The sequence below is a fragment of the Luteococcus sp. H91 genome (assembly GCF_038433135.1).
Taxonomy (GTDB): domain Bacteria; phylum Actinomycetota; class Actinomycetes; order Propionibacteriales; family Propionibacteriaceae; genus Luteococcus.
In genome coordinates, this window is sequence record NZ_JBCDMV010000018.1 from 1 (window position 1) to 104,719 (window position 104,719).

At 68.1% G+C, this 104,719-nt stretch carries 90 protein-coding genes and 1 pseudogene; 54 read left to right on the top strand and 37 right to left on the bottom strand.

Annotated features, from left to right (window positions below; genetic code table 11):
- Nucleotides 1–149 precede the first annotated feature (149 nt).
- Both AAEX57_RS09390 and AAEX57_RS09395 read left to right on the top strand, forming a co-directional pair.
- Entirely contained in the window at nt 150–638 is a 489-nt protein-coding gene (locus AAEX57_RS09390) for an NUDIX hydrolase (protein WP_342092628.1), read from the top strand.
- A complete protein-coding gene (locus AAEX57_RS09395; protein WP_342092629.1) occupies nt 635–1,852 on the top strand; it encodes a THUMP-like domain-containing protein in 1,218 nt (405 codons plus the stop codon). The genes AAEX57_RS09390 and AAEX57_RS09395 overlap by 4 nt, the downstream gene beginning before the upstream one ends.
- 13 nt (nt 1,853–1,865) lie before the next feature.
- Here the strand turns inward: AAEX57_RS09395 and AAEX57_RS09400 are convergent, their stop codons facing one another.
- Nucleotides 1,866–2,837: a zinc metalloprotease gene (locus AAEX57_RS09400; protein WP_342092630.1), complete on the bottom strand. Its 972-nt coding sequence runs from the start codon at nt 2,835–2,837 to the stop codon at nt 1,866–1,868.
- A 314-nt stretch (nt 2,838–3,151) separates the two neighbouring features.
- On the opposite strand from AAEX57_RS09400, the gene groES reads away from it, so the two are divergent.
- The 4 genes from groES (at nt 3,152) to AAEX57_RS09420 (ending at nt 8,672) form a co-directional block, all read left to right on the top strand.
- Nucleotides 3,152–3,448 carry a co-chaperone GroES gene (gene groES, locus AAEX57_RS09405; protein WP_342092631.1) on the top strand — a complete coding sequence of 99 codons (297 nt, stop codon included), beginning with the start codon at nt 3,152–3,154 and terminating at the stop codon, nt 3,446–3,448.
- Nucleotides 3,449–3,602: 154 nt separating this feature from the next.
- A complete protein-coding gene (gene groL, locus AAEX57_RS09410) occupies nt 3,603–5,204 on the top strand; it encodes a chaperonin GroEL (RefSeq protein WP_342092632.1) in 1,602 nt (533 codons plus the stop codon).
- A gap of 337 nt (nt 5,205–5,541) precedes the next feature.
- A complete protein-coding gene (locus tag AAEX57_RS09415) occupies nt 5,542–7,521 on the top strand; it encodes a PTS mannitol transporter subunit IICBA (RefSeq protein WP_342092633.1) in 1,980 nt (659 codons plus the stop codon).
- A complete protein-coding gene (locus AAEX57_RS09420; protein WP_342092634.1) occupies nt 7,521–8,672 on the top strand; it encodes a mannitol-1-phosphate 5-dehydrogenase in 1,152 nt (383 codons plus the stop codon). The genes AAEX57_RS09415 and AAEX57_RS09420 overlap by 1 nt, the downstream gene beginning before the upstream one ends.
- Before the next feature lie 98 nt (nt 8,673–8,770).
- Here the strand turns inward: AAEX57_RS09420 and AAEX57_RS09425 are convergent, their stop codons facing one another.
- Nucleotides 8,771–10,171: an amidase gene (locus AAEX57_RS09425; RefSeq protein WP_342092635.1), complete on the bottom strand. Its 1,401-nt coding sequence runs from the start codon at nt 10,169–10,171 to the stop codon at nt 8,771–8,773.
- Nucleotides 10,172–10,299: 128 nt separating this feature from the next.
- Between AAEX57_RS09425 and guaB the strand changes: the two genes are divergently transcribed.
- The 3 genes from guaB (at nt 10,300) to AAEX57_RS09440 (ending at nt 13,557) form a co-directional block, all read left to right on the top strand.
- Nucleotides 10,300–11,847 (top strand): IMP dehydrogenase, encoded by a 1,548-nt coding sequence (gene guaB / locus AAEX57_RS09430; protein WP_342092636.1) that lies wholly within the window; start codon nt 10,300–10,302, stop codon nt 11,845–11,847.
- Between the two features lie 28 nt (nt 11,848–11,875).
- Nucleotides 11,876–12,979 (top strand): GuaB3 family IMP dehydrogenase-related protein, encoded by a 1,104-nt coding sequence (locus tag AAEX57_RS09435; protein ID WP_342092637.1) that lies wholly within the window; start codon nt 11,876–11,878, stop codon nt 12,977–12,979.
- A gap of 281 nt (nt 12,980–13,260) precedes the next feature.
- Nucleotides 13,261–13,557, top strand: a complete 297-nt coding sequence (locus tag AAEX57_RS09440) for a chorismate mutase (protein WP_342092638.1) — start codon at nt 13,261–13,263, stop codon at nt 13,555–13,557.
- Here the strand turns inward: AAEX57_RS09440 and AAEX57_RS09445 are convergent, their stop codons facing one another.
- The 4 genes from AAEX57_RS09445 to cysK form a co-directional block, all read right to left on the bottom strand.
- Entirely contained in the window at nt 13,558–13,905 is a 348-nt protein-coding gene (locus tag AAEX57_RS09445) for a winged helix-turn-helix domain-containing protein (RefSeq protein ID WP_342092639.1), read from the bottom strand. It lies immediately after the preceding gene.
- Complete coding sequence (locus AAEX57_RS09450; protein ID WP_342092640.1) at nt 13,902–14,465, bottom strand: hypothetical protein; 564 nt, start codon at nt 14,463–14,465, stop codon at nt 13,902–13,904. The genes AAEX57_RS09445 and AAEX57_RS09450 overlap by 4 nt, the downstream gene beginning before the upstream one ends.
- Before the next feature lie 90 nt (nt 14,466–14,555).
- Nucleotides 14,556–16,808, bottom strand: coding sequence for a glycoside hydrolase family 3 N-terminal domain-containing protein (locus tag AAEX57_RS09455; protein WP_342092641.1), 2,253 nt, complete (start codon nt 16,806–16,808; stop codon nt 14,556–14,558).
- 147 nt (nt 16,809–16,955) lie between these two features.
- Entirely contained in the window at nt 16,956–17,882 is a 927-nt protein-coding gene (cysK, locus tag AAEX57_RS09460; protein ID WP_342092642.1) for a cysteine synthase A, read from the bottom strand.
- Nucleotides 17,883–18,024: 142 nt separating this feature from the next.
- On the opposite strand from cysK, the gene guaA reads away from it, so the two are divergent.
- Nucleotides 18,025–19,578 carry a glutamine-hydrolyzing GMP synthase gene (gene guaA, locus AAEX57_RS09465; RefSeq protein WP_342092643.1) on the top strand — a complete coding sequence of 518 codons (1,554 nt, stop codon included), beginning with the start codon at nt 18,025–18,027 and terminating at the stop codon, nt 19,576–19,578.
- A 663-nt stretch (nt 19,579–20,241) separates the two neighbouring features.
- Here the strand turns inward: guaA and AAEX57_RS09470 are convergent.
- Nucleotides 20,242–20,571 carry a PspC domain-containing protein gene (locus tag AAEX57_RS09470; RefSeq protein WP_342092644.1) on the bottom strand — a complete coding sequence of 110 codons (330 nt, stop codon included), beginning with the start codon at nt 20,569–20,571 and terminating at the stop codon, nt 20,242–20,244.
- 219 nt (nt 20,572–20,790) lie between these two features.
- Between AAEX57_RS09470 and AAEX57_RS09475 the strand changes: the two genes are divergently transcribed.
- Together AAEX57_RS09475 and AAEX57_RS09480 are read left to right on the top strand one after the other, a co-directional pair.
- A complete protein-coding gene (locus tag AAEX57_RS09475) occupies nt 20,791–22,266 on the top strand; it encodes a PspC domain-containing protein (protein ID WP_342092645.1) in 1,476 nt (491 codons plus the stop codon).
- Between the two features lie 31 nt (nt 22,267–22,297).
- The gene (locus AAEX57_RS09480; protein WP_342092715.1) at nt 22,298–22,987 is read left to right on the top strand and encodes a response regulator transcription factor; all 690 of its coding nucleotides are present in this window, start codon (nt 22,298–22,300) and stop codon (nt 22,985–22,987) included.
- On the opposite strand, the gene AAEX57_RS09485 is transcribed toward AAEX57_RS09480, so the two are convergent.
- The 4 genes from AAEX57_RS09485 to AAEX57_RS09500 form a co-directional block, all read right to left on the bottom strand.
- The gene (locus AAEX57_RS09485) at nt 22,988–23,179 is read right to left on the bottom strand and encodes a hypothetical protein (protein ID WP_342092646.1); all 192 of its coding nucleotides are present in this window, start codon (nt 23,177–23,179) and stop codon (nt 22,988–22,990) included. It abuts the gene before it with no gap.
- Nucleotides 23,172–24,749 carry a PspC domain-containing protein gene (locus AAEX57_RS09490; RefSeq protein ID WP_342092647.1) on the bottom strand — a complete coding sequence of 526 codons (1,578 nt, stop codon included), beginning with the start codon at nt 24,747–24,749 and terminating at the stop codon, nt 23,172–23,174. Before AAEX57_RS09490 ends, AAEX57_RS09485 begins: the two co-directional genes overlap by 8 nt.
- Before the next feature lie 201 nt (nt 24,750–24,950).
- Entirely contained in the window at nt 24,951–25,214 is a 264-nt protein-coding gene (locus AAEX57_RS09495; protein ID WP_342092648.1) for a GlsB/YeaQ/YmgE family stress response membrane protein, read from the bottom strand.
- A 98-nt stretch (nt 25,215–25,312) separates the two neighbouring features.
- Complete coding sequence (locus AAEX57_RS09500; protein ID WP_342092649.1) at nt 25,313–26,560, bottom strand: phospholipase D-like domain-containing protein; 1,248 nt, start codon at nt 26,558–26,560, stop codon at nt 25,313–25,315.
- A gap of 92 nt (nt 26,561–26,652) precedes the next feature.
- Here AAEX57_RS09500 and pcrA point away from each other — a divergent pair, with 92 nt between their 5' ends.
- Nucleotides 26,653–29,139, top strand: a complete 2,487-nt coding sequence (pcrA, locus tag AAEX57_RS09505) for a DNA helicase PcrA (RefSeq protein ID WP_446721156.1) — start codon at nt 26,653–26,655, stop codon at nt 29,137–29,139.
- 132 nt (nt 29,140–29,271) lie between these two features.
- Here pcrA and AAEX57_RS09510 read toward each other — a convergent pair whose 3' ends face one another.
- Together AAEX57_RS09510 and AAEX57_RS09515 are read right to left on the bottom strand one after the other, a co-directional pair.
- Nucleotides 29,272–30,438, bottom strand: coding sequence for a M23 family metallopeptidase (locus AAEX57_RS09510; protein ID WP_342092651.1), 1,167 nt, complete (start codon nt 30,436–30,438; stop codon nt 29,272–29,274).
- A 178-nt stretch (nt 30,439–30,616) separates the two neighbouring features.
- Nucleotides 30,617–32,371, bottom strand: coding sequence for a hypothetical protein (locus AAEX57_RS09515; RefSeq protein WP_342092652.1), 1,755 nt, complete (start codon nt 32,369–32,371; stop codon nt 30,617–30,619).
- A gap of 120 nt (nt 32,372–32,491) precedes the next feature.
- Between AAEX57_RS09515 and AAEX57_RS09520 the strand changes: the two genes are divergently transcribed.
- From AAEX57_RS09520 to AAEX57_RS09550, 7 genes are all read left to right on the top strand, one after another.
- On the top strand, nt 32,492–33,817 hold the full coding sequence (locus AAEX57_RS09520) for a cell division protein PerM (protein ID WP_342092653.1): 1,326 nt from the start codon (nt 32,492–32,494) through the stop codon (nt 33,815–33,817).
- A gap of 104 nt (nt 33,818–33,921) precedes the next feature.
- The gene (locus AAEX57_RS09525; protein WP_342092654.1) at nt 33,922–34,272 is read left to right on the top strand and encodes a PadR family transcriptional regulator; all 351 of its coding nucleotides are present in this window, start codon (nt 33,922–33,924) and stop codon (nt 34,270–34,272) included.
- The gene (locus AAEX57_RS09530) at nt 34,269–35,309 is read left to right on the top strand and encodes a hypothetical protein (RefSeq protein ID WP_342092655.1); all 1,041 of its coding nucleotides are present in this window, start codon (nt 34,269–34,271) and stop codon (nt 35,307–35,309) included. Before AAEX57_RS09525 ends, AAEX57_RS09530 begins: the two co-directional genes overlap by 4 nt.
- 2 nt (nt 35,310–35,311) lie before the next feature.
- Nucleotides 35,312–36,358 carry a hypothetical protein gene (locus AAEX57_RS09535; protein WP_342092656.1) on the top strand — a complete coding sequence of 349 codons (1,047 nt, stop codon included), beginning with the start codon at nt 35,312–35,314 and terminating at the stop codon, nt 36,356–36,358.
- A gap of 37 nt (nt 36,359–36,395) precedes the next feature.
- Nucleotides 36,396–36,986, top strand: a complete 591-nt coding sequence (purN, locus tag AAEX57_RS09540; RefSeq protein ID WP_342092657.1) for a phosphoribosylglycinamide formyltransferase — start codon at nt 36,396–36,398, stop codon at nt 36,984–36,986.
- A 51-nt stretch (nt 36,987–37,037) separates the two neighbouring features.
- Nucleotides 37,038–38,600, top strand: coding sequence for a bifunctional phosphoribosylaminoimidazolecarboxamide formyltransferase/IMP cyclohydrolase (gene purH / locus AAEX57_RS09545; protein WP_342092658.1), 1,563 nt, complete (start codon nt 37,038–37,040; stop codon nt 38,598–38,600).
- Nucleotides 38,601–38,649: 49 nt separating this feature from the next.
- Complete coding sequence (locus AAEX57_RS09550; protein ID WP_342092659.1) at nt 38,650–39,723, top strand: IS630 family transposase; 1,074 nt, start codon at nt 38,650–38,652, stop codon at nt 39,721–39,723.
- 135 nt (nt 39,724–39,858) lie between these two features.
- Here the strand turns inward: AAEX57_RS09550 and AAEX57_RS09555 are convergent, their stop codons facing one another.
- Both AAEX57_RS09555 and AAEX57_RS09560 read right to left on the bottom strand, forming a co-directional pair.
- Nucleotides 39,859–40,536 carry a hypothetical protein gene (locus AAEX57_RS09555; RefSeq protein ID WP_342092660.1) on the bottom strand — a complete coding sequence of 226 codons (678 nt, stop codon included), beginning with the start codon at nt 40,534–40,536 and terminating at the stop codon, nt 39,859–39,861.
- 3 nt (nt 40,537–40,539) lie between these two features.
- Nucleotides 40,540–41,859, bottom strand: a complete 1,320-nt coding sequence (locus AAEX57_RS09560) for an AAA family ATPase (protein ID WP_342092661.1) — start codon at nt 41,857–41,859, stop codon at nt 40,540–40,542.
- A gap of 140 nt (nt 41,860–41,999) precedes the next feature.
- On the opposite strand from AAEX57_RS09560, the gene AAEX57_RS09565 reads away from it, so the two are divergent.
- A complete protein-coding gene (locus AAEX57_RS09565) occupies nt 42,000–42,860 on the top strand; it encodes a bifunctional methylenetetrahydrofolate dehydrogenase/methenyltetrahydrofolate cyclohydrolase (RefSeq protein ID WP_342092662.1) in 861 nt (286 codons plus the stop codon).
- 5 nt (nt 42,861–42,865) lie between these two features.
- Nucleotides 42,866–43,207, top strand: coding sequence for a DUF3017 domain-containing protein (locus tag AAEX57_RS09570; protein WP_342092663.1), 342 nt, complete (start codon nt 42,866–42,868; stop codon nt 43,205–43,207).
- Between the two features lie 118 nt (nt 43,208–43,325).
- Here the strand turns inward: AAEX57_RS09570 and AAEX57_RS09575 are convergent, their stop codons facing one another.
- The 4 genes from AAEX57_RS09575 to purU form a co-directional block, all read right to left on the bottom strand.
- A complete protein-coding gene (locus AAEX57_RS09575; protein ID WP_342092664.1) occupies nt 43,326–44,312 on the bottom strand; it encodes a malate dehydrogenase in 987 nt (328 codons plus the stop codon).
- A gap of 445 nt (nt 44,313–44,757) precedes the next feature.
- Nucleotides 44,758–46,410: a solute symporter family protein gene (locus AAEX57_RS09580; protein WP_342092665.1), complete on the bottom strand. Its 1,653-nt coding sequence runs from the start codon at nt 46,408–46,410 to the stop codon at nt 44,758–44,760.
- A complete protein-coding gene (locus AAEX57_RS09585) occupies nt 46,407–46,844 on the bottom strand; it encodes a DUF485 domain-containing protein (RefSeq protein WP_342092666.1) in 438 nt (145 codons plus the stop codon). Before AAEX57_RS09585 ends, AAEX57_RS09580 begins: the two co-directional genes overlap by 4 nt.
- A 188-nt stretch (nt 46,845–47,032) precedes the next feature.
- Complete coding sequence (gene purU, locus AAEX57_RS09590) at nt 47,033–47,884, bottom strand: formyltetrahydrofolate deformylase (protein ID WP_342092667.1); 852 nt, start codon at nt 47,882–47,884, stop codon at nt 47,033–47,035.
- Between the two features lie 63 nt (nt 47,885–47,947).
- Between purU and AAEX57_RS09595 the strand changes: the two genes are divergently transcribed.
- From AAEX57_RS09595 to AAEX57_RS09630, 8 genes and pseudogenes are all read left to right on the top strand, one after another.
- Nucleotides 47,948–48,520, top strand: a complete 573-nt coding sequence (locus AAEX57_RS09595; RefSeq protein ID WP_342092668.1) for a hypothetical protein — start codon at nt 47,948–47,950, stop codon at nt 48,518–48,520.
- Nucleotides 48,521–48,577: 57 nt separating this feature from the next.
- A pseudogene (locus AAEX57_RS09600) lies at nt 48,578–50,013 on the top strand (hemolysin family protein).
- A gap of 14 nt (nt 50,014–50,027) precedes the next feature.
- Entirely contained in the window at nt 50,028–51,245 is a 1,218-nt protein-coding gene (locus tag AAEX57_RS09605) for a phosphotransferase family protein (protein WP_342092670.1), read from the top strand.
- A 216-nt stretch (nt 51,246–51,461) separates the two neighbouring features.
- The gene (locus AAEX57_RS09610; RefSeq protein WP_342092671.1) at nt 51,462–52,577 is read left to right on the top strand and encodes a BMP family lipoprotein; all 1,116 of its coding nucleotides are present in this window, start codon (nt 51,462–51,464) and stop codon (nt 52,575–52,577) included.
- Between the two features lie 97 nt (nt 52,578–52,674).
- Nucleotides 52,675–54,252 (top strand): ABC transporter ATP-binding protein, encoded by a 1,578-nt coding sequence (locus AAEX57_RS09615; RefSeq protein WP_342092672.1) that lies wholly within the window; start codon nt 52,675–52,677, stop codon nt 54,250–54,252.
- The gene (locus tag AAEX57_RS09620; protein WP_446721152.1) at nt 54,249–55,496 is read left to right on the top strand and encodes an ABC transporter permease; all 1,248 of its coding nucleotides are present in this window, start codon (nt 54,249–54,251) and stop codon (nt 55,494–55,496) included. Before AAEX57_RS09615 ends, AAEX57_RS09620 begins: the two co-directional genes overlap by 4 nt.
- A complete protein-coding gene (locus tag AAEX57_RS09625) occupies nt 55,493–56,857 on the top strand; it encodes an ABC transporter permease (protein WP_342092673.1) in 1,365 nt (454 codons plus the stop codon). Before AAEX57_RS09620 ends, AAEX57_RS09625 begins: the two co-directional genes overlap by 4 nt.
- A 5-nt stretch (nt 56,858–56,862) precedes the next feature.
- Nucleotides 56,863–57,261 carry a cytidine deaminase gene (locus tag AAEX57_RS09630; protein WP_342092674.1) on the top strand — a complete coding sequence of 133 codons (399 nt, stop codon included), beginning with the start codon at nt 56,863–56,865 and terminating at the stop codon, nt 57,259–57,261.
- 87 nt (nt 57,262–57,348) lie between these two features.
- On the opposite strand, the gene AAEX57_RS09635 is transcribed toward AAEX57_RS09630, so the two are convergent.
- Nucleotides 57,349–58,716, bottom strand: coding sequence for an LCP family protein (locus AAEX57_RS09635; protein WP_342092675.1), 1,368 nt, complete (start codon nt 58,714–58,716; stop codon nt 57,349–57,351).
- Between the two features lie 187 nt (nt 58,717–58,903).
- On the opposite strand from AAEX57_RS09635, the gene AAEX57_RS09640 reads away from it, so the two are divergent.
- The 3 genes from AAEX57_RS09640 (at nt 58,904) to AAEX57_RS09650 (ending at nt 61,684) form a co-directional block, all read left to right on the top strand.
- Complete coding sequence (locus AAEX57_RS09640) at nt 58,904–59,356, top strand: Hsp20/alpha crystallin family protein (RefSeq protein WP_342092676.1); 453 nt, start codon at nt 58,904–58,906, stop codon at nt 59,354–59,356.
- Nucleotides 59,357–59,565: 209 nt separating this feature from the next.
- Complete coding sequence (locus AAEX57_RS09645) at nt 59,566–60,465, top strand: ribonuclease HI family protein (protein WP_342092677.1); 900 nt, start codon at nt 59,566–59,568, stop codon at nt 60,463–60,465.
- Nucleotides 60,466–60,553: 88 nt separating this feature from the next.
- A complete protein-coding gene (locus AAEX57_RS09650; RefSeq protein WP_342092678.1) occupies nt 60,554–61,684 on the top strand; it encodes a hypothetical protein in 1,131 nt (376 codons plus the stop codon).
- A gap of 102 nt (nt 61,685–61,786) precedes the next feature.
- Here AAEX57_RS09650 and AAEX57_RS09655 read toward each other — a convergent pair whose 3' ends face one another.
- Complete coding sequence (locus AAEX57_RS09655) at nt 61,787–62,671, bottom strand: hypothetical protein (RefSeq protein WP_342092679.1); 885 nt, start codon at nt 62,669–62,671, stop codon at nt 61,787–61,789.
- 90 nt (nt 62,672–62,761) lie between these two features.
- Here AAEX57_RS09655 and metG point away from each other — a divergent pair, with 90 nt between their 5' ends.
- The 8 genes from metG (at nt 62,762) to AAEX57_RS09695 (ending at nt 74,153) form a co-directional block, all read left to right on the top strand.
- Nucleotides 62,762–64,567 (top strand): methionine--tRNA ligase, encoded by a 1,806-nt coding sequence (gene metG / locus AAEX57_RS09660; RefSeq protein WP_342092680.1) that lies wholly within the window; start codon nt 62,762–62,764, stop codon nt 64,565–64,567.
- Nucleotides 64,568–64,577: 10 nt separating this feature from the next.
- Entirely contained in the window at nt 64,578–65,768 is a 1,191-nt protein-coding gene (locus tag AAEX57_RS09665; RefSeq protein ID WP_342092681.1) for a benzoate/H(+) symporter BenE family transporter, read from the top strand.
- 160 nt (nt 65,769–65,928) lie between these two features.
- On the top strand, nt 65,929–67,569 hold the full coding sequence (locus tag AAEX57_RS09670; RefSeq protein ID WP_342092682.1) for a vWA domain-containing protein: 1,641 nt from the start codon (nt 65,929–65,931) through the stop codon (nt 67,567–67,569).
- A gap of 10 nt (nt 67,570–67,579) precedes the next feature.
- The gene (locus AAEX57_RS09675) at nt 67,580–68,266 is read left to right on the top strand and encodes a 5-bromo-4-chloroindolyl phosphate hydrolysis family protein (RefSeq protein ID WP_342092683.1); all 687 of its coding nucleotides are present in this window, start codon (nt 67,580–67,582) and stop codon (nt 68,264–68,266) included.
- A complete protein-coding gene (locus AAEX57_RS09680) occupies nt 68,263–69,408 on the top strand; it encodes a hypothetical protein (RefSeq protein WP_342092684.1) in 1,146 nt (381 codons plus the stop codon). The genes AAEX57_RS09675 and AAEX57_RS09680 overlap by 4 nt, the downstream gene beginning before the upstream one ends.
- Nucleotides 69,409–69,493: 85 nt before the next feature.
- Entirely contained in the window at nt 69,494–70,840 is a 1,347-nt protein-coding gene (locus tag AAEX57_RS09685; RefSeq protein WP_342092685.1) for a toxic anion resistance protein, read from the top strand.
- Between the two features lie 42 nt (nt 70,841–70,882).
- On the top strand, nt 70,883–71,779 hold the full coding sequence (locus tag AAEX57_RS09690; protein WP_342092686.1) for a Sir2 family NAD-dependent protein deacetylase: 897 nt from the start codon (nt 70,883–70,885) through the stop codon (nt 71,777–71,779).
- 472 nt (nt 71,780–72,251) lie between these two features.
- On the top strand, nt 72,252–74,153 hold the full coding sequence (locus tag AAEX57_RS09695; RefSeq protein WP_342092687.1) for a cell wall-binding repeat-containing protein: 1,902 nt from the start codon (nt 72,252–72,254) through the stop codon (nt 74,151–74,153).
- Between the two features lie 254 nt (nt 74,154–74,407).
- Here AAEX57_RS09695 and AAEX57_RS09700 read toward each other — a convergent pair whose 3' ends face one another.
- From AAEX57_RS09700 to AAEX57_RS09720, 5 genes are all read right to left on the bottom strand, one after another.
- Nucleotides 74,408–75,373, bottom strand: coding sequence for a CPBP family intramembrane glutamic endopeptidase (locus AAEX57_RS09700; protein WP_342092688.1), 966 nt, complete (start codon nt 75,371–75,373; stop codon nt 74,408–74,410).
- A gap of 53 nt (nt 75,374–75,426) precedes the next feature.
- A complete protein-coding gene (locus tag AAEX57_RS09705; protein WP_342092689.1) occupies nt 75,427–77,262 on the bottom strand; it encodes a DUF2207 domain-containing protein in 1,836 nt (611 codons plus the stop codon).
- Nucleotides 77,263–77,389: 127 nt separating this feature from the next.
- Nucleotides 77,390–79,054, bottom strand: coding sequence for a phospho-sugar mutase (locus tag AAEX57_RS09710; RefSeq protein WP_342092690.1), 1,665 nt, complete (start codon nt 79,052–79,054; stop codon nt 77,390–77,392).
- Nucleotides 79,055–79,131: 77 nt separating this feature from the next.
- Nucleotides 79,132–80,349: a hypothetical protein gene (locus tag AAEX57_RS09715; protein WP_342092691.1), complete on the bottom strand. Its 1,218-nt coding sequence runs from the start codon at nt 80,347–80,349 to the stop codon at nt 79,132–79,134.
- A 24-nt stretch (nt 80,350–80,373) separates the two neighbouring features.
- Complete coding sequence (locus AAEX57_RS09720) at nt 80,374–81,198, bottom strand: purine-nucleoside phosphorylase (RefSeq protein WP_342092692.1); 825 nt, start codon at nt 81,196–81,198, stop codon at nt 80,374–80,376.
- Nucleotides 81,199–81,246: 48 nt separating this feature from the next.
- On the opposite strand from AAEX57_RS09720, the gene AAEX57_RS09725 reads away from it, so the two are divergent.
- Nucleotides 81,247–82,674, top strand: a complete 1,428-nt coding sequence (locus AAEX57_RS09725) for an NAD(P)H-quinone dehydrogenase (protein WP_342092693.1) — start codon at nt 81,247–81,249, stop codon at nt 82,672–82,674.
- Between the two features lie 16 nt (nt 82,675–82,690).
- On the opposite strand, the gene AAEX57_RS09730 is transcribed toward AAEX57_RS09725, so the two are convergent.
- From AAEX57_RS09730 to AAEX57_RS09740, 3 genes are all read right to left on the bottom strand, one after another.
- Nucleotides 82,691–83,563: an alpha/beta hydrolase gene (locus AAEX57_RS09730; protein WP_342092694.1), complete on the bottom strand. Its 873-nt coding sequence runs from the start codon at nt 83,561–83,563 to the stop codon at nt 82,691–82,693.
- Nucleotides 83,563–84,426, bottom strand: a complete 864-nt coding sequence (locus tag AAEX57_RS09735; protein ID WP_342092695.1) for a hypothetical protein — start codon at nt 84,424–84,426, stop codon at nt 83,563–83,565. The genes AAEX57_RS09730 and AAEX57_RS09735 overlap by 1 nt, the downstream gene beginning before the upstream one ends.
- A 103-nt stretch (nt 84,427–84,529) precedes the next feature.
- Nucleotides 84,530–86,305 carry an acetyl/propionyl/methylcrotonyl-CoA carboxylase subunit alpha gene (locus AAEX57_RS09740; protein ID WP_342092696.1) on the bottom strand — a complete coding sequence of 592 codons (1,776 nt, stop codon included), beginning with the start codon at nt 86,303–86,305 and terminating at the stop codon, nt 84,530–84,532.
- A 142-nt stretch (nt 86,306–86,447) separates the two neighbouring features.
- Here AAEX57_RS09740 and AAEX57_RS09745 point away from each other — a divergent pair, with 142 nt between their 5' ends.
- From AAEX57_RS09745 to AAEX57_RS09765, 5 genes are all read left to right on the top strand, one after another.
- Nucleotides 86,448–86,960, top strand: a complete 513-nt coding sequence (locus AAEX57_RS09745) for an NUDIX hydrolase (RefSeq protein WP_342092697.1) — start codon at nt 86,448–86,450, stop codon at nt 86,958–86,960.
- Nucleotides 86,961–86,966: 6 nt separating this feature from the next.
- Entirely contained in the window at nt 86,967–87,968 is a 1,002-nt protein-coding gene (locus AAEX57_RS09750) for a magnesium transporter CorA family protein (RefSeq protein ID WP_342092698.1), read from the top strand.
- Nucleotides 87,969–87,974: 6 nt separating this feature from the next.
- On the top strand, nt 87,975–89,042 hold the full coding sequence (locus AAEX57_RS09755) for a CbiQ family ECF transporter T component (RefSeq protein WP_446721154.1): 1,068 nt from the start codon (nt 87,975–87,977) through the stop codon (nt 89,040–89,042).
- Entirely contained in the window at nt 89,039–90,637 is a 1,599-nt protein-coding gene (locus tag AAEX57_RS09760; RefSeq protein ID WP_342092700.1) for an ABC transporter ATP-binding protein, read from the top strand. Before AAEX57_RS09755 ends, AAEX57_RS09760 begins: the two co-directional genes overlap by 4 nt.
- Nucleotides 90,638–90,713: 76 nt before the next feature.
- Nucleotides 90,714–91,478 (top strand): ECF transporter S component, encoded by a 765-nt coding sequence (locus AAEX57_RS09765; protein ID WP_342092701.1) that lies wholly within the window; start codon nt 90,714–90,716, stop codon nt 91,476–91,478.
- Between the two features lie 326 nt (nt 91,479–91,804).
- Here AAEX57_RS09765 and AAEX57_RS09770 read toward each other — a convergent pair whose 3' ends face one another.
- A complete protein-coding gene (locus AAEX57_RS09770) occupies nt 91,805–92,503 on the bottom strand; it encodes an SDR family oxidoreductase (RefSeq protein ID WP_342092702.1) in 699 nt (232 codons plus the stop codon).
- Nucleotides 92,504–92,669: 166 nt separating this feature from the next.
- Between AAEX57_RS09770 and AAEX57_RS09775 the strand changes: the two genes are divergently transcribed.
- From AAEX57_RS09775 to AAEX57_RS09790, 4 genes are all read left to right on the top strand, one after another.
- Nucleotides 92,670–93,077: a hypothetical protein gene (locus AAEX57_RS09775; protein WP_342092703.1), complete on the top strand. Its 408-nt coding sequence runs from the start codon at nt 92,670–92,672 to the stop codon at nt 93,075–93,077.
- A 288-nt stretch (nt 93,078–93,365) separates the two neighbouring features.
- Nucleotides 93,366–94,211: a MetQ/NlpA family ABC transporter substrate-binding protein gene (locus AAEX57_RS09780; protein ID WP_342092704.1), complete on the top strand. Its 846-nt coding sequence runs from the start codon at nt 93,366–93,368 to the stop codon at nt 94,209–94,211.
- Entirely contained in the window at nt 94,208–95,200 is a 993-nt protein-coding gene (locus AAEX57_RS09785) for a methionine ABC transporter ATP-binding protein (RefSeq protein ID WP_342092705.1), read from the top strand. The genes AAEX57_RS09780 and AAEX57_RS09785 overlap by 4 nt, the downstream gene beginning before the upstream one ends.
- Nucleotides 95,197–95,868, top strand: coding sequence for a methionine ABC transporter permease (locus tag AAEX57_RS09790; RefSeq protein WP_342092706.1), 672 nt, complete (start codon nt 95,197–95,199; stop codon nt 95,866–95,868). Before AAEX57_RS09785 ends, AAEX57_RS09790 begins: the two co-directional genes overlap by 4 nt.
- Here AAEX57_RS09790 and AAEX57_RS09795 read toward each other — a convergent pair whose 3' ends face one another.
- From AAEX57_RS09795 to AAEX57_RS09810, 4 genes are all read right to left on the bottom strand, one after another.
- The gene (locus tag AAEX57_RS09795; protein ID WP_342092707.1) at nt 95,869–96,468 is read right to left on the bottom strand and encodes a Maf family protein; all 600 of its coding nucleotides are present in this window, start codon (nt 96,466–96,468) and stop codon (nt 95,869–95,871) included.
- A 69-nt stretch (nt 96,469–96,537) separates the two neighbouring features.
- Nucleotides 96,538–97,200, bottom strand: a complete 663-nt coding sequence (locus AAEX57_RS09800; RefSeq protein WP_342092708.1) for a DUF937 domain-containing protein — start codon at nt 97,198–97,200, stop codon at nt 96,538–96,540.
- Nucleotides 97,201–97,367: 167 nt separating this feature from the next.
- Nucleotides 97,368–97,613, bottom strand: a complete 246-nt coding sequence (locus tag AAEX57_RS09805) for an acyl-CoA carboxylase subunit epsilon (RefSeq protein WP_342092709.1) — start codon at nt 97,611–97,613, stop codon at nt 97,368–97,370.
- 14 nt (nt 97,614–97,627) lie between these two features.
- Complete coding sequence (locus AAEX57_RS09810) at nt 97,628–99,211, bottom strand: acyl-CoA carboxylase subunit beta (protein WP_342092710.1); 1,584 nt, start codon at nt 99,209–99,211, stop codon at nt 97,628–97,630.
- 80 nt (nt 99,212–99,291) lie between these two features.
- On the opposite strand from AAEX57_RS09810, the gene AAEX57_RS09815 reads away from it, so the two are divergent.
- Nucleotides 99,292–100,089 carry a biotin--[acetyl-CoA-carboxylase] ligase gene (locus AAEX57_RS09815; RefSeq protein WP_342092711.1) on the top strand — a complete coding sequence of 266 codons (798 nt, stop codon included), beginning with the start codon at nt 99,292–99,294 and terminating at the stop codon, nt 100,087–100,089.
- 131 nt (nt 100,090–100,220) lie between these two features.
- On the opposite strand, the gene AAEX57_RS09820 is transcribed toward AAEX57_RS09815, so the two are convergent.
- Complete coding sequence (locus tag AAEX57_RS09820; protein WP_342092712.1) at nt 100,221–100,754, bottom strand: PH domain-containing protein; 534 nt, start codon at nt 100,752–100,754, stop codon at nt 100,221–100,223.
- Nucleotides 100,755–100,886: 132 nt separating this feature from the next.
- Here AAEX57_RS09820 and AAEX57_RS09825 point away from each other — a divergent pair, with 132 nt between their 5' ends.
- Nucleotides 100,887–102,023 carry a 5-(carboxyamino)imidazole ribonucleotide synthase gene (locus AAEX57_RS09825; RefSeq protein WP_446721378.1) on the top strand — a complete coding sequence of 379 codons (1,137 nt, stop codon included), beginning with the start codon at nt 100,887–100,889 and terminating at the stop codon, nt 102,021–102,023.
- A complete protein-coding gene (gene purE / locus AAEX57_RS09830; RefSeq protein ID WP_446721155.1) occupies nt 102,016–102,558 on the top strand; it encodes a 5-(carboxyamino)imidazole ribonucleotide mutase in 543 nt (180 codons plus the stop codon). Before AAEX57_RS09825 ends, purE begins: the two co-directional genes overlap by 8 nt.
- A gap of 35 nt (nt 102,559–102,593) precedes the next feature.
- Here the strand turns inward: purE and AAEX57_RS09835 are convergent, their stop codons facing one another.
- Nucleotides 102,594–103,580 carry an ABC transporter permease subunit gene (locus AAEX57_RS09835; protein WP_342092714.1) on the bottom strand — a complete coding sequence of 329 codons (987 nt, stop codon included), beginning with the start codon at nt 103,578–103,580 and terminating at the stop codon, nt 102,594–102,596.
- Nucleotide 103,581: 1 nt separating this feature from the next.
- A complete protein-coding gene (locus tag AAEX57_RS09840) occupies nt 103,582–104,583 on the bottom strand; it encodes an ABC transporter ATP-binding protein (RefSeq protein ID WP_342092718.1) in 1,002 nt (333 codons plus the stop codon).
- Nucleotides 104,584–104,719: the final 136 nt, after the last annotated feature.

Consider the following 104,719-nt stretch of genomic DNA (forward strand, 5'->3'; position numbering starts at 1 on the left):
ACATTGAGCCGGGCCTTAGAGTGGGGCATGAGGACCTCCGTTGTTGAGATGTGACCTTCGACAAGCCACAGCCCAGCGGGGGTCCTCCCTTTACGTCAAACCGCGCACTGTCATGAACGTCCCTGCCCCCAACAACTAGGCTGCGGGGTATGGCCCTCACCCCGATCATGACCACGCTCGGCTTTGTGCTGCACCCTGACGGGGAGCGGGTCCTGATGGTGCACCGCACCGCGCGTCCGGGCGACGAGCAGTTGGGCAAGTACAACGGGCTGGGCGGCAAGCTGGAGCGCGACGAGGACATCGTCGAGTGCCTGCGACGCGAACTGCGGGAGGAGGCCCAGATTGAGGCAACCGCGCTGCGACTACGGGGAACTGTCAGCTGGCCGGGCTTTGGCCGCAATGGGGAGGATCACTTTGGCTTCATCTTCGTCGTCGATGCCTTCACCGGCGAGGTGCCGGTGCGCAACGAGGAGGGCGAACTGAGCTGGGAGCGGATCGACGCGCTCGACGAGCTGCCGATGTGGGAGGGGGACCGGCACTTCCTGCCGCTGGTCTTCGACGACACGGTCACCCAGTTCCATGGCGTGCTGCCGTACGAGAATGGCCGGCCGGTCGGCTGGAGCGTGAGCACGCTGTGAGCCTGCTGCACACCCCAGAGGGCGCCTCCGCACTGGCGTTGGCAATGGCGGAGCAGGACCCGGGCTCGTTGGCCGCCGCCAGCCGGCTGCGCAAGCAGGCGCCGCCGGAGCTGGCCGCACAGGCGCTGGGTCAGGCGCAGTTGCGACGTCGGGCTCGCACCAAGTTCGGGGCCGATGCCGAGCGGATGCTCTTCACCCACGACGCCCTGGAGCAGGCCACCCGCCCGGTGGTGGCCGACTGGCGCGCCCACCGGCTACGCGACGAGGGGATCACCCGGGTGATTGACCTGGGTTGTGGGATCGGCGCCGACTCGCTGGCCTGCCTGCGCGCCGGGATCGACGTGATCGCGGTGGAACTGGACCAGACCACCGCCGAGCATGCCCGCGCGAACCTTGAGCTGGCGGCTGGGCGGCCCCTCGACGGGCTCGGGGACCCAACCCCGGCGGCCCCTACCGCCACCGTGATCCACGGCGACGCCGTCGCTCTGGCCCCGGAACTGCTGGCAGGAGCGGGCCCGGAAACCTGCGTCTTCATCGATCCGGCCCGCCGCACCGAGTTTGGCCGCACCTGGCGGGTGGAGGCCTTCACCCCACCCTGGGATTTCGTGCTCTCCCTGCTGGGTGGGTCACACTCGACGGTGGTCAAGCTCGGGCCCGGTGTACCCAAGCAGTTGATTCCCGACGACGTCGAGGCGCTCTGGGTGGCCGACGGTCACGACGTCGTCGAGTGTTCCCTGTGGCACACCCCGGCAGCCCGGCCGGTGCACGGTGCGATACTGCTCGGTGGTCCGCAAGCCCTCCGACTGGACCACGAACCCCGCGATCCGCTGCCCGTCGCCGTTCCGGGCCGGTACCTGGTGGAACCGCACGGCGCCGTGATCCGGGCCGGCGCCCTGGATCGGATTGCCGACGGCCTGTGGCTGCTGGACCCACACGTGGCGTATCTCAGTGGCAATGCGCCGGTGACCAGCCCCTTTGCCACCTGCTTCGAGATCCTGGAGGTGCTGGACAACAACCCCAAGACGTTGAAGGCCTGGGTGCGGGAGCACCGCGTCGGGACGCTGGAGATCAAGAAGCGCGCCCTCGACGTGGACCCGGCTGAACTGCGCAAGAAGCTGCAACCCAAGGGCCCCAACAGCGCCACGATCGTGCTGGCCCGAACGCCAGACGGGGCCCGGGCACTCATGGTGCGTCGGACCCCGTCGGCTGCCTGACCGGGTTGCGTCCTCAGGCGCGGTAGGTGCCCCACATGGCTGCCATCCGGTCCACCTGGCCCTGGGTGAACTGCGTCAGGCACGGATCATTGGAATAGTCCATGTAGTTGTGGATCGGGTCCGTCCCCGACGCAGTGCAGGTGTCGCGACCGGTCGGGCAGCCCGACGCCGGGCTGGCCTCCGCGGCGGTGTCGGCCACCTCGTCGCCACCCGCACAACCGCCCTGGAAGGTGTGGTACAGGCCCATCCAGTGGCCAATCTCGTGGGTGGCGGTGTCACCCTCGCTGTAGCCGGGGAAGGCTCCGGGCTGGCCCTCCAGGGTGCGACGGTCGATCATCAGCCCGTCCATCCCCGGGTTCCTGGCGTAGTCCGACGGGAAGGTGGCCCAGCCAAAGAGCTGACCGCCCGAGCTGCCCAACCCGGTGATCCAGATGTTGAGTGTCTTGGCGTCACCCACCCGGCTGGCCTTGATCTGTTTCTCCACCCGGGAGCCGGGGGAGACCTTGTTGGCCCAGGTGGACTTGGTGATCCGATTGGTCTTCACCAGGCTGAAGGAGAAGCCGGAGCCGGCCAGGGCGCCGCTGTTGCTGCCGGCATAGGCCGCATTCAGCACCTGGAGCTGGCGTGCGATCACCGCATCGCTGACATTGGTGGCGGCGGTTCCGTCGTTGATCACGTGCACGTACACCGGGATGACGGCCGAGGCGGTGCCGCTCACCAGATCGGCGGCGGTGCCAACATCGGTGGTGCCCAGCTTGTTCTTCATGTCGGTCTTGAACTTGGTCTCGCGGCCGCGGGTTTGCTCCGCGGTGAAGTCGTGCGGATCCTTGGCGCCGCGAGCCGCACTGGCGGGCTGGTAGCAGGTGCTGGCTGGGCTGGCGACGGGTGCCGCGGCCGGAGCGGAGGCGACGGGCGACGCGCCGAAGGTCACCAGGCCAAGCGAGGCGAGAGGCAGCAAGGCGCGGGCAGTTCGAGCAGAAGCCATGGGAGTGGGTCCTTTCCGACGGCCCCGAGTGGGGCGGGTGGCGGTCACGCTAGGGCCACCAATCCCTTTCCGTACAGGGATTCAGCGAATTTCTGGGATTCCCTACCAAACATCGCGAGGGCTGGCATCATGAGCGGGTTCGCTAGCACTCGGCTTGAAGGAGTGCCAGCGTCGGTATAACTTGGTTCTTGGCACTCGCCATGTGTGAGTGCCAACAGCCGTCGGCGGCACCCGCGACGACGCCCCGGCTGCTCCACATGACCTTGAAGATCGACGCCGAATCATCGGCGCTACTAGTCAGAAAGGGGTTTGACGTGGCAACCACGATCAAGCCGCTCGAGGACCGCGTCCTCGTCCAGCCGCTGGAAGCAGAGCAGACCACCGCCTCGGGCCTGGTGATCCCCGACACCGCCAAGGAGAAGCCGCAGGAGGGCAAGGTCGTTGCGACCGGTCCCGGCCGCTTCGACGACAAGGGCGTTCGTGTCCCGATGGACGTCGCCGAGGGTGACGTCGTCGTCTTCAGCAAGTACGGCGGCACCGAGGTCAAGTACGACGGCCAGGAGTACCTGCTCCTGAACGCTCGCGACATCCTCGCGATTGTCACCAAGTGACCGCGAGGGGGGCGACCCCCTCGATCCCCCGCGCTCGGATCGCGCCTCGCTCGCAAGCTCGCTGCGATCCGAGTAAGGAAATCTCTTCGCGCGCGGCCGGCGACCGTGCCGGCCGCGCGCGAACCACATCTCTTCAACTCCCCAGGAGTATTGAATGCCCAAGATTTTGCAGTTCGACGAGGAGGCCCGCCGCTCGCTCGAGCGTGGCGTCGACACCCTCGCCAACACCGTCAAGGTGACCCTCGGCCCGAAGGGCCGCTACGTCGTGCTCGACAAGAAGTGGGGCGCCCCCACCATCACCAACGACGGCGTGACCGTCGCCCGTGAGGTGGAGCTGGACGACCCCTACGAGAACCTCGGCGCGCAGCTCGCCAAGGAAGTCGCCACCAAGACCAATGACGTCGCCGGTGATGGCACCACCACCGCCACCGTGCTGGCCCAGGCGCTGGTGCACGAGGGCCTCAAGGCCGTCGCCTCCGGTTCCAACCCCGTCGGTCTGAAGCGCGGCATCGAGCAGGCCGTCGCCGCCGTCGAGGCCGAGCTGAAGAAGGTCGCCAAGCCGATCGAGACCACCGAGGACATGGCCGCCGTGGCCACCATCAGCTCCCGCGACGAGGTGATCGGCAAGCTGATCGCCGACGCCTTCGACAAGGTAGGCAAGGACGGCGTGATCACCGTCGACGAGTCCCAGACCTTCGGCACCGAGCTGGAGTTCACCGAGGGCATGCAGTTCGACAAGGGCTACCTGTCCCCGTACATGGTCACCGACGCCGATCGGATGGAGGCCGTCCTGGACGACCCCTACATCCTGATCCACTCGGGCAAGATCAGCTCGATGAATGACCTGCTTCCCCTACTGGAGAAGGTCATCGGCGCCAAGGGCACCCTGTTCATCGTGGCCGAGGACGTCGACGGCGAGGCTCTGTCCACCCTGGTGGTCAACAAGATCCGCGGCACCTTCACCAGCGTCGCCGTCAAGGCCCCGGCCTTCGGTGACCGTCGCAAGGCCATGCTGGAGGACATCGCGATCCTCACCGGCGGCCAGGTGGTTGCCCCCGAGGTCGGCCTCAAGCTGGACCAGGTTGGCCTGGAGGTGCTGGGCCGCGCCCGCCGTGTCGTGGTCAGCAAGGACAACACCACCATCGTCGACGGTGCCGGTGAGTCCGACGAGGTGCAGGCGCGCGTCGCGCAGCTGCACGCCGAGATCGAGCGTTCCGACTCCGACTGGGACCGCGAGAAGCTGCAGGAGCGGGTTGCCAAGCTGGCCGGTGGTGTCTGCGTGATCCGCGTCGGCGCCGCCACCGAGGTGGAGCTGAAGGAGACCAAGCACCGCATCGAGGACGCCGTTTCCGCTACTCGCGCGGCCATCGAGGAGGGCATCGTCGCCGGTGGCGGCTCCGCCCTGGTGCACGCCGCCCGCGTGCTGGAGGACGGTCTCGGCCTGGAGGGCGACGAGAGGGCCGGCGTCCAGATCGTCAAGAAGGCCGTCGTCGAGCCGCTGCGCTGGATCGCCGAGAATGGTGGCGAGCCCGGTTACGTGATCGTCAGCAAGGTCGCCGAGCTGGAGCCCGGCAATGGCTACAACGGCCGCACCGGCGAGTATGTCAATCTGGTCGAGGCCGGCGTGATCGACCCGGTCAAGGTCACCCGCTCCGCCCTGGCCAATGCGGCGTCCATCGCGGCGCTGCTGCTCACCACCGAGACCCTGGTGGTGGACAAGCCGGAGGAGTCCGACGAGGACGCCCACCAGCACTGAGCACCCGTGTGAGTACTGCTGCTTGACCACTGCGCCCGCCCGGTCTTCCGGGCGGGCGCAGTGCATTTCCGGGGCTCTCCGGCCAGGAGTTCCTGGGCACTGCCGGGCCGACACGCCGCCGGAGCCGTTGTGTGGGTTCCGCAGCGGCCCTGGGGAAGTGATGGCTTACCATGAGCAGCGGCGAGAACTGTTTTTACCCTGCCTGAGTGGTCCGTGCGTTGGCGCATCGACGACAGGTGCCCAACCCATCCGGAGAAGCCGCCGTCGGCTCCCCGGGCGAGTGGAACGTTCAAGCCTCGGTAACAGCGGCGTTCCGGCGCCCGACGAAAGAGACCCTATGTCCACTCCCGCGGCCCCCTCGGCGGCCAAGCAGGCCCAGGCGCACGTACAGCGCTTCGGCACCTTCCTCTCGGGCATGATCATGCCCAATATCGGCGCCCTCATCGCGTGGGGCCTGATCACCGCCCTGTTCATTGAGAAAGGCCCCTTCCCGATCGGCCGGATCGGCGGTTTCGGTGAAACCCTGATCAACGGCGTCGCGGTGGCCAATCCCGGCATCGTCGGCCCCTCCATCACCTACCTGCTGCCCCTGCTGATCGCCTTCCAGGGCGGCAAGATGGCCTACGACAACAAGACCCGCGGCGGCGTGATCGGCGCCATCGCCACCATGGGCGTCATCGCTGGTGTGCCCGGCAGCCCGATGTTCCTGGGCGCCATGGTGATGGGTCCGCTCGGCGGCTGGACCATGAAGAAGCTCGACCAGTTGTGGGAGGGCAAGATCAAGGCCGGCTTCGAGATGCTGGTCAACAACTTCTCCGCCGGCATCTGGGGCATGATCCTCGCGATCGGCGGTCTGTACCTGCTCAGCCCCGTGGTGCATGCGGTGATGTCCGCCCTCGGTTCGGTCGTCGGCGTGCTGGTGCGCAACAACCTGCTGCCTGTCGCCTCGGTGCTGATCGAGCCCGCGAAGGTGCTCTTCCTGAACAATGCGATCAACCACGGTGTGCTCACCCCGCTGGGCCTCGACATGGTCAGCCAGACCGGCAAGTCGATCCTCTTCCTGCTCGAGGCGAACCCCGGCCCCGGCTTCGGTGTGCTGCTGGCCTACATGCTCTTCGGCAAGGGTGCCGCCAAGGCCTCGGCCCCCGGTGCCGCGCTGATCCACTTCCTCGGTGGTATCCACGAGATCTACTTCCCCTACATCCTGATGAAGCCCGCCCTGCTGCTGGCCACCATCCTGGGCGGCGCCACCGGCGTTGCCACCAACATGCTGCTCGGTGCAGGCCTGAAGGGCCCCGCCGCTCCCGGTTCGGTGATCGCCATCTCCGCCATGGCCGGCGGTGACATTGCCAAGGTCTGGATCGCCATCCTGCTGGCCACCGTGGTCTCCTTCCTGGTGGCTGCCGTGATCCTCAAGATGGACAAGTCCAGCGACGGCGACCTGGCCAAGGCCACCGCCGAGATGGAGGCCATGAAGGGCAAGAAGTCCTCGGTGGCCGGCAACCTCGTCGCCCCCACGGGCGAAATCAAGAACATCGTCTTCGCCTGCGACGCCGGCATGGGTTCCTCCGCAATGGGCGCCTCGGTGCTCCGCAACAAGATCAAGGACGCCGGCTACGGCGACGTGAAGGTCACCAATGAGGCCATCGCGAACCTCAAGGACGTCTATGACATCGTCGTGACCCAGGAGACCCTGGCCCCGCGCGCCATCCCGAAGGTTCCCAGCGCCACCGTGCTGACCGTCGACAACTTCATGAACTCGCCTCGCTACGAGGAGGTCGTGGAGATGATCCGCACCCAGCGTTCCGGCTCCGCCGCCCCGGCCGCCCCGGTGGCTGCCGCCGCCGTGACCGGTGCCGCCGCTGCCCAGGACGAGGCCCCCGCGGCCGACATCCTGAGCACCGAGAGCATCCAGCTCGGCGCGCACGCCGTGGACAAGGGCGATGCCATCACCCAGGCCGGTCAGCTGCTGGTGGCCCGCGGTGCCGTGGACGGCGCCTACGTCGACGCGATGCACAAGCGTGAGGAGTCGGTCAGCACCTACATGGGCAACTTCCTGGCCATCCCGCACGGCACCAATGACGCCAAGGAGCACATCAAGAGCTCCGCGATGAGCTTCATCCGTCTGGACCAGCCGCTGGACTGGAATGGCAACCAGGTCAAGTTCGTCGTCGGCATCGCCGGCAAGAACAAGGAGCACCTGCAGATCCTGGGCAAGCTCGCCAAGATCTTCTCCAACAACGAGTCCGTGCAGGCCCTGGAGAACGCCAGCTCCGCTGACGAAGTGGCCGCGATCCTCGGAAAGGTCAATTCCTGATGAAGAAGGCAGTGCACTTCGGTGCCGGCAACATCGGCCGCGGCTTCGTCGGCCTGCTGCTGAACGAGGGCGGCTATGAATTGACCTTCGCCGACGTCGCCGACGCGTTGATCGACCAGCTCAAGGCGGCCGAGAGCTACACCGTGCACGAGGTGGGCGAGGGCGGCCAGGAGCACGTGATCAGCGGCTTCAAGGCGATCAATTCCAAGACCGAGGCCGAGGCGCTGACCGCGGCGATCGCCGAGGCCGACGTGGTGACCTGCGCGGTGGGCCCGAACATCCTCAAGTTCATCGCCCCCGCCATCCGCGCCGGCATCGACGCCCGTCCGGCCGACGCCCCGATGGTGGCGGTGATGGCCTGTGAGAATGCCATCAACGCCACCGACGGGCTCAAGGGCTTCATCCTGGGCGACAACCCGGCCGACGTGGAGACCAAGGCGATCTTCGCCAACACCGCCGTCGACCGGATCGTCCCCAACCAGCCCGAGGGGATGGGCCTGGACGTCAACGTCGAGCCCTACTACGAGTGGGCGATCGAGGAGCCGGCCTTCGAGGGCAACAAGCCCGAGATCCCCGGCGCCACCTGGGTGGAGAGCCTGGCGCCCTACATCGAGCGCAAGCTGTTCACGGTCAACACCGGCCACGCCGCCACCGCCTACTTCGGCTACGGCGCGGGCATCGAGAAGATCTCCGACGTGCTGGCCCAGCCGGAGCTGAAGGACAAGATCTACGCGGTGCTGCAGGAGACCAAGAGCCTGCTGGTGGCCAAGTACGGCTTCGAGCCCGAGGTGCAGGAAGCCTACGTGCAGAAGATCCTCAAGCGCTTCGCCAACCCGGAGCTGCCCGACACGGTGACCCGCGTCGGCCGTTCCCCGCTGCGCAAGCTGTCGCGCCACGAGCGTTTCGTCGGCCCCGCCGCCGAGCTCGCCGAGCGCGGGATGGAGTCGAAGGCCCTGCAGGCCGCCATGCTCGGCGCCATGCTCTTCGACGTCAAGGAGGATCCGGAGGCGGTGCAGGTCGGCCAGATCCTGGCGGACAACGCCCCCGAGGCTGCCGTGACCGCCTTCACCGAGCTGGACGCCTCGCACCCGCTGTTCGCGCAGCTGGTGGAGGTCGTCACCGCGGCCCGGGCCCAGCGCAACGCCGACTGAGCACATCACCAACAGTGGCTGAGCTTGTCGAAGCCACGACGGCCGTCCCTCACCGAGGGGCGGCCGTCGTCGTGTTCCGGCCGCCCGGGGCCGGGCGGTCAGGGCTGGGCATCAGCCTGCCGCCAGCCCAGCTCTCGTTCGGCCTGCCCGGCCAGCGCGAAGATGAGCTCGTCGCGGCCGCGACGAGCGACCACCTGCACCCCGATCGGCAGCCCATCGGGTGCGGAGGCGACGGGCAGCGACGCCGCCGGATGGCCAGTCACATTGAACAGCGAGGTGCAGGCGCTCAACGGCACCGAGCGCCAGATCGCCCGCGCCCAGCCGACGCCGTTCAGTTGACCGAGCTCGGGCGTGGGGCAGGCCATGGTGGGCATCACCAGCAGGTCGGCATCGCCGAACAACTCATCCACCCGCTCGGCCAGGCGCGGGGCAGCCTGCTCTGCGCGTCGCAGGCGGCCGGAGTGCCCCGGCAACCGTCCCCGGGCGGCCGCCACCCTGGTCAACCGCTCCAGCCGTTCGGGGTGCTCAACGGCCTCGGCCTCCTCGGCGATACCCGCGAGCATCATCGGCAGGAAGGCAGTGGTGTGATTGGGCAGCCGCCCAGCCAGCGGCGCGACGTGGTGGCCCCACTGCGGCAGCCGTTCAACGAAGCCCTCGACGGCGCGTGCCACCCGGGCGTCCACCAGTACGGGGCCGGGCGACTGGCTGGTCCACCGGATGCGTAGGGAGCCGGGCGGGGTGCTCGCGGCCGTGACCAGGCCGGTGGGGCGCTCGGGCAACTGGTGGACGTCGGCCGGCTCGTTGCCGTCGATCACCTGGTGCACCAGAGCGGAGTCGGCCACCTCACGGGTCAGCGGGCCGGAGAGCGCCAGCATTCCCCAGAAGTCAACTGCCGGGCTGGGGGAGACCAGGCCGCGCGTCCCCTTGTGACCGAAGAGTCCGCAGCAGGCCGCCGGGATTCGGATCGAGCCGCCGCCGTCGCCGCCGATCGCCACCGGCACCATCCCGGAGGCAACGGCCGATGCGGAGCCGCCGCTGGACCCGCCGGTGCTTCGCGTCGGATCCCACGGGTTGAGGGTCATCCCGAAACGATCGGACTCGGTGAACGGGAACTGCCCGAATTCGGGCATGGCCGTGATCCCGATGATCACGGCACCCGCCTCGCGCAGCCGTCGGACCAGTCGGCAGTCGGCCTGCGCCGGGGTGGAATTGCCGCGGCCACCGAAGGTGGTCACCACCCCTGCCACGTCCAGTTCGGCCTTCACGCCGACGGGTACGCCGGCCAGTGGACCGCCGCGCAGGGCGGGGTCCGTGTCGACCAGTCGGGCCTGCTCGCGGGCCTGCCCAGCCAGCACGGTCGTGAAGGCATTGAGTCGCGGGTTGAGCCGTTCGATCGCGGCCAGGGCAGCCTCGGTGACATCGGCGGCGGTCCAGTGTCCGTCGCGGACCTGCTCGGCGATGGTGCGGGCGCTGGCCTGGCGGTAGGTGGTCGAGAGCATGGAGGGGAGTCTAGGCAACCCCTCCTAGGGAAACACGGATCAATCATGTTCCCGGCTGCGGCGGCCCGGAAAACTGTCGGTGGGCCCGGATAGGATGACCCCGTTCCCCAAACGCGAAGGTGGTACCGGTGTCCCAGAACGAGGCGTCCAACATTCCGACCAGCGAGCTGACTGGCTCCGGCGTGCCAGACAAATTCCTCCCGCTGGGGTTGACCTACGACGACGTGCTGCTGCTGCCCGGTGAGACCGATGTCATCCCGTCCGAGGTGGACACCACCGCCCAGCTGACCCGCGGCCTGCAGATCCGGATCCCGCTGATCAGCGCCGCGATGGACACGGTCACCGAGTCGCGAATGGCCATCGCGATGGCCCGTCAGGGTGGTCTGGGCATCCTGCACCGCAACCTGTCGATCGAGGACCAGGCCTACCAGGTTGACCTGGTCAAGCGCACCCAGACCGGCCGGATCACCAACCCGGTCACCATCGGCCCCGAGGCCACCCTGGAAGACCTGGACCATCTCTGCGGCCAGTACCGGATCTCCGGCCTGCCCGTCGTCGACGCCGAGAACCACCTGCTGGGCATCTGCACCAATCGTGACCTGCGCTTCACCCCCGTCGACGAGTGGGCACAGACCAGGGTGAGCGACGTGATGACCAAGTCCCCGCTGTTCACCGGCCGCGACGACATCACCAATGAGGAGGCCACCGCGCTGCTGCGGCAGAACAAGCGTGAGCGGCTGCCGCTGGTGGATGCCGAGAACCGGCTGACCGGCCTGATCACCGTCAAGGACTTCGTGAAGTCCGAGCAGTTCCCCAATGCCAGCAAGGATTCCCAAGGCCGGTTGATGGTGGGGGCGGCCGTCGGCTACTTCGGCGACTCGTGGGATCGCGCCACTCGACTGATCGAGGCCGGCGTCGACGTGCTCGTGGTGGACACCGCCCACGGCCATGCCAAGCTGCTGCTGGACATGATCCGACGCCTGAAGGCGGACCCGGCCACCCAGCACGTCCAGATCATCGGCGGCAATGTCGCCACCCGCGCCGGCGCCGCGGCGCTCTGTGAGGCGGGCGTCGACGCCGTCAAGGTGGGCGTGGGGCCCGGCTCCATCTGCACCACCCGCGTCGTGGCCGGCGTCGGCGTGCCCCAGGTGACCGCCGTCTACGAGGCCGCGCAGGCCTGCCGCCCACTCGGCGTCCCGGTGATCGCCGACGGCGGTCTGCAGTACTCCGGCGACATCGCCAAGGCCCTGGTGGCCGGTGCCTCGACCGTGATGGTCGGCTCGCTGCTGGCCGGCTGCGAGGAGAGCCCCGGCGAGACCGTCTTCATCGCCGGCAAGCAGTACAAGCAGTACCGCGGGATGGGCTCGCTGGGTGCCATGAGCAGCCGCGGCAAGAAGTCCTACTCCAAGGACCGCTACTTCCAGGCCGACGTCACCAGCGACGACCAGCTGATTCCCGAGGGCATCGAGGGCAATGTGCTCTACCGTGGCCCGGTCGGTCAGGTGGTCCACCAGCTGGTGGGTGGCCTGCACCAGTCCATGTTCTACGTCGGGGCGCGCAACCTTGACGAACTGCACGACCGCGGCCGCTTCGTCCGGATCACCACGGCCGGGCTGAAGGAATCCCACCCGCACGACGTCGCGAACATCGCCGACGCCCCCAACTACTCGCGCTGACCCGCGTCGAGAAGCCAGAAAGAAGCACATGTACGACATTGGACGCAGCAAGCGCGCCACCAAGGCCTTCGCCCTCGACGACATCTCCATGGTGCCCACCCGGCGCACCCGCGGCATCGACATGGTCAACCTGAGCTGGAAGATTGACGCCGTCACCTTCGACTTCCCGATCATCGGCGCCCCGATGGACTCCGTGATGAGCCCCGAGACCGTGATCCAGATGGGCAAGCTCGGTGGGCTGGGGGTGCTCAACCTGGAAGGCCTGTGGACCCGCTACGACGATCCTGCGCCGCTGTTCGAGGAACTGGCCGGGATCGAGGACCGCTACCAGGCCACCCGCTTCATGCAGCAGGTCTACGCCGAGCCGATCAAGGCCGAGCTGATCACCGAACGGATGAAGCAGATCCGTGACGCCGGGGTGCCGGTGGCCGGCTCCCTCAGCCCGCAGAACACCCGCGAGTTTGCCTCCGTGGTGGAGCAGGCCGGGGTGGACTTCTTCGTGATCCGTGGCACCACCGTCTCCGCCGAGCACGTCAGCGAGGTGGAGGAGCCCCTCAACCTGAAGGAGTTCATCCGCAAGCTGGAGGTGCCGGTGATCGTCGGCGGCTGCGCCACCTACCAGAGCGCCCTGCACCTGATGCGCGCCGGTGCGGCCGGTGTGCTGGTCGGCTTCGGTGGCGGCGCTGCGCACACCACCCGCGACGTGCTGGGCATCGAGGTGCCGATGGCCTCCGCCATCGCCGACGTCGCCGAGGCCCGCCGCGACTACCTGGACGAATCCGGCGGCCGCTACGTCAACCTGATCGCCGACGGCTCGGTCGGTCGCTCCGGTGACATCGCCAAAGCGATCGCCTGTGGTGCCGACGCGGTGATGGTCGGCGCCCCGCTGGCCCGCGCCGCGGAGGCCCCCGGCAAGGGCTGGCACTGGGGTGCCGAGGCCTGGCACGAGAGCCTGCCGCGCGGTGAGCGGGTGCACTTCGACACCGTCGGCTCCTTCGAGGAGGTCGTCGTCGGCCCCTCGCACATCCCGGACGGCACGATGAACCTCGTCGGGGCCCTGCGCCGGGCGATGGCTTCGTGCGGGTACACCGATGTGAAGGAGTTCCAGAGGATTGAGTTGGTGATCCGCTAGTCGGTTCGGGTGCGGTGGCTCCGGGTCGACAGCCCGTCGCGGCGTCCCCGGGGCCGGCACCGCTGTTCGTCGCCACCGTCTGACGGCTTGTTTGGCACCCTTGGTGACACCGGCGGCCGAGCCTGTCGAGGCCCCTCGACGGCCTCGGGGGCCGCTCCGCGAGCCCGTCGCCCGTCGCCCGTCGCCCGTCGCCCACCACGGTGACGGGTCCTGTCGAGGCAGCCTCGCCTCACGTTGTGGGCAGGGTGCGCGGGTTCGGCGGGCGCCCCTAGGCTGGTGGTATGACCGAGGCGACCGATCCCGAACTGCTCCAGCTGCGCTCCAGCATCGACAACCTCGACGCCGCCTTGGTGCACCTGCTGGCCGAACGCTTCAAGGTGACCCAGCGGGTTGGGGTGCTGAAGGCCACCAAGGGCCTGCCGCCCGCCGACCCGGCGCGGGAGAAGCGCCAGATCGAACGCTTGCGCGCCTTGGCCACCGACGCCCAGCTCGATCCGGAATTCGCGGAGAAGTTTCTCACCTTCATCGTCACCGAGGTGGTCCGCCACCACGAGCAGATCGCCAAGGAGCACGCCTGATCAGCCCTGCCCCAGTCGACGGATGGCCTCCATCTGTTCCCAATGACGCTTCAGGGCGGCGCGCCCGTCCGGCGTGATCGCCTGCATGGTGCGGGGGATCTTGCCTTGGAAGGTCTTGGTCACCCGGATCAGTTCCGCCGCCTCCAGCTTGGCCAGATGGCTGGACAGATTGCCCTTGCTCAACCCCAGCACGGTCTGCAAGAACTGGAAGTCGGCCTCCTTCTGGCCGTCGAGCACGCTGAGGATGCCGAGCCGGGCGGGTTCGTGCACCAGCCGGTCGACGGCCAGATCCGGGGGAGTGGGCTGCGCGACGGGTTGTTCGTCGGGAGTCAACGGTTCCGCCGTCACGACTGGACACCCCTGCCGAGTACCTTGACCAGCCGCTGGTGGTCCACCAGGCCGATCACGACAAGTGCCGGTGCTAGCGTGCCCATCGCGAACCAGTGCGACGGCTGGTACCCGAGCAGCGGGATGAAGGCACACGCGGTCAGCGCGATGCAGCTGATCCAGTGCCAGACGGTCAGGCCGGTGTGGCGCAGCCCGGCCCACTCGCCGGCCAGCATCAGCGGCCCGGCCACCAGCGGGGTCCACAGCAGCGGGCCGGGGTGGAAGTGGTCCAAGCCGTTGGCCAGCACGATCAGCACAATCGCGAGCACGGTGAACAGCAGGGTCCAAGCGTTCCGATTGCGGGTGGCACGCGCCTTGCCATAGCGCTTCTCATACCAGGTCACGCCGATCGCTGCGCTCAGGCCACCGCCGATCGCCATCCAGAGATAGTTCCGGGTGGCCGCCGCCAGCAGCACCGAGAGCCCGGTGCCGACGCTGATCAGGCCTTGGAGCATGTCGTAGTCCTTGCTGACGGCGATTCGCCGCTGCAGGTCGTCGGTGGCGTCCGGTGCCGTGCTCATCACAACCTCCTTGGTTGCAAACTGGTTTGTAATGCAAACCATATGCGTGGACAAACCAGTTTGCAACGCAAACCGGGTGGTCTTCAGGAACTAGCGCACCGTGACGCTGGTTGCCAGTTCGGCCGTCGACGAACCACCCACCCAGAGGTCGAAGTCGGTGGCCTCCTGTACCCACTCATGCACGGCGGCATTCCAGTAGCGCAGCTCGTCGGGGCCCAGATCGAAGGTCAGTTCCCGGCTCTCACCGGCCGCCAGGGTGACCCGCTGGAAGCCCTTGAGCTCGCGCACGGGCCGGGACGCGGACCCGTAGCACTGGTGCAGGTAGAGCTGCGCCACCTCGTCGGCCTCCCGGTCCGAGGTGTTGGTCAGCGTCACCCGCACCGTCGCCGTCTCCCCGACGGCAAGCTGCGCTGGCTCCACCCGAAGGTCGGAGTACTCGAAGCTGGCGTACGACAGGCCGTGGCCGAAGGGGTAGAGCGGCGTCGACGGCTCATCCCAGTACCGCTCGTGGGCGTATTCCGGCTGGAAGGTGGTGTAGTGCGACAGCGTCATCGGCACCTGACCGACGCTGCGCACCCAGGTGAAGGGCAGCCGCCCGGCGGGGGAGCGGTCACCCAGCAGCACGGCGGCCACCGCCTCACCACCGCGGCTGCCCGGGTACCAGGCTTGCAGGATGGCGGGCAGGTGCTCGTCGGGCCAGCGCAGGTCCAATGGCCGGGCAGACATCAGCACCAGCACCACTGTGGTCCCCGTCTCGGCCAGTCGCTGCAACTGCTCCAATTGGCGCCCCGGCAGGTCCAGGCTGCTCACCGAGGCCCGCTCGCCGGTCTGGTTCTGCCGCTGCCCGGCGACGACGATGGCGACGTCGGCTCCGCGGGCCAGCTCCACGGCCCGCTCGATCTGTGCATCGTCGTCGTAGCCCTCGCCGGTGACGGCGGGTTCGGCCTCCATGTCGTCGAACATCGACGGGTACAGCCGGTCCGGGATGGAGGCGCCCGGCGCGTGCCGAACGTCAACGCCGTCGCCCAGCCGCGTCCGCAGCCCGTCCAGGATGGTGACCGTCTCGTCCAGGTCGAAGTCGAAGATCCACGGGCCCAGGAGGTCGCGACGGCTGTCGGCCAGTTGCCCGATCACGGCGACCTTCTTCAGGGCACCGGCCTCCAGGGGCAGCAGGCCGTCGTTCTTGAGCAGCACCAGGGACTTCTCGGCGGCCTCGCGGGCCACGTCGCGGTGCTCGGGGGCCGTGAGTACCGCTGCCGCCGTGGCCTCGTCGGCGAAGGGCTGGTCGAGCAGGCCGAGGCGGAACTTGGCCGTCAGGATCCGCCGCACCGCCTGGTCCAGCTCCTGCTCGGTGACGGTGCCGTCGGCGATCGCCCGAGGCAGGCGGGAGTAGGCCGGGTCGGTCATGGTCATCTCCATGTCCAGACCCGCGTGCATGGCCTTCGCGGCGGCATCCGTCAGGTCCTGGGCGTAGTGCTGGGTGGCCAGCGAGCGCACGGCATTGGCGTCGGAGACGACGAAGCCCTCGAAGCCCATCTGGTCACGCAGCACCTCGGTCAGCAGCCAACGGTTGCCCGAGGCGGGCACGCCGTTGAGGTCCATGTAGGCGCTCATGATGTTGCCGGCCCCGGCCTTCACCGCGGCGTGGAAGGGCGGCAGGTAGACATTCCACAGCTCGTTGTCGCTGATGTCGGAGTCCTCGTAGTCCCGGCCTCCGGTCGCGGCCCCATAGCCGGCCAGGTGCTTGGGGCCGGCCAGGATGTGCTGGCTGTCCAGCCGACCCTGCTCGTCCGGCTCGCCTTGGAAGCCACGAACCTGGGCGGCGGCCATGGCGGAGCCGAGGTAGGGGTCCTCGCCGGCGCCCTCGAACATCCGGCCCCAGCGGGGGTCCCGGGCGATGTCCACCATCGGCGCGAAGGTCCAGTGGATGCCGACGGCGCGTGCCTCGCGCGCGGCAACCTCCTGCCCGCGGCGTGCGGTCTCGGGACAGAAGGAGGCGGCCACCCCGAGCGGGGCGGGCAGGACGGTGCGCAGGCCGTGGATCACGTCGAAGCCGAAGAGCAGCGGGATGCCCAGTGGGGACTGCTCGACGGCGAGCCGCTGCAGCCGGTTGGCCGTGGCGGCGTCACGCACGAACAGCACCGATCCGGCGCGGCCCTCGACGATGGCCTGCTCCACCTCGTTGACGTCATTGTCGCCATTGGCCTGGGAGGCTTCCGGCGTCGCGAAGTAGAAGAACTGGCTGACCTGGCCGGCCTTCTGCTCGACGGTCAGTCGCCCGAGCAGGTCCGAGACACGTTCGGCGATCGGCAGCTCCGGATTCCTGAAGGTTTCTGTGCTCACGTCCAGCTCCTCGTTCGGGGCGCCGGCGGCGCCGTTGCCTACCACAAGGTTAGTTCGGCTCCGGGGTGGGCAAAAGGGCGCGACGAACAGGGGAGGGGCCAGTCACCGGTGGTGACTGGCCCCTCGTGACCTTCGAGACTGGTGCGCTCAGTTCATCAGGTCGGCGTAGAGCACGGTGGAGAGGTAGCGCTCACCGAAGTCGGGCAGCACCACGACGATCGTCTTGCCGGCCATTTCGGGGCGCTCGGCCACCTGCTTGGCAGCCACCAGGGCGGCACCGGCGGAGATGCCCACCAGCAGACCCTCCTCCTTGGCGGCGCGACGGGCCATCTCGATCGCCTCTTCGCCGGAGATGTCCAGCACCTCGTCGTAGATCTCCCGGTCGAGGGTGTCCGGGACGAAGTTGGCGCCCAGGCCCTGGATCTTGTGCGGGCCGGCCTTGCCGTCGGTGAGCAGCGGGCTCTCGGCGGGCTCCACCGCAATCACCTGCACCTCGGGCTTCTGCTCCTTCAGGTACTTGCCCGCGCCGGAGATGGTGCCGCCGGTGCCGATGCCGGCGATGAAGACGTCGACGGTGCCGTCGGTGTCCTCCCAGACCTCACGTCCGGTGGTCTTGTAGTGGATCGCCGGGTTGGCCAGGTTGGCGAACTGGCTTGCCAGGATTCCGCCACGCTCGGCCGCGATCTGGTCGGCCTTGGCGACGGCGCCCTTCATACCGTCGGCGCCGGGGGTCAGCACCAGCTCGGCACCGTAGGCGCGCAGCAGGGCGCGACGCTCCATGCTCATGGTCTCCGGCATGGTCAGCACCACCTTGTAGCCGCGGGCCGCGCCCACCATGGCCAGGGCGATGCCGGTATTGCCCGACGTGCCCTCCACGATGGTGCCGCCCGGCTTCAGCTCGCCCGAGGCCTCGGCGGCGTCGATGATCGCGACGCCGATCCGGTCCTTGACCGAATTGGCCGGGTTGTAGAACTCCAGCTTGGCCAGCACGGTCGCGTTGCCGTCCACCAGCTTGTTGAGCTTGACGAGGGGGGTGCCGCCGACGACTGCGGTCACGTCTGAGTAGGTCTTCATGTTCCCTGCAACTCAGCGACTGACCGGTTTGTTCCGGATCTCGGCAAGAATCTCAGGATGTGGTCATACCGGGCGAGTTCATCATCGCCGACGGGCCACCGACGCGGCGCCGCTGGTCTGCCGATTCCCCTAGACTTGCCCCATGCCTGCAGCCCACGATCTCGTCGTCGTCATCGACTTCGGCGCGCAGTACGCCCAACTGATCGCACGACGCGTGCGTGAGGCCCATGTGTACTCCGAAATCATGCCCCACACCGCCACCGTCGAACAGATCATGGCCAAGGAGCCCTCGGCCATCATCCTGTCCGGTGGTCCCCAGTCGGTCTACGCCGACGGCGCCCCGCAGGTGGATCCCACACTGTTCACCGCCGGTGTGCCTGCCTTCGGCATCTGCTACGGCTTCCAGGCCATGGCCAATGCCTTGGGCGGCACGGTGGCCAAGACCGGCCTCAGCGAGTTCGGCCGCACCCAGCTGGCCGTCACCGAGCCGGGCTGCCTGCTGGACCAGCTGCCCAGCACCATGAACATCTGGATGAGTCACGGCGACTCGGTCACCAAGGCACCCGCGGGCTTCACCGAGCTCGCCCGCACCGCCGGGGCCCCCGTCGCTGCCTTCGAGAACACCGACACCAAGCTGGCCGGCGTGCAGTGGCACCCCGAGGTGCTGCATTCCGAGCAGGGCCAGGCCGTGCTGGAACGCTTCCTGTTCCAGATCGCCGGGCTCAAGGCCGACTGGACCAGCGCCAACATCGTCGACGAGCAGGTGGAACGGATCCGCCAGCAGGTCGGCGACAAGAAGGTGCTGTGCGCCCTGTCCGGGGGCGTCGACTCGATGGTGGCCGCGGCCATCGTGCAGCAGGCGATCGGAGACCAGCTGACCTGCGTCTACGTCGACCACGGCCTGCAGCGCAAGGGTGAATCCGACCAGGTGGAGAAGGACTTCGTCGAGATCACCGGCGCCAAGCTGGTCGTCAAGGACGTCTCCGAGCGCTTCCTGGCCAAGCTGGCCGGCGTCACCGATCCGGAGACCAAGCGCAAGACCATCGGCAACGAGTTCATCCGGGTCTTCGAGGACACCGCCCGGGAGATCGCCGACGCCGACGGCATCGACTTCCTGGTGCAGGGCACCCTGTACCCCGACGTCGTCGAGTCCGGCGGCGGCGAGGGCGCCGCCAATATCAAGAGCCACCACAATGTCGGCGGCCTGCCCGAGGACATGCAGTTCCGGCTGATCGAGCCGTTGCGCACCCTGTTCAAGGACGAGGTGCGCGCCGCCGGCCTGCAGCTCGGCCTGCCCGAGAAGCTGGTCTACCGGCACCCCTTCCCCGGCCCCGGCCTGGGCATCCGGATCATCGGCGAGGTCACCAAGGAACGCCTGGACATCCTGCGCGAGGCCGACTTCATCGCCCGCGAGGAGCTCACCAAGGCCGGCCTGGACCGTTCCATCTGGCAGTTCCCCGTCGTGCTGCTCGCCGACGTCCGCTCCGTCGGCGTCCAGGGCGACGGCCGGACCTACGGCCACCCGATCGTGCTGCGCCCCGTCACCAGCGAGGACGCCATGACCGCCGACTGGGGCCGCCTGCCCTACGAGGTGATCGAGAAGATGAGCACCCGGATCACCAACGAGGTGCGCGAGGTGAACCGCGTCGTCGTCGACGTCACCAGCAAGCCGCCGGGCACCATCGAGTGGGAGTGACACACGGGGGCTCCGCCCCCGTGGACCCCCGGTAGGGGTTGAGAGAGTGCCTGGCTGTCCACTTCGGTGGGTGGCCGGGTTCTTTCCTTCTGGAGTCGCTTCGCTCCGTCTTGCCTGTCCGGGCTGCTCACGCTCGTTCCTCGCGCTCGCAGCGCACGGGGGCTCCGCCCCCGTGGACCCCCGGTAGGGGTTGAGAGAGTGCCTGGCTGTCCACTTCGGTGGGTGGCCGGGTTCTTTCCTTTTCTGGAGTCGCTTCGCTCCGTCTTGCCTGTTCCGGGCAAGCGCGCCGGCTCCTTCGTCGCCTGCTTGCCCGGGCTGCTCACGCTCGTTCCTCGCGCTCGCAGCGCACGGGGGCTCCGCCCCCGTGGACCCCGGTAGGGGTTGAGAGAGTGCCTGGCTGTCCACTTCGGTGGGTGGCCGGGTTCTTTCCTTTTCTGGAGTCGCTTCGCTCCGTTACTTCTGTTCCGTCCAGGCGTGCGCTCCCTTGTCGCTGCCTGGACGGGCTGTACCGGCTCGCCGGTACAGCACCCCTCGGCGAGCTCGGGGATCGTGGTTGCGTGGGGTGACCACGGTGGCCGAGCTTGTCGAGGCCCCGCCCGTGGCTGGGGACGCAACAGTGCCCGCCCCCGGATGGGGCGGGCACTGCGGGGAAAGGGTTGGGGATCAGTTGCGCGGGTCGCCCTCGTAGGGGTTGAAGACCTCCTGCGGGCGCTCGGCGCTCGGGGTCTGGTTGCGCTTGGCGTCGTTGCTGGCCTTCCAGTCCTTGGCCTGTCCGATCAGGGTGTCGACGCCGGCCTGGTCGGATCCCTCCTCGGGCATCACCAGCCACAGCAGCGGGTAGACCCAAAGGCTGACGCCGCCGATCAGCATGGCGCCGGCGACGACGACGCGGACCAAGGTGACATCGACCTTGAGGTAACGGGCAATACCGGAGCACACGCCGGCGATCACGCGGTCGTCGGTGGGCCGGACGAGGTTCGGGATGAGGGCCATGGTGTTCTCCTTGGGTGTGGCCGGCGCCGGGTGAGGCGCCGGCCGGGGTTGAGCAGGGATTTCTGGTTTGCCTGGAAGCTTTCGGCTTCTGGTACCCATCCTGCGCCGATGGGGGAGCACAAACCATCCGGCACAACCCTGAACGGCACCCGACACTTGTCGCACAGGGCCCTTGCGGGGTGGCGGCGGACGCCCGCGCGTGTGAGTCTTGGAGTCATCATGAGCGACGAGCATCCCTTGGCGGACCGGCCATCAGCGCCGGACGCGGATGCGTCGCGCCCGGGGTCCGAGCCGACGCGGCAACTGCCCCGGCAGTCGGAGCCCGGCGCCGACCAGCGGTCGGCCGATCACGCGCACACGGCCGACGAGAACTCCACGGCAGAGCCGGTTGATGCCCTCCGGCGCTCCCCGTCGTCGCGGCTGCCCGAGGCTCAGAACGACGACGACCGGCTGCCCGCCCCGCCCCGGGCCCATCGGGTTTCGGAGGGCGCCTGGTTGGGCGGGGTCTGCACCGGCATCGCGGATCATCTGGGCTGGCCACTTCTGGTGGTGCGCGGCGGTTTCGTGGTGCTGGGCTCCATGCAGATGCTCGGCGTCTTCCTCTACGGCCTGCTGTGGATGCTGATGCCCTCGCAGGGCGAGGAGGATGCCGCGGAGGCCCCAGGCTTGGAGGCCGCCAAGCGGAAGGACATGCGTCGCCCCGGCAGCGCCGTCGCCCGAGCCAAGCGCGACGGCGCCGCGGCCGGGTCCCTGGCCTTGATGGGCGGCGGTGTGGTGCTGCTGGCGCAGCGCTTCGGGGTGGGGCCGTCGTCGGCGATCTTCTGGCCGTTGGCCTTCGCCGCGGCCGGTGTGGCGATCGTCTGGCGGCAGGCCGACGCCCCGCGACCCACCGCCGACGAATTGAAGACCGGCACCTGGCTTGATCGGCTGCTGCTGGGCCGTGGCTGGGCCGAGGTGGTGCGGATGGCCGTCGGGCTGGGCCTGGTGGGTGTTTCGGTCTCCATGGTGGCCGCCAGCCAGATCGGCGTCGCCCAGCTGCCGATCGTGCTGGGCTTCGCCGCGCTGATGCTGCTGGGCGTCACGATTGCCGCGGCCCCGTGGATCGCCAAGTGGCGTCGGGCCTCACAGGCCGCCCACGAACGTGCCCTGCTGGAGCAGGCCCGGGCGGACATGGCAGCCCATCTGCACGACTCGGTGTTGCAGACCCTGGCGCTGATCCAGCGCCAGTCGGAGGATCCCAAGGCTGTCGCGTCGCTGGCCCGGCGACAGGAACGTGAACTGCGCACTTGGCTCTACGGCGAGCTGCCCGCAGAGACCACGCTGAAGGCGGCGTTGACCAGGGCCTGCACGGAGATCGAGGACGAACGCGGGGTGGAGATCGAGCTGGTCTGCGTCGGCGACGTGGAGACCGACAGCCAGACCGACGCCGTGGTGCGTGCCGCCCGCGAGGCCATGATGAACGCCGCCAAACACTCCGGCGCGCCCCGGATCGATGTCTACTGCGAGGTGGAACCCGGGCTGGTGGAGGTCTTCGTCCGCGACCGCGGGGCCGGCTTCGACATCGAGACCATCGGGAATGACAGGATGGGTGTGAAGCGGTCGATCATCGAACGGATGGAACGCCACGGCGGCACCGCCAGGATTCGTTCCGCACCAGGTGAGGGCACCGAGGTGCGGTTGGTGATGGAGATCTGAAGGGACAGTCATGGAGCAACAGGAGCAGAGCATGCTTGGCCAGCCGGAGGGCAGCCCGCAGCCGCCCGCGCCGAGCGGGCCGTGGCGGGTCGTGCTCGTCGACGACCACGCCATGTTCCGCGCGGGGGTGAAGCACGAGCTGGGCACCTCCACCCGGATCACCATCGTCGGTGAGGGCGAGGACGTGCCCACCGCCGTGCGCAGCGTGCTGCAGCACCAGCCCGACGTCGTGTTGCTCGACGTGCACCTGCCCGGTGGTGGTGGCGCCGAGGTGGTCAAGCAGGTGCACGCGACGATGCCGCAGATCAAGTTCCTGGCGCTCAGCGTCTCCGATGCCGCCGAGGACGTGATCGGCGTGATCCGGGCCGGCGCCCGCGGCTATGTCACCAAGTCCATCTCCAGCGACGACCTGCTGGAGGCCATTGACCGAGTGGCCGGCGGCGACGCCGTCTTCTCACCCCGGTTGGCGGGCTTCGTGCTGGACGCCTTCAGCGGCAGCATCGACGTGGCCAGCGTCGACGAGGACCTGGACCGGCTCAGCCCGCGCGAGCGCGAGGTGCTGAAGTTGATCGCCCGCGGCTACGCCTACAAGGAGGTGGCCCGTGAGCTGTTCATCAGTGTCAAGACCGTCGAGACGCACGTCTCCAGCGTGTTGCGCAAGCTGCAGCTCTCCAATCGGCATCAGCTGACCAAGTGGGCCACCGACCGCAAGCTGGTCTGATCAGCCCCGACGGCGGGCCAGACCGCCGAGCACCAGACGCAGGAGCCCCAACCCGATCAGCACGAAGGGTGCCGCCTGGGCCAGCTGGTCACGGTCGATGACATGACCCGTCGCCTGCCACAGCCCCAGGGCAGCCAGTGCCGTGAAGACCAACCCCCACCACAGGCCAGCGGCGTCGAAGCGGCTATGCATGGCGCACCGTCCCGGAGGCGGCCTGCAGCTGCAGATCGATCACCAGACGGGGCTGGTCGGTGGCTTGTTCCGGCCACGAGCCGATGCGCTGCCCGTCGGCGGTGAAGACCGAACCGTCCTTGGCCACCTCCAGGTCAGCCGCGGTGAGCCGATAGTCGATCCGCACGGCAGCGTCCTCGGGGAGCACCAGCTCGACGTCGGCGGCGGTGGCCCGGATGCTGATCCGGGCCGGTGTGCTGCCCACGCCGCTCAGGTCAAGCCGGGACAGGTCGAAGCGCCCCTCGGTGGCCGCGAGCTCGATCCGCTCCTGCGGCAGCTCGGCGGTGGAGGTCCAGACCACGTCGCGCGGCTGCACGGCACTGCCCTCGATCGGCGGGGCCAGGGCGGAGGCCACCACGAGCACACCCGCCAGGACCGCCATCCGGGGGCGGGGGAGGCGTAGTAACGCGCAGCCCAGCAGGGCGAGGGCCAGAACGCCCAGCCCGACGCCATGCTGCAGCAGACGGACGTCGGTGATCGGCCAGGGAGAGGATGGGGAGAGCTGGGGGGCCGTCAGGGCGGCGGCAAGGCTCAGGCCCAGCACCAGCAGGCCCAACAGCCAAGACTTGCGCACGCGGCGACGCACCGGCACCGGCGGAGTCCAGACCGGGGGGACAGCCGCACTGTGGGTCGCGTGGGCCGTGGTGGGTGGGGGGCCGACGGGCCATGCCGCGGGCCGGGCAGCTGCAGGGTGGGGGACAGCTGGCGGGGGGAACTGTGCAGGCGGAAACTGTGGCGGTGGGAACTGTGGCGCTGCGAGCTGCGATGGGGGATTGTTGGGAGGCGGCAGCTGGCGGGTGGCCTCCACGTCCAGCACCCGAGTCGGCTCGGTGAGCTCGAGCGTTGGCTCATCGAGTTTAATCGTGGGTTCCGTCAACGCGACGGTAGGCTCCTCCAGCGCGATGGTGGGCTCGTCCAGCGGAACCGTGGGGGTGTCTAGCGCGATGGTGGCTTCATCCTGCACGGCGGTGGGCAGCCGGACGGTGGCATGGTCCGTGGAGACACCGGGCCTGTGCAGCGCCACCGTGGGCTCGTCAGGCAGCGGGTGACCCACCTGTTGCAGCCGGTCGGCCCAGGCCTGGGTGGCCAGGTCGAAACCTGAATTGGGGGTGATGACGGGCGCCTCGGCCGGCCGGGGAGGGAGCGGGACGTCGTCGGGGCGTTGCCGTCGGGCCAGCAGCACCATGGCGATCAGGACGATGCCCGGCCCCACACCCCAGCCCGCCACGGGCCCGAGCAGCAGGCTGCAGACCAGGCTTCCCACCAATCCCACGGTGAGCAGCCGCTGCGGGCTCCAGTCGTCGGTCTGCCCGAACCACTCCTGCGCCAGGCTGCGGGTGCGGCCGGCTTGCGGCAGCACCAGCCAGGCCCAGGCGTAGAGCGCCACGCCGAAGCCCGAGCTGAGCGCCAGCACCACTGTCGCGATCCGCACCAGCAAGGGATCGACGCGCAACTGCTTGGCGACGGCGAAGCACACGCCGGCCAGCATCGCGTCGTCTCGGCTGCGGCGCAGCGCGGGGAAGGAGTCCATGACTGCCATGGTGCTGCGTGACCTCCCGCCACACCATAGGGAATCACCCTGAGATCGTGGGGAAAACTCTGCCGACGGGGAGCCACGACCCCCGCGGTGCGCAATTCGGGGTGCTCGGGAGGGGCCCCGAACATGCAGCCAGGGCCCCGGCCGAAGCCGGGGCCCTTGCTGGGTCTTGGTTGGGGAAGGAAAGGTCTGAGGTCAGACGCGGCTGGACTTGCTCTGGATGAAGCCCCAGATACCCAGCACGATCAGCGAACCGACGACCGCCATCAGGATGCCGTACAGATTGATCGCAGAGACTGACTTGTTGAAGAGCGTGGAGCCCAGGAAGCTGCCGACGAAAGCACCGATCACGCCGAGCAGCATGGTGACGATGATGCCACCGCCCTGCTTACCGGGCATGACGAGCTTGGCGAGGGCGCCGGCCACCAGGCCGAGGATGAGTGTTGCAATGATTCCCATGACAATGACGATAGGTCAGGGGACTTGAAAAGTCGCGTCATTCCACTCGGGGCGAAAATTGCTCACCCCACGGGGTGGTGGGATCCGGACGCCCAGCCCTAGAAGAGCGGCCGCCAAGGGGCCAGCAGGCTCTCGGTGAACTTCGCCACCACTGAGCGGCGCTGCCACTCGTCGTGGGTCAGCTCGATGCAGTTGGCCTCGTCCACCGCCCAGATCTCCTCCATCCGTCGGGCCACGGACGCATCCAGGATCTCGGCATTCACCTCGTAGTTGCCGGCCAGGCTGAGCCGGTCCAGGTTGGCGGTGCCGATGGTGGACCAGTAGCCGTCGATGGTGGCGGTCTTGGCGTGCACCATCGCGCCCTGGTAGAGGAAGAGCCGCACCCCGTATTTCAGCAGGTCGTCGTAGAAGCCGCGGCTGAGCCAGTCCGCGACGACGTGGTTGGACTGGGCGGGGACGATGATCCGCACGTCCACCCCGCGTCGGGCGGCGCCGAAGAGTGCGGCGGTCAGGTCGTCGTCGGGGATCAGGTAGGCCTGGGTGAGCCAGATCCGCTCCGTGGCGCGGTCGATCGCCTCCAGGTACATGTTGCGGATCGGGTAGACCGAGATCTTGGGGGTGTTGCGGTGCACCCGCACCGATGTCTCCCAGGAGCGCACGCCGTGCTGCACCAGTTCATGCCCGGCGTCGCGGCGGGCACTGAGCACCCCGACGTGGCGCAGGTTCCAGTAGTCGACGAAGGCATTCTCCACTTCCGCGACGGCCGGTCCCACCAGCCGGGCGTGGGTGTCGCGCCAGCGGTTGGCGTAGGTGTCACCAATGTTGTAGCCGCCGATGTAGGCCACCCGGGAATCGATCACCAGCAGCTTGCGGTGGTCGCGGCCGATGCTGCGCGGGGTGGGCAGGGGGCTGGCGATGATCGGGTGGCTCTGCACCAGCACATTCGGCGGGAAACGGAAGAAGCTGCGGGGCACCACCAGGTTGGCGAACTCGTCGAAGACCACACAGACCTTCACCCCGCGATCCGCGGCCGCGATCAGGGCATCCTTGAAGCGTTGCCCGATGGTGTCACCCTTCCAGATGTAGGTCTCGAAGTAGATCGTCTCTCGGGCCGATTCGATGTCGGCCAGTATGTCCCGGTAGAGATCGTCTCCGAAGGTGTAGACAGTCACCTCGTCGCGGCCCGCGGTGACCGGCGTCGGATCGGCGACGGGGAAGCGGTAGGGCCGACGGTGTCGTCGCTGCACCGCGTCGATGGCGGTCAACCCGACGGCCGTGCCCACCTGGGCGGTGAAGACGGTGGCCATGGCGCGGGCTGCCAGGCGTCGAAGATCGGGGCGCTGCATGCCCTCCACGATAGCCACCCATTGGGGTGGGGCCGACGCGGCGCCGCAGGACTGTCGGTACCAGCGAATAGGGTGTACCTGCCATGAGTGACCTGCCGATGCCAGACCTGTTCAGCTCCTTCGAGCCCGAGCCGAGCCGACGCCCCCCGGCGCCGCGTCCGGAGGAGGTGGCGCGTGCTTCTGCCCGCCCCGCCGTCGACGAACTGCTGGACGGGCTCAACCCGCCGCAGCGCCAGGCCGTGCTGCACGCCGGGGGGCCGGTGCTGGTGGTGGCCGGGGCCGGCTCCGGCAAGACGCGGGTGCTGACCCGTCGGATCGCGCACCTGGTGGCGGCCCGCGACGTGCACCCGGGCTCCATCCTGGCGATCACCTTCACCAACAAGGCCGCGGCGGAGATGAAGAGCCGCGTGATCGACCTGGTGGGCAACCGGGCCAAGCTGATGTGGGTCAGCACCTTCCACTCGGCCTGTGTCCGGATCCTGCGCAGCGACATCGACCGTTTCGGGATGAACAAGAACTTCTCCATCTACGACGACACCGACGCCAAGCGGCTGATGACGCTGGTCACCCGCGAGCTGGAGATGGATTCCAAGCGCTACCCGGTGCGTGCGGTGATGAACTGGGTTAGCAACTGCAAGAACGAGCTGATCGACCACGAAAGTGCCCGGGACCAAGCCGGGGAGGGCAACGAGAAGGCCTATGCCGAGGCCTACGCGGAATACCAGCGACGACTGGTGGCCGCCAACGCCCTGGACTTCGACGACCTGATCATGACCACCGTGCACCTGCTGCAGTCCTTCCCTGACCTGCGGGAGGGATACCGGCGTCGCTTCCGGCAGGTGCTCGTCGACGAATACCAGGACACCAACCACGCCCAGTACCAGCTGATCCGCCAGCTCTGCGGCCAGCTGGACGACGTGGTGCTCACCGACGGCACGCCCACCATGGAGCCGCCGGAACTGATGGTGGTGGGCGACTCCGACCAGTCGATCTACGCCTTCCGCGGCGCCACCATCCGCAACATCCTGGACTTCGAATCCGACTTCCCCGGTGCCGCCACCATCCTGCTGGAACAGAACTACCGCTCCACCCAGAACATCCTCACCGCAGCCAATGCCGTGATCGGCCACAACCCCAACCGGCCGGAGAAGCGGCTGTGGAGCGATCAGGGCGAGGGCGCGCTGATCACCGGCTACGTCGCCGACACCGAACACGACGAGGCCCAGTTCATCGCCACCGAGATCGACAAGCTGGCCGACGACGGCACGTCCCGCTATGGAGACACGGCCGTCTTCTACCGCACCAATGCCCAGTCCCGGGCCTTCGAGGAGGTCTTCATCCGCGTCGGGCTGCCCTACAAGGTGGTCGGCGGGGTGCGCTTCTACGAACGCAAGGAGATCCGCGACGCGATCAGCTACCTTCGCGCCATCGCCAACCCGGCCGACGACGTCAGCGTCCGACGGATCCTCAACGTCCCCAAGCGGGGGATCGGCGACCGTGCCGAGGCCGCGATCGAAGCCCTGGCCACCAGCGAACGGATCCCCTTCTCCGACGCCCTCGATCGGGCCAGCGAGGCCCCCGGGATCGCCACCCGCAGCTTCAACCAGATCAAGGGCTTCGCCGAGATGATGGCCGCCCACCGACGGATGGTGGTTGAAGGCAAACCCGCCGACGAGATCCTCACCTCCATCCTCAAGGAATCCGGCTACCTGCACGAGCTGGAGAACTCCACCGACCCGCAGGACGAGACCCGGCTGGAGAACCTCGTCGAACTCGTCGCCGTCGCCGGGGAATTCGTCGCCGCCGCCCACGCGATCGACCTCGGCGAAGGGGTCCCCGGGCTCGGCGAGAGCGACGACGAGGCCACCGAGCTGGGCGATGAACTGGCCGCCGGCATGCCCGAACCCGACGACAGCCTGCCCGCCTTCCTGGAACGGATCGCGCTGGTGGCCGACTCCGACCAGATCCCCGACGACGGCGACGGCGCCGGAGTGGTCACCCTGATGACCCTGCACACCGCCAAGGGGCTGGAATTCGACACCGTCTTCCTCACCGGCTTCGAGGACGGCGTCTTCCCGCACATGCGCGCCCTGATGGACCGCGACGAGCTACAGGAGGAACGCCGGCTGGCCTATGTCGGCATCACCCGCGCCCGCCAACGCCTCTACCTGTCGCGGGCCGCGGTCCGCACCGCCTGGGGATCACCCGCCTACAACCCGCCGAGCCGCTTCCTAGACGAAATCCCCGCGCACCTGATGGACTGGCGACGCACCGGCGCCGCCCTCAGCGGCTGGGCCTCCACCTCGGCCACCCGCACCGCCCAGGCCCGCCAGTCCACCGGACGCTCCTTCGGCTCCGGCAAGACACTCAGCGGTCAGCCCAGTTTCGGCTCCGGCCAGCCCAAGGCCAAACGACTCACCTCCGTCGACGTGGGGGAGCGGGTGCTGCACTCCAGCTTCGGGATGGGCACCGTCACCGGGGTCACCGGCATCGGGGACAAGATGATGGCCGACGTGGACTTCGGCAGCTCCGGGGTGAAGCGGTTGAGTCTGAAGCACGCGCCGATGGAGAAGTTGTAGGCGGCTGTTTCCGACTGGTGCCGGCGTGGGGTGGGTGCGGGCCTCGGATGACAGGAAGTACTTGGCGGGACACAACAAGTCCCGCACACCGGGAGTGTGCGGGACTTGTTGAGAAGACTGAGAATCCGTCGGTCACATGTGGACGCCGAGGGTCAACAGGTAGCTGACAGGATTCTTGCTGGAGTAGACGTCGCCCGGGGTGGTGCCCTTGGGGTAGTACTCGAAGTGCAGGTGCGGGCCGAAGGTGCGGCCCTTCATGCCGACGTAGCCGATCACGGTGCCGGCCTTGACCACCTGGCCGGGAGAGACCGTGTACTGGCTCATGTGGGCGTACAGGGTCGAATTGCCGTTGGCGTGGTGCAGCACCAGCGCGCTGTCGCCGGCCCAACCCTGACAGCCACCGCAGTTGGTGGCCGCAACACCGTCGGCGACGGCGAGGATCGGGGTGCCAACCGGGGCAGGCAGGTCCTGACCGGTGTGCCAGCGGGACCAGGAGCCGTACTGACCCCAGGAAGCGCCGACGCTGTAGGTGCCGGGGCGCATCGGCTTGGAGCCGCCGCTGCCGGTGACCGCGCCTGCGGCGGCGGTGTCGGCGGGCTTCGGGGCCACAGCCTGACCAGCGGCCCGCTTCTTCTTGACCTCGGCCTCGGCGGCCTTCTTGGCCTCGGCCTCGGACTTGCCCTGGGCCTTCAGCTTCTCCTCGGCCTTGCGCTTCTCCTCGGCGATCCGGCCAGCCTCGGCCTTCACCTTCGCGATGTCGACGTCGATCTGGTCGCCGCGGTACTCGGCGCCGCTGTCCGTGGCGGTCTGGGTGACGGTCTCGTTGATGTCCTTCAGCGAACCCTGGCGAGCGGTGGCGTCCTCGTTGGCAACGGCCTTGCCCAGCTCGGTGCGAGCGGCGGTGCGGCTGATCGAGGTGCGACCGGCGAAGGCGGCCAGCGTGCCATTGTTCTGCCGCTGGACTGTGTTGGCCTGCGCCACCTGCGACTGCACCTGCTGCTCGATGCTGAGCGCGTCGGGGGCGGCCACGGCGCGGGTGACGTCCTTGCTGTTCTTGTCGGTCGAGACCGAGGAGGTGTCGACTCGCTGCGAGCTGGCCGAGGCCGTCGCGACGACGCCGCCAACGGTCAGCAGGCTCAGGGTGCTCACCGCCAGGGCTGCCAGGCTGCGCTTGAGGACGCTCGGGCCGGACTCTTCCTCGGCCGTGTCCAGAACACTGTCGAAGTCGAGTTCGTCGGGGGTCTCCGACACCTCCAGAACGCGCTTGGCGCGAACCTTGCGGAACGGGGTGTGGGACACGGTTCTCCTATGCGGACGACAACAGTTCAGATCCTACGTCGTTACCGACAGTTGCGTCAGCGGACGATTTCGGGGATTCACGGGGGGCCCGCGATTTCACGACTAGATGAACCTTAGCATTTCTCAGGAAACGGTCATAATCAAGCGCTGTGAGATAGATCACTCCGACTGTCCGGTGTCACTGCTGGGTGGAGCGCAGGCCCGCTCGCACGGCAATCTGGGTGAACTTGTCCTTGCCCAGGTCGTAGGACGCGCTGGGGTTGTTCACCAGGTAGATCACCCGATGGCCAGCCAGGACGACGGCGGTCCGGAAGCGTGCCGTTTCGCTGCCGCCCAGGCTCTGCTGCACCAACAGGGTGCGGGCGGTGACATCGATGTCCTTGTCACCGGGGGCTCCCTTGGTCAGGCTCTCGCCGACCTTCGCGGTGCTCTGTCGGGTGGCGCAACTGTTCAGGTTGTTGTTCAACCGGCCCGCGAAGGCCCGGGCCGCCCGGGGGTCACGGAAGGTGTAGGCGATCTCGTCGATGCCAAAGGTACGCGGAGCAGCATTGTCCTGGGTCATCAGGAAGGTGCGCTGCTCCCGCTTCGACGGGCCAGGGACCGAGGCCAGGTCAATGTTCTCGCAGGTGGTGCCCTTGGCAGTGATGTTGGTGGTGTCGGTGGCGGTCCACAGGCCGGCACCGGGGGAGACGCGCTGGAGGTCGGAGGCGATCAGCCAACCCGGTGTGCCGCTGGGCGGCGGCAGGATGGCTCCGACGCCGGGGCTCTTGGCGCACTCACCGCCGGAGGTGGCGCACTGCCGATTCACCGCCAGCTTCGCCGCCTGGCTGAGCGTGGCAGTGGAGAAGGCCTTCCCCGCCTGCGCGACATCAAAGGTGTGCACCACCGTGCCGGTGCGGGTCAGCAGCAGGGTGTGGTACTCCGCCGTCTGGTTCTGGTAGGCAATGGTGATGGCCGAGGCCTCGTCGCCCATGCCCGTCACCTTGGCTGAACCGACGATCCACGCCGGAACCTCGTCGCAGGCCGCCATCTGGGCGGCGCGGGCGGTGTAGGCATTCTGGGCGTCCGCCGTGGTGGCGAAGGAGTCGATCTGGTGCTTCACGCTGGGCGCCGACGCGGTCGGGGTGCTGAGCGTACGCTGCTTGGTCAGCGTCGGGTTGGGCTGACCCTGGGTGGAGTTCATGCATGCCGGTCGCAGCGTCGTGGGGGTCAGCTTGTCCAGGGTCGTCGGCGCCGACCAGGTCTCCTTGGGGGCCAGGGCAGCCACATCCTTGACGTTCAGCAGTTCCTCCTCGGTGACCACCGGAGGCTTGCTTACGGTGGGCGTCGGCGTGGGGGTCACGACGACGACCGGCTTGCGGGTGTAGGCATATCCCAGGCCGAAGGCCAGCATCGCCAGGGCGATGATGCCGGCAATCCATGGCAGCAGTCGCAGCCCCAGCGGGCGGCCCGACTCGGGGCTGAAGGTGTCCTCCGCATAGCGTTCCGCCGCATGCGCAAGGCTCGCCCCGGGGACGTCACCGCGGGCCAGTGCGGCGCGGGCGCCCACGATGGCGGCATGCTGCCTGGGCTCAAGAACGGTCGGCTCGGCCTCGCGGGCCTCGTCGGCCTCCTCGGGCGTGACGGGTGCCGCCTCGTCGAAGATGTCGATCGTTTCCTCGTTCGCCTCGACGGTGGGTTCCTCGGGCGCCAGGGCACCGACGATCTCCGAGGTACGACGCTGCTCGCCCACGCTCGGGCGCATCCACGCGCTGTGGTCCTCGGCCGGGACTGGCGGCATCACCGTGGTTGCGGCGTCGTCACCGGGGAAGGTGCCGTCGGCTGGGATAGGGTCGGAGCCGCCTTCCGGGCGGGCGGCCGGAGTTTCGGGTTCGACGAACTGCTCGTCCTCGGCCCCGTGGGGTCGCGGCTGCTGGGTATTGTCGTCGGTCACGCGGATCCTCCGGGAACTCGTGGATGAAGAAGACATCATGGAAAAGCTCAGGCAGAGTTTACCTGCCGGGACGCTTGACGGCGATTCCGGCGCATGTTAGGCGGGGCGAGAGGCGGAGCAATGAGGGCATTCCCCAGCAGGCGCACCGGGGCCGAGGAGTCACCGCGCCAGGGCGCCGGGCGACGACCCGTGAAGTCCCCCGGGGATGATCGCCCGTCCGCGTCCCGGACGGGGGCGTTGCCCTGGCCCGTCCTGGCGGCGCTGGCGGCCCTGGCCACCGTCGTCGTCGGGGTGATCCCGCCGATCGCGCTGGCCGCCGTCGGCTGGATCCAGGCCCCCGACGTCGGCGCGTGGCCGATGATCGCGATCGGCGTGCGCGGCTGGCTGCTTGCACATGGTGCAGGCATGGAGGTGCGTGGGGCCACGCTCAGCCTGGTTCCGCTGGGAGCCACCGCCCTGATCCTGGCCGCGGGCAGCGGATTGGCGGGCATGGCGGCCGACTCCGCCCGGGCGGAGGCCAACATCGAGCTCTCCCAGAAGCAGCGTCGCGCCCTGGCCGGGCGTGTCGCCGGCGTCTTCACCATCGCCTACGTGGTGTGTGTGCTCTTCGGCTCCGCGCTCACCGATACCGCAAACCAGACCGGTCGGGCCCTGCTCGGCGGGCTCGTGGTGGGCGGTCTGAGCGGTCTGATCGGCGCCGGTCGCGCTGTCGACTGGCATCCGACCGTCTGGTGGCCGGCCTGGGCCAGGGCCATCCCCCGGGCTGTCCTTGCCGCCCTGGCCGTGATGATCGCCACCGGCGCCGTGGCCGGGATGATCGCACTGCTCCAGCACCGCGCGCGGGTGGCCGATCTGCACAATCTGTTGATTCCCGGTACTGGTGGCGGGATCGCCCTGCTGATCCTCCAATTGTCCTGGTTGCCCAATCTGGTCCTGTGGTGCGGTTCCTGGGCGCTGGGGGCCGGCTTCTCCATCGGCTCAGGAACGCTGGTCTCCCCGGCGCACAACCTCACCGGCATGCTGCCCGCCATTCCGGTCTTCGGGGCGATCGGTGCCAACGGGCCTGGCCCCAAGCTGGCGCTGCTCTGGCTGCTCTCCGGCGTGGTGGCCGGCGGGATCGCGGCCGCGGTGATCGTGCGCTCCCGGCCGGCCGCGCGGCTGGACGAGACCTCCCTAGTGGGTGGCCTGTCCGGGGTACTTGCCGGGCTGAGCTTCTGGCTGCTGGCCGCACTCAGCAATGGCAACCTGGGCGAGACCCGGCTGGTGCAGATCGGTGCCCGGTTGGTGCCGTTGGCCGTGATGGCGCCGACGCTGATGGGGGTTTCCGGCCTGGTCACGGGGCTGGCGCTGGGCCTGCAACGGGAGCTTGCCGGGCGCCGGGCCGCGGCCGAACACGCCGGGGCCGTCCAGCCGCAGGCGGATCCCGAGGGGCCAGGCCCGAACTGAGCCAGTCTCGGAAAGTGTGGATGGATACACACCGTCGATGGTGGTAACCATCCACACTCTCGATTTGCTTGAAATGTAGCTAGATAGATCTCATACTTAGCTACATGAGCGACAAGGACCAATACTGGCCGAGTGCCTGGGTGCGGGCCTGCCTGGAGATCGCCATCCTGTCCACCCTGCAGGACGACGCACTGCACGGCTATGCCATCGCCAGTCGGATGGAGGAGGCCGGGCTGGGCAGGTTGAAGGGCGGCTCGTTGTACCCGACGCTGGCCCGGCTGGAGCAGGCTGGCTTCGTGGAGGCAGTCTGGCTGCCGGGGGAGTCCGGCCCCGGCCGCAAGGCGTACACCCTCACCACGTCGGGCCGCGAGGAACGCACCCGACTGATCGCCAGCTGGCGAGATCTCTCCAATGCCCTGATGGCACTCGGGAAGCCCAGCGAGGTGACCCGATGATTGACCTGCTCAAGGACTTCTATGACGCCCGCCGGGTGATGGCCGATTCCCAGTGGGCGGATGCCGCACATGGTGAACTCCTGCGCGCCGGGCTCCCAGCCGTGCGGATCGACGACCTGCTCGGCGAGGTGTTGGTGGCCGTGCGGGAGAGTCAGGCAGGCCCTGAGGAACTGTTCGGCCCGGCCACTGCCTGGGCGCAGCAGTGCGCTGGCGAAGCCAGCCAGGATGGGGAGGACTTCGTCGATCCGACGGTCACCGCTCCCGCCGCCGTGGTCAGGGCCATGTGGGTGGCGGCCCTGGTTTCGGTCTTCTTTGCCTTCATCACCGTGCGCGTCGGGGGCTGGGGCCGCGGCCTGTACGCCTCCGCGCCATGGTTCCCGCTGGGTTTCGGTATCGCCGTGGGCCTGGCCAGTTTGGTGCACGGCGCCCTGGCCAGGCGCCGCTCGATCTGGCTGGCCCGGGTGGCGGCGCTGGCCGCCGCGAGCCTGGTCATCGTCCTGACGGCACTGGTGATGAAGGCGCTGGAGGACGTCTGGCTGGTTTCTCGCGGAGGTGTCCTTGTCTTCCTCGGGGAGGCCCTGATGCTCTTCGGCATCTGGTGGAGCCTGAAGCCCTGGGCGGCCCGCCGGGCCCGCGTGGTGACGGTTCGTGGACCGTCGGCCATTGACGACGCGCAGTGGCTGGAGCTGGCGCGCGCCGAGTTGGGCAAGCGAGAGGACCTGCCCCCCGGCGGGGTGCTGCAGCTGTTGGAGGAGGCACAGGAGCACGCCCGGGATGCCGGAACCAGTCTGGCTGCCGAGTTCGGCAATCCCGTGGGCTACGCCCGGCAACTGCCCGTCGACGAGGTGGCAGACGCCCGCGCCCAGGTCTGGTTCTGGTTGGCAATGAGCACCTTCCTGACGGTGCTGATCGGCGTCCACGACCACTGGCATCCCACCGCCCTGCATCTGGTCTTCCTTGTCATCAGCCTTGCCTGCGTCGCCCTGAGCATCTGGGGTCAGCGCGAGGCCGTCCGCATTCGAACCCGAGGAGCATGACAATGAGCACGAATCGCACCTTCGACGCGATCGAGGAGTTCAAGGCCGCCCGCGGTCAGGAAGCCGACGCCACCTGGGCCGCCCGCGCATTGTGGAAGCTGACCACCGCCAATCTGGAGGCGGGTGAGGTGGATCGTGCACTGGCCCGTGCCTGCGAGCAGGTGCGCGAGAGCCAGGAGAGCGCCGAGGATCTGTTCGGTTCCGCCGACGGCTGGGCCACGGATCAGGTGACCGAGCTGAGCGAACAGGGTGCGACCTTCGTGGACGACTCCACCGATGCCAACACCTTCGCCGTGGTGTCCCTCGGTATGGCAGGCATCATTGCCCTGCTCTTCGCCGTCATGCTGTGGTTCAAGTACGACGACGGTGCGCCCTTCAATGGGTGGCTGGCCGCCACCCCGGTGCTGTTGGGGCTGGCGTCCGTCGGAGTGGCCACCGTCAGTGAATTCTTGCAACGAGCCCATTCCGCGGTGGTCGCATGGGCGGGTGCCGCGATGGTCCTCGCCGTGTCAGTGGGGCTGACCTTCCTCTGCTTCGTGCGCGGGCAGGGCGCCCCGCACCGCAGCCCCGTGCTCTGGCTGGCCGAAGCCCTGGTGCTGTTCACCCTTGCGTGGGCCGCGTCGAAGCTCGTCCCGGAGACTCCGCCGCGCTTCGTGCGGGCACAGGGCCCTTCGGCCGTCTCCGACGACGAGTGGCTCGCGACGGCGGCCGGGGAACTACGCGAACGTGTGGACCTGGCGGAGGCCCAGGTGCAGGACGCCCTGGCCGAGGCTCGGGCGCATGCCGCCCAGAGCGGGACGCGGCTTGCACAAGAGTTCGGCAACCCGGTGGGATACGCCCGCCAGCTGCCCGGTGACCAGGCAGTTTGGCACATCCGCAAGGCGATGCTGAACAGCTTCCTGTTGCTCTGCTGGGTGTTCGTCGTCTGGGACTGGAACTGGACCTCGTCGCTGTGGGGGAGTACCTGGCGCGCCGCGGTCCTGCTGCTGTTCTTCTGGCAGGCAGTGCAGAACTGGGTCGGCTGGCATCGGGTGCGCGCCCGGCGCTGAGGGGCGGCGAGGGGCTCGGGGCGGATAGGGTGTGCGGGTGACCTATCGCGTGCTCGTCCTGGTGTCCGGCAGCGGCACCCTGCTGCAGTCGCTGATCGACGCCCGGGATGACGGCGGGCTGGAGGCTGAGCTGGTGGCTGTCGGGGCCGATGTGGACTGCGCCGGGATCGAGCGCGCCGAGGCCGCCGGGATCGCCACCTTCGTCCATCCGATGCCCAAGCTGCTGCGTCGCGGCACCGTCGAACGCCTGGCCTGGGATGCCGAGCTGGCCGACCAGATCGCCGCCTTCACCCCTGACCTGATCGTCTCCGCCGGTTTCATGAAGCTGCTGGACGTGCCGTGCATGGAGCGCTTCGGCGACCGGATCATCAACACCCACCCGGCCCTGCTTCCCCACTTCCCCGGCGCGCACGCCGTCCGCGACGCCCTGGCGGCCGGGGCAACCATCACCGGCGCTTCCATCTTCTGGGTCAACGACGGCGTCGACACCGGCGAACTGATCACTCAGGAGCCCGTCGACGTCCTGCCCGGCGACGACGAGGCCACGCTGCACGAGCGGATCAAGATGGTGGAACGACGTCTGCTGGTTGACGTCGTCAACGGCCTGGCCACCGCCCACGGCCGCTGAGCGGCCCCACGAACCAAACCCAACCACGGCACGAAACATTCAGGAGAGCCAATGAGTGACAACCGAATGCCCATCAAGCGCGCGCTGGTGAGCGTCTACGACAAGACGGGCCTCGAGGACCTCGGCAAGGCCCTGGCGGAGGCGGGCGTGGAGCTGGTGAGCACCGGGGGCTCCTACAAGAAGCTCGTCGACGCCGGCCTGCAGGTCACCGAGGTCAGCGAGCTGACCGGCTTTCCTGAATGCCTCGACGGCCGGGTGAAGACCCTCCACCCCAAGGTGCACGCCGGCATCCTGGCCGATCGCCGGCTGGACTCGCACCGCGCGCAGCTCGACGAACTGGGCGTCGCCCCCTTCGACCTGGTGGTCAGCAACCTCTACCCCTTCACCCAGACCGTCGCCTCGGGGGCCAGCGAGGACGAATGCGTCGAGCAGATCGACATCGGCGGGCCGTCCATGGTGCGCGCCGCCGCCAAGAACCACCCCAGCGTCGCGATCATCACCTCGCCCGGGCAGTACGAGGAGCTGAAGGTTGCGCTGGCCGAGGGCGGTTTCACCCTGGAGCAGCGCAAGGCGCTGGCCGCCGCCGCCTTCAAGCACACCGCCGCCTATGACATGGCAGTCGCCGGCTGGATGGGGCAGGTGCTCAGCGACGACACCGACGGCACCGGTTTCCCGGCGTGGGTCACCGGCAGCTACGAGCGCCTCGACGTGCTGCGCTATGGCGAGAACAGCCACCAGCAGGCCGCGCTGTACCGCAAGAACTTCGGCCCCGAGGGGCTGGCCACCGCCGAGCAGCTCGGTGGCAAGGCGATGAGCTACAACAACTACGTCGACACCTTTGCCGCACATCGCGCCGCCTACGACTTCGACCAGCCGGCCGTCGCCATCATCAAGCACGCCAACCCGTGCGGCATCGCCACCGGCGCCGACATCGCCGAGGCCCACCGCAAGGCCCACGAGTGCGACTCGCTGAGCGCCTTCGGTGGCGTGATCGCCGCCAACCAGACGGTCACGGTGGCCATGGCCGAGCAGGTCAAGCCCGTCTTCACCGAGGTCATCGTCGCCCCCGACTACGAGCCCGAGGCGCTGGAGATCCTGCAGACCAAGAAGAACCTGCGCATCCTCAAGTGCGGCGCCCCCGCCCGCGGCGGCGTCGAGACCCGCGAGATCGACGGTGGCATGCTGATGCAACAGATGGACGTGTTGCAGGCCGAGGGCGACAAGCCCGAGAACTGGACCCTGGCCGCCGGTCAGGCCCCCGACGAGCAGACCCTGGCCGACCTGGCCTTCGCCTGGAAGGCCTGCCGCTCGGTCAAGTCCAATGCCATCCTGCTGGCCTCCGACGGCGCATCCGTCGGTGTCGGCATGGGCCAGGTGAACCGCGTCGACTCCTGCAAGCTGGCCGTCGAGCGCGCCGGTGAGCGGGCTGCCGGCTCCGTCGCCGCCTCGGACGCCTTCTTCCCGTTCAGCGATGGCCCGCAGATCCTCATCGACGGGGGAGTCAAGGCGATCGTCCAGCCCGGTGGCTCCATCCGCGACGACGAGACCATCGCGCTGTGCCAGGAGAAGGGCATCACGCTCTACTTCACCGGAACCCGCCACTTCTTCCACTAGTGCGGCGTGTCGTTAGTTTGTGAATGGTTGGAGTTTGGGAGAATTGGTCATGGCCAATTCTCCTGCCCCAGCTCTCGGGCTTCGTAAGGGTGATCGTGAGCGTCTGGAGTCGTTGACGCGGTCGCGAACGGCGCAGGCGGGTGCGGTGCTGCGGGCCAGGATCGTGCTCGCGGCCGCGGACGGTGTTGCGAATGACCGGATCGCTGAGCAGCTGCAGGTGTCGAAGAACACGGTGCTGACCTGGCGCAGGCGGTACGCCGACAGCGGTATGGCCGGGTTGGTCGATGCGCCTCGTTCGGGCAGGCCCCGCCGGCTGGACCATCGCGCGATCGTGGCCACGACGTTGAAGCCCCCGCCGAAGAAGTACGGGGTGACGCACTGGTCGAGCCGGTTGCTCGCCGCGCACCTCGGCGTGGGGAACGCGACGATCGCCCGCGCGTGGCGTGAGTACGGGGTGCAGCCCTGGCGCAGCGGGACGTTCAAGTTCTCCACCGACCCCGAGCTGGTGGCCAAGGTCACCGACGTCGTCGGCCTGTACCTGGCGCCGCCGGACAATGCCGTGGTGTTGTGTGTGGACGAGAAGTCCCAGATCCAGGCTCTGGACCGCACCCAGAAGACGTTGCCGATGCAACCCACCCAGATTGAGCGCCGCACCCATGACTATGTGCGTCACGGCACGATGACCTTGTTCGCCGCACTGGACATCGCCACCGGGCACGTGACAGGGGCCTGCAAGCCCCGGCATCGGCACCAGGAGTTCTTGGCCTTCCTCAAGCAGCTCGCCCGTGCCTACCCCGACCAACAGCTGCACCTGGTGATGGACAACTACGCCACCCACAAGCGCGTCGAGGTCCGTGACTGGCTCGCTGCCAACCCGAGGATCCATGTCCACTTCACCCCCACCAGCGGTTCCTGGCTGAACCTGGTCGAGGTCTGGTTCGGGATCATCGACAAACAGGCCATCAAGCGCGGCGCGTTCGGTTCCGTGAAGGACCTCAACGCGAAGATCCGGGCCTTCGTCAACGGCTGGAACGACCGCTGCCACCCCTTCGTCTGGACCAAAACCGCCGAAGAGATCCTCACCAAAGCCAACCGTCCAACAACTTCAAACACGGCGCACTAGTTCATCAAGGCAAGGGTACGACCCCCTCGGACCCCCGCGCTTTGCCCGCGCAAACCCTTCGCTCCTTCGTCGCTCAGGGGCGGGCAGAGTTCGGAAAGGTCCTGGGGGCAGGGCGGGTTCATTTGGTGCCATTGCTCATTGCAGGCGGGCAGCAAGGGTCAGGTAGACGGATCCGAACTCTTTGGTTTGGGAGGCTGCCACCAAACGATGGCGCAGGTCAGCCTTGTTCAAACCTCGGGGATTCGGCGACCTTGCTCGTCTCACTTCTCCTATCAGGCTCGCCCAAAGGGCCTTGCGGGCCAGCAGCAAGGTCCGCTCGTTGAGGTTGAGGTCGTTATCAATTGCGTCTTTGGCTTCATCAGTTCCCTCGACGCTTGTAACACGCCCTTCATAGTTGCACATGACTTGGGTGGGACTGTTCAAGCCATCCCGCTTCGGGTTGTGAATCTTGGTGCAGATATCTGTGGCGCCCTTGCGAGTATCGCAGGTCTTCTCACGTCCGGAATTACCCGGACAGACGAGCAGCAGATTCCGCCATTCCACTATTGACTTCTCTCGGTCAGTCGTACCGGACTCGCTTGCGCACCGGGGGTCCGTAAAATCCTTGGTCCGAGGATGGAAATGCTCGATCTTCGTGCGTCCAGGCTCTTGGGACATGATGCGTTCGCAGTAGGCGCAACGGTTCGCCTGCTCATCACGAAGGCGTTCCCGGACGCCGGGAGCGCTCTTCAGGACGTCGAAATCACCTCCTCGGGTGGCCGCCATGGCGGTGACTGCGGCGGTGGGCATTCCCGTGCTTGTGATGGTGAGCACGTGTCACTCGTCTCCGAAGATCGCCATGTAGGCGTCCGCCTCGCCCAGCTCCGGAACGAGAGAAACTCCCCCCATCTCTTCTTCGAGCTCTCGTCGCAAGCCAAGTGCCTTGGGAGTTTCGCCTTGATCCTTGTGCACGAGTGACAGGTAGTCGTCGAGCTTCTTGCGGTTCTGTGTGGGTGGTTCTGGGGTAGTTTCCTGAATCGCTTGGAGGACGATGTCGCTACGCAACCCCTCCGAGTGAAGGGGGGTCAGAGCCTGCTTGTCCGACAAGATCCTGATACAGCGTGCCGGTACCGTCGACAACACCTGCGGGCTGTGTGTGGTGACGATGAACTGCACCTTGGGGAACGTCTCTCGCAGGATTCCGATTATCCGCTGTTGCCACTGTGGGTGAAGATGGAGGTCGACCTCGTCGATGAGAACAATTCCCGGAGTTGTCTTCAGAAGGTCGTCGCCACCCAAATGTGGGTTGGCCCGTGCCATTCGGCTTGCCAAGTCGATGACGAGACCCGCCGTGATCCGAACACCGCTGGACAACCAGTCAAGGGGCAAGGTGGCCCCGCCAGTCGTCGGTGTGAGGGTTATCGTACCCACCATGGGATCCCAGATGGGGCGGTGCCATCCGAAATCCGCCAAGGCGGCATGTGTTGCTGCGTCAATTGCATCCAGCTGGGCGCGCACGGGGGCGGGCGCCGGCCTGTCCCGTGTAAGGTCGACGGCTGCGCGCAGCATGAGGGACTTGAGATAATTCCCCAAGCGTGTGAGGTCCGACTTTGGATCCAATGCAGCGGCGTAAGCGCCCAGTCTGGAAGTAGGGATACTCCCTTGGTCTCGGCGCACGCCAACCAGACGCTCGACGCCATAGTAGCCAATGACTGGCAGCGTGACACCCCAGTGCGAGGCTGCCGTCGCTTCTTCGGCAAGCCGTTGAACAGCCGCCCGAACGCCGTTGTCCCCCCAGGTTGTACGGCCCTTCGAGCTCCTGCGTTCCCTTGTCCACGAGTAATGCTCTCCGGCGATCGTCGCTGCGAGTTCTGCCCGGATGGGATATGCCTGTTCCAAGGTTGCTATGCTAGACCAAGAATCCAAATTGTGCGCCTTTGCATGGGCGTCGTGGGTCTGGAAGCCGGGCGCGGTCTGGCCAAACCCTGCGATCACAGATCCTAGAGAAATTGCCAGTGCGTCCAGGACGGAAGTCTTCCCCTCGGCGTTCAATCCAACCAGCACCGTCAGGTCGGTTTCAAAGTCGATGCGCAGAGATTCATAAGCCCGAAAATTGGTCAGGTTGAGTGAGTTGACGTGCCACGCGGTCGTCTGCATGGGTCCCAACCTAGCAGTGCCCACAGTCGAGCTAACTGAGCCAAGACGTCCGGTTCACTGACTGCGGTCTAATGCTCGGGGTTTCCCGCCTGGTCGGCGCGCTTTGTACCGCTAGGCTAACCGTGGCGAAGGAGGAGAGAGTGACTGCGGAACGCATTGACGGCAAGGCCGTCGCCGCCCAGATCAAGAGTGAGCTCAAGGTGCGGGTCGACGCGCTGCGCGCCCGCGGCGTGGTGCCCGGGCTCGGCACGGTGCTGGTCGGTTCGGACCCCGGCAGCCAGATCTACGTCGGCGGCAAACACAAGGACTGCGCCCAGGTGGGCATCGAGTCCATCCGGGTGGACCTGCCGGAGGACACCACCCCCGCGCAGCTCGACGAGGCGATCCAGGCGCTCAACGAGAACCCGGCCTGCACCGGCTACATCGTGCAGCTACCGCTGCCCAAGCACCTGGATGAGCACCGCGCGCTGGCGCTGATCGACCCGGACAAGGATGCCGACGGCCTGGCCCCGGCCAGCCTGGGCAAGCTGGTGTTGACCGAGCCCGGCCCGCTGCCCTGCACCCCGCGGGGCATCGTGGAACTGCTGCGTCGCTACGACGTGCCGCTGGCCGGCGCCGAGGTCTGCATCGTGGGCCGGGGAACCACCGTCGGGCGCCCGCTGTCGCTGCTGCTGACCCGCAAGAGCGAGAACTGCACCGTGATCCAGTGCCACACCGGCACCAAGGATCTGGCGGCGCACACCCGTGAGGCGGACATCGTGGTGGCGGCCGTCGGCCGGGCCGCTTTCCTCACCGCGGACATGGTCAAGCCGGGGGCCGTCGTGGTCGACGTCGGCGTCAGCCGAGTGGACGGAAAGCCGGTCGGCGACGTGGCCGCCGACGTCTGGGAGGTGGCCGGAATGGTCACCCCGAACCCCGGCGGCGTCGGCCCAATGACCCGGGCGATGCTGCTGTCCAATGTGGTGGACCGGGGCGAACAACTGGCCGGTATCAAGGCCTGAGACGGATGGGTTCAAGCACCGAGCAGCACGAACGGGACACGGCGCTGGCCAAGGCGCGTGCCCTGGCCAGCGGCCGCACCCTGAACCAGTGGCCTCTGGCCGCGGTGCTGCTTTGCCTGGCCGTCTCGCTCGGCATCACCGCGACGGGGCACTGGCGGCGGGGCGCCTTCGCGATCGGCTGCAGCGTGCTGCTTGGCGGAATCCTGCGGATGGTGCTGCCCAACCGGGTGGCCGGGCTCTTGGCGGTGCGGCAACGCTGGTTCGACGTTGCGCTGCTGCTGATCGTCGGTGGCGCGATCCTGGGGCTGACCCTGGTGGTGCCGCACTCCAAGCCCGGCCTGGGTTGAGCCCGCTCGCTGGGCAGTCATCCCAGATCCTGCCCAGCGCCCATCCAGAACGACGACGTGGCCGCCACCCCGATCGGGTGGCGACCACGCTGTGTATGCTGGCAGATCCGGTGGTGGATCAGATCAGGCCGAGCTCCTTGACGGCGTCGCGCTCCTCCTGGAGTTCCTTGACCGACGCGTCGATCCTGGCGCGGCTGAACTCGTTGATCTCCAGGCCCTGGACGATCTCCCAGTTGCCGTCCTTATGGCGGACCGGGAAGGACGAGATGAGGCCCTCGGGCACGCCGTAGGAACCGTCAGAGCACACGCCGAGGCTGGTCCAGTCGCTGCCGACGGTGCCCAGCTCCCAGTCGTGCATGCAGGAGGCGGTGGCATTGGCGGCCGACGCGCGGCTGGACAGGCCGGTCGCGTCGATGATCTCGGCGCCGCGCTTGGCAACCTTTGGGATGAAGGTGTTCTTGACCCACTCGTTGTCGTTGATGGCCTCGAGGACGGGCTTGCCGTCGACGGTGGCGTGGAAGAGATCCGGGTACATGGTGCTGGAGTGGTTGCCCCAGATGGTCAGGTGCTCGATGTGGCGGGTGGTGACGCCCAGCTTCTTGGCAACCTGGGCCTTCGACCGGTCGAGGTCGAGGCGGGTCAGGGCGCCGAAGCGCTCATTGGGGATGTCGGGCGCATTGTTCATGGCGATCAGCGCATTGGTGTTGGCCGGGTTTCCGGTCACCAGCACGCGGATGTCGTCGGCAGCCACCTTGTTGAGGGCCTTGCCCTGGGCGGTGAAGATACGGCCATTGGCGCTCAGCAGGTCGCCGCGCTCCATGCCGGCCTTGCGCGGGAAGGCGCCGACCAGCATGGCGATGTTGGCCCCGTCGAAGATCTTCTCGGGATCGTCGCCGATCTCGACATTCTTCAGGTTCGGGAAGGCGCAGTCGTCCAGCTCCATCACGACGCCTTCAAGGGCCTTCATGGCGTGCGGGATCTCCAGCAGCCGAAGTTCGATCGGGGTGTCACCCAGCACCGCGCCGCTGGCGATGCGGAACAACAGGCTGTAGCAGATCTGGCCGGCGGCGCCGGTCACTGCAACCTTGATGGGGGTCTGCTTCACGGTCTCTCCCTTACTGTGTGTTGGTCTCGCTCCGGATGGAATCTGCCTCGGCGGACGTCTTGGACACTACCGTGTGCCCTTGTCCGCTGGCCTTCCGGGGTCCCAGTGACCTGATGGCTGTTCCCAGCCAGTCTAGGAGGCAAGCCCCGACGGGGGAAGGGCACCCCTGCTTCACGCACATCCGCCACCGGCGCCCTCTGGTGGTCGGACGGTTGTGCGCACCCTTGGTTGATGGATCGCCTGGGTGCGCAGTTCTCGGATTGCGCCAGATCATGTAGGTTGCGCCGGGTCGCCCTGAGTGGCGTCGTCGGATCACGGCGGGGAGGTGGGGCATGAAGCAGGGGCAAGGGCGACGCGGCCGCCTCCCAGGGGAGACGGCCGCGTCGGTCAGGCGATGCCGGGTTGGGCAGCACCCGGTGCAGCAGGTGATCGGTGCAACAGGCGATCAGTGGGCGACGGCACCCTCGGCGCCCGCGCCGGTCATGGAGCGAACCTCCATCTCGGTGTACTTCTCCGGGTTGTATTCCTTCGAAGTGATCGAGCCGATCCAGCCGAGGATGAAGCCGATCGGGACGCTCACCAGCGCCGGGTTGTCCAGCGGGAACCAGGCGAAGTCCGCATTGGGGAACATCGAGGTCTTGGCACCGGACACGGCGGGGGAGAAGGTGATCAGCACCAGGGCGGAGATCAGGCCACCGTAGATGGACATCACGGCGCCGCGGGTGTTGAAGCGCTTCCAGTACAGCGAGTACAGGATCGACGGCAGGTTGGCCGAGGCCGCGATGGCGAAGGCCAGCGCCACCAGGAAGGCGATGTTCTGGCTCTTGGCCGCGATGCCACCGACGATGGCGAGCAGGCCGATCACCACCACGGTGTTGCGGGCCACCTTGACCTCCCGAGCCGGGTCGGCATTGCCGTCCTTCATGATGGCGTTGTAGATGTCGTGCGCGAAGGAGGCCGACGCGGTGATCGCCAGACCGGCCACCACAGCGAGGATCGTCGCGAAGGCGATGCCGGCGATCACGGCCAGGAAGAGCGTTCCGCCCAGACCCTTGCCGGGCAGCCAAAAGGCCAGCGCCGGGGCGGCCGCATTGGCCTTGCCGGGCAGCGTGTCGACGACGTCGTAGCCCACCAGCCAGGCGACGCCGTAGCCCAGCACCATGGTGAACAGGTAGAAGGCGCCGATCAGACCGATCGCCCAGGTGACTGAGCGACGGGCCTCCTTGGCCGTGGGGACGGTGTAGAAGCGCATCAGCACGTGCGGCAGGCCAGCGGTGCCCAGCACCAGGGCGATCGACAGGGAGATGAAGCCCAGCTTGTTGGTGCCGTACTTGCCCATCGGCTTGGTCAGGTCCTTCCAACCAGCCGCATTCGCGGGATCGGCGGCCTTGAGCGCATCGGCGTGGCGCTGGGCATTGCCGATCAGCGTGGACAGGTTGAAACCGGCCTGGGCCATCACCCAGAAGGTCATGATGCCGGCACCGGCGATCAGCAGCACCGCCTTGATCATCTGCACCCAGGTGGTGCCCTTCATGCCACCGATCAGCACGTAGACGATCATCAGCAGGCCCACCAGCACGATCACGAGGTTCTGCATCATGTCATCGGTCACGCCGAGCAACAGCGAGACCAGGCCACCGGCGCCGGCCATCTGGGCCAGCAGGTAGAAGAAGGAGACGGCCAGGGTGGAGATGGCCGCAGCCATCCGGACCGGCTTCTCCTGGGTGCGGAAGCTGAGCACGTCGGCCATCGTGTACTTGCCGGTGTTGCGCAGGGGCTCGGCGACCAACAGGAGTGCGACGAGCCAGGCGACCAGGAAGCCGATGGAGTAGAGCAGGCCGTCGTAGCCGCTCAGCGCGATGGCTCCGACGATGCCCAGGAAGGAGGCGGCGGAGAGGTAGTCGCCCGCGATGGCCAGACCATTCTGTCGGCCGTCGAAGGAGGCGCCACCGGTGTAGAAGTCGCTGGCCTTCTTCTTGCCACCCTGGGAAACGCGGATGACGATGGTCAGGGTGACCACCACGAAGACGGCGAAGATGATGATGTTGGCAATTGGATTGCCGAGCTTGGTCTGCAGCAGGGGCAGGAAGTGGTTCATCGGGTGCCCTCCAGCTCGGCGCGAATCTTGGAAGCGATCGGGTCAAGGTTCTTGTTCGCGTGGCGGATGTACAGCGCCGTGATCGCGAAGGTGGTGAGGAACTGCAGCAGGCCGAGGAAGAGGCCAATGGTGACCTCACCGAAGAGCGGCTTGTCCATGAAGCTCACCGCGTAGGTGCTGAGCAGCACATAGGCGAAGTACCAGATCAGGAAGGCGGCGCTGAGCGGGAAGGCGAAGTTGCGGAAGCGCTTCTTCAATTCCTGGAACTCGTCCGACGCCTGTACCGCGGCCAGCTTGGCGTCATCGACGACGTAGGCGTGCGGGCCATCCAGTTCAGGCAGGGGGCTGTGGCTGGGGGGAAGATGACGTTCGGGATCGTCATGGAACTCGTGAGGCTCATGGGGCTCGGGATGGGCCTGGTGTGATGTTGACATCGGGCTCCTAGCGTCGTTGCTGTTGGCGTATGCCGTCCGGTGGCACAAGCTGGAGCAAAGCTAACTGCAAATGTGACCCATGTCACTAGTTTGAACCCCAATTTTTTCACAGCGTGATGAATTCTTTGGTACGGACAACTCCGGGAAAAGGAGGAAAACCTTTGCCAGCTGGGAAAATGTGGCTCACATCAGCGGAAGATGACGGTACGGCGCTCGTCCAGAAAGACCCGCTTCTCAGCAAAGAGCTTCACCGCTTCGGTCAGGGTGCGGCTCTCCTCGTCCTGCCCGATCGCCACCAGCTCGGCGGGGGTCTTGGAATGGTCCACCCGCACCACGTTCTGTTCGATGATCGGCCCCTCGTCCAGGTCACTGGTGACGAAGTGCGCGGTGGCGCCGATCAGCTTCACCCCACGCTGGTGCGCCTGACGGTAGGGATTGGCTCCCTTGAAGCCGGGTAGGAAGGAGTGGTGGATGTTGATGGCCCGCCCCTCCAGCGCCTCGCAGAGCTCGGGGGAGAGGATCTGCATGTAGCGGGCCAGCACCACCAGCTCGATGTCGAACTCGTCGACCAGATCCAGGATCCGCTGCTCGAAGGCGGGCTTCGTCTCGGGGGTCACCGGATGGCTCTCGAAGTCGATGCCGTAGAAACCGGCCAGGTCACCCAGCGTCGGGTGATTGGACAGGATCTTGGGAATCTCCACGTTCAAGTAGCCGCTGCGCTGCCGAAAGAGCAGGTCATTGAGGCAGTGCCCGGCCTTGGAGGCCAGCACCAGGGTGCGGGTGGGGCGGGCCATCAGGTCAAGCACCCAGTCGGCATCCAGATCCTCGACGACCGGGGCGAGCGCAGCCTCGATCCCCGCCCGGTCGAGCGCAGTGTCCAACGTGAGCCGGATGAAGAAGCGCCCGCCTTCGGACGAGAACTGCTGGCACTCGACGATGTTGCCGTTGGCCGCCACACAGGCGCCGGAAACGGCGTGCACGATGCCGGGACGGTCATTGCAGGCGATGGTCAGCACCCAGATGTTCTGCTCAGTGGTCACCGGTCAAGACTAGGGGACGGCGAGGGGTGTCCCGGTGGGCGTCCGGCATGGCAGGCTGGTGTCATGACCGACCAGACCCTTCCCGAGGACCTGCAGGACACCCAGTGGAGTGACCAGGCTCGCCAGGCGCTGCAGCAGCAGGCCGCCGCGGCGATCACCGCGATCCAGGAGTTCACCGACTACCTGGCCGCCTGTCCGGATGAGGATGCCCTCGACGTCGAGGAGGCGCTGGAACGCTCCCAGCAGTTGCGGGCCGCGCTGCTGGCCTATGACGACGCGGGATTCGACCTGTCCGGGATGTTCCCGGTCTGCCTGCCGGACGAAGGGGACGTCGATGACGACGACCTCGATCTGGACGAGGAGGACGACGAGGACGACTACGACGACCTCGACCTGGGCGACGACGAGGACCAGCCCGAGGCGCGATTCGTCACCCTGGTGGCGCGGTGCGACTACCAGATCACCGGCCTGGAGGGCGACCTGCAGCAGGTGGTGGAATCCCTGATGGGCAAGGATCTGGTGCCGATCGAGGGGCTGCAGGAAGTGCGCAAGGCCATGGTGCACATTCCGATGGTGGCGTTGGAGCCCGACGAGGTCTTCGACGAGGACCCCTTCGGTCTGTTGTTGGACGACTGACCCGGCGCCGGGCAAACCGGCGGAATCGGCGCTGTGGCTGGCGGCAGTTATCCTGACATGGTGACAGCCACCCAAATCCTGACCAATGTGGCGCTGATCTTCCTGTTCATCATCATCGGCGGAATCTTCTCCGGGGCCGAGATGGCGCTGGTCAGCCTGCGGGAGAGCCAGATCAAGAATCTCTCGAGCCGCGGAAAGCGCGGCGAGGCGATCGCCCGGCTCACGTCGAACCCGAACAATTTCCTGTCCGCCGTGCAGATCGGTGTGACCGTCTCTGGCTTCCTGTCCGCCTCCTTTGGTGGCGCGACGCTGGCCCCGGCGCTGGCGCCTGCACTCATCGGCTGGGGCGTGCCGTCCAGCGTCGCCAACACCTTGGCGCTGGTGGCGATCACGGTCGTGATCTCCTACTTCTCCATCGTGCTGGGCGAGCTGACCGCCAAGCGGATCGCCATGCAGCGAGCTGAGGGTTTCGCCATGTCCGTCGCCCCCCTGGTGGATTCGATTGCCCGTTTTGCCCGGCCGATGATCTGGTTCCTGGGCAAGTCCACCGACGTTGCGGTGCGGCTGCTGGGTGGCGACCCGAATGCCGCCAAGGAAGAGGTCAGCGACGAAGAGCTCCGCCAGATGGTGGTCGGCTCCCAGACCCTGGGCGCGGAGGAGCGACACATCGTCGACGAGGTCTTCGAGGCCGGGGAGCGCAGTCTGCGCGAAGTGATGGTGCCGCGCACCGAGGTGGATTTCCTGCCCGGCGACATGCCCGCCTACAAGGCGATTCGCGAGGTGCAGGGCGCCCCGCACTCCCGCTACCCGGTGACCGACGGCTCCCGTGACCGGATTGTCGGCTTCCTGCACGTGCGTGACCTGATGGACATGGATCCCTCCACCCGCTCCACCGCCATCAAGCAACTCGTGCGGCCCGTGCTCAGCCTGCCGGACACCGTGCGGGTGCTGCGCGCGTTGACGGACATGCGACGGGCACACTCCCACCTGGCCATCGTCCGCGACGAGTACGGCGGCACCGCCGGCATCGTCACTCTGGAGGACCTGGTGGAGGAGTTGATCGGTGACATCACCGACGAGTACGACCTGCCCCCGGCCGGGATCCACACCCAGCTGAATGACATCGACGGGTTGATGACCCTGGAGGAGTTCGCGGAGAAGTTCGGTTACCTCTTGCCGGAGGGCCCCTATGACACCGTGGCGGGCTATTTCATGGCCCAGGCCGGCCGACTGCCCGCCCTGGGCGACGAGATCACCGTCGATCTGGAACGTGACCCGGACGCGGAGCAGGTCGAGAACCTGCCGGAGAGGTCCGTCGTGGCGTTCACCATCACTGAGCTGGATGGCCGCCGAGCCGCATGGCTGAGCGCCCGGCGCAAGACCTCCGAGCCGGAGCACGACCCCCGGGTGGGGCCTCTGGGCGAGGACGATGCGGACGACAAGCGCCCCGTCCTCGACCTGTCCCGGGCGGGTCAGGGTGTTGGCGCGGATGAGATCGGGAACTGAGATGGTGTTCCCAAAGCGGGATGACGGTCAGGAGTTGCTCACCTCCCAGGAGGCCGCGCCGCTGCTGGAGGCCGCAGTGGAGCATGCCGGGGGAGAGTTGCTGGACTGGCGGCTGGACCACGTCGACCATGATCCCCAGCGTTCCACCACAGCCACCTATGCTGCCCGGGTGCGCTGGGAGTTCGGTGAGCGCGACGAGCTGCTGGGCTGCAGCGTGCGCGCCAACGGCCCCCTGGCCAGCGATGATTCCGCCCAGATCTTCGGGGATGGACAGCACCAGGCGGCGGTCTGGATCTACCCCGAGGACCCGGACCTGCCGGGACTGACCCGAGCCGCCTTCGCGGAGCAGATGGCCGAGCTGGTCAACCAGGAAAAATTGGTCGATCGTCCGGTGACGCCGGATGAGCTGGACCTGAGCATGATCGGCTACCGGCCCCGCCGCCGGGCGGTGCTCCGTCTGGGGGTCGCCGGTCAGACCTTCTACGTCAAGGTGACGCGCCCCGACCAGTTCGATCTGGTGCGCTCCCGGCACCAGCTGCTGCGGGAGGCGCACATTCCGGCGCCGGAGATCGTGGCGGCCACCGACGACCGCTTGCTGGTGCTGCGTGAGGTACCCGGTCGGTCCCTGGCCCAGGCGATGTTCGATGACGTGCCGCCCTGCTCGGCCGAAGCCGTGGTCGCGCTGCTGGACGCGCTGCCCGCCGGGGTTGCCCGGCTGGAACGGCGCCCCCCGTGGAGTGACGCGGTGAACCACTACGCCCAGATCGTTGCGCACGCCCTGCCCGAAGAGGAACGCCGGGTGATCTGGCTGGCGGACGTGGTCACCCGTGGTCTGGCCGGGATCGAGCTGGGCGATGAGCCCACCCATGGCGACCTGCACGAGGGACAGTTGCACGTCGACGGCGGTGTGGTGACCGGGCTGTTGGACGTGGACACCGTCGGGCCCGGCCGACGCGCGGATGACCTGGCCTGCCTGGTGGCGCACCTCTCAACGGTGCAGCGGATGAACCAGACCCAGACCCGCAACCTGCACCGGCTGATCCGCGACTGGGTGCCGGTCTTCGACGAACGCGTCGATCCGGCGGAGCTGCGGCTGCGCGCCGCCGCCGTGATCATCTCCCTGGCCACCGGCCCGCACCGCGGCCAGGAGCCCGACTGGGAGGCCGAAACCGTGGCCATTCTTGACTCCGCCGAGGCCTTGGTCCGGCAGGTCAGCTGACCGTCCCAGCCGGGCAAGGCTCACGTGTCACGGATTGGGACGCGGAGGGTCACGATCTGAGCGCTATCGGCCTTTGTTGGCCTTCTTGGCATCGATCGGGTAACGGTTTGCTGATCCGGCTGGCCCGCGAAGCATCAGCAGGTGAACGGCAGGTTACGATCTTCACGCACCCACCCCAGGAGCATCCCCAGTGTCATCTGCTCAGGAGGCAGTTCAGTGAAGAAGTCCCTCGTCGCCCCGGCCATCGCATCGGCCCTTGCTCTGTCCATCGCCGGCTGCGCCAAGGCACCCGACGCCACCCCCGCCGCCTCCGGCGGTGCCAGCTCCACCGGAGGCGCGGCCGCTCCCGCCACCGGCGACTTCAAGGCCTGCATGGTCTCCGATGAGGGCGGCTTCGACGACAAGTCGTTCAACCAGACCTCCCACGACGGCCTGGTCAAGGCCGCCTCGGAACTCGGTTTCAAACCCGGTGAGATGCAGTCCGCCACCGCCAAGGACTTCACCAAGAACATCAACGAGATGGTCAAGGCCAAGTGCAACATCATCGTCACCGTCGGCTTCATGCTGGGCGACGCCACGGTCGCGGCGGCCAAGGCCAACCCGAAGGTGCAGTTTGCCATTGTCGACTGGAATGACCCGACCAAGACCAAGGGCCTGAAGAACCTCAAGCCGCTGATCTTCAACACCGCCCAGCCCTCCTTCATGGCCGGCTACGCCGCTGCGGCCATGAGCAAGACCGGCTCCGTCGGCACCCTGGGCGGCATGAACATCCCCACCGTGACCATCTTCATGGACGGCTTCCATCAGGGCGCCACCTACTACAACGCCCAGAAGCAGAAGACCGTCAAGGTTCTCGGCTGGGACCCGAAGAATGCCAAGGGTGGCCAGTTCGTCGGCAACTTCTCCGACGTGGCCGGCGGCTCCCGGATCGCCTCCACCCTGACCAGCCAGGGCGCCGACGTGATCTTCCCCGTCGCTGGCCCCGCCGGTGAGGGCGCGCTCCAGGTGGCCAAGAAGTCGGGCGGCAAGATCAACGCCGTCTGGGTTGACACCGACGGCTGTGTCTCCTCGGCCAACTACTGCAGCTCCATCATGACGTCGGTGCAGAAGGCCATGGACGTGGCCGTCTTCGACGCCATCAAGGCCGCCAAGGACGGCTCCTTCAGCGCCGAGCCCTACGTCGGCACCCTGGAGAACGACGGCGTGAAGCTGGCCGAGTTCCACGACTTCGACTCCAAGGTTCCCGCCGAGCTGAAGACCGAGCTGGAGACCATCAAGTCCGACATCGTCTCCGGCAAGATCAAGATCGAGTCGGCTTCGCAGCCGAAGTGATCACCTGCTGAACAACCCTTGATCAAGGCCCCGTTGGTCGGCATGTGCCCGGCTGACGGGGCCTTGATACCCGCTACCGATGTGGGAGTATTCCCCTGTGATTGAACACGCCACCACCAGCGCTGGCCAGGCCCGAGAGGATGGCTCCGGGCTGCAGCTTCGTGGCATCACGAAGCGCTTCGGAACGCTGGTTGCCAATGACCACATTGACCTGGACATCCGCCCGGGGGAGATCCACTGCCTGCTGGGGGAGAACGGCGCCGGCAAGTCAACGTTGATGAATGTGCTCTACGGCCTGCTGCAGGCCGACGAGGGCAGCATCACCGTCGACGGCTCCGAGCTGCACCTGACCAACCCGAAGCAGGCGATGGCCGCCGGCATCGGCATGGTGCACCAGCATTTCATGCTGGTGGAGGTCTTCAGCGTTGCCGAGAACCTGGTGCTGGGCCGCGAACAGGGCCCCGCCGGCACCGTCGACATGCGCGCGGCCCGCCAGCGGGTGCGCGAGCTCTCGGACCGCTACAAGCTGCAGGTGGACCCAGACGCGATCATCGAGAACCTGCCCGTCGGCATCCAACAGCGGGTGGAGATCCTCAAGGCGCTGGCCAATGACGCCAAGTACCTGATCTTCGACGAGCCCACCGCCGTGCTCACCCCGCAGGAGATCGACGAGCTGATGGCCGTCATGCAGGCCCTGCGCGACGAGGGCCGGGCCATCGTCTTCATCACCCACAAGCTGCGCGAGGTGCGCGCCATCGCCGACAAGATCACGGTGATCCGACGCGGCAAGGTGGTCGGCACCGCGGATCCGGGAATGAGCGAGGCCCAGCTGGCCGAGCTGATGGTGGGTCGCGCGGTCAGTCTGACGGTGGACAAGGCCGAACCGACACTGGGCGAGGAACGTCTGCAGGTCAAGGACCTGGTGGTGGCCGCCCCGTCGGGTGCGGTGATGGTGGACCACGTGGACTTCGGCGTCCGCGGGGGAGAGATCCTCTGCCTGGCTGGGGTGCAGGGCAATGGCCAGACCGAGCTGGCCGAGGCCATGCTGGGTACCACCCCGGTGAAGAGCGGCCAGGTGCTGATCGACGGCAGGGACGTCGCCCGGATGAATCCGCACCAGAGCCTGGTCAATGGTCTGGGCTTCGTGCCGGAGGACCGGCAGAAGGACGGCTTCGTCGGCTCCTTCAGCGTCGCCGAGAACCTGGTGCTGAACCACATCGAGGACTACTCGCACGGACTGGCGCTGGACATGAAGAAGATCCGTAGCAATGCGGAGCAGCGCGTCGAGGAATTCGACATCCGCACCAATGGCATCGACCTGCCGGTGGCCAGCCTGTCCGGCGGCAACCAGCAGAAGGTGGTGCTGGCGCGCGAGCTGAGCCGGCCGCTGAGCCTGCTGGTGGCCAACCAGCCCACCCGCGGTGTCGACGTCGGCGCCATCGAATTCCTGCACCAGCGGATCGTGGCCGAGCGCGACCAGGGCACCGCCGTGGTGATCGTCTCCACCGAACTGGATGAGGTGGCGGCGCTGGCCGACCGGATTGCCGTGATGTACCGAGGAAGGATCGTCGGCATCGTGCCGGCCGACACCCCGCGCGATGCGTTGGGCCTGATGATGGCCGGCGTTCCGCAGGACGAGGCCCTGGCCGCCGCCCAGGAAGGAGGGCGGGCATGAGCACCGCCGCACCCGAGGCCGGGATGACACCGGTCACCACCCCCGCTGCCCGGCAGCGCGGCTTCCGGATGCCGTGGAGCGAGCTGGCCACCACCCTGGCCGCCTTCGTGCTGGCCTTCCTGATCGGCGCGCTCCTGATGATCGTCGCCGACCCCGAGGTGAGCAAGAAGTGGAGCTACTTCTTCAGCCGTCCCAGCGACGCGCTGGGCGCCTCCTGGAGCAAGATCTCCGGCGCCTACGGTGCGCTGCTGATGGGATCGGTGGGCAGCTGGCAGGCCGTCACCGAGACCACCGCGGCCGCCGCGCCGCTGATCAGCGCCGGTCTGGGAATGGCACTGGCCTTCCGCGCCGGCCTGTTCAACATCGGCGCCCAGGGCCAGGCGATCATGGGCGCGATCCTGTCCGCCTATGCCGGCTTCTCCATCGCCAACCTGCCGCTGGCCATCCACCTGCCGCTGGCGTTGGTGCTGGGCGTGTTTGCCGGTGCCCTGTGGGGCGGGCTGGCTGGCTGGCTGCGGGCCGCCACCGGTGCGCATGAGGTGATCGTCACCATCATGATGAACTACGTCGCCAGCCTCACCCTGGCGTGGCTGCTGACCACCAAGGCCTTCCTGAGGCCCGGCCGGCAGGATCCGATCGCCCCCGAGGTGCAGTTCTCCGCCACCTTCCCGCGGCTGGAGGGTGGCCAGTTGCACCTGGGCTTCCTGCTGGCGCTGCTGGCTGCCGTCGGGGTGTGGTGGCTGATGGAACGCTCCACCATCGGTTTTCGGATCAAGGCCGTCGGCGCCAACCCCGACGCCGCCGCCACGGCCGGCATGAGCGTGGCCCGAACCACCGTCGTCGCGATGACGCTCTCCGGTGCCCTGGCCGGTCTGGCCGGGGTGCAGGCGGCCCTGGGCCCCAGCGACTTCGGCCTGCCCACCCCGTTGTCGCTCGGCCTGGTCGGCTCGATCGGCTTCGACGCCATCACCGTCGCCCTGCTGGGGCGCTCCAAGCCGCTCGGCGTCGTGCTGGCCGGTCTGCTCTTCGGTGCGATGCACGCCGGCGGCCTGGCCATGCAGTCGCAGGCGGGCACCCCGCTGACCCTGACCACCGTGCTGCAGGCGCTGATCGTGATGTTCGTCGCCGCCCCGATGCTGGTGCGCACGCTGATCCCCTTCCTCAAGGCGCACAAGGCCCGGCCCGCCGCCCTGGTGGGCGAGGCCAGCGGACCCGTCGCCGCGCAGAACGGAGCCAAGGCATGAGGAACACCAAGTTCCCCCAGGGTGCCCAGGCGGCACCCGACGCCGCCGAGGCCGTCGTGGATCCCCACGCCGCGGCTGCCGCCAGCACCGACGAGATCGTGCTGCGCACCACGGAGAGCGCCGCGGCCCGGCGCAGCCGGCTCACCACCGGCGCCCTGGTCACCCTGTTCGGTCTGCTGCTGCTGGTTGCGGCGCTGCAGACCCACGGCACGGCGCGTTTTGCCCTGTCCGATGCCTTCGACGCGGTCAAGCTGCCCACCATCGCCGTGCCCGGTCTGGCGACGGTGCTGACCTGCGGGCTGTTGACCCTGCTGGCCGGTCTGGGCTACCTGTCCGGCCGGATGCACGGCCGTTGGCCGGCGATCGCGGGGACCGTGGCCGGGCTGGCCGTGATGATCGGCTTCCTGGCCTGGGCCGTCGCGGGACGAGACCTGCCCTTCCCGCTGACCAACCAGCTCAACGGCACCATCGACATCGCCACCCCGCTGGTGCTGGGGGCCCTGGCCGGTGTGCTCTGCGAACGGGCCGGCGTGGTCAACGTCGCGATCGAGGGTCAGTTCCTGGTGGCGGCCTTCACCGCCGGCGTGGTGGGTTCGGTCACCGAGTCCATCCCCGCCGCCCTGATCGCCGCCGTGATTGCCGGTGTGCTGATGGCGGCGCTGCTGGCGCTGTTCACCATCACCTACCTGGTGGACCAGGTGGTGATGGGCGTGGTGGTCAACCTCTTTGCCGCGGGCATCACCGGCTTCCTGTTCGACCAGCTGATCCAGCCGAAGTCCAGCGCACTCAACTCTGCGCCGCAGATGGACAAGATCGCACTGCCCGGCCTGTCCAAGATTCCCTTCCTGGGGCCGGTGCTGTTCAACCAGACCGCTTTGGCCTACATCGCCCTCGCGTCGGTGGTGCTGGTCTGGTTCCTGCTCTACCGCACCAAGTGGGGCCTGCACGTGCGTGCTGTCGGTGAGCACCCCAAGGCCGCCGACACGGTGGGCATCAACGTGGCCCGCACCCGCTGGGCCGCGGTGCTGGTGGGTGGTGTCTTCGCCGGCCTGGGCGGCGCCTTCTTCACCATCGGCTCGACGGGTTCGTTCAGCAAGGACATGACGGTGGGCAATGGCTTCATCGCCCTGGCCGCGCTGATCATGGGCCGCTGGCACCCGGTGCTGGCTGCGCTGATGGCGCTCTTCTTCGGCTTCGTCAAGCAGATGGCCTCCCAGCTGTCCGCCGTCGGCGTGGCGGTGCCCAGCCAGTGGCTGCTGATGCTTCCCTACCTGGCCACCATCATCGCCGTCGCCGGCCTGGTCGGCCGGGTGCGGCCACCGGCGGCCGATGGTCAGCCGTACATCAAGGAAGGGCACTGAGCACCATGGAAGAGCTTGTCGAAGCAGACTGGGAGACGCTGCGCGCCAGGGCCCGGGAGCTGTGTGGGCGGGCCTACGCCCCGTATTCGCACTACCGGGTGGGCGCCGCGGCGCTGGTCGACGACGGGCGGGTGGTGGCCGGCTGCAATGTGGAGAATGCCAGTTACGGCGTCACCCTGTGTGCCGAATGCGGCCTGGTCAGCGAGCTGGTGGCCGGCGGCGGGGGACGCCTGCGGGCCTTCACCTGCTGCAATGCCAAGGGTGAGGTGATCATGCCCTGCGGCCGGTGCCGCCAGCTGCTCTTCGAGCACGGCGGCGACGACCTGTTGGTGGAGACCCCGCGGGGGATCCTGCCGATGACCGAGGTGCTGCCGCAGGCCTTCGGGCCCGCGGACCTTGCCTGAGCCGGGTACCGCCCCACTCTCTCCGGTCGATCCACGTGACCTCTGGCCGGTGCTGGGACTCTGCTCGATCCTGGGACGAGGCCGACGTCAGGGGGCCGAATTCGGAATCCGGGGGGAGCGGGCGTAGGCCTCGGTGGGGGTCATCGGCTCGCCATTGATCTCGACCGTCTCGAAGGTGCTCACCTGGGCGCAGCCGGTTGTCTCCGAGGAGACCTGGGCGCTGCCTCCCGCGGCCTGGTCGGGCGTCGGGCTGGCCGAATCGCCCGTGGCATCACCGGGGGTGGTGGCCGGCGCGGGGGCGGCGCTGGCCGACGTCGCAGCGCCGCCGGCAGAGCTGCTGGCGGAGGCGGTGCTCGACGGATGGGCGGACGTCTTGGGCCGGGGGGTCACCAGCGGCTGGTCGGCGGCCAGCTTGGCGAACAGCTCCTTGGAAGCCTGGGTGGGCAGCACCGTGTTCTCGTTCTCCGGGTTCTGCTCCGAGGGCATCGTGACGAAGGTGGTGGCGCTGGAGGGAATGTTGCCCACCGTCGTGGCAACCTTGGCCAGGGTGGAGACGTCGGCCAGCCCCTTGTCCACGGTCAGGGCCTTGGTGCCGGCCTCGGCCAGCCGGTAGACCTTCTGCGGGTTCAGCAGGGTGCCCGCGCTCTCCAGCTTGCGCTGCAAGGAGGACAGGTAGAGCCGCTGCCCGATGGTGCGGCCCAGGTCACCGCCGTCGCCGAAGCCGTGCCGGGTGCGGACGAACTGCAGGGCCGCGACTCCCTGCAGGGTGTGCTTGCCCTGGGCCAGCTTGAGGTGCGAATAGGTGTCGTAGACATCCTTGTCCACGCACACGTCAACGCCGCCCACGGCGTCGGACAGGCTCACCACACCGCTGAAGTCCACCATCATGAAGTGGCTGATCGGCAGGCCGGTGAGCTGGTGGACGGTGCGCAGCTGGCACTCGATCCCATAGTTCAGCGAGCCATTGATCCGGCCGGTGGTGGCCTCCCGGGTCTTGCCGTTCCCGGAGCAGGCCGGCAGATCGACGAGGGTGTCGCGGGGCAGGGAGACGATGGTCATCCAGGTCTGGTCGGCCGAGATGTGCACCAGCAGTTCGACGTCGGCGTTGGTCTCGCCGTCCTTCTTGTCCTCGCCGCAGGAGCCACCCAGCTTGCAGTCGGCGGCCTTCTGTCGGGAATCGGTGCCGATCACCAGGATGTTCTGGGCCGTGCCCTTGGGCAGCCCCTCCAGTGGCTTCTCACCCTGCACCTCGACGGGCATCTCCACCGAGGTCAGGTTGGAGTTCAGATGCCGGTAGTAGCCGAAACCCGCGGCGGCCAGCACCAGGGCCAGCACCAGGAGCAGGATCAGCACGATCCGACGTCGGCTCCGCCGGGGAGCCTGGGCCCGTTGTGGAATGGCCACATGGCCCTCCGGGAGGTCGTCGCTGGCCTCGGGTGGCAACTGGTGCTTCATGGAGAATGAGGCTACCTTTCGTCCCTGCGCTAGTGGAAACAGCTCTCAGGAAGCCCACGGGTACGGGCTCGGGCTCAAAGTTGAGTGGTATAGACTCAACCCGGGAACAGATCTCTGGATCCTCGTGTTCCAAGGGATGCCGGCCGCAATGAGCGGCCTCGATTCAACGCATGACAGGAGTGACACCATGGCTCGTACCTTCGACCCCTTCCGTGAGATGGACCGCGTCGTCAGCGAGTTCACCCGCACCCCCAACACCACCCCGATGCCGATGGATCTCTACCGCGACGGGGACACCTTCATCGCCCGGATCGACCTGCCCGGGGTCGACCCCAGCACCATCGACGTCGACGTCGAGGAGCGCACCCTGACGGTTCGGGCGGAGCGCAAGCCGGCCGAGAATGCCGAGGGGCGGGTGTGGTTGGCGCGCGAGCGCGGCGCCGGTACCTTCGCCCGGCAGCTGAGCCTGGGCCAGGGCCTGGCCCTGGACCAGATCACCGCCGAGTACAGCGACGGCGTGCTCAGCCTGACCATCCCGGTGGCCGAGCAGGCCAAGCCGCGCAAGATCCAGGTCACCCATGCCGGTGGCTCCGCCCAGATCGAGGGATCGGTGGCGGACGGTCCCCAGCAGCAGGGCTGACAGTCCGGACGTCGTTGGGCCGTGGACCCGTGCCCAGGCCCGACGAAGCACCGATGAGCCACCCCAGGGGGCCGTCCCGCGGCAGCGGGGCGGCCCCCGTTGCTGCTCTGGTGGCCGCCGGGCGTGGGGCGGGGCCCGCTGTGGAGTCGCCCACCCGGGAGGGCGGGCGACCCAACCGGCACGCGTCGTGGTGCTGGCACAATTGCCCGGTGATCACTGCAGCAGCCGACGGTTCTTCCCTGTCCAATCCCGGCCCGGCGGGCTGGGCCTGGTACATCGACGACAACACCTGGGCGGCGGGGGGCTGGCCGCATGGCACCAACAACATGGGCGAACTGATGGCGGTGTTGAACCTGCTGCAGCAGACTGCGGTCGCCCCCGAGGAGACGCTGCTGATCCAGTGCGACTCCCAATATGTGATCAATTCGGTCACCAAGTGGATGCCGGGCTGGAAGCGCAAGGGCTGGAAGAAGGCCGACGGCAAGCCGGTGATGAATGTGGACCTGCTGAAGGAGATCGACCGGCTGCTGGTGGGTCGTTCGGTCAAGTTCGAATGGGTCAAGGGACATGCCGGGCACGAGATGAACGAGGCAGCCGATGCCCGGGCCCAGGCCGCCGCACGCGCCTACAGAGACGGCACGGCGGTGCCCTCCGGCCCCGGTTTCCGCGGGGCGGGGGCGGGCGGCGCGATCAGCCTGGACGTCGCCCCCAACAAGCCCGAGCCGGTGGAGATCGACCTGTTCAGCTTCGACGAGGAGCCCGCCGGCGGCACCGATGCCGATGACGTCGTGGCGCTCGAGGAATCCCTGCTGCTGGATTCCGTTCGATCGGACAAGCGACGGGTGGAGGCGCTGCTGCACCCGGACTTCACCGAGATCGGGGCGTCCGGGAAGCTGTGGAGCCGGGCCCGGATGCTGGCCTCCATCGAGCCGCTCACCAACCGCACCACGCTGGAGGTGATCGGTGTTGACAAGCTGGCCGACGACGTGATCCTGCTGCGCTGGCGCTCGCGCAGCCGCGGCGCGATCGCCCTGCGCAGCTCGGTGTGGGTGCGTACCGCGGCCGGTTGGCAGTTGCGCTTCCACCAGGGGACACCGGCCGGCCTTTGAACCCGTGCCGCGGTACCACCCACCAAGACACTCGTCAGAACGGCATTGGTTGGGCACACTGGGCACACCCACTTTCAAGGAGGAAATTGTGCCCACCAAGCCATTGCGCGGCCTCGCCGCCGCTGCCGTAGCCCTTGGCCTGTGCCTGGGTGGCCCCGCCGTCCTCGCCGCCGAGGCAGCTCCCGCCCCGGCGTCGGTGCTGGCCAGCCTGCAGCCGGACGTCAACTCCCTGCCCAAGGTCGATCTGGCCGCCAAGGCCGGTGCCTTCCAGACCCGCCACCAGGTCAGCCATCTTGACCGGGTGATCGACCCCACCCAGTACGTTTGCGACAACAACACCGACGTCAACGACTGGGTTCAGCGGCAGCTGAAGGCCTTCAGCCAGGAAGACCTGATGGTGATGCAGACCACCGGGCTGGACATGCTCCCCGCCTATGACGCGATCCTGGCCGCCGATCCGTCCACCCACCCGCTGACCGTCGATGCGCAGGTGCTGAACAAGACCTTCCGCAAGCTGCAGCGCTTCTGGGACGTCAACAGCTCCGACATCGCGCTGATGCAGATGGGTGGTGCCGTCTACACCGACGTCACCCGGATGCAGCAGATCTACGTCGAACTCGGCCTGACCAGCGAACAGGCTCTGGAATTCGCCCAGTTCGTGGCCGACTACGTCAAGGCCAGCCCGGCGCTGCAACAGGGCAACAACCCGCTGCTGACCTTCAACGCCTTTGCCTACTCCACCTTCGGGCAGGAGCCCAGCATCACCGATCGGATCGTGATGGGCCCCGGCCTGCTGCAGGCCTACGACGAGCTGGGCTACTCCGACGTCGCCCCGCAGGTGGTGATGGCGCACGAGTTCGGCCACCACATCCAGTTCGAGATGGGCATGATCGGCCCCGACGAGGCCTCCAGCCCGGAGGGCACCCGGCGCACCGAACTGCATGCGGACGCCTCGGCGGCCTATTTCTCGTCGCACCCCAAGGGGATGAGCATGCAGTTCAAGCGCGTCCAGGAGTTCAACCGGGTCTTCTACGGCATCGGTGACTGCTCCTTCACCAGCGACGGCCACCACGGTACGTCGGCCCAGCGGATGCGGGCCGCCACCTGGGGCTACCAGCTGCAGGAGGGCAACCGTCCGAAGGCCTACATCCACCCGACGGCCCGGCTGCGCTCTCTCTTCGATGCCGCCCTGCCGAGCCTGGTGGCACCCGACGCCTGATCAACCGGCCGGGCCGGTTGGCCGAAGAAGAGTTGGACGGAGTTCTGACCGCCTCTGGCGCCGTGCTCGGTGCCAGAGGCGGTCAGTACCTTCTTGTCCCGGTCAGCCCAGCTCGGTCAGGCGCTTGCGGACCGCCTTGAAGGCGTTCCCGCCCATCTCGGTCTGGCCGCCCTCCAGCCAGGTGACGGTGTTGGCATCGGTGGTCAACACGATCCGGCCGTGATCCGTGCCGTCCTTGGCGGACTGCTGGTACTGCGTCCAGCGCTGCTCCGCGTCGGGGCTGTGCTGGGGCGCACCCAGGGTGTAGCCATCGGCGGTGCAGCCCACCACCCTGGCCTGGAGCTCCGTCCAGGCCTTGCGGGCCGCGGCGGCGTCGGTGAAGCGCCAGGTGTAGGCGCCCCAGCCCCGCTCGCTGCCGGCAGCCACGGCCTGTTTGGCCGGTGCCAGGGCGGCATTCAGCTTGGGGATGCAGGCTGTCTTGCCCTTGAAGACCTGCACCGGAATCTCCTGCGCAAACTGGTAGCTGGAGCCGCCCACCGGTAGTGCCGGCTCATAGAGCTTGGTCAGGTCGGCGACATCGGCGGGCGCGGGTGGCGGCTTGGACTTCCAGTGCTGCCAGCCGAACCAGCCGCCACCGGCCAACAGGCCCACCAGCAGCAGGCCAACCAGCCACGCCAACCAGCGGGGCCGCCGTCGGGTGGGCAAGGGCTGCACGGGCGCGGGTGATGTCGGGAAGGCGGGTGTGGCCGTGTCCGGGGTGGCGGCCTGCGGGGCCGGCAGATCATCCACCGCCGACCAGTCGGTGCTCTCCCACGGCTGCCAGTACTCCGGTGGTGGGGGCGTCGGGTAGCCGAAGGCGTCGCGGTAGAACTGGAAGCCCGCGGGCGCGGGGCCCCACGACGGGTCGGGGGCCCAGTCGGCCTCGGGCAGGTAGCCCTTCGGCGGGTCGGGCCAATTCGGCGGGGTGATGAAGGTGATCCGGTTCACGCGTTCTCCTCGTCTGACCCCGCAACCCTACTTCCCCACGAGCGGCCCGGCGGTGAAGAGCCCTGGTCGCCAGCCGATAGCATGGCCCCCATGTGTGCCAACATTCTTGCCGCCGTCGCGTGGCCCTACGCCAATGGTCCCCGCCACATCGGTCACGTCTCCGGTTTCGGTGTTCCTTCCGACGTGTTCGCGCGGTTCATGCGAATGTCCGGCCACAACGTGCTGATGGTCTCCGGCACCGACGAGCATGGCACCGCCATCCAGGTGAAGGCCGACTCCGAGGGTCTCACCGCGGAGCAGACCGCGGACAAGTACCACCGGATCATCGCGGAGGACCTGCAGGGGCTGGGCCTGTCCTATGACCTGTACACCCGCACCACCACGGACAACCACCGCCAGGTGGTGCAGGAGATGTTCACCGTCCTGCACCAGAACGGCTACATCATCAGCCGCACGGAGATGGGTGCGATCAGCCCGTCGACCGGCCGTACCCTGGCGGATCGCTACATCGAGGGCGAGTGCCCGCACTGCGGCTTCGACGGTGCCCGCGGTGACCAGTGCGACAACTGTGGCCGCCAGCTCGACCCCGTGGACCTGAAGAACCCGCACAGCCGGATCGACGGTGAGGTGCCGAAGTTCGTCGAGACCGAGCACTTCTTCCTGGACCTGCCCGCATTTGCCGAGGCCCTGGCCAGCTGGCTGGAGACCCGGCAGGACTGGCGGCCCAATGTGCTGCGCTTCAGCGCCAACTTCGCCAAGGAACTGCAGCCGCGGGCCATCACCCGGGATCTGGACTGGGGGATCAAGATCCCGCTGGAGGGTTGGGAGGAGAACAACCTCAAGCGGATCTATGTCTGGTTCGACGCGGTGATCGGCTACCTGAGCGCCTCCATCGAGTGGGCCAAGCGCACCGGTGACCCCGACGCCTGGAAGACCTTCTGGACCGGCGACCAGGCCAAGAGCTACTACTTCATGGGCAAGGACAACATCGTCTTCCACTCGGTGATCTGGCCCTCGATCCTGCTCGGGGTCGACGGCCAGGGTGACAAGGGCGGCCGCACCAGCGAGTGGTTCGGCACCCTGGACCTGCCCACCGAGGTGGTCAGCTCCGAATTCCTCACCATGGGCGGCTCCAAGGTGGCCAGCTCGCGCGGGGCCTCGATCTTCGTCGGGGACTTCCTGAAGGAATTCGGCCCCGATGCGCTGCGCTACTTCATCGCCGTCGCCGGCCCGGAGAACCAGGACACCGACTTCACCTGGGACGAGTTCGTCCGGCGCACCAACTACGAGCTGGCCAATGAGTGGGGCAATCTGGTCAACCGCTCCATCTCCATGGCGCACAAGAATGTCGGCAGCATCCCCGAGGCGGCCGAATTCACCGCCGAGGACACGGCGCTCTTGGAGGCCAGCAAGCAAGCCTACGTCACCGTCGGTGAGCTGCTGGAGAAGTGCAAGCTGAAGGCAGCGATCAGCGAGGCGATGCGGATCGTCACCCTGGCCAACCGTTATCTCTCCGACCAGGAGCCGTGGAAGCTGAAGGACCAGCCGGAGCGTCGCAACACCGTGCTGCACGTGGCCCTGCAGGTGGTCAGCGACTGCAACACGCTGCTGACCCCCTTCATGCCGCACGCCGCGCAGCAGGTCTTCGACGCGATGGGCGGCGACGGCATCTGGGCCGCGCAGCCGCAGCTGGTGGAGGTCACCGAGAAGAACGAGGACGGTGTGGAGAAGTCCTACCCGGTGCTGCAGGGCGACTACGCCAGCGAGCTGGCCAGGTGGGAGTCGCGGCCGATCGCCGTCGGCACCCCGCTGGGCAAGCCCAGCCCGATCTTCGCCAAGCTCGACGACAAGCTGGGCGAGACCGGGCCACAGTGGGCCCCGATTTCCCCCGCCTGACAGTCCACCCGTGCAGAGCGGCCGGTCACTGCGTCGGGAGATCAGTCTGTCGGCGCTCTTCGCCGGCCTGATCGCGGTGGTGGTCTCCTATGCGGGGCCGCTGCCGGTGGTGCTGGAGGCCGCCCGACAGGGCGGCCTCGCCCCCCGCGAAACGGCCTCCTGGGTGTGGGCCATCTCCGTTGGTGCCGGTCTGCTGACCCTCTTCGGCTCCTGGCTGACCCGCACCCCGGTGATGGTGGCCTGGTCCATCCCCGGCGCCGCGTTGCTGGTGACGATGCTGCCGCAGCACCGCTATTCCGACGTGATCGGCGCCTTCATCGTCTGCGGAGTGCTGTCCGCACTGCTGGGCATCACCGGTTGGGTGGGTCGGCTGCTGCGCGCCACCCCGAAGCCGATCACCGCCGCGGTGCTGGCCGGCGTGCTGCTGCCCTTCGCGCTCAAGGTGGCCCAGGCCGTGGCGCAGCAGCCCATCGTCGCCGGTGGGCTGGTGCTCGGCTACCTGGTGGGGCGACGCTGGGAGCCGCGCTTCGCGGTGATCGTCGCGATGGCCTTCGGCGGCATCCTGGCGGTGTCCACCGGCCAGTCGAATCCGATGAGCGTCCACCTCGGTCTGACCCTGCCGGTGTGGACCACTCCCACCTTCCGGCTGGACACCATCCTGGCGGTGGCGCTGCCCCTGGCGCTGGTGACCGCCGTCGGCCAGGATGCGCCGGGCCTGATCGTGCTGCACAACAGCGGTTTCGAGGTCAATGACCGGCGGTTGCTGGGGGCCAATGGCGCTCTGGGGGCGCTGCTGGCGCCCTTCGGCGCCCACGCGATCGGCATGGCCGCGGTGACCGCGGCCATCGCCACCAGCGCGGAATCCCACCCGGACCGCAACCGTCGCTATGTGGCGGGCATGAGCTGCGGGGTGGCCTACATCCTGGGCGGCTTCTTCGGCGGCACCATCGTGTCGCTCTTCGACACCATCCCACCGCAGATGCTGACTGCCGTGGCGGGGGTGGCGTTGCTGCCGCCGTTGCAGAATGCGGTCTACGACACGATGCACGAGGGCAGCCACCACCGCAGCGTCACCGAGGCCGCCCTGGTCACCCTGGTGGTCACCGCCTCGGGAGTCACCGCCCTGGGCCTGGTCTCGGCCTTCTGGGGGTTGGTGGCGGGGCTGCTGGCCTACGGCATCCTGCGTCCCCGAGGGGCGTGAAGCCCCGCGTCCGTTTCCCTGGCGGTCCAGCATCGCTGCCTGGTGATCTGTCACTCATTGTTCACACGCCGTTCACCCCAGCCTGAGCAAACGGTGAACTCTTGGCTGACAAGGCATTCGCCGGGCTTTCGGTGAGCCGCTGAGCCGCTACAAATGGGACATGTTGACGCTTCGTCGCCCCGGCCGTCTGGCCGCCGTCCTGCTGGCCGCGGTCACCGCGCTGACCGCCTGTGGACCCAAGGACGAGGGCTCCGGCCCCGCCGGGGACGCCGAGCCGGCCAAGACCCTCAACATCGTCGCCGGCTCCGAACAGCGCTCCATCCTGGACCAGGTGGTGGTGCCGTGGTGTGAGTCCAAGGGCTACACCTGCAACTACACCCTGCTGGGCTCGGTTGACCAGGCCCGGCTGCTGCAGTCCGGCGGGGGAGAGCACGACGCCTTCTGGTTTGCCTCCAGCGTCTTCAGTCAGCTGGGCAACACCAATGGGCAGCTCACCGACGTCAAGCCGATGTTCCTCACACCCGTGGTCTACGCCGGATTCAAACCGACGATGCAGAAGCTGGGCATGGTGGGCAAGGATGTCACCGCCGCGCAGATCATCGCCTCGGTGGAGAGCAAGCAGGCCAAGACCTGGGCCACCAACCCCACCCAGTCCAATTCGGGTGCCACCACCCTGTTCAGTTTCCTGAACCACTTTGCCGGCAACCCGCCCGGCCAGGCGCTGACCGCGGCCCAGCTGAAGAGCGAGCCGGTGGTGAAGGGGATGCAGACCTTCATCCAGTCGATCGAGCGCACCCCGCCGTCCACCGGCACCATGATGGATGACTGCCTGGCCAATCCCGACGCCTGCCAGACCATGTTCACCTATGAAGACCTGGTGATCGAGAAGAACCTGGAGCTGGTCAAGCAGGGCAAGGAGCCGCTCTACGTCGCCTACCCGCGGGGCGCGATGGCCATCTCCGACGCCCCCTTGGGCTTCGCCAAGCGCGGTCAGGCCGACGAGGCGGCCAAGCACGCCATCTTCATCGAGCTGCAGAACCACCTGCTGAAGGACAAGGACGCGCTGGCCAAGGTCCAGGGCCTGGGCCGGCGCCCGGCCGGCGGCGTCGGGCTGAGCCTGGCCAATGCCGACCCCAAGGTCTTCAACCCCGACTGGGGAATCAAGGCGACGTTGAAGGATCGCGGTGTCACCTTCCCGTCCGCGCCGGTGATCGAGGCGGCGCTGAACTCCTACCACACCACCTTCCGCAAGCCCGTTCACCTGTTCTACTGCCTGGACTCGTCGGGATCGATGACCTCCAATGGCGGCTGGGACGGCGTGAAGGAGGCTGCTGAGGCACTCTTCGACCCCGACCAGGCCAAGAAGAACCTGCTGCAGACCGCGTCCCAGGACATCACCGAGGTGGCGATCTTCAACGGGGACGTCGTAGGCGGGCCGTGGCGGGTGAACGGCAATGCCGACGCCGACCTGCGCAACTTGCAGAGCAGCGTGGTCAACCATGATGCGGGCGGCGGCACCAACATGTACGCCTGCCTGTTCCGGGCGGCCAGCGCCTTGCAGGGCACCGACGCGAAGCACAAGAAACTGGTGGTGGTGATGTCCGACGGACAGTCCGAGAACTCCCAGCACGACGTGGCGATGGCCGCGATCAAGAAGACCGGGGCCCCCGTGGTGACGATCGCCTTCGGCAGCGACGCGGATCCGAACCAGATGCAGGAGGTGGCCACCAGCACCAATGGCTCCTTCGTGCAGAAGGACAACATGGTGGCCGCGCTGCGCGAAGCGGCCGGGTACCGGTGATCGGGCAACGGTGACCAGACATTCCACACTGACGGCCCTGCTGGTGGCCGCCCTGGTCTTCGTCGCCATGTTCGCGTTGCTGGCCGACGCCACGGACCTGATCCGGCTCTTCGGGCCCGCGGTGCTGGCCGTGATGGCCGCCGGCGGCACCAAGCTGATGCTGCAGCGCTCCGCGGCCCAGATCTCCGACGAGGCCTACCGGGATGACGCGAAGGGCCAGATGCGGGCCTGCCTGGATCTGGTGGCCCAGATCCGGGAGAACGCCAGCCGGGCCCGCTCCAACAGCCTGCGCAATCAGGTGGAGCGGATGGCGCAGGTGGTTCCCGAGCTGCTGCGACGGGTGGAGCGGACCTCCCCGACGTCGTTGTACTCGTCGGCCAGCCAGCTGCGCACCCACCTGGAATCCCTGGACGGGGTGGTGCGCACCTTCGGGGACATCGAGAAGAACCCCGCCTTCTACGACCGGCCGCAGGAGCAGCTGGTGGCCGGTGAGCAGGCGGTGCACCGCTTCGTCGAGTTCGCCACCGACAGCATCAAGCTGGTCAACCAGGGCGACCTGGCCGCCTACCAGGCCAATCTGGACACCGTCGCCCCACCCAGGATGCCCACGCTCGAGATCCCCACCAGCCAGAACCCGATGAGCCAGAACCCCATGACGCAGGCCCCGACGCCGTCGAATCCCGAGGAGCAGCCGTGAAGAAGTCCCCTTCCTTTGTCGTCGGGCTGGTGATCCTGCTGGCCGTGCTGCTGGGCGGTGGCGGGCTCTACCTGTACACCCAGCGCAATCCCGGCGCCCAGAAGCCGCTCAACCAGCAGCCGGTGACCATCAGCTGCGCCGGTGGTTCGGAGAAGGCCGAGCTGATGGCCGATCCGGACGTGAAGCGCCTGATGAAGGACAAGTACGGCCTGAGCGTCAGCTATGCGTCGATGGGCTCCTACAAGCAGGTCATGCTCAGCACCGAGCAGATCAAGGCCAAGGGCTATCAGTGCCTGTGGCCCTCCAGCGCGTCGGCGCGCAGCGTCTTCGAGGCCAAGCACGGCAGCGACTTTCCCGGCTATCGGGCCAGCACCGTGCTGCAGTCGCCGGAGGTGATCTACTCCGGGCCGGAGGCCACCGAGGCGCTGAAGAAGGCCAAGCTGCTCACCACCAAGGGCAATGTCAACTCGCTGGACATCAAGGGTCTGCTGACCAACCAGGTGCTGAAGAACGGCACCTGGCAGGCACTCAAGGCCGGCGACCTGACCGGCCCCGTGCGGATCGGCAGCACCGACGCCCGCACCTCCAATTCCGGTTTCACCCTGGCCCAGCTGGAACTCACCGTGATCGCCACCCAGGACCTCACCACCCCGCCCACCCTGGCCGAGGCCCGCAAGGCGTTGCCCACCCTGCGACGGATCTACGAGACCTCCGGACTGCAGGCGTCGAGCTCCGACGACGGCTTCCGGCAATGGCTGCTCCAGGGCGGGGAGTACTCCTCCCCGCTCTATGCCGGCTACGAGAACCAGGTGATCCAGCACTGGATCGAGACCGGCCGCAGCGACGCGCTGATGAAGGAGGTCACCATGCTCTACCCGAGCCCGACGATCTACGCCGACCACCCGGTGCTGGCGCTGGAGGGTGATGGTGGCCGGCTGATCGAGGCGATGCAGGACCCGGAGATCCAGAAGATCGCCTGGGAACGCTACGGCTTCCGTTCCGGCACCAGCGCCGGGATCAATGACGTCAAGACCTTTGACAAGCTGCCGCTGCAGGCCCGGCTGCGCACCATTCCCGCCCCCAATTCCGACGTGACACTGGCCATGCTGGCCTGTCTGGAGAACGAGAAGAACTGTTCCTGACGCGGCCGAGCCCGTCGACCACCGCCCGATCCGCTGACCACAGACCAACCACGGCGGCCCACCCGGGGCCCCAGGAGAGGCATACATGTCCGAGATGAGCATTGACTTCGGCGCCATCACCGGCGCCCCCACCCAGCCCGCCGGCCCGGCCGAGAGCGGTATCGCGGCGATGGCCCAGCAGGCCGCGACCGCCGCCCAGGGCGGCACCTCCCTTCCCACTGGTGGCGAGCCGGGAACGATGAGCTGCCTGGCGATGCTCAGCCCCCAGCAGCAGGAGCAGGCCCGGGCGGTGGCGGCCCAGCAGCTTCCCGCCATGCTGGCCGACACCCAGAAGCTGGCAACCTTCGGTGACCAGGCCCTGACCGCGGTGAACTCGCAGGTCAACCGGATCTTCCAGGAGGTCGGCCCCGTGCAGATCCCGGAGCTGACCACGATCATGCGGCAGATCAACGACCGGATGCGGGAATTCCGGCATCGCTACGATCCGGCCGATCCGCGGGTGCGGGAGGTCTTCGAGCGCTTTGCCGACGCGGTGCGCGGCGTCTTCAACTGGGGCCGGGACATGGTGGAGATGCTCTTCGAGGAGGCTCGCTCGGTGGAGCAGCAGCTGGACCGAATTGCCGGGCAGCTGGCCACCAAGCAGATGGAGTTGAAGCGCAATGTGGTGCTCTGCGACGAGCTGTACAAGGCCAATGAGACCTCGATCAGCCAGCTGGTCGGCGTGATCGCGGTGATGGAGGCGGTGCTGGAGCAGGCGCACCAGCAGGCCGACGCTATCGTCGTCGACCCGAATTCGCCCGACAGCCGGGAGAAGCAGGAGGAGCGCGCCCGGCTGACCGAGTTCATCATGGCGCTGCAGACCCGGATCAACGAGTTCCAGCAGCGGCTCTTCGTCGCCTGGTCCACCAGCCCGCAGATCCGCAACATCCGCGCCCTGCACTACGGCCTGGGCCAGCGGCTGGCGCTGCTGGTGAACCTGACCATCCCGACGATGAAGCTGACCATCGCCCAGTGGGGGTTGCTGCTGCAGGCGCAGCAGGCGGCCGGCTTGCAGCAGGCCGTCGCCGACGGCGCCAACGAGGTGCTGGGGGCCTATGCCAGCGCGTCTGGCAGGGCCATCCCGGAGATCGCGCGCCAGATGCAGACCCCGACGCTGCGGCCGGAGACCATCATGGAGGTGGCGGCCTCGCTGGACACCCAGGCCACCGGGATCGAGCAGGCGGTGCGTTATGGCGAGCAGGCCCGCCAGCAGGTGGTCGGCTCCATCGTCACCGCGCAGCAGGCGATGCTGGCCAGCTCCGACCGGCTGGACAAGGCGGTCAGCGAGTTGGTCTCGCAGAGCCAGCACAAGCTGGAGCTGCCGGCGGCGCCGGAACTGCCGCAGGCCGTGCTGGAGCAGGCGCCGAAGCTCGCCCAGCCCGTCGCCCGCTGAGGGCGGCGGGAGCCATCCCGACCCCGACGTAGACTGCCCGGCGTGAAAGCACCGGTCAATGTCCGTCGCGCCACCCGGCCGTGGGAACCCACCACCATCCTGCGCGGAACCGTGCAGGATGCCCGGGAGTTGCTGGAGGAACTCGACGGGGTGGTGGTGCTGACGGGCGCCGGCATCTCGACCGACTCCGGGGTGCCCGACTACCGCGGGCCGCGGGCCCAACGGGCGACCCCGATGATGTTCCACGAGTTCACCGGCGACGAGCGCAACCGGCGTCGCTACTGGGCCCGCAACTACCAGGGCTGGGCCCACCTGGGGCGGGCCGAGCCCAATGCGGGGCATCGGGCGCTGGCGGCCTGGGAGCAGGGCGCCGGGCTGACCCGGTTGGTGGGGCTGATCACCCAGAATGTGGACGGGCTGCACGAGGCCGCCGGCTCCACCCGGCTGGTGACGCTGCACGGCCGCTCCGCCGACGTGATCTGCCTGGACTGCGGCCAGGTGACCTCGCGGGCGGCACTGCAACCCCGGCTCGCCGCGCTCAACCCCGACGTGCTGCCGCGCACGGACATGGGTCACGCGGAGCTGCGCCCCGACGCGGATGCGGTGGTGGACGAGTGGCAGGACTTCGTCGTGCCGCCGTGCCTGGACTGTGGGGGAATGCTCAAGCCCGACGTGGTCTTTTTCGGGGAGCCGGTGCCCAAGGATCGGGTGGTGCAGGCCTTCGACTGGTGTGACCGGGCCGATGCGCTGCTGGTGGCCGGCAGCTCCCTGACGGTGATGAGCGGGCTGCGCTTCGCCCGGCAGATGCACAAGCAGGGCAAACCGGTGATGGTGGTCAACCGGGGCGCCAGCCGGGCCGACGAGCTGGCCACCATCCGGCTCGACGAGGGAACCGGGGTGGTACTCCCCGCACTTCTGCGGGCATCTGGCGACGAGTGAACATCGATCGGCATGGTGATGAATAGTCGGCTGAGCACACCCGGAGGGGCAGTACTTGGCGCAGGTGTGGTCGGGCCGACAACGCCGCTGAGACCAAGCTGAGGATTGGTTGAAGCCAAGGGCTTTGGATGCTTGGTCATCTGACCGTGAAGCACCTGTGGGGCTTGCAATCGGGGATGGCTCGGGGGCTCACCCCAGGGCTGCCTCAGGGTGCTGGGACAAGCGGAGACCTCAGGCTCTGGGCTGGATCCTCAGCTTCCTCCACTGATCGGCCCAGACTTTTTGGAACATTCAAACTTGGTGAATTCTTCCTCATGGGCCGGATTCCACAAATGAACCAGCGATTGGCCGGTGGCACTCTCGCTGCTATGTTCAGCATCAGAGTCATCCGGGAATTACCCGTCTCGAATGTCTCTAGACCACTGTTCAGCGGAGGTTGCATCGGCAGCTTCGCAAGAAGGAGTTTAATTCCATGGGTTCCAAGTTCATCACCCGCCTCGGCGTTCTCGCCGCGGCTTCCGCCACCGTCCTCACCATGGCGCCTGGCATGGCCAATGCCGCCGCCCCCAAGCCGATCGACGACGGCATGAAGCCCGCTTCGTTCGGCGAGGGCACTGCCGCTCGGATCGGTGGCATCGACCGCCGCGAGGTGTCGGTCAACGCTGCCAAGGCGCTGCTGGCTGATCCCCAGACCGGCGTCAAGGGCGACACCTTCGTGATCGCCTCCGGCTACGTGTGGCCCGATGCCGTCACCGTCGCCCCCCTGTCGGGCTGCATGGACGCCCCCGTCCTGCTGACCTACGGCAACAAGCTGGGCGCCCCGGTTGATTCCTTCCTGGCGTCCAAGAAGGGCACCGTCAAGCGGATCATCATCTCCGGTGGCGAGCCCACCGTGAACGTGGCCGTCGAGAATCAGCTGAAGGCCATCCTGGGCGACATCAAGATCGAGCGCAATGGTGGCATCAACCGCCAGGAGGTGGCGTACAACAACGCCGCCGAGACCGCCGCCTGCACCATGCAGGGCAAGGAGAACTCGGTCACCAAGGCGCACGATGCCCTGCAGGCCCTCAAGCAGGCCGAGGCTGACTACCAGGCCGCGCTGAAGGCCTACGACGCTGCTCGCGAGGACTTCGCCGCCAAGAAGGAAGCCGCCGAGGCTGCCGCCGCCAAGGTGAACGCCCTGGTGGCCCAGCTGAACAACCTGGCCATGAAGCTCGTCTCGGTTCCCCCGGCCACCCAGAAGGCCTACGACGACGCGATCGCCGCCCGTCAGGTTGCCGAGGAGCAGTTCAACAAGACCGTCGCCGCCGCGAACGTGATCAATGGTCTGGCCACCACCGACCTGACCACCACCGAGCTGCAGTCCACCATGGCCGCGTACCTGGCCAAGGCCGGCGACAAGGCTCCCGCCATCCGCGCTGCCATGGGCGTGCTGGGTGTCACCGAGACCCAGACCATCCAGGACGCCATCGGCGCTGCCAACACCAAGGTTGCCGCTGACCTGGCCAACGTGAACGCCAAGACCGAGGCCGTCTCCGTGGCTGCCCTGGCCCTGCAGAAGGCCGCCGCGGCCACCGCCGCCAACGCCGCCGTCGCCAAGGACATGGCCGCCATTCAGGAGCAGCTGAACGCCGCTCGCGCCGCCAAGGCCGCCGCCGATGCCGCTCTGGCCAAGGCCGCCGCCAAGCTGGCCGCCGCCACCACCGCGCTGGCTGACGCCACCGCGAAGCGTCCGCTGCCCGGTGCGATCAAGGATGCGGCTGTCGCCCTCAACGCGGCTCGTGACGCGGCCGTCAAGGCTGCCGGCAAGGCGGGCGCTGCCCCGGCCTTCCTGGCCACCGGTCGGGTCTTCACCGATGCCCTGAGCACCGGCCCGGCTGCGGTCAACGTCAAGGGTGTTGTCCTGCTGACCGGTACCGCCAACCGCGATGGCGACAAGCTGGGTGAGTTCGCGCTGAAGTGGAAGAAGAACTACTCGGCCGCCGCTCCGTCCCAGGTGGTCAACGGTCAGTACATCCCCGTCGGCGCCGACGCGATCAACGCGGCTGGCAAGGACGCGATGTACCGGGTGCCCGGCGCCGACCGCTACGAGGTCTCGGTCAACCTGGCCAAGAAGTTCTTCAAGGGCGACGTCTACCCGACCGTTGCCAGTGGTCTGATCTTCTCGGACGCCTTGGTCGCCGGTTCCTACTCGGCTCAGTACGCCAACCCGCTGCTGCTGACCAAGGGCAACGACCTGCCCTACAGCGTCGAGAACTACCTGCGCAACACCAAGGAGCTCTCGCAGCCCGCTGGCGCGATCGTGATCGGTGGCACCCCCACCGTCAACGCGTCGGTCTTCAAGGAGATCCAGGCCGCCGTCAAGGCCAAGTGATCAAAGCTCCATGGGGCTCGTCCCCATGGTCGGCTGAACAGTCCGGGGCCCTGCTTCCCTTCGGGGAAGCAGGGCTTCGGCCGTTTTGTCATTCTTTGGGGAAATGAAAGATGGACGGCAGGTGAATTGCTGAGCCCCAAGTCAGGGATTCGCTGCTTTTGTCAAGAGTTTCTGACTGTCTTTTCTGGAAGAATTCGGCAGCTGATTCCAGCGCTGCGGAATCTTTGGCCCCAAGCGTCGGCTGCGCCTGGCCATCAGAGCACCCAGTGGCGACGCCAGCTGGGGGCCACCACCAACCGTCGGACCAGCAGTCGTCGAACCAGCCAGCCGGAGGCGGCCAGCCAGACGACGACGCTGACCAAAGACGCCTCCAGCCCGAAGACGCCTCCGGAGAGCAGCTCCGGCCCGGCCGGCTGGGTGATGAGCAGACCGTCACCATTGGCGGTGGCGCCGGAGACGGCCGATCCCAGCACCGGGCCCTGCAGCACATTCCACGCGGCGTGCACGCCGATCACCAGCCACAGGCTGCGGGTCAGCGCGTACAGCAGGGCGAACATCACGCCAGCCTCCAGCGCGATCGCCACCGCACCCCACCAGCTGGCCTGCGGATTGCTCAGGTGCACCGCGCCGAAGACCAGCGCGGAGACCAGCACCGCACCCCAGGTGCCCAGACCGGCCTCGACCAGCCGGAAGAGCAGGCCGCGAAAGATGATCTCCTCGCTCACGCTGGCCACCACCCCCAGCTGCAACAGCGGCATCAGCATTGGCGCGTCGGGATTCGTGCCGCTGATGGTGCGCCAGCCGCCCGCCAGGCAGACCAGGAAGACCAGCAGGCAGCAGCCCGCCCCGAGCGCCAGCCCGATCAGCAGGCCACCGGCCCGATGCGGAGCCAGCTCGACGGGTGGCCGCCGGCCCTCCAGCAGCAGGACCACCACCAGGTAACCGACGATGCTGCCGACCAGCTGGGCGAGCAGGTAGACGTGGTCGGGTGCCCGCCCGTCGGTCTCGAAGGGGACGGTGCCCAGGGCGGCGACTGCCAGCACCAAAACGAAGAGCAGGGCGCGCAGCAGCGGATTGGCCGGATCATGCCACCAGCGCCCGCCGGTGTGCGGGGGCTGGTCGGGGGCGGATCGTCGGCCCAGGGCAACCTCGGTGTCCAGCCGATCCCCCAGGTCGGGGAGATGGGCAGTGGAGATGTGACGCTCGTCTCTGCCGAGCATGGCTCAGGAGGCGGGGGTCTCAGCGGCCGGGGCAGCCTGCTGGCGCTGGCCACTCACCAGCCGCCGCCACCGCCGCCACCGAAGCCACCGCCGCCGCCGGAGAAGCCGGAGCCGCCAGACGAGCGGGCAGAGGCCGCAGCAGCGGAGGCCTGTGAGGCCTGCATGGCGGAGCTGAACGAGTCACCCAGCGAGCCCATCGACGAGCTCAGGTAGCCGTAGCCGAAGCCATAGTTGTTGCCGAGGTACCAGGTGGGCTGCAGGTCGTAGCGGCCTTCCGCGGCCAGCTGCTCGAAGAGCTTGCTCCACCGGTCGGCGACGCCGAACATGATGGCCCAGGGGAGGTATTTTGAGAAGATGTCCTCGCCCTCCTCGAAGCGCAGCTGGTCCGCCTCGGCGGTGCGCAGGTAGAGCTCGAAGCCCCGGGCCTGGGAGAGCGCTGCGGAACCCGTCGCGGTGCGGGCCGGCATGATTGGGGCGCAGATCGCGGTCAGGATCCCGACGATCATCAGCGCGATCCCGGGCAGCGCCATGCTGAAGGCCATCAGGCCCAGCGCCGCACCCAGGGCGCCGAGCACAGCGATGCCGATGCCGATCCCCAGCCAGACGGCCCGGGTGGTCTCCGGCGAGCTGTTGAACCAGTGCCGGCCGCCCACCACCTGCTTGTACAGCGCGGCCTTGTTGTCCGGGAAGAGCTTGGCATAGCTCTGGTTGCGCAAGTCGTGCGTCGTCACCTGGCCGGACTTGCGGAAGAGCGAGGCGAGCAACTGGTGTTCGTGCGGCAGCAGCTCGTGCTTGGGGGAGTCCAGCAGGGTGAAGGTCCAATCCTTCTTGCCGGTCTGGGCAATCTGGATGTGGCCGCGGACTGCGAGGTCGATCAGGGTGGCGACGACGTCACGCCGGTCGGCGCGCTCGTCCACCAGGGTGCCGATCTCGCCCGGGCGGGCATCCGGGGGGGTGAACTGCACCGCGACCGGTGCCTTGCGGCTGCTCCGACTGGTGGCGGATTCGCCGCCGGCCGCCGGGGTGAGACCCGGGGTCAGGCCGGTGTAGACCTCGTCGCGGCCATGACGCCGCACGGCTCGCAGCAGCATCGCACCCGCACCCAGCAGGACGGCCGCGGCCCCGCCGGCATTCAACCCCGTGGGGGCGAAGGCCTTGGCCGGGTTGGCGCGGGTGGTCAGCGTCGGTTCCGCCCCGACGAAGGTGCCCGCGGGCAGCCCCGCGACCACCTGCAGGTAGGTTCCCTTGCCCAGGTTCCGGTGCTGGTAGACCACCGTGCGGCCGTCGGCACTGGCCTCCTGGCAGGGTTCATTGCTGTCCACCCAGCACTGGGTCCGGGTGGTGGATGCGGGCAGGTTCAGGGTGATCTTGGCATTGCGGATCGGCACCTCGAAACCGTCGCCGATCGCCATCCAGTTGACCTCGTCCAGCTTGCTCTGGGCCTGCTTGGGCTCGACGATGCCGCGCAGGGTGTAGCTCACCACATAGCGCTGGACGCCGGTATAGGTCCGGCCCTCCCGGCCGACGCGCAGGGTGAGCACGCCGCCGCTGGTGCTCTTCTTCAGGTCGGCGGCCGCACCGGTGGGGCTGGTCACCCGCACATTGCTGATCTTGATCTGCCGCCAGTGATCCGGGTCACCCTTGATGCCCTGCCGGGTGACGAAGGTCAGGTAGGGCCCGTGGCCGGGGTCATGGGCAAAGTCGAAGTCGATGGTGGTGGTGACCTTGGCGGTGCCGTTCTGCGCGATGTCGGCGACCGTGTCGTAGCGGGTGATCTGCCAAGCGTCGGAATCCTCCGCGTGGGCAGGGCTCGTCGTCAGCCCGAGGCCGCCGAGCACGCCCAGCAACAGGGCGACCAACAGGGAACGTAGCCAGCGCACAGAGGTCATGCCTCCACGCTACCCGGAGCCGGGGGCGCACCAGGGATCGGAAGGAGTTTGGGGGCGGAGTCGCTCCGTCTGTGCGGCCCGTGGACAGGCTCGGGGATCGTGGCCGAGCTTGTCCAGGCCCGCCAGGTCAGGGCTGGACGCCGAGGGCGGCCGCCATCTCGTCGCGGATGGCGGTGAGCATTTCGGCGGCCTGTTGCCGAGCCGCCTTCAGGTCGGCCGCGGATTCGTCGGCGGAGACCCGGGCCTCCAGGTAGCACTTCAGCTTGGGCTCGGTGCCCGAGGGGCGGGCGACGACGTGCACCCGTTCGCCGGTCAGCTCGATGGCGTCGGTGGGCGGCAGCTCGTCCGTGCCCTGGTTGAGGTCACGGACGCTCACCGGCTCGCCGAGCAGGGTGGCGGGCGGATTGCCGCGCAGCTTGGCCATGGCGTCGCGGATGATCTGCAGATCCTCCACCCGGACGCTGAGCTGGCCGGTGGCGTGCACGCCATGGGCCCGCGCGATCTCGTCCAGCCGGTCGGCGATGGTCCGGCCCTCGGCCTTCAGGGCCGCGGCCAGCCGCAGGATGGTCAGGCAGGCGGTGATGCCGTCCTTGTCCGGGACGTGCGCCGAGTCGCAGCAATAGCCGATGGCCTCCTCGTAACCAAAGGCCAGGTCCGGCACGCGGCCGATCCACTTGAAGCCCGTCAGGGTGGTGGCGTGTGGCTTGCCGGCGGCCTTCGCCATGGTGCCCAGCAGGGTGGAGGAGACCACCGAGTTGGCGTAGGTGCCCGGCACGTTGCGACGAATGGCGTCGTCGCCGAGCAGGGAGCCCAGTTCGTCGCCGGTCAGCATCCGCCAACCGACGACGGGGAAGGGGGCGGCGATGGCGCAGCGATCCGCGTCGGGATCGTTGGCGATCACCAGGTCCACGTCGGTCTGCTCCGCGAGCTCCAGGGCCAGGTCGATCGCGCCGGGCTCCTCCGGGTTGGGGAAGGCGACGGTGGGGAAGGTGGGGTCCGGGTCGTGCTGCTGCCCGACGGGGATCGCGGCGGGGAATCCGGCCGCGGCGACGGCCTGCTCCACGACGCGGGCGCCGACGCCGTGCATTGCGGTGTAGACCCAGTCGATCTGGCGGGGGGCCTCGGACGGGAAGAGGCCGGCGGCCACCTCGCAGTAGGCGTCAACGAGTTCCTGCCCGACCAGCGCGTACTCCGTGCCACGGGGCAGTTCGTGCAGCGGGCGGGCGGCGGCCAGGCTGATCTGGTCGGCGATCTGTTCGTCGGCGGGCGGGACGATCTGCGAGCCGTCGCCCAGGTAGACCTTGTAGCCGTTGTCCGCCGGCGGGTTGTGGCTGGCGGTCACCACGATCCCGGCGACGCAGCCCAGGTGCGTGATGCCGAAGGCGACGACGGGGGTGGGAACATGGTTGTCGGACAGGATGGGCTCGAAACCTGCCCCGGCGAAGATCTCGGCCGTGTCCCGGGCGAAGACGTCGGACTTGGTGCGGGCGTCGTAGCCGATCAGCACCTTGCCACCCGCGTGGCCCTGTTCCTGAAGCCAGGCGGCGAACCCGGCCGCGGCCTGGCTGACCACGACGCGGTTCATCCGGCCCGGTCCGGGGCCCAGGGCGGCGCGCAGCCCGGCGGTGCCGAAGGTCAACGGCCCGGCGAAGGCACTGGTGATCTCGTCGGTGGCGGTCTGGTCACCGGCATCGCTGGCAGCCAGCAATTCTGCGAGGGTGGCCTGCGTGTCGGCGTCGGGGTCCTCGGCGATCCAGGTGAGTACCCGGCGGCGCAGGTCGGCGGTGATCATGTGGCGCTCCTTGTCGTTCGGCAGGGTCAACGCTAGTGGGTCATGCACCGAAAGAAGTGAAGGGTGGCCGGCAGCGTTCAGGGGCGACTGGTCAACCGCGCCCGGTGCCAGGCCACGGCGTGCAGGGCAGTGAACAGCAACGGAGCCACGCTGTCCAGATTCCGGTGGGGCATCGGGCGTCCGGGGAAGCCATAGGCCGCGAGCGCGACGGTGGCCAGGCCAACCAGCGCCAGGAGCACCACCGCGTTCCCGTCGAGCAACTCCATCAGGTTGTGACGTCGGAAGGGCAGCGCCAGCTCGTCACGGGCCGCCCAGCCGACGATGGGGGCCAACACCAGGACCGGGAGGAAGAAGAGCCGGAACTCGTGGGCCAGGGTGGCCAGCAAAACCACGACGGTGTTCGGCACCACGGCCACCCACAGCGCCCACCAGACGCGTCGGGCAAGGTGCCGTCGCGACAGGACGAGCAGGTAGCAGAAGGGCACCAGCACCGCCGCCGCTGCGGTGAGCGAGTGCAGCGATTCCCACCCGTTGGCAAAATTGAGCCGCGCGTGCTGGTCCCGGGGAATACCCGGTGACCAGGCCACCTCACGCTGACGCACCCAAAGCTGCCAGAGGGCCAAGGTTGTCGCAGGGGAGAGCACCAGGGTCCCGGTGCGCAACACCGTGGCGAAGGTCGTCCGTTCGGGCAGCGTCAGCACCAACAACAGCAGGGCAGGCATCAGCAGCAACCCGCTGTCCCGGGCCAGCAGGCCCAGCGAATAGAAGATGAAGTACCCTGCCCACCCAACGGCCGGTCGTTGCTGCCGCCAGCAGACGGCGAACCAGGCCAGCGCCGTTGACAGGAACATGAACTGGACCGGATCGTCCCAGGCTGCCGACGGCAGGCTGAACAGGTGAATCATCGGCCAGGAGAGCATCGTCAATGCAAGACTGCCCCACCCTCCTGCCTCACTGTCCGTGACCGCCCTGCCCAGGACGAAGCAGGACCATCCCAGTACGCACAGGGCCGGCAACCAGATCAGCGAGTAGGCGAGCACAGGTGTCAGCCCCAGCTGCTCGATCATCAGCAGCGCCGGCCGAGTGGTCATGGGCCGTTCATAGAAGACTCGGTGGACAAGATGGGTGCGGGAATGGTGCATCCACTGCTCGGGGGTCCATTGGAAGGCCGACTGGGCACCCGAGCGTTGCTCATGGACCACGATGCCGGTGGTGATGATCACGCTGACCAGCAACGCACGCAGGGCCGTGGCGTCGCGAAAGCCGTGCCGGACACCTCGTGGCGCTGAATTCATGCTGTGGGTCTCAGGGCCAGCTGGTCACAGCCGCCCGAGCAGCCCGTTGAGCAGCTCGGTGAGTTTGGGGCCGGCGTCCTTGCCCGCGGTCAGCACCTCGGCGTGGTCCAGATGGGCGTCGGTCACGCCGGCGGCGGCATTGGTCACCAGGGAGATGCCCAGCACCTCCAGCCCGGCCTCGCGGGCGGCGATCGTCTCCAGCGCGGTGGACATGCCCACCAGGCTGCCGCCCAGCACGCCGGCCATCTTCACCTCGGCCGGGGTCTCGTACTGCGGCCCGCTGAACTGCACGTAGACGCCCTCGGGCAGGCCCGGATCCACCTCGCGAGCCAACGCGATCAGCCGACGGCTGTAGGCCTCGGACATGTCGATGAAGGTGGCGCCGCGCAGAGGGGTGGCGCCGGTCAGGTTGATGTGGTCCTTGATCAGCACCGGCGTGCCGGGAGTCCAGGCCGGATCCAGTCCACCGCAGCCATTGGTCAGCACCAGCGTCGATGCCCCCAGCGCGGCGGCGGTCCGCACGCCGTGCACGACGGGTTCCACACCGCGTCCCTCGTAGTAGTGGGTGCGACCGGTGAGCACCATCGCCACCTTGCCAGCGGCGGTCCGGGCCAGGCGCAGCGCGCCGCCATGCCCCTGCACCACGGGTTTGCTGAAGCCGGGAATCCCGTCCAACGGCACGGTGACGATCTCGTCGCCCAGCTGGTCGACGCCCTGGTTCCAGCCGGAACCGAGCACCAGCGCCAGGTCGATGTGGTCCAGACCGGCGGGGGACAACAGTTCCCGGCGGACGTGTTCGGCGGCGTCGTCGGCCATGACCGTGGGGTCCTGGAAATCGCTCTGCATCACGCGCTCAACAATAGGGGCAGTGACGCGAAAGCATGGAACAATGACCCCGTGACCAGAGTTGTGATCATTGGTGGAGGCCCCGGAGGATACGAAGCCGCTCTTGTGGCGGCGCAGCTTGGCGCGGAGGTGACTCTCGTGGAGCGTACTGGGCTCGGCGGCGCTGCCGTGCTCACTGACTGCGTTCCGTCGAAGACACTCATTGCCACCTCGGAGGTGATGAGCATGATCGAGCGTGCCGGTCAGTTGGGCCTGAAGGTGACCAGTTCCGGCGACGACGATTCCGTCGTCTCCTCGGTGGAGGTGGACCTGAAGGCCGTCAACGGACGAGTGCTGGAGCTGGCCAGGGCCCAGTCCGAATCCATCGGCAAGAGCATGGAGAAGTTCGGCGTCACCGTGATCCTGGGTGAGGCCAAGCTGAAGAGCGCCAGCGAGATCGTCGTCACCACGGATGCCGGGGAACAGGAGCTCGGCGCGGACATCGTGCTGCTGGCCACCGGCACCACCCCGCGGGAACTGCCCGAGGCCAAGTGCGACGGCGAGCGGATCCTGAACTGGAAGCAGGTCTACAACCTGTGCGAGCTGCCCACCAGGTTGATCGTGGTGGGTTCGGGCGTCACCGGCGCCGAGTTCGCCAATGCCTACGACGCGCTGGGCGTCGACGTGGTGCTGGTCAGCTCCCGCACCCAGGTGCTGCCGGGCGAGGACCAGGACGCCGCACGGGTGCTGCAGGACGTCTTCGAGCGTCGCGGCATGGAGATCATGAGCGAATGCCGCGCCGTGAGCGCCCGTCGTGAGGGCGACGAGGTGGTCGTCGGGCTGGAGGACGGCCGCGAGGTGCGCGGCTCGCACTGCCTGATGGCCGTCGGCTCCATCCCCAACACCCAGGGCATCGGTCTTGAAGAGGCCGGGGTCACGCTGAAGCCCAGCGGGCACATCGAGGTGGACAAGGTCTCGCGGACCTCGTCGCGCACCATCTACGCCGCCGGTGACTGCACGGGCGTCTTCGCGCTGGCGTCGGTGGCAGCCATGCAGGGCCGGATCGCCATGTGGCATGCGCTGGGCGACGCGGTGGCGCCGCTCAACCTCAAGTCGGTGTCGTCCAATGTCTTCACCGCGCCGGAGATCGCCACCGTCGGCATGACCCAGAAGGAGGCTGACGAGGGCACGATGGACATCGGGCAGATCATGCTGCCACTGGCCGGCAACCCGCGCGCCAAGATGCAGAGCGTCAGCGACGGCTTCGTGAAGCTCTTCTGCCTGCCCGTCACCGGGATCATCGTCGGCGGCGTCGTGGTGGCCCCGCACGCCTCCGAACTGATCCACTCCATCTCCCTGGCGGTGGCGGAGAAGATCACGGTTGACCAGTTCAGCCACGACTTCACGGTCTACCCGTCGATGTCCGGTTCCATCGCGGAGGCGGCGCGACGCCTGCACCTGCATGCCCACCCGGAGAAGCCGTCCAAGACGCAGGTCTGAGCAGGGCCCGTCCGGGTCAGCCCAGGCCCAGGAAGGTCGCCACCCGGGCGATGTAGCCGGGACGGTCCGCAAAATAGGCACCGCAGTGGTCCACGTCGGAAACGATGTGGACCACTGCTGCATTCCCGGCGGCCGCCGCCAGCCGGTGGGCATGCCCGACGGGAATCACCGAATCCTCGGTGCCGTGGATCAGCATCAGCGGCCGGGGAGCGATCAGCCCCACCACGTCGATCGGCTGCACATCGGCGAAACGGTAGCCGTAGCGCAGCCGGGTGGCGCGATCCACCAGTTGGACCAGCGGCACGGGCGGCAGATGCATCCCCGTGGCGGCGGCCGCGATCACGCCGTGCATGTCGGCAAAGGGGGAGTCGGCCACCACCCGGGCGACCCGCGGATCCCGGGCCGCCACCAACAGGGCCACGGCCGCACCCATGGAGAAGCCGACCACGTCGATCTCCGCGTCGGGGCAGCGGGCCGATACCCAGTCCAGTGCCGCCAGCAGATCCTGTTGCTCGTAGTGGGCCAGGGATTGCGGCCCGTCGGCGGAATCCCCGTTGCCGCGGAAGTCGAAGGCCAGCACCGATGCGCCGGCCCGACTCAGCCCGGGGCCGATCCCGAGCATGTCTGCCTTGCTTCCCCGGTGTCCGTGGCAGACCACCACGACGTGCTCGGCGCCGGGCCGCTCGAACCACCAACCGGCCAACCGGGTGCCATCGTCGGCGGTGAAGCTGACATCCTCGGCGGCGAGGCCCACCTCGAAGGGACTCATGGCATAGGCCAGGGAGGGCCGCTGCGGCCCGCTGATCTGGTGCGCCGCGGCCAGGACGCCGACGGCAAGACCGCCCCCGGCCAGGCCGAGAGCGGTCAGCGCGCCACGCAGGGTTGGCATCAGTCGCCGAAGTCTCCGAAGAAGTCGCCGACGCCCCCGAAGAAGTCGCCGACGCCGTCGCCGATGCCCTCGAAGCCCTCGCCCACGCCCTCACCCACATCCCCGAACCCGTCACCGAACCCGCCGACCCCGTCACCGAAGCCGCCGACCCCGTCACCGAAGCCGCCGACCCCGTCGAACATGGCGCCCATGCCGTGGAAGACCAACGAGCCGATGGCAATGTCGCGGATCAGGTTGGAGCCGGACCAGCCGGAGTAGTAGCCCTGTGCCCACGGGCCATAGGCGGGGCCGCCCTGCCAGTAGGGCACCCGTTGGGCACCCACCTGGACGGTGCGGATGTACGGGTCGGCGCCGGCCAGCACCCGTTCGGCGTCGGCGGCGCAGGCCGGGATGTCGCGTTCGGCGCCGCCCGGGGGAGTCCACTTCACGTTTTGGGTGCTGGGGCCGTGTGCCGGGTTGAAGAAGCACGGCGGGCGCTTCTGCGGCAAGGGCTGGCCGGCCACCCGCGCATTCACGCAGGCAATGGCGTAGCGACCGTCCTCCAGGATCTCCGTGACGTGCTTGATCTCCTCGGGCCGGGTCACCGCGGCCAGCGAGGCCTTGGCGTTCTCGTAGGCGTCCAGCGCCCGCTCGTAGTCCTGCCGCATCGCACCGTCCAGCGGATTCCCGGCGACCTGGGAATCGAGTCGCTGCAATTCCTCGCCGAACTTGGTGACATCCTCGTCGGCGGCCCGACGGCTGGTGGTCAGGGCAGCCTCCAGCTCGGCGGCCTGACGGGCCTCCACGGCTCGCCGCTGCCGGCTGGACTGGAACAGGCCCCACACCACGGCAATCACCGCGAAGACCAGGAAGAGTTCAAACATGCTTCCCAGTCTGCGGCATGCGTGAGGCGGGCCCAAGTTGTGGGCCCGCCTCACGGGAACTTCATGGAGACTTCACAGGCAACCAGGGGTCACCTGCTGAGAATCACTCAGGATCGACGATCTCGCAGAGCACATGCCCGGCGTTGACGGTGGCCCCGGCCTCGGCGGCCAGCGACTTGACCACACCGGCGCGGTGAGCGGTGACCGGGTTCTCCATCTTCATGGCCTCCAGCACCACCACCAGGTCACCCTCCTCCACGGCGGCGCCCTCCTCAACTGCGATCTTCACCACGGTGCCCTGCATGGGCGCAGTGAGCGAGTTGCCGGACGGTGCCGACGCCTTGGCGTCGCCCCGGTCACGCTTGGTGGGCCGCTTGGCCTTGCTGCCGGACGGCTTGGCCGAGGTGGCCAGGTTGCCGGGGAGCTTGACCTCGAGCCGCTTGCCGTTGACCTCCACCACGACGGTGGTGGGCTCGGGAACGTCGTCCGCCTCGCCCAGCTCGCCGGTGTAGGGGGCAACCTTCAGGTCGGCCTCGGTCTCGATCCAGTTGGTGTAGACGCCGAACTTCTCACCGTCGCCGATGAAGGCCGGGTCATCGAGCACCGCCTTGTGGAAGGGCACCACGGTGGGCATGCCTTCCAGCTTCAGCTCCTTGAGGGCGCGGCGCGAACGGGCCAGGGCATTCTCCCGGCTGGTGCCGGTGACGATCACCTTGGCAACCAGCGAGTCGAAGGAACCGGGCACGGTCATGCCGGCGTGGTAGCCCTCGTCGACGCGCACGCCGGGGCCGGTCGGCGGCTCCCACTTGACCAGGGTGCCGGGGGCGGGCATGAAGTTGCGGCCCGCATCCTCGGCATTGATCCGGAACTCGATCGAGTGGCCGCGGATCTCGGGATCGTCGAAGCCGAGCTCCTCGCCGCTGGCGATCCGGAACATCTGCTGCACCAGGTCAAGACCGGTGACCTCTTCGGAGACCGGGTGCTCCACCTGCAGACGGGTGTTCACCTCGAGGAAGCTGATCAGCCCGTCCTGGGCCACCAGGAACTCACAGGTGCCGGCGCCGACGTAGCCGGCCTCCTTCAGGATGGCCTTCGACGACGCGTACAGCCGCTCCAACTGGTCGTCGGTGAGGAAGGGCGCGGGCGCCTCCTCGACGAGCTTCTGGTGGCGGCGCTGCAGCGAGCAGTCACGGGTGGAGACCACGACGACATTGCCGTGCTGGTCCGCGAGACACTGGGTCTCGACGTGGCGGGGCTTGTCCAGGTAACGCTCGACGAAGCACTCGCCGCGGCCGAAGGCGGTGACCGCCTCACGAGTGGCGGACTCGAAGAGCTCGGGCACCTCTTCCATGGTGCGGGCCACCTTCAGGCCGCGACCGCCACCACCGAAGGCCGCCTTGATGGCGATTGGCAGGCCGTGTTCCTTGGCGAAGGTGACGACCTCGTCGGCATCCGCCACCGGATCCGGGGTGCCCGGCACCAGCGGTGCGCCCACCTTGAGGGCGATGTGACGGGCCTTCACCTTGTCGCCCAGGTTCTCGATGGCCTCGGGCGAGGGGCCGATCCAGATCAGACCGGCGTCGATCACGGCCTGGGCGAAGGAGGCGTTCTCGGCCAGGAAGCCATAACCGGGGTGGATCGCGTTGGCGCCGCTGCGCTTGGCGATGTCCAGGATCTTGTCAACATTCAGGTAGGTCTCGGCGGGGGTGGCCCCGTTGAGCGCAAAGGCCTCGTCGGCGAGCTTGACGAAGAGGGCTTCGGAGTCGCTGTCGGCATAGATTGCGACGCTTCCGATCCCCGCATCGGCGGCGGCACGAATCACCCGGACGGCGATCTCGCCGCGGTTCGCCACGAGCACCTTGGTGATCTGGTTTCCCACTGTTCCTCCTTGAACTGGCCTTCTGCATGGGCCTTGCTGCTCGGAGTCTATGGCCTTGTGGCCCCCGGTGGAGGCGCTTGGACAGGGTCACTCACAGTGTGGAACGAAAACCTTGGGATCTGGCGGCACTATTCTGGGCGCCATGCCAACTCCCGAGTTCATCCTGGACCTGCGCAAGTCCATCGGCCACGCCATGCTGTGGCTGCCCGGAACCACCGCCGTCGTGCTTCGGCCCGGACCCCGCGGTGAGCAAGTGCTGTGTGTGCAACGTTCCGACAACGGCTCCTGGACGCCGATCTGCGGGATCGTCGAGCCGGGGGAGGATCCGCACGTCGCCGCCATCCGGGAGGCCGAGGAGGAGGCCGGCGTGCAGATCGAGATCGAGCGGCTGGTCTGGATGAGCCCCACCGGCCTGATGCAGTACGACAATGGCGACCAGAACGACTACCTGGACCACACCTTCCGCGCCCGCTGGGTCGGCGGTGAGGCCGCGGTGGGCGACGACGAATCCGTCGGCGTCGGCTGGTTCGACCTGGATGACCTGCCACAGCCCATGACCGAGATCCAGCGGCGGCGCATCCTCATCGCCGCAGCCAACCCGCCCGAGGTGTTGCTCGGCGTCGAGGCCGCCACGGCCTTCCTGGCCGAGAACTGACCGCCGATGGGCCTGCGCTCGCGCCTGTGGCAGGACGGTCGGCTCCTTGCCGAGGACTTCGACCTGGACCGGCTGGACGAGCATCTGGCCACCGACGGTGCGCTGGTCTGGCTGGATCTGTGCATGGCCGGGGGCACCAACGCCGGCGACCTGCAGCGGCTTGCCGACGAATTGCAGCTGGATGCCCATGCCGTCGAGGACGCGGTGGCGCCGGGGGAACGGCCCAAGGCGTCGCGGCACGCCAACCACACCTTCGTCTCCGTCTACGCAACCGACCTGCAGGCGCGGGAGCGTGGCCATGACTCCCGGCTGGTCACCTCCCGGATCTCCGCCTTCGTTCTGCCCCGCGGCCTGGTGACGGTTCGCCGCGACGACCGCTTCGACCTGGACCAGGTGGTGGACCAGTGGGATCAGGATCCGGACCTGCTGGTCGCCGGTGTGGGCGCGCTGTTGCACGGGCTGCTTGACGCCGTCGTCGACGGTCACTTCGAGACGATCCAACGGCTCGATGACGCGATCGAGGAACTGGAGGACGTGCTCTTTGCCGAGACGCCGCAGATCCAGCAGGTGCAGCGATCCAGCTACCAGCTGCGCAAGGAGCTGGTGCAGCTGCGGCGGGTGGTGCTGCCGATGCGGGAGGTGGTGGCCAGCCTGATGAGACCGGGGGAGAAGGTGTTGCCCCACCACAACGGCCTGGACGGCTATTTCGAGGACCTCTACGACCATTGCCTGCGTGCCGCGGAGTGGACCGAGAGCCTGCGGGACATGATCGGATCGGTCTTCGAGACCAACCTATCGCTGCAGGACGCCAGGCTGAACACCATCATGAAGAAGCTGGCCGGGTGGGCCGCGGTGATCGCCGTGCCCACCGCCGTCACAGGCTGGTTCGGCCAGAACGTGCCCTACCCGGGTTTCGCCACCGCCTTCGGCCTGTGGCAGTCGGTGGTGTTGATGGTGCTGGGCACCGTCGGGCTGTACGTGATGCTCAAGAAGCGTGACTGGATCTGAGCGACGGTGAACCGAACCATCCATCCCATGGCGTGGTGGGCCTGGGCTTTGGGCTGCGCGGCAGCCGTCAGCCCGGTGCACAATCCGCTGCTGGTGGTGCTGCTGGTGGCCGCCGTCTGGGCCGTGGTGCTGGCCCGTCGCACCCGGGCGCCGTGGGCCCGCGCGGCCGGAGCGTACGTCACGATTGCGCTGGTGGTGCTGGGAATCCGGATGGTCTTCCAGCTGTTGATGGGCGTCAACCGCTCCGGCCAGGTGCTGTGCACCCTGCCCGAGCTGCGGCTGCCGGCCTGGGCAGCGGGCATCCGGCTGGGCGGCCCGGTGAGCCTGGACGGCATGGTCTACACCCTCTACGATTCCCTGCGACTGGTGGCAATGCTCCTGTGCGTCGGCGCCGCGAATGCCCTGGCCAATCCCAAACGCGCGTTGCGCGCCGTGCCGCCCGCGCTCTACCAACTCAGCGTCGCGCTGGTGGTGGCGCTCAGCGTGGCGCCGCAGCTGATCGAGAGCGTGCAGCGGGTCCGCCGGGCCCGACGGCTGCGTGGCGGCGCCAGCCGCGGCTGGCATGCGGTGCAGGCGGTGGTGGTGCCGGTGCTGGAGGATGCGATCGAACGCTCCCTGCTGCTGGCGGCCGGGATGGAGGCCCGTGGCTACGGACGCACCCACGCCCAGCAGCCGGTCGGCCGACTGGTCACCTGGTCACTGCTGGCCGCCACCGTGCTGATCACCCTGGCCACCTTCCTGCTGCTCGGCGTGCCCGGCTCAGGGTGGTGGGCCTGGGCCTTTCTTGCTGTCGGGCTGGCGATGGCCGTCTTCGGGTTGCGCCGCTCCGGCCGTCGGCTGGCCGTCACCCGCTACCGGCCCGACCCGTGGCGCTGGCCGGAATGGTCGCTGTGCGTCTCCGGCGTGGCGGCCGGGCTGTTGGTCCTGTGGCTGCTGCGCACCATCCCCGACGTGATGACGCCGTCCGCCTCGCCACCGGTCTGGCCCCAGCTCGACGTGCGCATGCTGCTGCCCGTCGTCGCCGTCGCCCTGCCACTGCTGACCACCACCGCACCCCCGAAGGACGAACTGTGATCACCTTCGACGACGTGACCATCCGCCACCCCGGGGCCCAGGCTCCCACCCTGAGCCACCTGGACTTCACCATTCCCGACGGCGACCTGTGCCTGGTGGTGGGCCGCACCGGCACCGGCAAGTCCACCATGCTGGGTGCCATCAACGGCCTGGTGCCGCACTTCACCGGCGGCCACCTCACTGGCGAGGTGCGGGTGGGGGAGCGTTCCACCCGCACCCACCGGCCGCGGGAGATGGCCGATCTGGTGGGCTACGTCGGGCAGAACCCGCTGGCAGGTTTCGTCACCGACCGGGTGGAGGACGAGGTCGCCTACGGGATGGAACAGCTGGGGCTCAGCCCGCAGGCGATGCGCAAACGGGTGGAGGAGACGCTGGACATCATGGGCATCGCCCAACTGCGCCGCCGCCCGTTGATCGAGCTCTCCGGCGGCCAGCAGCAACGGGTGGCGATCGCCGCGGTGCTGGCCGCGCAGCCCCGCGTGGTGGTGCTGGACGAACCCACCAGTGCGCTTGACCCCACCGCCGCGCAGGATGTGCTGGCCTCGATCACCACCCTGGTGCATGAGGTGGGGTTGACGGTGGTGCTGGCCGAACACCGGCTGGAGCGGGTGATGCACGCCGCCGACAGCGTGCTCTGGCTGCCCGGGGACGGCTCGGCCCAGCTCGGCCCTGCCTCCGCGGTGCTGGCCCGGGCCGACGTCGTGCCGCCGCTCAGCGCCCTGGCCAGGGTGCTGGACTGGCCTGAGGTGCCGCTGAGCGTGCGCGACGCCCGTCGTCGGGTCCGCGCGGAACAGATCACCCTGCGCGAACTGCCCCCGGAGCCCAGCCAGCCCGACGGGGAGCCGGTGGCCCGGATCGAGAAGCTCCGGGTGGCCTATGACGAGCTGGTGGCGGTGAACAACCTCAGCCTGACCTTCCGGCGAGGCAGCGTGACCGCCCTGATGGGCCGCAATGGCGCCGGAAAGTCGTCGCTGATGTGGGCCCTGCAAGGGGCGACGCTCAGCACCGGCCTGCTGCAGATCGACGGCCAGGATCCGCGCAGCCTGGGTGCGGCGCGCGCCCGGGAGGTGGTCTCGCTGGTGCCGCAGAATGCCACCGACCTGCTCTACCTGCCCACTGTCGGGCAGGAATGTGCCCAGGCCGACCGGGAGACTGGATCCCCGGCGGGCACCACCGTCGGCATCCTGGCCGAGCTGGGCGCCAGCCTGGACCCGGAACGGCACCCGCGCGACCTCTCCGAAGGGCAGCGGCTGGCGCTGGTGCTGGCCATCCAGCTCTCGGCCCGACCCGCGCTGATCTTGCTCGACGAGCCCACCCGCGGCCTGGACTACGCCATGAAGCAGCACCTGCAACGGATCGTCGACGCCCTGGCCGCCGAGGGCTCCTGCATTCTGATCAGCACCCACGACGTGGAATTCGCGGCCGCGGTCAGCCAGCGCACCATCGTGATGGCCGACGGCGACGTGGTGGCCGACGGCCCCACCCGGGAGGTGTGCACCAGCTCGCCGACCTTCGCGCCGCAGGTCAGCAAGATCTTCCACCCCACCGAGCTGCTCACCCCCGACGAGGTGGCCCGGGCGGTGCGTCATGACTGAGCCATGCACTCGCCCGCGTTCCCCTGGAGCTGGAACCCAGCCACGTTCCCCGAGCCCGTCGAGGGGCCGCCCCGCCGTGGTGCGCGTCTCCTGGCGTTCGGCGCTGCTGCTCAGCGTCGCCGCGGTGATGTGCCTGCTGGCCTTCTGCTGGCCGCTGCTGTGGCGCCCCGGCGCGGGCGTGTCCGGCGACGGCCACACCCCGCTGGTCTTCGCGTTGCTGCTGCCGGTGGTGATCGCCCTGGTGATGACCGAGCTCTCCAATGACGACCTGGACGTGAAGGCGATCGCGATGCTCGGGGTGCTCTCGGCCGTGGGCGCCGCCGTCCGGCCGCTGGGTGCGGGCACGGCTGGGATTGAGCTGGTCTTCCTGCTGATCATCCTGGCCGGGCGGGTCTTCGGGCCGGGCTTCGGCTTCATCCTGGGCAACAGCACGCTGCTGGCGTCGGCGCTGATCACCGCGGGGATGGGGCCCTGGCTACCCTTCCAGATGATCGCCGCCGGCTTCGTCGGGCTCGGCGCCGGGCTGCTGCCGCACCTGCGCGGCCGGTGGGAGATCGCGCTGCTGGCCGGTTACGGCTTTGTCAGCGGCTTCGGCTACGGCTGGCTGATGGATCTGGCCTTCTGGCCCTTCAACTTGGGCAATGCCGCCGAGCTCTCCTTCGACCCGACGGCCTCGCTGGCCACCAACCTGCACCACTTCGTGCTGTTCAACCTGGCCACCTCGATGGGCTGGAATGCGGCGCGGTCGGTGACCAATGCGGTGCTGGTGGTACTGCTCGGGCCGGCTTTGCTGCGGATCCTGCGTCGAGCCGCTCGACGGGCCGCCTTCGCGGATGCCTGAGACCATCGCTCCCACCCCAGCCACGGTTCCCAGCACCCATCACGTTCGGCCAGGGTGCCCCGGAGCGAGCTGACTTGGGTACCTAGCCCAGAGCTCGCTCAACTTGGCAGTCTGGTGGACACAGAAAATTCTTGGCACGTTCAAACCGTCATTTTCTTGCCATCTTGGGCGGACCCGGTCAGGCGGGCTGCAGTTCTGGCGGGAAATGGCGGCGTTGGCACGATAAGGAATCCTTGAGAAACAGCCGGCCCGCCAGAATTGCAGGCCCGAGGACGGCCGCCCCGGCCACCCGCTCGCCCAGGCGCTAGATGTTCGTGAACGGTGCCTCATCGGGCCTTGAAGACAGGGCGGATGCTGAGCTCCTCCACCATCGCCTCGGGGCTGGCGTACACCGCCAACGCCACCGCCTCGGCAACGGATTCGGGGCGCAGGTGTTCCTCCGCGACGTAGGGGCGACCCTTCTGGGCCTGCAGGTCCACCTGCATGTCGGTGTCGACCCGGCCGGGATGGATCGAGCTGACCCGCACGGTGCCGCGTTCCTCCTCGCGCAGCGCGTCGGTCAGGGCGCGCAGCGCAAATTTGGAGCCGGAATAGAGGCCGCCGCCGGGGCCGGAGTGGAAGCCGGAGCCGGAATTGATGGTGACCACCATCCCGCGGGCGTCGCGCAACCGGGGGAGCAGCAGCCGGGTCAGGTCCGCCACCGCGATCACGTTCACCTCGAAGACCTGCCGCCACTGCTCGCGGGTGGCCTGGCCGACGTCGCCGCTGACCCCGATCCCGGCGGAGTGGATCAGCACGTCGAGCCGCTGCACCTGGGCAGCCGCCGCGGACGTGGCCTGCTCGTCGGTGAGCTCGCAGACGAAGGGTGAAGCGCTCGGCAGGTCGTCGACGACGGACTGCACCGCATCGGCGTCGCGACCGCCCACCAGGATGTGGTGGCTGTCGGCCAGCCGTCGGGCGATGGCCAGGCCGATCCCGCGGCTGGCGCCGGTGACAAGGGCAACGGGGCGTTCGTTGGTGCTCATGCCGCCAGCCTACGGGGCCGTTGCGGAGGCCTCGACGGGCTCGGCCATCGTGGTTGCGTGGTGCGCCTGGCCAACCGTGGGCCCTGAGCTGGTCGAGCGGCCACCGTGCTCCTGTGCCGGGCACTGTGCTCTGCTCGGGCTGGGGACGGGCCAGTAGGCTGATCAGGTGAAGCGACGAGTGCTGGCTGCGGCCACGGCCATGGTGCTGCTGGCCGGGTGTTCCGCCGCGCCCCAGGCCGCCGTGACCTCGCCCACGCCAGGCGAGTCGGTCAGCGTCCCCGCCGACGCCGTGACGCTGCGTGATCTGCTGCTCAACCACGGGCCGTCGGACTTCCTGCTGCCTGGGCAGAGCACCGTGACCAGCCGGATCGACCAGCCGAATGTGGTCACGCTCACCTTCGAGACCTCGCAGCGCAAGCTACTGGCGGGCTGGCTCGCCACCCGGCTGCCCGACGGTTGGCAGATCGACGCCAATGCCAACGACTCGCTGCTCTTCCACCGCAACGATTGGCAAGGAGCCTTCACCTGTTCCGAGGCGCTCTGTGCCCTCACACTGCGGCAGCAGCGCAGCTGATCGGGCGGGGCCAGTTGGCCACATCGTGGCCCAATTGGCACCACGAGGCCGCGTCAGGATAGATTCAGCGCCATGCCGAGCAAGTGCGAGATCATGACGGGCCACATCATGCCCGTGATCGCGTGCGCCCGCATGATGCGTCGAATGTTGGGCTGACAACGCCTTTTGAACCCTGCCCGGTAGTGGGCGGGCCCGGTTGAGCTGGCTCCCGGTGGCGTTGTCAGGACGGTGTACCACTTGCCCGAATGATCGAGCCCACCCGGGTGGGCCCTGACGAAAGACCAACCAATGAACAAGTTCCTCCGCTCGCTGCTCGCGGGCCTGCTCGTCGTCCTGACCCTCGGCCTGAGCGCCTGCGGCGCCGGCGGCAATGACTCCTCCAAGCCGCTGGTCGTGCTGGCCGACGCCACGCCGCACACCGACATCCTGAAGAAGGTGCAGGAGCTCGGCCTGCTGGGTGACACCAAGATCGAGATCAAGGGCATCGCCGGCGACATCGACGTCAACCAGCTCACCCAGAGCGGTGACGTGGACGCCAACTTCTTCCAGCACAAGCCCTACCTGGACACCTGGCTGAAGCAGAAGGGCGTCACCGACCTGACCAGCGTCGCCACCGTGCACGTCGAGCCGTTGGGCCTGTACTCCAAGAAGGTGAAGAGCCTCACCGAGGTGCCCAACGGCGCCACCATCGCCATCCCGCAGGACCCGTCCAACCTGGTGCGCGCCCTCTTCCTGCTGCAGCAGGCCAAGCTGATCACCCTGAACGTGAACCCCACGGACGCGAACCTGGACTTCTCCCAGATCACCGAGAAGAACATCAGCGCCAATCCCAAGGGCCTGAAGTTCATCCAGATCGACCGCCCGCAGCTCGCCGCCACCCTGGATGACGCCAAGGTTGACCTCAGCGTGATCAACGGCAACTACGCCCTGGAGGCGGGCCTCAAGCCCAAGACCGACGCGCTGGTGCTGGAGACCGCCACCAACAACCCGTACGCCAACCTGCTGGTGGTCAAGGCCGACAAGAAGGATGACCCGCGGGTCAAGAAGCTGGCCGAAGCCCTGCAGAGCAAGGAGATCCAGGACTGGATCACCAGCAACTACGAGGGCTCCGTGCTGCCCGCCAAGCAGTCGTGATCAGCTTCTCCCACGTCACCAAGGTCTACGACGGGCGCGGCAAGCAGGCCGAGCCCGTCGTGGCCCTGGACGACGTCAGCCTGGACGTAGCCCAGGGGCAGATCTTCGGCATCCTCGGCCGTTCCGGCGCCGGCAAGACCACCCTGTTGCGCTGCCTGAACCATCTGGAACCGGTCACCAGCGGCACCATCACGGTGGCCGGCACCGACTGGACCGCCCTCAACGGCAGGCAGCTGCGCGCCGTGCGACGCGAGATGGGCACCATCTTCCAGCACTTCAACCTGCTGGCCAGCCGCACCGTGGCCGACAATGTCGCCTTCGGCCTGGAACTGGCGGGGGAGCCCAAGCAGACGATCGCCCCGCGGGTGGCCGAGCTGCTGGAGTTGGTGGGGCTGCCGGACAAGGCGGGCGCCTACCCGTCGCAGCTGTCCGGCGGCCAGAAGCAGCGCGTGGGGATCGCCCGGGCGCTGGCCACCCGCCCCAAGGTGCTGCTGATGGACGAGGCGACCAGCGCGCTGGACCCCACCACCACCGAGCAGATCCTGGACCTGGTCAAGGACCTGCGGGACCGGATGGGTCTGACCGTCCTGCTGATCACCCACGAGTCGGACGTGGTCCGGCGGATTTGTGACGGCGCCGCGCTGATGGAGGGCGGCCGGGTGGTGGAGCAGGGCAATCTGCTGGAGCTGGTGGCCGATCCGGACAGCCGGATCGCCGACCAGCTGATCCCGCTGGGCCGCGACGACGAGTCCTTCGGGGTGCACAGCCAGCTGCTCAGCTTCGTCAACAGTGGCGTGAACGAGCCGCTGATCAGCAGTTTCACCCGGCAGACCGGCATCGACGTCTCGATCCTGGGCGGCTCGGTGGAGCGGATTGCGGGGCACAAGGTGGGCCGCTTGCGGGTTGCCTTCGACCACCCGCACGGCCCGGTGGATGACCAGGTCATCCGGGAATTCTTCAACCAGCGTGGAGTGACGGTGAGCCGATGAACAAGACGTCGATCCTGGAGTCCCTGCCCGAACTGTGGCAGGCCCTGCTGGAAACAGCCCAGATGACCGCGCTGAGCTTCGTGATCACCCTGGTCTTCGGCACCCTGGTCGGGGTGCTGCTGCGGTTGACCGACCACGACGGACTGCTGCCCAACCAGCTGTTCAACAAGGTCTTCGGCGCGATCGTGAATGTCTTTCGATCGCTGCCCTTCCTGATCCTGCTGATCGCCGTGATCCCCTTCACCCGGCTGGTGGTGGGCACCGCCTACGGCCCGATGGCCGCCGTGGTGCCGCTGTCCATCGGCGCCATTCCCTTCTTCGGACGGGTGGTGGAATCCGCCCTGCGCGAGGTCTCCCCGGGGAAGATCGAGGCCGCCCGGGTGATGGGTGCCAGCACCTGGCAGATCGTCCGCAAGGTGCTGCTGCCGGAGGCCATGAGCCCCTTCGTCGCCGGAGCCACCCTGACCCTGGTGATGCTGATCGGCTACTCCGCCATGGCCGGCACGATCGGCGGCGGTGGCGTGGGTGACTTCGCCATCCGCTACGGCTACCAGCGTTTCAACACGCCGGTGCTGCTGGTCTCGGTGGTGGTTCTGGTGATCGTCGTGCAGATCATCCAGTCCATTGGCGACGCCATCGTGCGTGGCATGGCCCACAAGCGCGACTGATCAGCCCCAGAGCTGGTACCAGCCGACGCCCAGATCCAGCAGCATCTGGCGGACCAGCGGCAGTGAGATGCCCACCACGTTGTGGTAGTCGCCGGTGATGCCGGTGACGAAGGCGCCGCCCATCCCGTCGATGGCGAAGGCGCCGGCCACCCGGGTCGGTTCCCCGGTGGCCACATAGGCGTCGATCTCCGCATCGTCCAGGTCGGCAAAGGTCACCGAGGTGCTGCCCACCCGGTTCACCTCGCGTCGGCCCCGCTCGTCCGCGACGACGACATGGTGCCCGGTGCGCAGGGTGGCGGTGCGGCCCCGGATCGCCCGCCAGCGCTCCACCGCAGCCTGCGGCTTCTCCGGCTTTCCCCAGGCCCTGCCGTCCAGCTCCAGCATGGAGTCGCAGGCCACCAGGGCAAAGCCACTCTGGCCCTCGAGCCTGTCCAGCACCGCCGCGGCCTTGAGCCGCGCCAGCTCCGCGGTCAGCTGCGACGGGGTGGCGGCCCGCACCGCGGACTCGTCGACATCGGGCCGGATCACCTCTGCGCGGATTCCCGCTCGGGCAAGGGTGGACAGGCGGGCGGGGGAGGAGGAAGCCAGAATGAAGCGCACGCCCCCAGCCTAGGGCTGGAGGCGTGCGGGATGCTGCGTGACCCGGCCAACGGATGGCCGGGCGTCGGGTTACTTCTTGCCGCCGAGCAGACCGCCGAGGATCTGGCTGACGATGTCGCCACCGGTGGCCTGCGCCTGCTGGGTGGTGGCCTGCGCATTGGTGGTGTCAAAGGGGTTGTTGGCCGGAGCGGCATTGCCGCCCAGCACGCTGCCGAGCACCTGCGAGAGCACGCCACCGAGCATGCCGGAGTTGGCGCTGCCCGCACCGGCCTGCTGGCCGGCGCCACCGAGCACCTGGCCCAGGATGTTGCCCGCGGCGCTGTTGCCGCCACCCAGCTGCTTGGCGAGGTAGCTCAGCACGATTGGCGCCAGGATCGGCAGCAGCTTGTTGACCAGGGCGCTGCTGACGCCGGCCTGCGAGCTGAGGGCCTGGGCGACGCCGTCGGTCTGGTTGCCGAAGACGTGGCCGATGATCTTCTCACCATCGGAGGTGTCGACGGCCTGCAGGTCGACCGGCTGGTCGGTGGACAACAGGTCCTTGTCCTTGTGCTGCTCCAGGGCCTGGGCCAGCGAAAGCTCACCCTCGGGGTTCTGGGCGTTCTGGGTCAGCCCACCCAGGATGCTGGTGACGGCCGGTGCCGCCGCCTTCTCAACAGCGGCGGGATCTTCGTTGAGTTCGCTGGCCAGCTGGTTGATGGGCAGGGCGGCAAGGATGTCGTTCAGGGCGCTCATGCGGTGGGTCCTTTCAAAGTGACTGCTTCCAGCGTGGCACAAAAGCGGGGGAGACAACGGGATATTCGCCTCTGGGCGGACAGTCGGCACGCTGCGGGCAAACATGACTCAGCTCCCACCCGGATCCCGGGCGGGAGCTGAGGTCAGCTGTGGAGATCTTGCCTGTCTCAGGGGCGGGCGCTGTACCGCCAGGCCTCGCGGCCGGGGTTGACCACCCGACGCAGGGTGCGGTGGTAGGACTTCCAGCCACCAGCCAGCGGCCGGTCATCGATCTGGTCGACCGGCACATTGGCGCGGTGGACGGCCTGGAGGACGGCCATCACGGCCGCCAGCTCGGTGTCGTCCGGGTTGCCCCCGCTCACCTCGAAGGTGAGCGGGGTGGCCACGGCTTCTTCTGCGGTGTCTGTCGTCATGACGTCGCTCCCGGTCACAGCGGAATGTTGCCGTGCTTCTTGGGCGGCAGCACTTCGCGCTTGGTGCGCAGCAGACGCAGCACACGAATCACTTCGGCGCGGGTCTCGTGCGGGTAGATGATCTGGTCCACGTAGCCGCGCTCGGAGGCGACATACGGATTGGCCAGCTCGTCGTTGTACTCCTGGATCAGCTCCGCGCGACGCTTCGCCTTGGCCTCGGGCTCCTCCACTTCGGCCAGATCCTTGCGGTACAGGATGTCGACGGCACCCTCGGCGCCCATCACGGCGATCTGCGCGGTGGGCCAGGCCAGGTTCACGTCGGCGCCCAGGTGCTTGGAACCCATCACGTCGTAGGCGCCGCCGTAGGCCTTGCGGGTGATCACGGTCAGCAGCGGCACGGTGGCCTCCGCGTAGGCGTAGATCAGCTTGGCGCCGCGACGGATGATGCCGGTGTGTTCCTGCTGCACGCCCGGCAGGAAGCCGGGGGTGTCGACGAAGGTCAGCACCGGGATGTTGAAGCAGTCACAGGTCCGCACGAAGCGGGCTGCCTTCTCCGAGGCGTCGATGTCCAGGCAGCCGGCGAACTGGGTGGGCTGGTTGGCGACGACGCCGATGGAACGACCCTCGATCCGGCCGAAGCCGCAAATGATGTTCTGGGCGAACAGCGCCTGCACCTCGAGGAATTCGTCGTCGTCCAGCACGCAGCGGATCACTTCGCGCATGTCGTAGGGCTGGTTGGGCGAATCCGGGATGAGCGTGTCGAGCTTGCGATCGTGGTCGGTGATCGTGAGATCAACTTCCTCGTCGTCGAAGATCGGGGCATCCTCGAGGTTGTTCTGCGGGAGGTAGCTGATCAGCTCGCGCACGTATTCCAGAGCGTCGCTGTCGTCGGCGGCCAGATAGTGGGCATTGCCGGACTTGGTGTTGTGGGTTCGGGCGCCGCCCAGCTCCTCCAAGGTGACGTCCTCGCCAGTGACCGTCTTGATCACGGCGGGGCCGGTGATGAACATCTGCGAGGTCTTGTCCACCATGATGGTGAAGTCGGTCAGGGCGGGGGAGTAGACGTGGCCACCGGCTGCGGCACCCATGATCAGGCTGATCTGTGGGATCACGCCCGACGCGTGGGTGTTGCGGCGGAAGATCTCGCCGTACAGGCCGAGCGAGACCACGCCTTCCTGGATGCGGGCGCCGCCGCCCTCGTTGATGCCGATCAGCGGACAGCCGGTCTTGATCGCGAAGTCGATGATCTTGACGATCTTCTCGCCATAGACCTGACCCAGCGCGCCACCGAAGATGGCAACGTCCTGGCTGAACACACAGACCGGACGACCATGGATGGCGCCGACGCCGATGATGACGCCGTCACCATAGGGCCGCTTCTTCTCCATCCCGAAGGCCTGGGAGCGGTGCCGTGAGAACTGGTCGAGTTCGGCGAAGGAGCCCTCGTCAAGCAGTGCGAGGACGCGTTCGCGTGCGGTCATCTTGCCTTTGGCATGCTGCTTCTCGACCGCCGCGGGCGAGGCAGCATTGACAGCAGCGTCAATGCGGCTTCCCAGATCGGCGATCTTTCCAGCTGTGGTGTGGATGTCGATCTCCATGAGGCAGACCCTAGCGTCTGGTGGGCGCTCGCGGGAGCGTTCGCTTGGGCAATTCCACGCATCGGGACTAGCCTCACCACATGCCTGCCAGTGAACCCGTCGATTCCGCCCGGCTGAGCGAGCTGCTTTCGGGCGTAACGCTGTGGAAAGAGATCCGTTGCGTGCCCACTACGGGTTCCACCAATGCGGATCTGGCCGAGCGTGCCAGAAATGGCACGGACGCCGGGATCGTGCTGGTCAGTGAGGAACAGACCGCCGGGCGAGGCCGGTTCGAGCGCCGCTGGGAGACGCCGGCTGGAGCCTCCGTGGCCTTTTCGCTGCTGCTGCGTCCCAGCCGTCCCGCGCTGGACTGGGGCTGGCTCTCCCTGCTGGCCGGGATGGCCGTCGCGACGGGCATCGAGCGTGCCACCGAGGCGCCACCCGGCCGAGTGGAACTCAAGTGGCCCAATGACGTGCTGATCGACGGTCGCAAGGTCTGCGGCATCCTTTCCGAGCGGATCGAGCCGGAGCATGGGACCGCGGCCGCCGTCGTCGGCGTCGGGATCAACTTCTCCCTGGACGAGTCCGAGCTGCCGGTGCCCACCGCGACCTCGCTGCGGCTGGCCGGTCTGGAAGCCGACAAGAGCAGCGTGCTGGCCGCGGTCTTCACCGAATTCGCCCGGCTCTACCAGGTATGGGAGCGCGACGGCGACGTGCACGACGAGTACGCCGAGCGATGCGCCTCGATCGGAGTGCCACTGCGGGTGATGGTGGATGAGCAGACCAATGTGTTGGGCACCGGGGAATCGGTGGACCAGTGGGGCCGGCTGGTGGTGCGCACCCCGCAGGGCCGGCAGGCCTTCAGCGCCGGCGACGTCTTCCACCTGCGCCTGCAGTAACCGCTGGCGGGGTGGCCAGCTCTTCACCGGGGCGTCCGGGCAGTGATCTGCGACCAGATTGGCAGCCTGGTGGTCACAGAAAAAATTTGGCTCGTTCAAACCATCAAATTGTTGCCACGGTGAGCAGGGCCTCAGTCATGGAGCTCGTCGTCGGGCTCCGCCAGCGCCTGCTCTGGGGTGCCGAAGAGCAACTCGGAGAGCATCACATGCACCCGCTCCACGTCGGGGATGTCGGTCAGGTAGACCGGATCCTCCGCGGCGGTGGTGAGCTTCAGCGTGCCGCAGCCCAGCATCCGGTCGATCAGGCCGCGTTCGCTGGCGATGTCGTTGATCCGGGTGAGCGGCAGGTCATGCCCGCTACGGGTGATGATGCCCTCACGGTGGATGATCCGGCGGGTGGTCAGCGTCCAGGTATTGGACCACCAGCGCAGCACCGGCAGGATCACCAGCCCGAACAGGGCCAGCACTCCGGCACCCAACAGACCCCAGGTGCCATAGGGCTCGGCGCTGGCGGGCATCATGGCCAGACCGAAGCCCAGCCCCACCGCCAGCAGCAGCAGGGCCAGCACCGGCAGGATCAGCGCCTTGGCGTGGGTGTGCATCCGTCGCACGATCTGCTCGTCGGCACCCAGGTGTTTGCGGGCACGGGGGGAAGAAGTGGCCATGCGTCAACAGTAGCCGCGCGCCGGTCAGTGCCTACCGGTCCGGCGGCGCGCACGCGGTAAGGTCTGTGCGTGAATTCAGCCAGTCCTCGTCCTTATGTGATCGGCATCATCGGCGGCGGCCAGTTGGCCCGGATGATGCACCAGGCCAGCATCGGTCTGGGGGTGCGAGTCCGCCTGCTGGCCGAGGGCCCCGAGGTCTCCGCCGCCCAGGTGGTGCGCGACGTCACCGTCGGCGACTACACCGACCGGCAGGCGACGCTGGACTTCGCCAAGGGATGCGACGTGGTCACCTTCGACCACGAGCACGTCCCCACAGCCCTGCTGCACGAGATCGAGGAGCTGGGAGTGTCGGTCCGTCCCGGCCCGGAAGCCCTGGTGCACGCGCAGGACAAGGCGGTGATGCGCCGTCGGATGGCCGAGCTGGGTGCCCCCAACCCGGAATTCGAGGTCTGTGAGGATCGCGACGCACTGATCGCCTTCGGGGAGCGGATCGGCTGGCCGGTGATCGCCAAGACCTCCCGCGGCGGCTATGACGGCAAGGGCGTGTGGAAGATCGACGGCCCCGAGCAGGCCCAGGAACCCTTTGACGCGCTGGCCCAGGAGGCCACCACCGTCGACGGCGGCGTGATCGACCGGAGCGGCACCGTGATCGTCGCGGAGGAATTCGTCGACTTCGCGCGCGAGCTGTCCGCCCTGGTCTGCCGCTCCCCGCAAGGACAGGCCGTCGCCTACCCGATCAGCGAGACCGTGCAGCGCGACGGCATCTGCGCCGAGACCATCACCCCGGCGCCGGACCTGTCCGAGGAGCAGGCCAGCGAGTTGCAGCAGCTGGCCCTGCGGATCGCCGGGGAGCTGGGCGTCGTCGGGCTGCTGGCCGTCGAGCTGATGCAGCGCAAGGACGGCTCCGTGGTGGTCAATGAGCTGGCGATGCGCCCGCACAACACCGGTCACTGGAGCATCGACGGGGCCAACACCAGCCAGTTCGAGAATCACCTGCGCGCCGCGCTGGACCTGCCGCTGGGTGATCCGGGGCTGCGCGCCCCACACGTCGTGATGACCAATGTTCTGGGCGGCGACGAACCAGACCTGACCGGCGCCCTGCAACACTGCTTCGCCCGCGACCGTCGGCTGCGGGTGCACCTGTACGGCAAGGACGTGAAGCCCGGCCGCAAGGTGGGCCACGTCACCACCTACGGCGAGGACCTGGACGACGTCACCAAGCGCGCCCGGCACGCCGCCGGCTACCTGATGGGAGACCCCGATGCCTGACTCGATCACCCCGCTGTCCGTGCTGGCCGAAGCGGAGCGCAAGCCCGCGCTGGTGGGCATCGTGATGGGATCCGACTCCGACTGGCCCACGATGGAGGCCGCCACCGTCGCGCTGGACGAGTTCGGGATCGGCTGGGAGGCAGACGTCGTCAGCGCCCACCGGATGCCGGAGGACATGGTGCGTTATGGCCGCGAGGCCCACACCCGCGGGCTGCGCGCCATCATCGCGGGCGCCGGGGGAGCGGCCCACCTGCCGGGCATGCTCGCCGCCCTCACCCCGCTGCCGGTGATCGGCGTACCGGTGCCGCTGAAGTACCTTGACGGGATGGACTCCCTGCTGAGCATCGTGCAGATGCCCGCCGGGGTGCCGGTGGCGACGGTGAGCATCGGCAATGCCCGCAATGCCGGTCTGCTCGCGGCCCGGATGATCGCGGCCGGGGACCCGGAACTGACCCAGAAGATGCTGGACTTCCAGGCCTCGCTGCGCGACGTCGCCCTGGCCAAGGGTGAGAAGGTCCGCCAGCACAACCGCTGACGGACCTCCCGTCGGGGCCGTTGAAGGCGGCGGCTTCAGGAGACGTCGCGACGCTGGAAGGCGGCCCAGCCCAGCAGCACCGTCAGAGCCGCCAGCCCGAAGAGCAGCAGCGCCCCGTCGACGCGGTCCAGATAGCGGGTGGGGTAGACGCAGTTCATCTCCGTGCCTCGTTGGCAGATCCTGACCGTGTAGCTCGACGAGCCATTCATCCACGCGTCGATGTTGCTGACCACGCCGAAGCGCTGGGCCCGGCTGTCGCCGTTGCCGCCAACGATTGCGGTGAAGCCCAGCCAGGCGGCACAGACGGCCAGTACGGCGGAGGTGTGCCGGGTGAGGAAGGCCAGCCCGGCCGCGCCCAGAGCCGCTGCGATGGCCAGGATGGTCGCGCGCCCCAGCCCGTAGAGCACGGAAAGCTGCATTCGGGGGGTCAGATCCGGCGTGAGGTGGTTGAGCTGGGCGATCGCCCACACCCCTGCCAGGTAGAGCGTGGCGGTGATCACGCACAGCGCCAGCATGCCCAGCGCCAGCGCCAGCAGTTTGGCCCAGAAGACCCGGCTGCGGCGAGGTTCGAAGACCAGCCAACTGCCCAGGTTGCGGCTGGTGAACTCGGCGGCGATGAAGCTGGCACCCACCAGCAGCCCGACCAGACTCAGGCCCATCCCCAGGACCATGTCCACGCCGGAGGTCAGGGTGGACACGGGCGCGGGCTCCGCCCCGTAGGCGTAGGGCGCCGGCGCGAGATTGGCCTCGGTGCACTCCCAGGTGGCGTTGCCATACTTGGCGGCCACCTTGTTCTCATCGATGCACTGCTGAATCTGCTTGTCCTTGCTCTTCTCCCAGTCGGCCTGCGCTTCCTTCCAGGCCTGGACGTTGGCGGCCTGCACCTCCGCGGACATGGGCCGGGTGGACTTCCACCCGCCGAAGGCCAGCAAGCCCAGGGCGATCAGGGCCAGCAATACGGTGACGATGGTCAGCCGGCGGCGCACCAGGCGTCGCAGCTCCGCGGTGACGAGTCGCAGCATGTCAGTTCTCCTTGGCGGTGGCGACGACGTCGTCGTGGCGGCGGCTGGGCACCAGGGGCGGTAGCTCGATCCCCGGCCCCTGGGTGGGGTGCGGGCCCTGCTGGTGGGTGAGTTCCAGGTAGACCGCCTCCAGATCTCGTCGGACGCTGACCAGTTCGCGCAGGTAGAGCCCGTCGTCGGCCAGCAGGTGGGTGATCCGGGCCGGATCCCCGGCACCCTCCACCAACAGGGCGGTGCCCTCGGTGGTGACGGCCATTCCCTGCTGCACCAGCACTTGCGCGGCACGGGTGGGGTCGTCCACCTGGATCCGCATCCGGCTGGCGCGGGCGCCCAGCAGGTCCACCACGGAACCCGAGGTGATCAGCTTGCCCTTGCCGATGATGCTCACCGTGTCGGCCATCTGCTCCACCTCGGAGAGGATGTGGGAGCTGACCAGCACGGTGCGGCCCTCCCGTCCGAGGTTGCGGATGGTCTCGCGCACCTCGTGGATGCCGGACGGGTCGAGCCCATTGGTCGGCTCGTCGAAGATCAGCAGTTCCGGATCCTTGAGCAGGGTGGCGGCGACGGCCAGCCGCTGCTGCATGCCCAAGCTGAAGGTGCGGTAGGGATCCTTGGCGCGGTCGGTCAGGCCCACCTGGTCCAGCACCCGGCCCACCCGGGCACGGGGCACCCCGGCGGCGTCGGCGCCGAGTTCCAGGTTGAGCCGGGCGGAGAAGTTGGGGAAGAAGCGCGGGCGTTCCACCACGGCACCCACCTGGTTGATCACCTCAGGCAGGCGTCGGGGCACCTCGCGGCCCAGCAACTGCACCTGGCCGCGATCGGGGCGGACCAGCCCGAGCAGCATCCGGATGGTGGTGGTCTTGCCGGAACCGTTGGGCCCCAGGAAGCCGTGCACGCCGCCGCGCGGCACCTCAAGGTCAAGGCATTCGACGGCCACCCGGCTGCCGCGTAGCGTGCGGTAACTCTTGCGCAGTCCGCTGGTGCTGATCGCCAGCTCGGTCATGGTCTCCACCCCGGTGAAACTACGGCAGTGGGGGGGGGGGGGGGGGGGGGGGGGGGGGGGGGGGGGGGGGGGGGGGGGGGGGGGGGGGGGGGGGGGGGGGGGGGGGGGGGGGGGGGGGGGGGGGGGGGGGGGGGGG

What these genes read in the sequence shown, in the direction of transcription:
- AAEX57_RS09390 (WP_342092628.1), top strand. Translation starts at nt 150, where the DNA reads ATGGCCCTCACCCCGATCATGACCACGCTCGGCTTTGTGCTGCACCCT.
- AAEX57_RS09400 (WP_342092630.1), bottom strand. Translation starts at nt 2,837, where the DNA reads ATGGCTTCTGCTCGAACTGCCCGCGCCTTGCTGCCTCTCGCCTCGCTT.
- groL (WP_342092632.1), top strand. Translation starts at nt 3,603, where the DNA reads ATGCCCAAGATTTTGCAGTTCGACGAGGAGGCCCGCCGCTCGCTCGAG.
- AAEX57_RS09415 (WP_342092633.1), top strand. Translation starts at nt 5,542, where the DNA reads ATGTCCACTCCCGCGGCCCCCTCGGCGGCCAAGCAGGCCCAGGCGCAC.
- AAEX57_RS09420 (WP_342092634.1), top strand. Translation starts at nt 7,521, where the DNA reads ATGAAGAAGGCAGTGCACTTCGGTGCCGGCAACATCGGCCGCGGCTTC.
- AAEX57_RS09425 (WP_342092635.1), bottom strand. Translation starts at nt 10,171, where the DNA reads ATGCTCTCGACCACCTACCGCCAGGCCAGCGCCCGCACCATCGCCGAG.
- AAEX57_RS09435 (WP_342092637.1), top strand. Translation starts at nt 11,876, where the DNA reads ATGTACGACATTGGACGCAGCAAGCGCGCCACCAAGGCCTTCGCCCTC.
- AAEX57_RS09440 (WP_342092638.1), top strand. Translation starts at nt 13,261, where the DNA reads ATGACCGAGGCGACCGATCCCGAACTGCTCCAGCTGCGCTCCAGCATC.
- AAEX57_RS09450 (WP_342092640.1), bottom strand. Translation starts at nt 14,465, where the DNA reads ATGAGCACGGCACCGGACGCCACCGACGACCTGCAGCGGCGAATCGCC.
- cysK (WP_342092642.1), bottom strand. Translation starts at nt 17,882, where the DNA reads ATGAAGACCTACTCAGACGTGACCGCAGTCGTCGGCGGCACCCCCCTC.
- guaA (WP_342092643.1), top strand. Translation starts at nt 18,025, where the DNA reads ATGCCTGCAGCCCACGATCTCGTCGTCGTCATCGACTTCGGCGCGCAG.
- AAEX57_RS09470 (WP_342092644.1), bottom strand. Translation starts at nt 20,571, where the DNA reads ATGGCCCTCATCCCGAACCTCGTCCGGCCCACCGACGACCGCGTGATC.
- AAEX57_RS09475 (WP_342092645.1), top strand. Translation starts at nt 20,791, where the DNA reads ATGAGCGACGAGCATCCCTTGGCGGACCGGCCATCAGCGCCGGACGCG.
- AAEX57_RS09480 (WP_342092715.1), top strand. Translation starts at nt 22,298, where the DNA reads ATGCTTGGCCAGCCGGAGGGCAGCCCGCAGCCGCCCGCGCCGAGCGGG.
- AAEX57_RS09485 (WP_342092646.1), bottom strand. Translation starts at nt 23,179, where the DNA reads ATGCATAGCCGCTTCGACGCCGCTGGCCTGTGGTGGGGGTTGGTCTTC.
- AAEX57_RS09490 (WP_342092647.1), bottom strand. Translation starts at nt 24,749, where the DNA reads ATGGACTCCTTCCCCGCGCTGCGCCGCAGCCGAGACGACGCGATGCTG.
- AAEX57_RS09495 (WP_342092648.1), bottom strand. Translation starts at nt 25,214, where the DNA reads ATGGGAATCATTGCAACACTCATCCTCGGCCTGGTGGCCGGCGCCCTC.
- AAEX57_RS09500 (WP_342092649.1), bottom strand. Translation starts at nt 26,560, where the DNA reads ATGCAGCGCCCCGATCTTCGACGCCTGGCAGCCCGCGCCATGGCCACC.
- AAEX57_RS09520 (WP_342092653.1), top strand. Translation starts at nt 32,492, where the DNA reads ATGAGGGCATTCCCCAGCAGGCGCACCGGGGCCGAGGAGTCACCGCGC.
- AAEX57_RS09525 (WP_342092654.1), top strand. Translation starts at nt 33,922, where the DNA reads ATGAGCGACAAGGACCAATACTGGCCGAGTGCCTGGGTGCGGGCCTGC.
- AAEX57_RS09530 (WP_342092655.1), top strand. Translation starts at nt 34,269, where the DNA reads ATGATTGACCTGCTCAAGGACTTCTATGACGCCCGCCGGGTGATGGCC.
- AAEX57_RS09535 (WP_342092656.1), top strand. Translation starts at nt 35,312, where the DNA reads ATGAGCACGAATCGCACCTTCGACGCGATCGAGGAGTTCAAGGCCGCC.
- purH (WP_342092658.1), top strand. Translation starts at nt 37,038, where the DNA reads ATGAGTGACAACCGAATGCCCATCAAGCGCGCGCTGGTGAGCGTCTAC.
- AAEX57_RS09550 (WP_342092659.1), top strand. Translation starts at nt 38,650, where the DNA reads ATGGCCAATTCTCCTGCCCCAGCTCTCGGGCTTCGTAAGGGTGATCGT.
- AAEX57_RS09560 (WP_342092661.1), bottom strand. Translation starts at nt 41,859, where the DNA reads ATGCAGACGACCGCGTGGCACGTCAACTCACTCAACCTGACCAATTTT.
- AAEX57_RS09570 (WP_342092663.1), top strand. Translation starts at nt 42,866, where the DNA reads ATGGGTTCAAGCACCGAGCAGCACGAACGGGACACGGCGCTGGCCAAG.
- AAEX57_RS09580 (WP_342092665.1), bottom strand. Translation starts at nt 46,410, where the DNA reads ATGAACCACTTCCTGCCCCTGCTGCAGACCAAGCTCGGCAATCCAATT.
- AAEX57_RS09585 (WP_342092666.1), bottom strand. Translation starts at nt 46,844, where the DNA reads ATGTCAACATCACACCAGGCCCATCCCGAGCCCCATGAGCCTCACGAG.
- AAEX57_RS09595 (WP_342092668.1), top strand. Translation starts at nt 47,948, where the DNA reads ATGACCGACCAGACCCTTCCCGAGGACCTGCAGGACACCCAGTGGAGT.
- AAEX57_RS09605 (WP_342092670.1), top strand. Translation starts at nt 50,028, where the DNA reads ATGGTGTTCCCAAAGCGGGATGACGGTCAGGAGTTGCTCACCTCCCAG.
- AAEX57_RS09620 (WP_446721152.1), top strand. Translation starts at nt 54,249, where the DNA reads ATGAGCACCGCCGCACCCGAGGCCGGGATGACACCGGTCACCACCCCC.
- AAEX57_RS09625 (WP_342092673.1), top strand. Translation starts at nt 55,493, where the DNA reads ATGAGGAACACCAAGTTCCCCCAGGGTGCCCAGGCGGCACCCGACGCC.
- AAEX57_RS09630 (WP_342092674.1), top strand. Translation starts at nt 56,863, where the DNA reads ATGGAAGAGCTTGTCGAAGCAGACTGGGAGACGCTGCGCGCCAGGGCC.
- AAEX57_RS09635 (WP_342092675.1), bottom strand. Translation starts at nt 58,716, where the DNA reads ATGAAGCACCAGTTGCCACCCGAGGCCAGCGACGACCTCCCGGAGGGC.
- AAEX57_RS09640 (WP_342092676.1), top strand. Translation starts at nt 58,904, where the DNA reads ATGGCTCGTACCTTCGACCCCTTCCGTGAGATGGACCGCGTCGTCAGC.
- metG (WP_342092680.1), top strand. Translation starts at nt 62,762, where the DNA reads ATGTGTGCCAACATTCTTGCCGCCGTCGCGTGGCCCTACGCCAATGGT.
- AAEX57_RS09670 (WP_342092682.1), top strand. Translation starts at nt 65,929, where the DNA reads ATGTTGACGCTTCGTCGCCCCGGCCGTCTGGCCGCCGTCCTGCTGGCC.
- AAEX57_RS09685 (WP_342092685.1), top strand. Translation starts at nt 69,494, where the DNA reads ATGTCCGAGATGAGCATTGACTTCGGCGCCATCACCGGCGCCCCCACC.
- AAEX57_RS09695 (WP_342092687.1), top strand. Translation starts at nt 72,252, where the DNA reads ATGGGTTCCAAGTTCATCACCCGCCTCGGCGTTCTCGCCGCGGCTTCC.
- AAEX57_RS09700 (WP_342092688.1), bottom strand. Translation starts at nt 75,373, where the DNA reads ATGCTCGGCAGAGACGAGCGTCACATCTCCACTGCCCATCTCCCCGAC.
- AAEX57_RS09705 (WP_342092689.1), bottom strand. Translation starts at nt 77,262, where the DNA reads ATGACCTCTGTGCGCTGGCTACGTTCCCTGTTGGTCGCCCTGTTGCTG.
- AAEX57_RS09710 (WP_342092690.1), bottom strand. Translation starts at nt 79,054, where the DNA reads ATGATCACCGCCGACCTGCGCCGCCGGGTACTCACCTGGATCGCCGAG.
- AAEX57_RS09715 (WP_342092691.1), bottom strand. Translation starts at nt 80,349, where the DNA reads ATGAATTCAGCGCCACGAGGTGTCCGGCACGGCTTTCGCGACGCCACG.
- AAEX57_RS09730 (WP_342092694.1), bottom strand. Translation starts at nt 83,563, where the DNA reads ATGCCAACCCTGCGTGGCGCGCTGACCGCTCTCGGCCTGGCCGGGGGC.
- AAEX57_RS09735 (WP_342092695.1), bottom strand. Translation starts at nt 84,426, where the DNA reads ATGTTTGAACTCTTCCTGGTCTTCGCGGTGATTGCCGTGGTGTGGGGC.
- AAEX57_RS09745 (WP_342092697.1), top strand. Translation starts at nt 86,448, where the DNA reads ATGCCAACTCCCGAGTTCATCCTGGACCTGCGCAAGTCCATCGGCCAC.
- AAEX57_RS09750 (WP_342092698.1), top strand. Translation starts at nt 86,967, where the DNA reads ATGGGCCTGCGCTCGCGCCTGTGGCAGGACGGTCGGCTCCTTGCCGAG.
- AAEX57_RS09770 (WP_342092702.1), bottom strand. Translation starts at nt 92,503, where the DNA reads ATGAGCACCAACGAACGCCCCGTTGCCCTTGTCACCGGCGCCAGCCGC.
- AAEX57_RS09780 (WP_342092704.1), top strand. Translation starts at nt 93,366, where the DNA reads ATGAACAAGTTCCTCCGCTCGCTGCTCGCGGGCCTGCTCGTCGTCCTG.
- AAEX57_RS09790 (WP_342092706.1), top strand. Translation starts at nt 95,197, where the DNA reads ATGAACAAGACGTCGATCCTGGAGTCCCTGCCCGAACTGTGGCAGGCC.
- AAEX57_RS09800 (WP_342092708.1), bottom strand. Translation starts at nt 97,200, where the DNA reads ATGAGCGCCCTGAACGACATCCTTGCCGCCCTGCCCATCAACCAGCTG.
- AAEX57_RS09805 (WP_342092709.1), bottom strand. Translation starts at nt 97,613, where the DNA reads ATGACGACAGACACCGCAGAAGAAGCCGTGGCCACCCCGCTCACCTTC.
- AAEX57_RS09810 (WP_342092710.1), bottom strand. Translation starts at nt 99,211, where the DNA reads ATGGAGATCGACATCCACACCACAGCTGGAAAGATCGCCGATCTGGGA.
- AAEX57_RS09815 (WP_342092711.1), top strand. Translation starts at nt 99,292, where the DNA reads ATGCCTGCCAGTGAACCCGTCGATTCCGCCCGGCTGAGCGAGCTGCTT.
- AAEX57_RS09820 (WP_342092712.1), bottom strand. Translation starts at nt 100,754, where the DNA reads ATGGCCACTTCTTCCCCCCGTGCCCGCAAACACCTGGGTGCCGACGAG.
- AAEX57_RS09825 (WP_446721378.1), top strand. Translation starts at nt 100,887, where the DNA reads ATGATGCACCAGGCCAGCATCGGTCTGGGGGTGCGAGTCCGCCTGCTG.
- purE (WP_446721155.1), top strand. Translation starts at nt 102,016, where the DNA reads ATGCCTGACTCGATCACCCCGCTGTCCGTGCTGGCCGAAGCGGAGCGC.
- AAEX57_RS09835 (WP_342092714.1), bottom strand. Translation starts at nt 103,580, where the DNA reads ATGCTGCGACTCGTCACCGCGGAGCTGCGACGCCTGGTGCGCCGCCGG.
- AAEX57_RS09840 (WP_342092718.1), bottom strand. Translation starts at nt 104,583, where the DNA reads ATGACCGAGCTGGCGATCAGCACCAGCGGACTGCGCAAGAGTTACCGC.